At 52.1% G+C, this 115343-nt stretch carries 105 protein-coding genes, 4 pseudogenes and 2 riboswitches (2 of these 111 running past the window's edge); of the genes and pseudogenes, 52 read left to right on the top strand and 57 right to left on the bottom strand.

What is annotated here, in order from left to right:
- The 3 genes from M2418_RS13025 to M2418_RS13015 form a co-directional block, all read left to right on the top strand.
- Positions 1-352 carry the final stretch of an AAA family ATPase gene (locus tag M2418_RS13025; RefSeq protein ID WP_259146997.1) on the top strand. It extends 1907 nt beyond the left edge of the window, so only the last 352 of its 2259 coding nucleotides appear in the window; its start codon lies beyond the left edge, outside the window; it ends in the stop codon at positions 350-352.
- Positions 353-576: 224 nt separating this feature from the next.
- On the top strand, positions 577-1365 hold the full coding sequence (locus M2418_RS13020) for a GIY-YIG nuclease family protein (RefSeq protein WP_259146993.1): 789 nt from the start codon (positions 577-579) through the stop codon (positions 1363-1365).
- A 182-nt stretch (positions 1366-1547) separates the two neighbouring features.
- Positions 1548-2114 (top strand): hypothetical protein, encoded by a 567-nt coding sequence (locus tag M2418_RS13015; RefSeq protein ID WP_259146991.1) that lies wholly within the window; start codon positions 1548-1550, stop codon positions 2112-2114.
- 185 nt (positions 2115-2299) lie between these two features.
- Here the strand turns inward: M2418_RS13015 and M2418_RS13010 are convergent, their stop codons facing one another.
- From M2418_RS13010 to M2418_RS12990, 5 genes are all read right to left on the bottom strand, one after another.
- Positions 2300-3064 (bottom strand): metallophosphoesterase, encoded by a 765-nt coding sequence (locus M2418_RS13010; protein ID WP_259146989.1) that lies wholly within the window; start codon positions 3062-3064, stop codon positions 2300-2302.
- A gap of 252 nt (positions 3065-3316) precedes the next feature.
- Positions 3317-4009 carry a hypothetical protein gene (locus M2418_RS13005; protein ID WP_259146988.1) on the bottom strand — a complete coding sequence of 231 codons (693 nt, stop codon included), beginning with the start codon at positions 4007-4009 and terminating at the stop codon, positions 3317-3319.
- Between the two features lie 754 nt (positions 4010-4763).
- On the bottom strand, positions 4764-5309 hold the full coding sequence (locus tag M2418_RS13000) for a DUF429 domain-containing protein (protein ID WP_259146985.1): 546 nt from the start codon (positions 5307-5309) through the stop codon (positions 4764-4766).
- Positions 5309-5656, bottom strand: coding sequence for a hypothetical protein (locus M2418_RS12995; protein WP_250985344.1), 348 nt, complete (start codon positions 5654-5656; stop codon positions 5309-5311). Before M2418_RS12995 ends, M2418_RS13000 begins: the two co-directional genes overlap by 1 nt.
- A 1027-nt stretch (positions 5657-6683) precedes the next feature.
- Entirely contained in the window at positions 6684-8243 is a 1560-nt protein-coding gene (locus tag M2418_RS12990; protein WP_250985343.1) for an ATP-binding protein, read from the bottom strand.
- 185 nt (positions 8244-8428) lie between these two features.
- Between M2418_RS12990 and M2418_RS12985 the strand changes: the two genes are divergently transcribed.
- The 3 genes from M2418_RS12985 to M2418_RS25790 all read left to right on the top strand — a co-directional run bounded on the left by M2418_RS12985 (position 8429) and on the right by M2418_RS25790 (position 10522).
- Complete coding sequence (locus M2418_RS12985; protein WP_250985342.1) at positions 8429-9178, top strand: SDR family oxidoreductase; 750 nt, start codon at positions 8429-8431, stop codon at positions 9176-9178.
- Between the two features lie 89 nt (positions 9179-9267).
- Positions 9268-9711 (top strand): DoxX family protein, encoded by a 444-nt coding sequence (locus M2418_RS12980; RefSeq protein ID WP_259146982.1) that lies wholly within the window; start codon positions 9268-9270, stop codon positions 9709-9711.
- A gap of 235 nt (positions 9712-9946) precedes the next feature.
- A complete protein-coding gene (locus M2418_RS25790; protein ID WP_352230598.1) occupies positions 9947-10522 on the top strand; it encodes a response regulator in 576 nt (191 codons plus the stop codon).
- Positions 10523-10681: 159 nt separating this feature from the next.
- On the opposite strand, the gene M2418_RS12975 is transcribed toward M2418_RS25790, so the two are convergent.
- The 6 genes from M2418_RS12975 to M2418_RS12950 all read right to left on the bottom strand — a co-directional run bounded on the left by M2418_RS12975 (position 10682) and on the right by M2418_RS12950 (position 19497).
- The gene (locus M2418_RS12975; protein ID WP_250985340.1) at positions 10682-11440 is read right to left on the bottom strand and encodes a hypothetical protein; all 759 of its coding nucleotides are present in this window, start codon (positions 11438-11440) and stop codon (positions 10682-10684) included.
- A gap of 781 nt (positions 11441-12221) precedes the next feature.
- On the bottom strand, positions 12222-12881 hold the full coding sequence (locus tag M2418_RS12970) for a response regulator transcription factor (RefSeq protein ID WP_250985339.1): 660 nt from the start codon (positions 12879-12881) through the stop codon (positions 12222-12224).
- 51 nt (positions 12882-12932) lie between these two features.
- Entirely contained in the window at positions 12933-14201 is a 1269-nt protein-coding gene (locus M2418_RS12965; protein WP_259146979.1) for a sensor histidine kinase, read from the bottom strand.
- A 1116-nt stretch (positions 14202-15317) separates the two neighbouring features.
- A complete protein-coding gene (locus tag M2418_RS12960; protein ID WP_259146976.1) occupies positions 15318-15731 on the bottom strand; it encodes a response regulator transcription factor in 414 nt (137 codons plus the stop codon).
- Between the two features lie 314 nt (positions 15732-16045).
- Positions 16046-18712 (bottom strand): PAS domain-containing protein, encoded by a 2667-nt coding sequence (locus M2418_RS12955; RefSeq protein WP_259146973.1) that lies wholly within the window; start codon positions 18710-18712, stop codon positions 16046-16048.
- 134 nt (positions 18713-18846) lie between these two features.
- Positions 18847-19497 (bottom strand): response regulator transcription factor, encoded by a 651-nt coding sequence (locus tag M2418_RS12950; RefSeq protein WP_259146971.1) that lies wholly within the window; start codon positions 19495-19497, stop codon positions 18847-18849.
- Positions 19498-19803: 306 nt separating this feature from the next.
- Between M2418_RS12950 and M2418_RS12945 the strand changes: the two genes are divergently transcribed.
- From M2418_RS12945 to M2418_RS25780, 5 genes are all read left to right on the top strand, one after another.
- Positions 19804-21333: an ABC transporter substrate-binding protein gene (locus tag M2418_RS12945; protein ID WP_259146970.1), complete on the top strand. Its 1530-nt coding sequence runs from the start codon at positions 19804-19806 to the stop codon at positions 21331-21333.
- Positions 21330-22955 carry an ABC transporter ATP-binding protein gene (locus M2418_RS12940; protein ID WP_259146969.1) on the top strand — a complete coding sequence of 542 codons (1626 nt, stop codon included), beginning with the start codon at positions 21330-21332 and terminating at the stop codon, positions 22953-22955. The genes M2418_RS12945 and M2418_RS12940 overlap by 4 nt, the downstream gene beginning before the upstream one ends.
- Complete coding sequence (locus M2418_RS25785; RefSeq protein ID WP_405049416.1) at positions 22949-23812, top strand: ABC transporter permease; 864 nt, start codon at positions 22949-22951, stop codon at positions 23810-23812. The genes M2418_RS12940 and M2418_RS25785 overlap by 7 nt, the downstream gene beginning before the upstream one ends.
- Before the next feature lie 4 nt (positions 23813-23816).
- Complete coding sequence (locus M2418_RS12935; RefSeq protein WP_259146968.1) at positions 23817-24806, top strand: ABC transporter permease; 990 nt, start codon at positions 23817-23819, stop codon at positions 24804-24806.
- Between the two features lie 135 nt (positions 24807-24941).
- A complete protein-coding gene (locus tag M2418_RS25780) occupies positions 24942-25385 on the top strand; it encodes an AraC family transcriptional regulator (protein WP_352230596.1) in 444 nt (147 codons plus the stop codon).
- 1 nt (position 25386) lies between these two features.
- Here M2418_RS25780 and M2418_RS12930 read toward each other — a convergent pair whose 3' ends face one another.
- From M2418_RS12930 to M2418_RS12915, 5 genes and pseudogenes are all read right to left on the bottom strand, one after another.
- Positions 25387-26046: a response regulator transcription factor gene (locus tag M2418_RS12930; RefSeq protein ID WP_259146967.1), complete on the bottom strand. Its 660-nt coding sequence runs from the start codon at positions 26044-26046 to the stop codon at positions 25387-25389.
- 477 nt (positions 26047-26523) lie between these two features.
- Positions 26524-26678: pseudogene (locus M2418_RS12925) on the bottom strand (alpha/beta hydrolase); the annotation flags it as partial.
- Positions 26679-26943: 265 nt separating this feature from the next.
- Positions 26944-27108, bottom strand: coding sequence for a hypothetical protein (locus tag M2418_RS25775; protein ID WP_405049427.1), 165 nt, complete (start codon positions 27106-27108; stop codon positions 26944-26946).
- Positions 27081-28907 (bottom strand): PAS domain-containing protein, encoded by a 1827-nt coding sequence (locus tag M2418_RS12920; protein WP_259146966.1) that lies wholly within the window; start codon positions 28905-28907, stop codon positions 27081-27083. Before M2418_RS12920 ends, M2418_RS25775 begins: the two co-directional genes overlap by 28 nt.
- A 260-nt stretch (positions 28908-29167) precedes the next feature.
- Complete coding sequence (locus tag M2418_RS12915) at positions 29168-29665, bottom strand: MarR family winged helix-turn-helix transcriptional regulator (RefSeq protein WP_250985361.1); 498 nt, start codon at positions 29663-29665, stop codon at positions 29168-29170.
- 165 nt (positions 29666-29830) lie between these two features.
- On the opposite strand from M2418_RS12915, the gene M2418_RS12910 reads away from it, so the two are divergent.
- Positions 29831-30889, top strand: coding sequence for an alkene reductase (locus M2418_RS12910; RefSeq protein ID WP_259146965.1), 1059 nt, complete (start codon positions 29831-29833; stop codon positions 30887-30889).
- 40 nt (positions 30890-30929) lie between these two features.
- On the top strand, positions 30930-31274 hold the full coding sequence (locus M2418_RS12905) for a DoxX family protein (protein ID WP_250985328.1): 345 nt from the start codon (positions 30930-30932) through the stop codon (positions 31272-31274).
- A 110-nt stretch (positions 31275-31384) separates the two neighbouring features.
- On the opposite strand, the gene M2418_RS12900 is transcribed toward M2418_RS12905, so the two are convergent.
- Positions 31385-31795 carry a cupin domain-containing protein gene (locus M2418_RS12900; protein WP_259146964.1) on the bottom strand — a complete coding sequence of 137 codons (411 nt, stop codon included), beginning with the start codon at positions 31793-31795 and terminating at the stop codon, positions 31385-31387.
- 233 nt (positions 31796-32028) lie between these two features.
- Between M2418_RS12900 and M2418_RS12895 the strand changes: the two genes are divergently transcribed.
- Positions 32029-33087, top strand: coding sequence for a hypothetical protein (locus M2418_RS12895; RefSeq protein WP_259146962.1), 1059 nt, complete (start codon positions 32029-32031; stop codon positions 33085-33087).
- Here the strand turns inward: M2418_RS12895 and M2418_RS25770 are convergent.
- A pseudogene (locus M2418_RS25770) lies at positions 33088-33369 on the bottom strand (LysR substrate-binding domain-containing protein); the annotation flags it as partial.
- Between the two features lie 311 nt (positions 33370-33680).
- Here M2418_RS25770 and M2418_RS12890 point away from each other — a divergent pair.
- The gene (locus tag M2418_RS12890) at positions 33681-34583 is read left to right on the top strand and encodes an SDR family NAD(P)-dependent oxidoreductase (RefSeq protein WP_310503208.1); all 903 of its coding nucleotides are present in this window, start codon (positions 33681-33683) and stop codon (positions 34581-34583) included.
- A gap of 174 nt (positions 34584-34757) precedes the next feature.
- On the opposite strand, the gene M2418_RS12885 is transcribed toward M2418_RS12890, so the two are convergent.
- The 4 genes from M2418_RS12885 to M2418_RS12870 form a co-directional block, all read right to left on the bottom strand.
- Complete coding sequence (locus tag M2418_RS12885) at positions 34758-37859, bottom strand: efflux RND transporter permease subunit (RefSeq protein WP_259146961.1); 3102 nt, start codon at positions 37857-37859, stop codon at positions 34758-34760.
- The gene (locus tag M2418_RS12880) at positions 37856-38926 is read right to left on the bottom strand and encodes an efflux RND transporter periplasmic adaptor subunit (RefSeq protein WP_250985323.1); all 1071 of its coding nucleotides are present in this window, start codon (positions 38924-38926) and stop codon (positions 37856-37858) included. The genes M2418_RS12885 and M2418_RS12880 overlap by 4 nt, the downstream gene beginning before the upstream one ends.
- Positions 38923-40008 carry an efflux RND transporter periplasmic adaptor subunit gene (locus M2418_RS12875; protein WP_259146959.1) on the bottom strand — a complete coding sequence of 362 codons (1086 nt, stop codon included), beginning with the start codon at positions 40006-40008 and terminating at the stop codon, positions 38923-38925. The genes M2418_RS12880 and M2418_RS12875 overlap by 4 nt, the downstream gene beginning before the upstream one ends.
- A gap of 167 nt (positions 40009-40175) precedes the next feature.
- Positions 40176-40832 carry a hypothetical protein gene (locus M2418_RS12870; protein WP_250985321.1) on the bottom strand — a complete coding sequence of 219 codons (657 nt, stop codon included), beginning with the start codon at positions 40830-40832 and terminating at the stop codon, positions 40176-40178.
- A gap of 2077 nt (positions 40833-42909) precedes the next feature.
- Here M2418_RS12870 and M2418_RS12865 point away from each other — a divergent pair.
- From M2418_RS12865 to M2418_RS12840, 6 genes and pseudogenes are all read left to right on the top strand, one after another.
- Positions 42910-43065: a hypothetical protein gene (locus M2418_RS12865; RefSeq protein ID WP_250985320.1), complete on the top strand. Its 156-nt coding sequence runs from the start codon at positions 42910-42912 to the stop codon at positions 43063-43065.
- Between the two features lie 163 nt (positions 43066-43228).
- Positions 43229-43855, top strand: coding sequence for a hypothetical protein (locus M2418_RS12860; protein WP_250985319.1), 627 nt, complete (start codon positions 43229-43231; stop codon positions 43853-43855).
- Between the two features lie 240 nt (positions 43856-44095).
- Complete coding sequence (locus M2418_RS12855) at positions 44096-44680, top strand: hypothetical protein (RefSeq protein WP_259146957.1); 585 nt, start codon at positions 44096-44098, stop codon at positions 44678-44680.
- Between the two features lie 302 nt (positions 44681-44982).
- Positions 44983-45330 (top strand): annotated as a pseudogene (locus M2418_RS12850) (sensor histidine kinase); the annotation flags it as partial.
- 188 nt (positions 45331-45518) lie between these two features.
- Positions 45519-46085 carry an NADPH-dependent FMN reductase gene (locus M2418_RS12845; protein WP_250985316.1) on the top strand — a complete coding sequence of 189 codons (567 nt, stop codon included), beginning with the start codon at positions 45519-45521 and terminating at the stop codon, positions 46083-46085.
- A gap of 280 nt (positions 46086-46365) precedes the next feature.
- On the top strand, positions 46366-47901 hold the full coding sequence (locus tag M2418_RS12840; protein WP_259146954.1) for a PAS domain-containing protein: 1536 nt from the start codon (positions 46366-46368) through the stop codon (positions 47899-47901).
- Between the two features lie 152 nt (positions 47902-48053).
- Here the strand turns inward: M2418_RS12840 and M2418_RS12835 are convergent, their stop codons facing one another.
- The 5 genes from M2418_RS12835 to M2418_RS12815 all read right to left on the bottom strand — a co-directional run bounded on the left by M2418_RS12835 (position 48054) and on the right by M2418_RS12815 (position 53846).
- Positions 48054-48887, bottom strand: a complete 834-nt coding sequence (locus M2418_RS12835) for an alpha/beta fold hydrolase (RefSeq protein ID WP_259147384.1) — start codon at positions 48885-48887, stop codon at positions 48054-48056.
- Positions 48888-49177: 290 nt separating this feature from the next.
- Complete coding sequence (locus M2418_RS12830) at positions 49178-50566, bottom strand: mechanosensitive ion channel family protein (RefSeq protein WP_259146952.1); 1389 nt, start codon at positions 50564-50566, stop codon at positions 49178-49180.
- A gap of 191 nt (positions 50567-50757) precedes the next feature.
- Positions 50758-51900 carry a hypothetical protein gene (locus M2418_RS12825; protein ID WP_250985312.1) on the bottom strand — a complete coding sequence of 381 codons (1143 nt, stop codon included), beginning with the start codon at positions 51898-51900 and terminating at the stop codon, positions 50758-50760.
- Between the two features lie 52 nt (positions 51901-51952).
- Positions 51953-53164, bottom strand: a complete 1212-nt coding sequence (gene hmpA / locus M2418_RS12820; RefSeq protein WP_259146950.1) for an NO-inducible flavohemoprotein — start codon at positions 53162-53164, stop codon at positions 51953-51955.
- A gap of 16 nt (positions 53165-53180) precedes the next feature.
- Positions 53181-53846 (bottom strand): DUF1971 domain-containing protein, encoded by a 666-nt coding sequence (locus tag M2418_RS12815; protein WP_259146948.1) that lies wholly within the window; start codon positions 53844-53846, stop codon positions 53181-53183.
- Between the two features lie 105 nt (positions 53847-53951).
- Between M2418_RS12815 and M2418_RS12810 the strand changes: the two genes are divergently transcribed.
- Positions 53952-54371: an Rrf2 family transcriptional regulator gene (locus M2418_RS12810; RefSeq protein WP_250985309.1), complete on the top strand. Its 420-nt coding sequence runs from the start codon at positions 53952-53954 to the stop codon at positions 54369-54371.
- Between the two features lie 480 nt (positions 54372-54851).
- On the opposite strand, the gene M2418_RS12805 is transcribed toward M2418_RS12810, so the two are convergent.
- Both M2418_RS12805 and M2418_RS12800 read right to left on the bottom strand, forming a co-directional pair.
- A complete protein-coding gene (locus M2418_RS12805; RefSeq protein WP_259147381.1) occupies positions 54852-55598 on the bottom strand; it encodes an SDR family oxidoreductase in 747 nt (248 codons plus the stop codon).
- A gap of 156 nt (positions 55599-55754) precedes the next feature.
- The gene (locus M2418_RS12800; RefSeq protein WP_310503203.1) at positions 55755-56528 is read right to left on the bottom strand and encodes an isochorismatase family cysteine hydrolase; all 774 of its coding nucleotides are present in this window, start codon (positions 56526-56528) and stop codon (positions 55755-55757) included.
- Positions 56529-56847: 319 nt separating this feature from the next.
- On the opposite strand from M2418_RS12800, the gene M2418_RS12795 reads away from it, so the two are divergent.
- On the top strand, positions 56848-57327 hold the full coding sequence (locus M2418_RS12795; RefSeq protein ID WP_250985358.1) for a carboxymuconolactone decarboxylase family protein: 480 nt from the start codon (positions 56848-56850) through the stop codon (positions 57325-57327).
- Between the two features lie 59 nt (positions 57328-57386).
- On the opposite strand, the gene M2418_RS12790 is transcribed toward M2418_RS12795, so the two are convergent.
- The 3 genes from M2418_RS12790 to M2418_RS12780 all read right to left on the bottom strand — a co-directional run bounded on the left by M2418_RS12790 (position 57387) and on the right by M2418_RS12780 (position 60523).
- A complete protein-coding gene (locus M2418_RS12790; protein WP_250985308.1) occupies positions 57387-57800 on the bottom strand; it encodes a cupin domain-containing protein in 414 nt (137 codons plus the stop codon).
- A 98-nt stretch (positions 57801-57898) separates the two neighbouring features.
- Positions 57899-58795, bottom strand: a complete 897-nt coding sequence (locus M2418_RS12785; protein ID WP_259147377.1) for an alpha/beta fold hydrolase — start codon at positions 58793-58795, stop codon at positions 57899-57901.
- Positions 58796-59692: 897 nt separating this feature from the next.
- Positions 59693-60523 (bottom strand): SDR family oxidoreductase, encoded by an 831-nt coding sequence (locus M2418_RS12780; RefSeq protein WP_259146944.1) that lies wholly within the window; start codon positions 60521-60523, stop codon positions 59693-59695.
- A gap of 99 nt (positions 60524-60622) precedes the next feature.
- Between M2418_RS12780 and M2418_RS12775 the strand changes: the two genes are divergently transcribed.
- On the top strand, positions 60623-61525 hold the full coding sequence (locus M2418_RS12775) for a LysR family transcriptional regulator (protein ID WP_310503202.1): 903 nt from the start codon (positions 60623-60625) through the stop codon (positions 61523-61525).
- 24 nt (positions 61526-61549) lie between these two features.
- Here the strand turns inward: M2418_RS12775 and M2418_RS25765 are convergent, their stop codons facing one another.
- On the bottom strand, positions 61550-61723 hold the full coding sequence (locus M2418_RS25765) for an ATP-binding protein (RefSeq protein WP_352230595.1): 174 nt from the start codon (positions 61721-61723) through the stop codon (positions 61550-61552).
- A gap of 40 nt (positions 61724-61763) precedes the next feature.
- Positions 61764-62213 (bottom strand): histidine kinase dimerization/phospho-acceptor domain-containing protein, encoded by a 450-nt coding sequence (locus tag M2418_RS12770; RefSeq protein WP_259146941.1) that lies wholly within the window; start codon positions 62211-62213, stop codon positions 61764-61766.
- 401 nt (positions 62214-62614) lie between these two features.
- On the opposite strand from M2418_RS12770, the gene M2418_RS12765 reads away from it, so the two are divergent.
- Positions 62615-64654 carry a PAS domain-containing protein gene (locus M2418_RS12765; protein ID WP_250985304.1) on the top strand — a complete coding sequence of 680 codons (2040 nt, stop codon included), beginning with the start codon at positions 62615-62617 and terminating at the stop codon, positions 64652-64654.
- A gap of 97 nt (positions 64655-64751) precedes the next feature.
- Positions 64752-65150 carry a response regulator transcription factor gene (locus M2418_RS12760; RefSeq protein WP_259146938.1) on the top strand — a complete coding sequence of 133 codons (399 nt, stop codon included), beginning with the start codon at positions 64752-64754 and terminating at the stop codon, positions 65148-65150.
- 314 nt (positions 65151-65464) lie between these two features.
- Here the strand turns inward: M2418_RS12760 and M2418_RS12755 are convergent, their stop codons facing one another.
- The 3 genes from M2418_RS12755 to M2418_RS12745 all read right to left on the bottom strand — a co-directional run bounded on the left by M2418_RS12755 (position 65465) and on the right by M2418_RS12745 (position 68141).
- Entirely contained in the window at positions 65465-65917 is a 453-nt protein-coding gene (locus M2418_RS12755) for a Rid family hydrolase (RefSeq protein WP_250985302.1), read from the bottom strand.
- A gap of 120 nt (positions 65918-66037) precedes the next feature.
- Positions 66038-66988, bottom strand: coding sequence for an MBL fold metallo-hydrolase (locus M2418_RS12750; RefSeq protein ID WP_405049415.1), 951 nt, complete (start codon positions 66986-66988; stop codon positions 66038-66040).
- A 325-nt stretch (positions 66989-67313) separates the two neighbouring features.
- Positions 67314-68141: an SDR family oxidoreductase gene (locus M2418_RS12745; protein WP_259146935.1), complete on the bottom strand. Its 828-nt coding sequence runs from the start codon at positions 68139-68141 to the stop codon at positions 67314-67316.
- Between the two features lie 400 nt (positions 68142-68541).
- Here M2418_RS12745 and M2418_RS12740 point away from each other — a divergent pair, with 400 nt between their 5' ends.
- Positions 68542-68991: a carboxymuconolactone decarboxylase family protein gene (locus tag M2418_RS12740; protein WP_250985300.1), complete on the top strand. Its 450-nt coding sequence runs from the start codon at positions 68542-68544 to the stop codon at positions 68989-68991.
- 381 nt (positions 68992-69372) lie between these two features.
- Here the strand turns inward: M2418_RS12740 and M2418_RS12735 are convergent, their stop codons facing one another.
- The 3 genes from M2418_RS12735 to M2418_RS12725 all read right to left on the bottom strand — a co-directional run bounded on the left by M2418_RS12735 (position 69373) and on the right by M2418_RS12725 (position 72162).
- On the bottom strand, positions 69373-70161 hold the full coding sequence (locus M2418_RS12735; RefSeq protein WP_259146933.1) for a hypothetical protein: 789 nt from the start codon (positions 70159-70161) through the stop codon (positions 69373-69375).
- Entirely contained in the window at positions 70158-71477 is a 1320-nt protein-coding gene (locus tag M2418_RS12730; protein ID WP_259146931.1) for a hypothetical protein, read from the bottom strand. Before M2418_RS12730 ends, M2418_RS12735 begins: the two co-directional genes overlap by 4 nt.
- Before the next feature lie 364 nt (positions 71478-71841).
- Complete coding sequence (locus M2418_RS12725; protein WP_405049414.1) at positions 71842-72162, bottom strand: PIN domain-containing protein; 321 nt, start codon at positions 72160-72162, stop codon at positions 71842-71844.
- A 586-nt stretch (positions 72163-72748) separates the two neighbouring features.
- On the opposite strand from M2418_RS12725, the gene M2418_RS12720 reads away from it, so the two are divergent.
- The 7 genes from M2418_RS12720 to M2418_RS12690 all read left to right on the top strand — a co-directional run bounded on the left by M2418_RS12720 (position 72749) and on the right by M2418_RS12690 (position 80414).
- Positions 72749-73639, top strand: coding sequence for a substrate-binding domain-containing protein (locus M2418_RS12720; RefSeq protein WP_259146929.1), 891 nt, complete (start codon positions 72749-72751; stop codon positions 73637-73639).
- A 145-nt stretch (positions 73640-73784) separates the two neighbouring features.
- Positions 73785-75299: a sugar ABC transporter ATP-binding protein gene (locus M2418_RS12715; protein WP_259146927.1), complete on the top strand. Its 1515-nt coding sequence runs from the start codon at positions 73785-73787 to the stop codon at positions 75297-75299.
- Positions 75296-76258: an ABC transporter permease gene (locus M2418_RS12710; protein WP_259146925.1), complete on the top strand. Its 963-nt coding sequence runs from the start codon at positions 75296-75298 to the stop codon at positions 76256-76258. Before M2418_RS12715 ends, M2418_RS12710 begins: the two co-directional genes overlap by 4 nt.
- A 21-nt stretch (positions 76259-76279) precedes the next feature.
- Positions 76280-77230, top strand: coding sequence for a sugar kinase (locus M2418_RS12705; protein ID WP_259146923.1), 951 nt, complete (start codon positions 76280-76282; stop codon positions 77228-77230).
- The gene (locus M2418_RS12700) at positions 77230-78510 is read left to right on the top strand and encodes a D-tagatose-bisphosphate aldolase, class II, non-catalytic subunit (RefSeq protein ID WP_250985294.1); all 1281 of its coding nucleotides are present in this window, start codon (positions 77230-77232) and stop codon (positions 78508-78510) included. The genes M2418_RS12705 and M2418_RS12700 overlap by 1 nt, the downstream gene beginning before the upstream one ends.
- 143 nt (positions 78511-78653) lie before the next feature.
- Positions 78654-79673: a LacI family DNA-binding transcriptional regulator gene (locus M2418_RS12695; RefSeq protein WP_192489432.1), complete on the top strand. Its 1020-nt coding sequence runs from the start codon at positions 78654-78656 to the stop codon at positions 79671-79673.
- Positions 79674-79718: 45 nt separating this feature from the next.
- Positions 79719-80414 carry an HAD family hydrolase gene (locus M2418_RS12690; protein WP_250985293.1) on the top strand — a complete coding sequence of 232 codons (696 nt, stop codon included), beginning with the start codon at positions 79719-79721 and terminating at the stop codon, positions 80412-80414.
- Here the strand turns inward: M2418_RS12690 and M2418_RS12685 are convergent.
- From M2418_RS12685 to M2418_RS12675, 3 genes are read right to left on the bottom strand one after another with little or no spacing between them, the layout of a single operon-like run.
- Positions 80401-80820, bottom strand: a complete 420-nt coding sequence (locus M2418_RS12685; protein WP_250985292.1) for a DUF2177 family protein — start codon at positions 80818-80820, stop codon at positions 80401-80403. The genes M2418_RS12690 and M2418_RS12685 overlap by 14 nt on opposite strands.
- Before the next feature lie 24 nt (positions 80821-80844).
- Positions 80845-81507, bottom strand: a complete 663-nt coding sequence (locus tag M2418_RS12680; RefSeq protein ID WP_250985355.1) for a ChrR family anti-sigma-E factor — start codon at positions 81505-81507, stop codon at positions 80845-80847.
- Positions 81507-82082, bottom strand: coding sequence for a sigma-70 family RNA polymerase sigma factor (locus tag M2418_RS12675; RefSeq protein WP_250985291.1), 576 nt, complete (start codon positions 82080-82082; stop codon positions 81507-81509). Before M2418_RS12675 ends, M2418_RS12680 begins: the two co-directional genes overlap by 1 nt.
- A 221-nt stretch (positions 82083-82303) precedes the next feature.
- Here M2418_RS12675 and M2418_RS12670 point away from each other — a divergent pair, with 221 nt between their 5' ends.
- The 4 genes and pseudogenes from M2418_RS12670 to M2418_RS25760 all read left to right on the top strand — a co-directional run.
- Entirely contained in the window at positions 82304-83653 is a 1350-nt protein-coding gene (locus tag M2418_RS12670) for an NAD(P)/FAD-dependent oxidoreductase (RefSeq protein WP_250985290.1), read from the top strand.
- Positions 83653-84456: a DUF1365 domain-containing protein gene (locus M2418_RS12665; protein ID WP_259146918.1), complete on the top strand. Its 804-nt coding sequence runs from the start codon at positions 83653-83655 to the stop codon at positions 84454-84456. Before M2418_RS12670 ends, M2418_RS12665 begins: the two co-directional genes overlap by 1 nt.
- A complete protein-coding gene (locus M2418_RS12660; protein ID WP_250985288.1) occupies positions 84443-85660 on the top strand; it encodes a cyclopropane-fatty-acyl-phospholipid synthase family protein in 1218 nt (405 codons plus the stop codon). Before M2418_RS12665 ends, M2418_RS12660 begins: the two co-directional genes overlap by 14 nt.
- 51 nt (positions 85661-85711) lie before the next feature.
- A pseudogene (locus M2418_RS25760) lies at positions 85712-86173 on the top strand (deoxyribodipyrimidine photo-lyase); the annotation flags it as partial.
- A gap of 240 nt (positions 86174-86413) precedes the next feature.
- On the opposite strand, the gene M2418_RS25755 reads toward M2418_RS25760, so the two are convergent.
- On the bottom strand, positions 86414-86623 hold the full coding sequence (locus M2418_RS25755; protein WP_405049426.1) for a hypothetical protein: 210 nt from the start codon (positions 86621-86623) through the stop codon (positions 86414-86416).
- Between M2418_RS25755 and M2418_RS25750 the strand changes: the two genes are divergently transcribed.
- Entirely contained in the window at positions 86528-87142 is a 615-nt protein-coding gene (locus M2418_RS25750) for a cryptochrome/photolyase family protein (protein ID WP_405049425.1), read from the top strand. The genes M2418_RS25755 and M2418_RS25750 overlap by 96 nt on opposite strands.
- Positions 87143-87273: 131 nt before the next feature.
- Positions 87274-88527: an FAD-binding oxidoreductase gene (locus tag M2418_RS12650; protein WP_250985286.1), complete on the top strand. Its 1254-nt coding sequence runs from the start codon at positions 87274-87276 to the stop codon at positions 88525-88527.
- A gap of 3 nt (positions 88528-88530) precedes the next feature.
- Here the strand turns inward: M2418_RS12650 and M2418_RS12645 are convergent, their stop codons facing one another.
- From M2418_RS12645 to M2418_RS12625, 5 genes are all read right to left on the bottom strand, one after another.
- Positions 88531-89304, bottom strand: coding sequence for a class I SAM-dependent methyltransferase (locus M2418_RS12645; protein ID WP_250985285.1), 774 nt, complete (start codon positions 89302-89304; stop codon positions 88531-88533).
- A 2-nt stretch (positions 89305-89306) separates the two neighbouring features.
- Entirely contained in the window at positions 89307-90071 is a 765-nt protein-coding gene (locus M2418_RS12640) for an ABC transporter ATP-binding protein (RefSeq protein WP_250985284.1), read from the bottom strand.
- Complete coding sequence (locus M2418_RS12635; RefSeq protein WP_250985354.1) at positions 90068-91099, bottom strand: iron ABC transporter permease; 1032 nt, start codon at positions 91097-91099, stop codon at positions 90068-90070. Before M2418_RS12635 ends, M2418_RS12640 begins: the two co-directional genes overlap by 4 nt.
- Before the next feature lie 5 nt (positions 91100-91104).
- Positions 91105-92124, bottom strand: a complete 1020-nt coding sequence (locus M2418_RS12630; RefSeq protein WP_250985283.1) for an ABC transporter substrate-binding protein — start codon at positions 92122-92124, stop codon at positions 91105-91107.
- Positions 92125-92305: 181 nt separating this feature from the next.
- Positions 92306-92544: riboswitch (cobalamin riboswitch) on the bottom strand.
- Between the two features lie 107 nt (positions 92545-92651).
- Positions 92652-94649 carry a methyl-accepting chemotaxis protein gene (locus M2418_RS12625; protein ID WP_250985282.1) on the bottom strand — a complete coding sequence of 666 codons (1998 nt, stop codon included), beginning with the start codon at positions 94647-94649 and terminating at the stop codon, positions 92652-92654.
- Between the two features lie 298 nt (positions 94650-94947).
- Positions 94948-95050, top strand: a riboswitch (TPP riboswitch).
- A 139-nt stretch (positions 95051-95189) separates the two neighbouring features.
- Between M2418_RS12625 and M2418_RS12620 the strand changes: the two genes are divergently transcribed.
- From M2418_RS12620 to M2418_RS12590, 7 genes are read left to right on the top strand one after another with little or no spacing between them, the layout of a single operon-like run.
- On the top strand, positions 95190-95972 hold the full coding sequence (locus M2418_RS12620; RefSeq protein ID WP_250985281.1) for an ABC transporter permease: 783 nt from the start codon (positions 95190-95192) through the stop codon (positions 95970-95972).
- Positions 95972-96916 (top strand): ABC transporter substrate-binding protein, encoded by a 945-nt coding sequence (locus M2418_RS12615; protein ID WP_250985280.1) that lies wholly within the window; start codon positions 95972-95974, stop codon positions 96914-96916. Before M2418_RS12620 ends, M2418_RS12615 begins: the two co-directional genes overlap by 1 nt.
- Positions 96913-97656: a hydroxyethylthiazole kinase gene (locus M2418_RS12610; protein WP_250985279.1), complete on the top strand. Its 744-nt coding sequence runs from the start codon at positions 96913-96915 to the stop codon at positions 97654-97656. The genes M2418_RS12615 and M2418_RS12610 overlap by 4 nt, the downstream gene beginning before the upstream one ends.
- Positions 97643-98305: a thiamine phosphate synthase gene (gene thiE / locus M2418_RS12605; protein ID WP_250985278.1), complete on the top strand. Its 663-nt coding sequence runs from the start codon at positions 97643-97645 to the stop codon at positions 98303-98305. Before M2418_RS12610 ends, thiE begins: the two co-directional genes overlap by 14 nt.
- Positions 98302-99096: a bifunctional hydroxymethylpyrimidine kinase/phosphomethylpyrimidine kinase gene (gene thiD / locus M2418_RS12600; RefSeq protein ID WP_250985277.1), complete on the top strand. Its 795-nt coding sequence runs from the start codon at positions 98302-98304 to the stop codon at positions 99094-99096. The genes thiE and thiD overlap by 4 nt, the downstream gene beginning before the upstream one ends.
- Positions 99097-99098: 2 nt before the next feature.
- Positions 99099-100910 carry a TRAP transporter large permease subunit gene (locus M2418_RS12595; protein ID WP_250985276.1) on the top strand — a complete coding sequence of 604 codons (1812 nt, stop codon included), beginning with the start codon at positions 99099-99101 and terminating at the stop codon, positions 100908-100910.
- A gap of 13 nt (positions 100911-100923) precedes the next feature.
- Complete coding sequence (locus M2418_RS12590; RefSeq protein WP_250985275.1) at positions 100924-101922, top strand: TRAP transporter substrate-binding protein; 999 nt, start codon at positions 100924-100926, stop codon at positions 101920-101922.
- 97 nt (positions 101923-102019) lie between these two features.
- On the opposite strand, the gene M2418_RS12585 is transcribed toward M2418_RS12590, so the two are convergent.
- Together M2418_RS12585 and M2418_RS12580 are read right to left on the bottom strand one after the other, a co-directional pair.
- On the bottom strand, positions 102020-102964 hold the full coding sequence (locus M2418_RS12585) for an asparaginase (protein WP_250985274.1): 945 nt from the start codon (positions 102962-102964) through the stop codon (positions 102020-102022).
- Complete coding sequence (locus M2418_RS12580; RefSeq protein WP_259146907.1) at positions 102961-104439, bottom strand: amino acid permease; 1479 nt, start codon at positions 104437-104439, stop codon at positions 102961-102963. Before M2418_RS12580 ends, M2418_RS12585 begins: the two co-directional genes overlap by 4 nt.
- A 273-nt stretch (positions 104440-104712) precedes the next feature.
- On the opposite strand from M2418_RS12580, the gene M2418_RS12575 reads away from it, so the two are divergent.
- Positions 104713-106140 carry an aspartate ammonia-lyase gene (locus M2418_RS12575; RefSeq protein ID WP_250985272.1) on the top strand — a complete coding sequence of 476 codons (1428 nt, stop codon included), beginning with the start codon at positions 104713-104715 and terminating at the stop codon, positions 106138-106140.
- Here the strand turns inward: M2418_RS12575 and M2418_RS12570 are convergent.
- Entirely contained in the window at positions 106109-106825 is a 717-nt protein-coding gene (locus tag M2418_RS12570; RefSeq protein ID WP_250985271.1) for a FadR/GntR family transcriptional regulator, read from the bottom strand. The genes M2418_RS12575 and M2418_RS12570 overlap by 32 nt on opposite strands.
- 328 nt (positions 106826-107153) lie before the next feature.
- Between M2418_RS12570 and M2418_RS12565 the strand changes: the two genes are divergently transcribed.
- From M2418_RS12565 to M2418_RS12550, 4 genes are all read left to right on the top strand, one after another.
- Complete coding sequence (locus M2418_RS12565) at positions 107154-108773, top strand: phosphoethanolamine transferase (protein WP_250985270.1); 1620 nt, start codon at positions 107154-107156, stop codon at positions 108771-108773.
- Positions 108770-109153, top strand: a complete 384-nt coding sequence (locus M2418_RS12560; protein ID WP_259146903.1) for a diacylglycerol kinase — start codon at positions 108770-108772, stop codon at positions 109151-109153. Before M2418_RS12565 ends, M2418_RS12560 begins: the two co-directional genes overlap by 4 nt.
- Positions 109154-109248: 95 nt before the next feature.
- Positions 109249-109902 carry a response regulator gene (locus M2418_RS12555; protein WP_192489437.1) on the top strand — a complete coding sequence of 218 codons (654 nt, stop codon included), beginning with the start codon at positions 109249-109251 and terminating at the stop codon, positions 109900-109902.
- Between the two features lie 19 nt (positions 109903-109921).
- Positions 109922-111232 carry a HAMP domain-containing sensor histidine kinase gene (locus M2418_RS12550; protein WP_259146902.1) on the top strand — a complete coding sequence of 437 codons (1311 nt, stop codon included), beginning with the start codon at positions 109922-109924 and terminating at the stop codon, positions 111230-111232.
- A gap of 21 nt (positions 111233-111253) precedes the next feature.
- On the opposite strand, the gene M2418_RS12545 is transcribed toward M2418_RS12550, so the two are convergent.
- The 5 genes in view from M2418_RS12545 to M2418_RS12525 are tightly spaced (at most 50 nt apart) and all read right to left on the bottom strand, a layout consistent with a single transcriptional unit that may run on beyond the window.
- A complete protein-coding gene (locus M2418_RS12545; RefSeq protein ID WP_259146900.1) occupies positions 111254-112171 on the bottom strand; it encodes a sugar kinase in 918 nt (305 codons plus the stop codon).
- Entirely contained in the window at positions 112168-113223 is a 1056-nt protein-coding gene (locus tag M2418_RS12540) for an ABC transporter ATP-binding protein (protein WP_259146898.1), read from the bottom strand. Before M2418_RS12540 ends, M2418_RS12545 begins: the two co-directional genes overlap by 4 nt.
- Positions 113224-113273: 50 nt before the next feature.
- Positions 113274-114095 carry a carbohydrate ABC transporter permease gene (locus M2418_RS12535; RefSeq protein WP_259146896.1) on the bottom strand — a complete coding sequence of 274 codons (822 nt, stop codon included), beginning with the start codon at positions 114093-114095 and terminating at the stop codon, positions 113274-113276.
- On the bottom strand, positions 114095-115033 hold the full coding sequence (locus tag M2418_RS12530; RefSeq protein WP_259146894.1) for a carbohydrate ABC transporter permease: 939 nt from the start codon (positions 115031-115033) through the stop codon (positions 114095-114097). The genes M2418_RS12535 and M2418_RS12530 overlap by 1 nt, the downstream gene beginning before the upstream one ends.
- Positions 115033-115343 carry the final stretch of a sugar ABC transporter substrate-binding protein gene (locus M2418_RS12525; protein WP_259146892.1) on the bottom strand. It continues 1021 nt past the right edge of the window, so the window shows 311 of its 1332 coding nt (coding positions 1022-1332); the start codon falls outside the window, past its right edge; the stop codon is at positions 115033-115035. The genes M2418_RS12530 and M2418_RS12525 overlap by 1 nt, the downstream gene beginning before the upstream one ends.

Raw genomic sequence — 115343 nt, 5'->3', positions numbered from 1 at the left:
GAAGGAGGAAGGCGCATTCTTTCTTCATAAGGTCGGTCAGACGCACCAATTGTCAAAGCTCAAGAAATACATCGCTCCATTTGAAGAGCACCTCCGTGAAATAGTCGGCGTTCACGGCGGGTCTGAGCCGAGCCACACTGATAGCCTCTCTAACTACATCAGCTATCTGGCTGGCGAGGAGGGCTTTGAGATCAAGAGCGTGCTCATCAACAATCTCTCTCATGGCACCTATTACGACGAGACGCCCAGCCCCGATGAGCTCAAGGACGCGTGCGATGAGACAATTCGGATAGTTGAGAGATACGCAAAAGGTCAGCTTGAGGTAGCGAGGGCACTTTCACGTGTTGCTTGAACGTATCGTCTGAAGCAACTGAAAACTTTGATTTATTTTCCCACCTTAGCCTACTTTTTTGCGGACGATTTTAGTAGGTTGCTCCGGGGGTGGGCTACGCGTTTCGATGCCTACGATCTCATTGCCTAGAAGCGAGCTTCCACATGCGCGGTCCGTCACATAATTCAAAGCTTCCGTTTCCCATGACCTACCGTGGTGTGACGTACATTGGATTTCGCCAACTCATGTCGTCCCTCAGCCCTCCGTCCCCGGTCAAAGAGGTCACCGTAACTGGTCGCCTGCGCCGTTTTTTCAACGGTGGCGGGAAAATTACCGACGAAATCTTGGACGAGATATTCTACCTCGATGCAAAGCAGTACCAATCCAAATACGGCAAGCGTGTCACGTGGGTAGAGACGCCCGACGGACCGCGGTCTGTAGATACTCTCTACACCGAATACGCCTCCCGGGATGGCGTTATACCTTACCATGTCTTCCGGACGCGACTTAAATCGATGGAGAAACGATCAGTTCCGGTCACGTCGACGCTAATCGATACTGCGGCTTCATACAGCCAAGCGGACTGGATAACTGAACATGGTGGCGGTCGCCGAAAACGATTTGTCTACAATGGCGACCACTACCCCGATCGACGAGGCGAATATACCGCGTTTACTTCCTTCCTGAAGGCGATAGACCGCTACGACGAGCGGGAAATGATGCATGCCAGGTTGAAAGCGAAATGGGCGATTGACGACATGCTATCCGAGCCGCCCATGTCCGATGGCGCTCCTGGTTACATCTATAAGATCACGGACACCACAACGGGGAAAGTCTACGTTGGATTGACCGTCAACAAACCTGATGTTCGTTGGAACCAGCATGTTCAGACGGCGGCTAGGGGAGGAGGGAGCCTGCTTCATGATGCCATACGTCTAAAGGGAGCAGAAAACTTCATGGTCGACGTCCTTGAGGTCGTGGAGAGCGGTGAACACAAGCTCGCCGAACGGGAATCGAGTGGATGCTTAATCTGAATACGATGCATCCCAACGGATTGAACGCCAGGGCCGGAGGGCAAATCGGCTCCTATGACGGGAGAGCGGTCGAATGGGAGGGAAGAAGTTTCAGGTCTATCGCGTCTATGCGTCGTGTAGTGTCCATAGCGACCGGGCTTCCAGAGCATGTCGTCGAAAGCCGGTTCAGGGAGGACAAGCCGTTGCCCGTCAAAGCCCGAAAACAGAGCAAGCATCCTGACGCCGGTTCGGCGCTTTTTCGACAGCATCTAGGTATTCTCAAGCGGGCCCGAGACAAAGGCGACACCGTTGATGCTGAATGGCTCGATTATGATCGCTTTAAAGCCGACATCAGTGGAAAACCGGGGAAGGGACGGCTCACGCGTATAGACGAGCAGAAACCTTGGGGACCAACTAATTGGACGTGGATGGACCAAAGGGGAATCATCGCACGAACCCACGGCAAGCCAATCGAGGCGTTTGGTAAGGTCTGGCCCACCCTCGAGGATGCTCTAAGGGAATATAAAATAGGCAGCGGCACCTACCAATTTCGCATCAAGGCAGGGATGTCAGTGGAAGCCGCCCTGTCGACACCAATCGGACCCACATCAAAGAAAGAGTTTACGTTTGAGGGTGAAACTTGGCGAAGCAGGAACAGAGCGTGTGTCGAGCTTGCGGCCAGGCACGGGATAACCGCCGACAAGGTGAAGGATCGGCTCGTACGGGGAATTCCGCTGTCAAGTTGGAAGCAGATGGACGAGAAAAGCTGAAGGCTCGCGAAGAATAGGGGACTTCATCGCCTGGCGAGGCCGTGTTGCTACCGAACGATGTCTATTATGAAGCGAGCGACTTTGATTTGAATTCGCTCACACGCCAGTTTCGGATTACGGCGAGTGCAAGGTAGGCAAGCCGCATTTTGTGTCTTTTGCGGCGAAGAAGGCCTTCGTGCCGAAGTCTAGGATGCGATTTTGAGCTGTTGAGCGGCCGGACTATCAAAGACACGGATTTTCCCGCCCTCGTTCGCAGAAAGCATGAAACTAGGCCGACCTTCGCTGGCCAACAATGCCGCGCATAGTACTCCGCTCTTATAAGCTCCGCAGTCCAAGTTGATACGGTTGACGTGAACCTCAGGCAGGCGGCTGTCTGTAACCGTATGACCGTGGACGATCGTCTTACGGAGCGGGTCTCTGTGAGCAATGAGCGCCTTGCTGTCCCAGCGAAGCTTATAAGGGTCCTGTTGATCCATTGGTATCGTTGGATCAATACCAGCATGAACCAAGACAAAATCCGGAAGCTCGAAGAACGCGACCGCATTGCGGATCATGGCTATGTGGGAGGCCTGCTCAGTCCTCAGTATTTCCGCGAGTTCATCTCGAAGTAAGACGAAATTGTCTTCGCCCACGAAATCGTAACCCTTGTAACCGTAGGAGGCGACGGTGTTGAGGCCTCCATTCCAGCACCAGCTTTTCGACGAAGCACTTCCGCCATCGACGAACCTCAGCATAAGGTCTTCGTGATTGCCCAAAATCATACGAGAGGCGGGGTTTCGGGCAAGCTCGCTTTCCACCATGTTGAGGCAGTCTTTCGAATCCGGGCCTCTGTCAATGATGTCTCCGAGAAACACCACCTGCGCATCCGCGTGGTGCGCTTGGATATGCTTGAGAAGCCCTTCAAGGAGGTCGGCGCGCCCATGTATGTCTCCGACAGCAATCGTTTCCATTGAAATCCCCATATTCCTTCTGCTTCCATATGGGAGCGACAGTGAGGAACGCGTTTAGCGGTTATTTCAACTTTTAACGGAGGTGAAAATTTTGCTCGACGGAAGGACGTGTGGCCAACCTGAAGTCGGTAATCGATCAGTCTTCATTCCTAACAGAAGGGTCGGATTGGCAAAATATCCGCTCAACCCTCTGTCCGTCAGCGAGACCAGAGAGTTGGCATCTGAGGCACCAATATTGGAGCGCTCCTTACGTCAACCCATCCTTCCAGGCGTCGGCGGTCGTGTCGATCTTTTCTGGGTACCATACTCCGCAAGAGTGGTACCTGCTGCTGAGATTGCTCGTAGGAGTGCGGGGTCGTTCAAAAGCGATGTATCGCCATCGAAAAGCTGCTGAGCCGCGACCAGATCGATCTTTTCCCGTAGAGGAATGACGCCTACGCTGATACGCGAACCCACTTTCATCGCATCAGCGTAAACGCAGGTCCCCATAGTCCTCCACGCCGGCTCATCGCAGACAAATGTGATCTCGGCGCAGTATCTGCCGTACGAGACGATTTCACGGACGTAGAAACCTTCAACCTTGCTCCGGGGCTGGAACTCAAGATTAAGTTCGTCGGCAGGATCGAATTCAATATAAGTAACGCATGCAGGGATTTCGGAAAGCTCGATAGTCGCACGCGCTTGATCACCACTATCACCGAAGGTTGATTGCGAAGCTCTTTCACCGTCGATATGCCAGTCAGCGATAAGGCTTTCCAGGTGACGGAGCCTGAGGTTACGCTCGCCTATGATATCGATTGTCGCGCCACTGTGCTCGATCTCTATCAACCTAGAGGAGGGGTTCGCGGCCGCTCCATGTTTGGTAATGCCTGGGCTAAGTCGTTCCAACCGCGCGAGTTGTGCACGGAAAGCCGCCGGGTAACGGTAAGGATGAGGGGTTTGCATTCTTCTTGCTCCTGAATGGCATCAGGAAAAGTGGCAGGTAGTGATGCAAGAAAGAAGCGCAAGGTATAATCGTGCATCCGGGCATCCAGTTACCGCGCAATATCGCGTTTATATTACGTAATAAATTAGCAATGCCTCAGAATAATGCTGCAATCCACAGCATATATGTTATTTATTATTCAATATTTCAAATTACTATATAGACACTTAGAATAATATAGTATTTTCTTATAGTTCTTAAATTACCAATATCTACGCAAAACATCGCATATTTTTGATATATACTTAAATTGGTTTATATTCTTTTTTTGTACTCAGGACCTAATTTGACTTTCGGACATTTCATTTGGATTCCTACATTTGCAGAAACAGGACACTTCAACTTTGCGGCTACAATGCATAAATCGCATAACCTTGATTATGGAACACGCCGGTCATTTCAGAAGTGTTGCTTTTTACGGTACTGACCCTTTAAGCTTAAATAGCAAAAACCGTTAAAGGTCATTATGTTCGTTGCATTTCTTCGAGCCATGCTGCAGTTAGCAGCGACTGTTCGAGAGTAAGAAATGATGCCCGTCAATCTGAATACAATGTACCTTCCGCCATCGATACGCGGCCTTGTTTCTGTCAACTCTTATGGAACGCCAAGGTTCTGGGCGACTGTCTGGAGCGACGTCTTAAAGACCAGCCTCTCGGCTTCGACGCGCCGCAAGCACTTGTCGGCAATTGACCGCCTCTACCAAGCTGTCCACCGTCAACGCGGCAAATATTTCCCCATCTTCGATACTTTGTAGGGCAACCGTTTCTCGGCAAGCGCAAGTTCTATAATCGCTGGATGAGGATACACCTCGATGAGTGCGGGTCCGTCGATTTTGCAAGTCGCAAGGGAGTAACCGATGCGCTCAAATGCTTTTCGAAGGTCGTCGCTAGTTTTGCCTGGACGCAGTTCGCTGGGTGTATGAGTGATAGCATGCCGTGCACCATACGTTGACGATATGTTGTTATCCGAGGTCCTCCGCCCCACAATCGGTTCTAAGGATAGCGGCATGTCAATTGCGACTAGGGTAAGAGAGGAACTTAGCTTTCTCTCGGCAGCTTCAACCAAAGCGTCAGCATCGGGAACCGATCCTCTATGACGTAAAACTTCAATAGTAGGAACGTCCTCTAAAAAAGCTTCATAAGAGGCGGACGCTTTGACCAAGCGCCACTGGGTTCCGTCGTCAGCGAGCAAGGCGATTCCGCTAGGCTGAGAAAGCGTCCACGCAGCATCGATGCCGAGGACCGCACGGACCGTTTCCATCAACCACCAACCTTTTCCGTATTGAGAACCTCTGTAAGTTTAAGGCTAACGCCACTCTTCATTACGATGTTGAGTGTCCGGATCATGTCAGCACATTCTAGTAGCGTGGCGCGTTGTTTAGAGGTTTCGTGCGTATCCAAATCGGCGGCGGTTGAAGCTATTCTAATAATTGCGTCACCCGATGTGCCAAACTCAGGAATACCTACAATTGATCTGAGATCACGGATCACAACAACCGAGCGGAAAAGAAGGTCGGATATTACATCCGTTGTTGCAGAGTGCTCGCGGTTAGCATGCCACAGGAGCTCTGCGACGATCTTGGTTGTATCACAGTAAGATTGCTGCAAGTCTCATTCACTCCAAACGCGCTCGTTGATGCTCGGCATTGACGAGATTCGGAGCAAGGTACGGAAAACCAAAGACCACTTTTTTGCACCAACCGAGGGCGCTCTGCAAGAACCGTAATCCAGAACTTGCGACCGCTTCCAGATGGATATGAAGCGCGAACGGATTGCGGATTATCTCTAATCGCAACGGCCGTCAGAGTTTCCCAACGGCGGCAGAAACTGGATTATCGATGATCAACGACACAGGGAACATCTTCTTCTTTATGCTACGGCGATAACTCCTAAACCCACACACCATTGTATATCTGATCAGAATATCACTTTCGAAGTAATATTGGTTGTCGCTCGTTTCTCCAGCCCGATATTGGCGACATGCTCGGGAAATCTCCCTCCTCGCCCGAGCTGCGGACCGTTAGTCCGCATTGCCGCCCCGCCTTGGGGCGGCTTTTTTGTTTCTATTATACTTCCATGGCCACGCGACCTTTGCCGTGAAATGTCATAACCATTTGCGGCTCACACCAAGGAGCCGAAGGAAGCTCCGATGCGTCGCGCTAATAGACTGTTACTCTCGTGAAGCCTCTGAGCCGGGTGAAAAGTACACGCGCCTCATTACACCTCCGTATATCTGAAGTTTCGTACACAAAGAAAGTATGATCCCATACTTCACACACTCGGAGGGAATAAGATGCGAACTCGCCGTTACAAATCGCAGCAATCCTCGACTTCTGAATACAAACTCGCCGTCAACGCGATAACGTTTCTCGTTTTCGTTCTCTTGGCTTACCTGTTGATCTGTGTATCTACGGCAAAAACGCCGACCACTAATGGCTTCCCCTCAAAGGAAGCTTCGCAGAAACATGCATTGCGCATTCATGAGCTAGCTGCGATTTATTCTGCAATACAAGTTGCTTCTGGCCCGAAGTAACTGATGTTATGGGAGGTTTTCAAATTCCTAAGTAATACACCAACGACACATACGCCGATGAATATCGGATGGTAAATCTAATCGAGGATTTCGGAAGGCAACTCACGTTCGCGGTAGAGTAAATCCGATACTTGCACCAAGGCCCTTGTTTTCAGCATCTATGCGCCCGCCATGCTTGACGATGATTGTACGGCAGATGGCAAGCCCCATTCCCGTACCTTGTTGTTTGGTAGTATAAAAAGCGTCGAATACCCGCGATAGGTCAGCTATTCCACCCGAGTCGTCCACTACACAAATTCGAACGGTGTCATCAGTACAAACGGTTGCAACTTGAATAATCGGTCGCTCAATCCCAGCTTCGATCCCCGCTTCCAGCGAATTGCGAAGCAAGTTCATTAAGACTTGTCGAATTTGCAACGTGTCGACGACCGCCCACGGCTCACATTCATCAAGCTCCTGAACGACTATAGCTCTTCGCGAGGGATCGACGCTCATAAAAAGATGGCAAACATCTTTGATTATCGCGTGTATGTTTGCCCGAACTCTCTCTTGCTCGCCAAGTTGAAACATCGAACGCATGGTTTTGACTATTTCTGAGGAGAGTAATGCGTCCCTCAATACGTTTTCAGCACTAATTAGCGCTTTGTCGACGTTGGGAGGATTCGCGACCAGCCACCGCCGACACGCATCAGCATTCACGGCCAATGCAGCTAACGGTTGGCTGACCTCATGCGATATTGACGCGGATAGTTCCGCCATGGTGGCAATTCGGGCGACACGCTCTAGCTCACTCGTCGCTGTTTGAAGTTTTTCATTTCCGCGAACGTCGTCATCGATGTCGATTGCAAAACCATACCATCGTATGACATCGCCGTTCTCGTCCCTCAAGGGATGAGTGCGCCCCTGCAACCACCTATATCCACCATCGGTGCGCCTCCTATAGCGCTCCATCCACCCCTCACCCGTCCTCATGCTGGTGATTATAGCCTGCTCTAACCGTTCCTGATCATCAGGATGGATCACGGTTCGCATCACAGACATGATGGCCTCATGGGGGTCATCCATCGCAGGTACGACAAATCCAGGAAACTGTGCAGATCGCTGATTGAAGAACGTGACCTTGCCATCGAGCTCAGTCTCCCAAATAACGGCGGGAATTGTGCTCACCACTAAGCTGAGTTGATGTTCCCGATCCTCCAAAAACTTACGTGAAGCAACCGCTTCTTCGTAATCTTTGCGTGGCACCGTCACTAAACCGCGTTGATCAAGATACTCCGAGAACAAATCGTTGGTTATTGTCAGCACGCTCCCTAACCAGCACGAGCGTCCGTTATCCATTCGTAACGGCTTAGCGCTGATGTTCACCCACTGCTGAGCATCACAATTGCTTTTCAGCCGATGAACTGTACGGAATTCAGATTGCGCAAGATGTGATAGATACCAATCTCTGATCAACTTTGACAACTTGTCCGAAGCCAAGAACCTGAGGACTTTTCTTGTTTTGATAAATGTTAAGGCGGGTTGCTTGAGGAGCTCGGCCAGTGTCTTGCTCAGTACAAAGCATTTTTCGTTTGGAAAAAAAGCCCAGCCAGCACCGGGCATTGTTTCAATGTGACTGAAAATATTGTCATAGTTCACTTTTTGATGTCCAGGTGCACTCATCAGTCGCACTTACGCCCCCGCGTTCGGTCCATAGATCATCATAAATCCTGAACGCATCACCATAGGCAAGACAAGAATCTGACATCTGCGGTCAAGCTGCTACGAGGATGGCACATACCTGCGTATAGCTTGCTGTACCACCACGGCCCAGTAACTCTAGGACGAGAGAAATTTGGACGAGACAAATGAAGTATGTTGTTGTGGGTGGAACGGGCTTGATTGGCGCGAAAGTCGTAAAGGCATTGACCTCTCAGGGTCACATGGTGATTACGGCAGCGCCAGAGACCGGAGTAAATACGGTCACCGGTCATGGTTTAACCGAAGCGATGACTGGAGCCCATGCAGTATTAGACGTCACGAATTCACCTTCGTTTGATCCAGCCGCGATACTCAGGTTTTTCAAAGCGTCGACATTGAACCAATTGGGAGTGGAAAGACGAGCCCGAGTACCACACCATATTCTCCTCTCTATCGTTGGCACCGAGAAATTGGATGGCAATGCCTACTTCAAAGGTAAAAATCTCCAAGAAAAACTCGTTAGAACTTCGGGCAGGCCGTACACAATCGTTCGGTCGACACAGTTCATGGAATATTTGGGCACTATCGCCGACCTCGGTGAAACCAGAGGACAAATCCGGGTTTCAACCGCAAACGTCCAAATGATCGCAGCGGATGACTTGGTGGATGCACTTTGTAATGTTGTGACAGGCGACCCATTGAACGGGATCCTTCAGGTGGCGGGTCCAGACCGTGAACCAATGAGTGAAGTGGTGACGCGTTACCTCCTCGCCCGAAATGATATCAGAACTGTTAGCGCCACCCCAGATGCCCTCTACTTTGGTTCGAAGCTTGAACCCAATACGCTCGTTCCCGAGGGAAAGGCTTTGATTGGGAAAACACATCTTGATGACTGGCTCGGCGCAACTGCCACCTAACAGGCCGTAGAATTACGCCCCAAAGCAGCTCGATTACACGACCTCACACTAGTCGCGCTTTCACGAAGTCCAACTTAGGGATTCATCCGATGAGCACTACCCAGACTACATCCCACAGCGAGAAGATAAAATCTTACGACAAATCTTACGCTATCTCAGCACTCGTTGGACGTTTCCTTCTCAGTCCGATTTTCGTGCTTTCGGGCATTGGCAAGGTCACTAGTCATGAGACCTACCTCAGCTATATCGCTGCCTTTGGTATGCCGTTTCCTGTAATCTGCTTAATAGGCGCTATCGCGATAGAACTCGGTGGAGGCCTAGCTCTTGCTATCGGATTCAAGACGCGTACCGCGGCACTAATCCTGGCGCTATTTAGCCTGTTTACTGCCCTTGTCTTCCACAACGATTTCTCTGATCAGAACCAATTCCTACACTTCTGGAAAAACATCGCGATAGCTGGTGGACTACTGCAAGCAACCGCCTTTGGCGCTGGTATTTTTAGCCTCGACGGCTTTAGCACCCGAAGAAGATAGCCAGCTCGCCAATCGACATAAGTATGACCTACCTTCGAGAACAACGCATACGCCGCCCTTCATACCATCATGTCGTCTGCATAGGTCATACTCTTAAAACGAGCCAACAGCTGGTTCAGCAGCTGACGGCTCGTCAGCAGTCTCGCATCATTTAATCAACCTGACCTCATCAACATCTTTCCGAACAGCGAACGCGGATCGCAGTCACGAATGTATATTCAATCTCAACAATTGGATGAGTAAAGAAATGGATCAAGCAGAATACGTCGACACGGAGCGAGTGACCGAACCTTGTACGGTGATAATCGCGGATCCCTTTGTCGAGAAAACCGCCTCAATCGCCGCTGGCATACGTGCTCGCGGCATGCACGTTCTAACGTGTACTACCCTTAGAGACGCATTATCTGCCTGCCATGATTGTCGACCGTCTTTTGTACTGACGGAATTAAGATTTCCAGATGGTCTCGGATTGGAGCTCGTCAAATGGACCTCCGCTCAACTGCCGAAAACGAGAACAGTCGTACATACTTGGTTTGCAGACCTCCCGACCGCAGTTATTGCTGCAAAAATGGGAGCTTGCGATTTTGTACCAAAGCCCACGGATAAAGATTTCTTACTCAATATATTGCTACTTGGATCACGGAGTATCGCAATTGATTGTCGAATAGAGAGAGCCGATCGTATAAGGCAGGAGCATATTGAGCACGTCATGCGGTTTAACAGTGCAAACATCTCTAGGGCCGCACGGTATCTTCATCTGGACAGACGATCCCTCCAGAGAATGCTCAAACGATACGAAGCAGAAGCTTAATCCATTAAGACGAACTTGATCATTGCACAAAACCAATCCACCACCGCCAATTAAAGGTTGCAGGGATCGCGTAAATAAAGAACATCAGTTTAACGTCCAATTTTTCCTGTTACGTAAGGATATCTCTCTTCGTGAGTATTGACCGACTTACACTGCACCTTATCCATGTTTTTGACTATGATCACTCATGAGTTTTATCTTCCTCAAGAGCTCGCACACAATTTCGCAAAGCGGCCGCGCAAAAGTCTTAACGCAATCCTGGTGATGGTCGAACTCCCTCTCATCATACAGTCCACGCTCGATATCCAGCAGACGGCGAAAGGCAATATGCGAAATTCTCCAGCCTCCAGCAGTCAGAGGTAAAATGAACTTGGGTCCTGCGCCTTCGAACATAGGAGGAACTAAGTGTTCACTTAAGAACAGCGTAGTGCATTTTTCAAAGTCTCCAGACACGTCTCCAGTACGTACAGACCCAACAGCAATTATCACACGCTCGCGTTCACACTTCGCACGGTTTTCTTGCTCACTTATACTCGTGGTCGACGCCGTATCGTTTTGAAACGATTCGACAAATTTACCTGTGCAATCGTGGAAAAGTATTCGAAGGGTTTCCAGCTCAGACTTCAACGGGTGCTCACCGACTATCGAAACGATGCCACATCGGCTTATTGCATTGGCGACCTGCCAAATTACATCGTCCCAAACCTTAGCTTCGTAGCGATCGGTTCGGTTGCAATAGGCAAACGGAAACGGAATTGAACCTAATTGCTTCAGGTCCTCTGCGGAGCAATGTCGGATGTCAGAGACACTTCGACTTGCAAAGAACGCGGGACCGACAGATTCGCGGTGAGCCTTCTTATCGTTCGGTCTCCGAGATCGGTCACCATTTTGTTGCTCAGATGCGATCATCAACTCCATGGTTCACCCCCACTTGATAACCCGGCAATCTTATACTTCCCACTGTTATTGAGGGAGTATACGGACGTGTGTCTATCGAACTCCGAGACGACATTGAGTAACGGTGGAGTTAAGGCGTGATTAAATTTTGCCCGATGGAAGCCGACCTAAGCGTTAGGCCGCACCGCTGCCTTCACCAGAGATGGCCACCCATGGCGTAAAGCTCATGCGTAGATTGGCAAAATAAATGAAGCAAGCTTGCAGCACTGAGGTGAACAACTCTAGTAGCAGGTCGCTCCAGCGTGAAAAATTAGGATGTGTTGCGCTCATAGGCCGATTGCTGACTAGACTTCTAAGAAACCATGAGCGCTTTCGCGAACGGCACCCCTTTTGTCTTCAAATTCAGTCATGCCAGATCATTAGGTATACACCGGTCTATATAGATCACTTTACAGCTTAGTGTATCTTAGTCCTTGCAGTTCGACACTATGTAGACCGCCTCTACATACTGAGATTAGGCCATCCCCCTCGCAAGCCATCTCATGCGAACAGCAACCCAAAGCGGGGTCGTCCATCCCCCAGGTCGACCCCGTTCTTCTTTTCACTAGGACGAGCTGGGCTACCTACTAAATTGACTGACCAATCAATTGTGTTGTTCTCAGTCTGACAATATAAAAGAAAATTGTGACTGGTCGGTTTAGAGATACACCTGACAACATTCGTAGCTAGTTCTAGCGACGCTATTTCCAGCACCACGATAAATAACGACCGGTGCGCGACGTGGCTATCGACCGCGTCCCTTTCAGTTATGTTGGTTCAAAACAGTCGGATCGGCGGCACCTAATAGATCATAACGTCGTACTAATTCACTTAACGTACGGCATTCCATCTTTTTCATCATTCTACCGCGATGCAACTTTACCATTATTTCACTGATCCTAAGTTCCCACGCGATTTGTTTGTTTAGCAGACCATCCGTGACGTATTTTAGGACTTGCCTCTCACGTGGCGTCAGTTTTTCGAAGCAGCGATTTGCCAGTTTGAGATTTAGTCGATCGGTCCTTCGCTCCCCATAGAGATCGATTGCCTTGATGGCTGCAGCGATCATAATGTCACTGTCAAAGGGCTTCAGGAAAAAATCTGTCGCTCCGGCTTTCATCGCATCCACCGAGATTTTTACATCTTCAAACCCTGTTATAAACATAACGGGATGGCTGCACCCCATTTCGAACAGTCTGTGTTGAAGTTCTAGTCCACTAAGGTCAGGCATGTTGACATCGAGAAGTATACAGCCAGGACGTTCAGGGTTAAAACCAGCAAAAAACTCGATAGCACCATCGAAAGCCACTGCATGCATATCGAAGGATCCGAACAGATCAACAAGTGATCTGCGAATTGGTTCTTCATCATCGACGATTGTGATCAGCGGAACCATGTCGTGCATTTCTGAACCATTCAACATCTCATCTCTCCCTAATATTCAGACCGACTGAAGGAACTCGCCTGTTCTTTTTCAGGCGGTAGCGACAGGCAGCCACGCCTCAAATACTGCTCCCCCACCAGCAACGTTCGTGACGGAGATTGCTCCGCCGTGGCTTTGCAAAATGGAACGACATATCGAAAGTCCCATGCCCATCCCCTCCTTGCGGGTCGTAAAGAAACTCTCAAATATCTCCACCGCAAGGCCGTCCGGTATGCCAGGACCACTATCAAGCACTTCTATGAAAACCCGACCATTATCATACCGGGTCGAAACCCGAATGAAGCCCGCCTGATTATCCGATCGCTCAATCGCCTGCATCGCGTTGATCACGAGGTTGACCACCACCTGTTGTATCTGGACCGGGTCAGCCTCAACATCCGCACACGCCGCCGCCAGGACACTTGTAAGCTTCACAGACCGGCGGGTTGCCTCCTTCTTCACGAATGTTAGGGCACCTGCCACTAGGCGATTAACGTCGCAGTGCTGTCTCTCGGACATGGTCTTGCTTGCCATTTCCTGAACCCGCTTGACGACGTCATTGGCGCGACTAACGCTTTCTTCAATTCTGTCAACAAGCTCTCGGACCTTGGGGAGGTTTGGATCGCTCCGCGAAAGCCAGCGCGCAGCAGTAGCGGCATCATTCGCAACGACGGACAGCGGTTGCCTTACCTCATGAACAATCGCGCCGGAGAACTCACCAAGAATCGATAATTTTGAGAAATGTGCGAACTCAGATTCCATCTTTCGGAGCTCTCTCTCGATACGAACTTGCTCAGTCATGTCGATAATCATTAGTACCGACGTGTCAAAGTTTGAGGCGTCTTGTGGGAAAGACACCATGAGAGCAGCGTCAACAATACGTCCGTCGAACGTTCTGATTTTGAGCTTTTGGTAGTGATTTGGACGACCACGAAAATGCGCGGACATGACGTTTGATGATGCTTCGGGTGTTCCTGCAAAAACGTAGGCAACAGGTGCAAGTAGCTGTGAGGATTCCGTTGCTCCAAAAAGCTTTAGCGCTACATCATTTACTTCTCTTACAACTACCGAATTGTTAGCCATCTCGACAAGATGGGGGTTTCCCAAAAGGAAAGCATCAATGTCGTCCACGCCACTGCGTTTTAGGTTGGAGAAAGTCTCCTCAACCTCGCTAGCATCGACCTGCAGCACCGCAGCGGGCACATTGTTGAAAAGTGTACGGTAGCGGGCCTCGCTAACCTGAAGCTCCTCTAACCTTCTGCTCACTTCGCTTAGACTGGTTGGGTCAACGTTCTCTTCTGCAAACGCGCTTACATTCATGAAAATCACTCCCCCGTTCATTCGCTTTCGCGGAAATCAGGGATTGAAAACCGATATCCACGCTGAATCCAACTATCGAAAATGTAAGACAGCCCACACCGATCGACTGCGATTACGAACATTGTTTTGAAAAAATTTGATGAAAAATCTAGGTTTGTATTCTGTGTTCAAACGTGGCATGCCCCCGGTATAGGTATCGCACTCCTTTTCCCTCGGCTGGTCCCTACGATCGGCATAGGAATTTTCGACGACGTCAGAACTCGAGTCTGAAAATGCGGTCGTCGCCCGTGCCAACGGCGAGCGTAAGGAACTCCACCTGCATAGCCTTCTGAATTGCAAACTATAAAACGCAACCAATGCGTTTCCTTGGACAAAGTATATAGTCCGCAAAGAGCGTCGCCAACCTAGCTGGTAGGTTAGGTTGAAACACAATGTCTTCCTCTCTCAATTGTCGATGACTGAAATTGATCAGTGGATGCCGCACTTTCAGCCGTCAAATTCATCGAGGATAACCATCCCAAACACACATAAAGACCAGGGTACACCTACGTATGCTAGTTGAGCACTACATCGCCACTTAGTGTGTTCCTGAACCGCATTATCGGTAAGAAATCGATGTTGCTGCCTGTAGTAACGGGAGAAAGAAATGACGGTCTCTCAGACATCCCAACCGCAATCATCTGTACTCGATACATCTCCCGCGTGCCCACTTTCTGTTACTGGTTGTCGCGTCGAAGACAGCGAGCGACGCGAAAACTCTGGGAAAGAGAGTGGACACAGTACGTCAACTTGCCTCGAAATAACCGTCATGGATCTTATCCAGATCCCTTAGTCGATCTCGTTAATCGTGCTGACGGCGTCAGCAATGAAGCATTCGCAGAGTTGTTGTTAAGTGCTGCGCGGTGGCAGGGCCGAAGGTCACACAAGTGAAGTGTCCAGAAAACACCTTAAACGTTGTTGGCGATTAACCTGAATGCATTTTGACAAATTGCCCGGCCACGCGCCGATATATGGCACCCAGTTTCAACAGCACATCGTAGCCACGCTCCTGAGAACACATCTCAATTAAAGAATGCTCGGATCCGTGCCGCCAAACTGATCAAAAGCGATCAGCATTCATACTGGCACATCACTACCCCTACCTACGACCTTTTGGATCAGTTGCAGAAGAAGGTGGGTATCAATTGGCTTGGGTAGAAACCCCGCCGCACCTAATTTGAAGGCATTGGCCTGCATCTGCTTGTCAGCGTACGATGTCATGATCAGGATCGGCGGACAATTTGGGTAGGATTTAAGCAAGCCGAGCATTTCTATACCCGAGGTTCCCGGCATCCTGACGTCGGCCAAAATGCACCCTACAAATCTATACCGTTCGCTTCGCAGGAAGACGTCTGCTGAACTAAATAACTCACTGGAAATCCCTGCTGTGTCCAGGAAATCCTTGATCGAGTTGCGTAGGTTGATGTCGTCTTCGATGATAGCGACATGCGCTGCACAGGAGCCTGACATTTGAAATGCATCACTTTTCAACGAGGGATTTCGGATGTGCGAGGCATAAGCAGAAGGCTAAAAGTCCTCGCTCGCTTGTTGGTTAGTATGAGGCTGGAATCCTAATAACGGCAGGTTTGTGGTTGTCTTACTTCGTGGTCATAAAAGAATTAATCTGTAAGCTTTCCACGGTATCGTCAACAAAGATGGTTCACAATACGTCCAACACCTACACCCGTTTCGGCCCATCTAAAGTTTATCGAAGTCACCTGCGACGATGTTGCCGGATAGCTACCGGTCAACATAGCACAGCTGAGAGTAGCATCTTTCCCATAGCTTAACTTTCACTGGCTCGATCACTGCCGATCATTCTTTACGGATGTCGTACGTACGATCATTTCACCATCGAAAGCGCGCTTTGTCTGCCCCCCGTCTATGGGAAGCGTAAAACTAACGACCGCTCCACTCTTGCCACGGTTGGCAGCGCTTAGTTGGCCACCGTGAGCTTCGATTATAGACCGGCAGATCGCAAGCCCGATACCATGTCCTTCGACTTTTGTTGTATAGAAAGCGTCAAATGCCTTTTCTGGAGCCGCAAAGCCAGGGCCGTTGTCACGAACAGACACTTTCAGTATCTCTCCCACCAAATTATTGGCCCGAATTTCAATGGATGGTGCGCGAATTTTGGTTCCTTCGAAAGCCTCAATACTGTTCTTCAGCAGATTTAAGACAACTTGCTCAATCTGCATTCGGTCGGCCAGAGCGTCGGGAAGATTTCCATCAAGTATGATATTCAACTTAATTTTTCCTGCGATTAAGCTATCCGCAAGGGAACTCTTCACGTACTCGATTACTGATCTAAGCGAGACGGGATCGCGTCTATACGCAGATTGAGAAAAAATTGTGCGAATTCGGTTGACTACTTCCGCAGCAACCTCCGCATCTCGGACGATCCATTCTGCGGTACGTATCGCACGCTCAAAATTTGGTGGTTTGGCATTCAACCAGTTCTTAAAAGCCGTGACATTCGATACGACGCCCTGCAGGGGCTGATTTAGATCGTGGGCTATAGAGACTGAAAGTTCAGAGAGACTTACTGTCCTTGAGGCCCTAGCCAATCGGTCGTCGGCAATTCGAAGTGCCTCACGAGCTTTCACTTCATCGTCGATGTCCAGATTTACTCCGTACCACTGAAGCACCTTGCCATCATCGTCCAAGAAAGGCTCACTACGGTCTTCGATCCAACGATAGACGCCGTCTACTCTGCGCTGTCGATAGCGCATAGCGTATGCCTTACCTTTCTGGCGAGCAGTAGCCCAACTTCTTTCGACGGCCTCTTTATCATCAGGATGGACAAGGTCGTTCGTTGCTAAGTTCATTTTAGTCCGTGCGCCCTCGGTTTGGTGAAACGCAACGAGCCCATTGTTGTCAACCAGTCTCTTGTTCACATAAACCGGATGTCCTTCGTCGTCAGAAAGGACAATCCCAACGGGCACACTATCAATCAAATTTTGGAGATAGCGTTCGCTTTCCCGCAGTGCAGTCTGGGCTCGCACTTCATCTTCGATATCAATAGAAACGCCGTACCAACGGATTATGGCACCTGCCTCATCTCTCAGAGGTTCGACGCGCGTGTCTAACCAGCGAAACTGTCCATCTTTTCTGAGGAGCCTACCTTTTGTATGGAGGGCAGTACCATGTTCGAATGCATTCTTGAACTCTGCGGAAATACGCTTGTTGTCATCTGGGTGGATCAGTTCTGCATATGTCGGGCGCGTACCTGACTGTTTTGTCAGATCCTCTTTTGGTTCGATACCCGTCCACTCGACCATGCGCTCATTAAAGTAATAAACGAAACCGTCCCCCGACATCAGCCAAATAAGAGATGGCACGGTGTCGACGATTAATCGTGTTTCCGTCTCGCTTCGTCGCAATGCATTCAAAGCCTCGATCTCGTCATTAATGTCGAGTAAGACTCCGTACCATTGGACTATGTCCCCTTCCCTATCCAATAGGGGTTGAACAGTGACGTTCGTCCACCGGTATGCCCCATCTGCGCGTCTGTTCCGATACTTCAGACGAAAGGACTTGCGTGCAGAGAAGCGCCGATTCACGGTCTCCTGTACCTCGCGCTGCTCGTCAGGATGGACAGCAACCATGAGAAGATTATCTAACCCGTCTCTCTCCAGTTGCTCTTTTGATACACCGAACCAATCGACCAGTTGCTTGTTTACATACGCGGTCTTGCCATCAGGGTATGCACGCCAAATAAGAGCCGGAACGGTATCTGTTAACTCACGTAATTGCTGTTCACTCGCCTTCAACGCCGCCTCAGCGTCTTTTTTATCGGTTATATCCACCGTTGATCCATACCAGGCGGTGATTTCGCCATTTTCGTCTCGCGAAGCAATCGCAGTGTCACGAAACCATCTGTATGTGCCGTCGAAACGCCTGACTCGTTGCTCATCGATCAGGGGCTCACCTGTTTTCAGGCTGTTGTGCCACAATGCGATACTTCTCGCTCGGTCATCTGGATGGATAAATGGCTCCCACCATGCGGTATTGGTGCCTTCCATACGCTGCTTCATTTCTTCTGGCGTGATCCCGACAAATTCTGTGGCAGCAGGGTTGACAAACCGCATTCGTCCGTCTGGGTAGGCCGACCACCCTAGACCAGGAATGTCCTCTAGGGTCGGCCGCACCGTTTTGTAAACTTGATCGTAAAATGAAATCGAACGATATGACGATATTACAGCCCAAATTCCAAACGTGGTAATGGCGTAAGCCATCCATCCACCAACATTCGCTGTAGCCAAAACACCCTCTGCCCATAGAAGAGCAGCGGCTGCGATACTCATCCCAAACGCAGTTGCTGCGCCCCACCTCCAACCGAAGCAAATTGTGGCAAATGCCACTGCGACCAAAAGACCGACTGGCTCATTCAGTATGATTGCGGCTCCAACGCCAACTGCACTAGCTGAGATAGCAAACAACCGACGCTGCTGAGAGGTTTGGAAATCCATCATACCTTCCAGGAATGATGCGAGGACGCACCGGGCTAAGATAGCGGATCAACTAGTGATTAAGATTAGGCTATACCTTGCAAACTCTGCTCGAAACCTATCTCATAGTACAGGTGTCAACTACAGATTGTTCTTCACTCAATCATTTCGCGTATATGCGAGGGTAGAGACTGCCAAGCATTAAACAGTTGATTGAAAGTGATAACCTGCATCTTTTTCATCATATTGCTTCGATGAAGCTTCACTGTGACTTCTGAAATCCCCAGCTCAAATCCAATTTGTTTGTTGAGACGCCCTTCGACGGCGAACCGGAAAACTTGTCGTTCACGTGGAGTGAGAGTTTCATAAAGTGTGACATGTTTTTGGGCATTCACCTCGGATGCCCGTCTAGCTAAGTCAGCGTTGATAGCCCGTGAAACTGCGTCCAAGAAAGTTTGGTCACGAACTGGCTTGGTAAGAAAGTCGAACGCGCCAGATTTCATTGCCTCAACACTCATGGCAATGTCACCATGGGCCGTCAAAAAAATGATCGGAGTGTGATTTCCCTGCTTTAAAAGATAATCACGCAAATCCAAGCCACTCAGGCCGGGCATGCGAACATCCAAAACAAAGCAGCCAGGTCGATCCGGCAGTGTGGCTTCGATAACTTCTCGCGCAGACGAAAATGACACAGTAGCTATTCCGACAGAACAGAGTAAATTCTCCATCGCTTGTCGCACGTGAGCGTCATCGTCGACTAGCGCCACGATTGGTAGTTCCGAGGGTCGCGCGTCAGCTTCCTCCATGATGTATCCTCGTACAGTAGTTTGCGGCAAAATTCACCAGCCGGAAATCTGTAACAAGGGACTAGCTTTTTTGAAACCCTGCCAAAATCGATCAATGCCGCGGCTCTGGTATATCGACGGCGCTATGAACGCAAAACCTTTGAAATTCAGGCAATCCTCGTGCCTCTGAGATAGAATTTTTGGTGCGATTTGTTCAAGCTCATTGATGCGGCTGAACTGTATTCTGCGCGGCTGTGGATGCTAAATTGTATCGAGAATGCGCTCGGTTCGTTAGTGCGCAGCGGAATTGAGCTCAGGATGATATTAATGGCTTTACGTAAGTTGGCGTTCGCAACTGCTCGTATTCTTGTCAGTTTTTTTGCTATGTCGCTTCTAGTCCATCCAGCGATGTCGCAGGATGTGCTGCGTGTGCCACAACTTACTGATATCGCTACATTCGACCCTGATAACGGTTTCGAAATTGGAGCGATGAGCGCGATCAATAACGTTTATGAAGGTTTAGTTGAGTATCAGCCTGGGACAGTGACCATTGTCGGAAGGCTGGCCAAGACTTGGCGAATATCAGGAGACGGACTCGAGTACGTTTTTGATTTGGTGGAAGGTGTAAAATTCCATGACGGGTCGGCAATGACAGCTGACGACGTGGCAACATCTTTCGAGCGCCGACGCGATGGAGGTCTCGCGCTCTCGTACTTCTTGGCAAACGTCGCTAAGATAGAAGCGACAAGCCCACTGACCTTGAAGGTGGTTCTCAAGCGCGCGCAACCATCATTTCTGGATAGTCTAGCCAGCCCTTGGGGGCCAAAAGTTATCAGCCCAAGAGCGCTCGCTAGACATGATGCAAGCGACAGGGCCAGCAATTGGCTCAACGAACACGCCGATGGAACTGGCCCGTACGCACTCGCGGAGTTCAGTCGCGGGGACAGATATGTTCTAAAGAGGAACAACAACTACTGGGGAAGGAAAGCGTTTTTTGAGGAGGTTCAAATTCCGGTTATTCCCGACATAAGTCAGCAACTCCTACAATTGCGCTCAGGGGATATCGACGCTGTCCCCACCGGCTACCCCATAGCTCAACTTTCTGGTTTGCCCGACGGCCTTACGATAACGTCGACGATGAGTGTAAGCCTCTATACGCTATTTGCGAAGCCAGGCTCGCCACTTGAAGACTCCGAGATCAGAGATGCCATTTTGACCGCGGTAAACCCCGCTATCTGGTCACAAGATGTATTTGGCCAATATGCTACCGTTGCGAAATCCATTTATCCAAACGTCGTGTTGAATCCCAACGCACCGATTATTTTCCCGACCAACATTGACCGTGCGAAGGAGATCATCGCGCGCAAGGGACCAGTCAACCTTGTTATCGGGCTCCATAGTGCTGCGACGGGATACCAGCTTGTGTCAAACTTATTAATTACTCAGTTGGCGTCGATAGGCGTTAAGGCAACCGCCTATTCTCTACCACCGGGCGCTGCGTTCAATTTGAAGGATGCAACAGTACAGCCCGACCTCCTTCTAACAATAGCTGGTCCGGATGCAGCGGATCCAGAAAACCAAGCGAAGGCTTTCTTCACCAAAAATGCACCAGTCAACTTCTTTGGGCGCTACATAGACGAAGCAGATCAACTTATTAGTGAGGCCGGGGAACTTGCAGCCGGATCAACGAGGAACGCTCTTTACGAACGGGCGGGCCAGTTAATATTTGACGCAGGGATCGCAATCCCTCTTGTCGAGGTTCAGGACATCGTCGTGCATACCGACCAAATTCATGACCTGGGCCTAAGACCGGTATACCCGCCTGGCAACATAGACTTCGGAAGCATTCGAAGATGAGTGAGAGCGTAACGGAAGGAAGTGATGCTATTCCCTCGCCTACGCTCGAGATACGTAATTTGCGTGTTTCGATGTCCAGAGGCGGTCAGCGCCACACCATACTGGAAGACCTGAATTTTTATGCACGTGCCGGGGAAATTACCGCCGTGATAGGAAGGAGTGGATCGGGTAAATCGACTCTGGCACACGCCATTCAAGGATTGTTGCCAGACACCAGCGCACCTAACGTTACCGGGTCAATTCTGATCAATAAAAATGAAATCGTTGGTGCAGGAAACAAACATCTTAGGTTTGCACGACAGAGACTTGTGAGGGTTATCTCTCAAGATCCGTTAGACGCCCTCAACCCCACTATGACCTTACGACGCCAGATGACTGAAACCTGCGATGAACTTGTCGCGAAGAATAGACTTGAGTGGGCGGGCATAATTGATGTTGAACGTGTCCTTAAGAGTTTCCCACATCAGATTTCGGGTGGAGAGAGACAGCGGGTGCTTATAGCAATGGCTACCGCAGCGAAGGTAGCAGTGGTTGTGGCAGACGAACCCACAACAGGCCTAGATCCTGAAAACAAGGTTAGGGTTATTGAGCTTCTCCGGGCACTAGCGGACGAAGGTGTGGCCGTTGTTCTGAATACACATGACCATGTCGTTGCGAAAACAGCAGACATTATTGCGTTAATGGACAATCGGCGCATCGTCGAATACGGACCGATTCCGAAAGGGCTTTCTCCCTATCTCAACCATTACGCGGGCGAACTACCCGCCCACCAAAGCGAAGGAGAAATGGGGCGGCCGGACCCTCTCCTGCTACTGAGCAAAGTCAAAAATGATACTACCGGCGTCCCCGTTTCAAGCGTCGTCGAAAAAAAACTAACTGTGACGCGTTCATTATGCGGTGCTGATGACGCCATTTTGGAGATGCGTTGCGTCTCAAAAGCGTTTCATACAACCGGTCTATTCGGATCTAAGTCTGTACACGTGCTGCATGCGATCGATATGTCCGTAAGTGTTGGTGAGTGCGTGGCACTAATAGGAGACAGCGGAGCAGGAAAATCAACGTTCCTCAAAATTGCGGCGGGAATGCTTCGACAGGATGCGGGAACGGTTGCTTGGAAAGGTCAATCTAGTCCACAAGTTGTCTTCCAAGACCCCAAATCCTTCCTGACCCCCTGGGTTCCGATTGGAGAACAGATCGTGGAAGGATTGAGATCCAAGAGGATCGACGTTGCGGCTCGGAACCGCCGCCTTATGGAAATGCTCGATTTTGTTGAGCTCGAGGGATCCCTTTATGACGCTTTACCATCAGAACTTTCCGTCGGACAATGCCAGCGCGCGGTGATTGCCAGGGCACTTGCAGTTTCGCCTCAACTCCTTCTTTGTGATGAGCCAATCAGTGCGCTGGATAATCCACTCGCTGCCTCAATCCTAAGTCTGATTGGACGCATACGCCGTTCGTACGGCACGGCAATTATTATAGCGACCCATGACCTTGCCGCAGCTAGGATGGCCGCGGATAGAGTGTACGCGCTACGAGGCGGCAAGTTGCACTCTTTGATCGACATGGCAGAGCCGTATCCCGAATACTCCATCTCACCTCTTCAAGTTACTGCGCAATGTTAAGAGCAGCGAGAAATAGACCTGCTAAAAATACTGATCCCACCAGGAAACTACCGGCACGGAAACGAATTGACGCTTTTGGTGCCGTCGGCCTCTTTGGGTTGCTGCTTGTCACAGTGGTTGCGCTGCTACCGGATTTGTTTACACCATTCGACCCGCAACTGCGTGTCGCTCAAGCTCTGCTTCCTCCGTCAACTGTGCACTTGTTCGGTACTGACGAGATTGGTAGAGATCTCTTCTCGCGTGTTGTTCTTGGCGTCAGATACACTTGGATTCCAAGTTTAATAATCGTGGCAGTGAGCTTCGTGCTTGGATCAACGATTGGGCTTGTTTCAGGGTTCTTTGGCGGATGGATCGATATCATCCTCCAAAGGGTCACCGACATCTTCTTCATAGTGCCGTCAATGCTTTTTGCTATCGCTTTTGCGGCAGTTTTGGGACCCGGAATCGAGCACACGGTGTTGGCCATAATGATGTGCTGGTGGCCTTGGTACACGTGGATCGCTCGAGATGAACTTAGGCGCATACATGCTTCACCTCATTACGCAGGAGCTAGAGTGGCTGGCGCGACCAAAGCGCGGCTCTTATTTAGGTATAGCGTGCCAGGGGTCATTCCGTCCTTGATCGTTGCAGCAGGCGTGGATGTATCCAATGTAGTAATGACGCTATCCCTCATGTCATTTCTAGGCCTCGGCGAGCCGAATCCCGCGCCCGAACTAGGAGCGCTCGTTTCCAGATCACTCGATAGTTTGGCCACATTCTGGTGGTTGCCGATCCTACCGGCGGTCGCAATTTTCTTTATATGTCTCTCCGCCAACCTATTGGGCGATGGTATTCGCCACATGCTCAAGGGACGATAGGGAGTTGGCATATTTAGTACGAAAACTCTTCAATGGGCTTATTGCACTTCTTGCCATGACGTTCATCGTCTTCGTTCTGCAGAGCGTAATACCCGCTGATCCCGCTCGCTTGATCGCCGGTCCGGCTGCACCAACGGCCACGATTGAAGCGCTCCGGATGAAACTTGGGCTCGAAGAACCGATTGGTTCGCGGTACATCAAATTTCTCGTAGGAGTAGCGCACGGCGATTTTGGAACGTCCGTTCGAACACGTCAGCCTGTGTTGGCCGATATCTTAAAGTATTTGCCTGCGACACTGGAGTTAGCGTTTGTCGCAATGTCAATTGGTGTACTTTCTGCCATTGGATTGGCCGTACTACAGGCGACATATCCTTCAGTGCGTCTACTTCGCGTAGCATTCGTTGGCCTTGGGGCGGCACCAGTGGTCCTCACGAGTTTACTGCTCGTATATTTTATTTGGTTTAAACTGGACTGGCTGCCAGGGTCGGGGCGGCTAAGCGTAAGGGGTTACACCGGCCCTACTGGCTTTTATCTAATCGATACTCTCTTATCCGGTGATTTGCCTCGATACGTCGATGCACTTCGTCACCTCATATTACCAGCCATTGCACTTGCTATTCCGATCACCGTAGCCGTAGGCCAGGTTCTATCCAGCTCACTTCTTGACGTATTGCGGCAAGGCTACATAAGGACTGCAAGGGGCAAAGGGCTATCTATGGTCGTCGTTATCCTACGACACGGCCTGCGAAATGCAGCCAATGGGGCTCTTACGATGGGCGGACTACAGGTCAGACTTCTGTTTGGAAATATGCTCATCGTGGAACGCATTTTTGGATGGCCAGGACTGGGCTTCTATATGGTACAAGCGCTCGCCTATTCAGACGTTCCAGCGATACTCGGCATCGCTTTGCTCCTGGGTGCATTTTACGTCATGGTGGCGACGGTGGTCGAAATTACGCAGAGAATTGCGGACCCTAGAATTGCTGTTGATTGAGGTCTCACCCGAAAAACCTATACCAAGGGATAGTCTATCAAGACGTTTGAATACATTCCAAAGTCATCTGCGAGGTAGCATTTTCTATGCACCTATCAGTGCCGGTAAAGCACACAGCAAAGTCAGGTGAAAATCATGAGCTTGGAATATTTGGCCGTTAATGTTCGTGAAGGAAATCTGTCATCTAGAAAGCGAAGTCAGGTAGATAGATTTAGCCATGTCAGAAGTGGACTTACTGAGTGGCAGTGCCGACGTGTGCGGTCATACATTACTGAAAATGTCGGCAAACATCTAAAGGTCAGCGAGCTTGCGTCGCAGACGAGACTTAGCGTCGGGCATTTCGCACGGGCCTTCATCATCACATTCGGGGTATCGCCCTACCGCTTCGTCATTGCGGAAAGGATAGCAAAAGCGAAACGCCTTATGACGAACACAAGTTACCCGCTGTCGGAAATCGCTCTGCAATGTGGCTTGTGCGATCACGCTCACTTTTGCCGCCTCTTTCGTAGTTTTGAAGGCCTTCCACCGAGCGAATGGAGACGGCTGGAAATGAATATCCAGGCTCCCCCAGTTCCTTAGGCTAAGAATGTAGGCTGGTTACTTTGCCGCCCCTGGTTGATAGGCGGTCAAACATCCGAACCACATCGACTACCGACTTTGCATTCATCTTTTTCATCATGCGGCCACGATGTAACTTCACCATGATCTCGCTAATGCTCATTTCAAACGCAATCTGTTTGTTCATCAGACCTTGGGAAACAAATTCCCAGACCTCCATCTCGCGCGGTGTCAGTCGGCAAAATCGCTGCCTTATCTTATTCTCCTCCGCCTTCTTGACCCTAGCAATTCTATCAAACTCCATTGCGCGATTTATCGATGCCACTACAGCTTGAGAGTTAAAAGGCTTTAACAAAAAGTCGAATGCTCCCGCCTTCATCGCGGATACGCTGATTGAAACATTTGCGTTCCCAGTGATGAAGATGATCGGCATCGGATTATTTCGTCGAGTGAGCTCTTTTTGGAGTTCGAGTCCGGTCATGTCCGGCATTTGGATATCCAGAAGGATACAGCCTGCGCTGCCCTGTTCCGCGGTCACTAGGAACTCTTCTGCGCTTCCAAAGCCAACCGCGTCTATCTGAACGGAGTCGAAAAAATTGAGCAACGAAGTACGAAGATTTGACTCATCGTCGATAATGTAAACCTTTTGTGGACTGTCATCTTGTTCGATTTTCGTTGGCACGGGGCAATCCCTATCCTTGTTGGCAATTCGTCGACCCGAAAATATTCTCGTCAACGACGTTGCAGGCTAATGAATGATGAGATGGCGTGGACTCTTTTTAAATGAATTAATAAGCTGGGAAGAGTTATCCGAAAACTAGATCTGGACGCATCACAGCGAATATCGAGTAATCCCTTACCCAAAAGGAAGGGACTCGCCATTTGTCCAAGGAGTTTCAACCGCGCTACCTGCCCCCCATTTTCCTTGATCAGCTGAAGTTGCTGCTCTCGGTGCCCTTCGTCGAACATCTGGTCGGCATGAAAAGCGAGGTCCACGATGGCTACCTGTTCCATAGTATAGGATGACGATAGTGGCGGGTCGCGCCAACGGCCTTTCGACGTAGCATTACTCTAGTGTATTGTAGTTTATGTCGGTCGAATTGGACTTGCTATCGGGCCTGTGGAGTTAATCCACCTATACTGGCGGATAGGTGCCAAAAACTTGCGCAAAGTCTTCGGTGAAGTCAGCCTCAGAAAACGCCTTGATACTGTCATAATGGGCCGTTGCTCCACGCGCCATACTCTGTCTCCACCAGTTAGGGATGACGCCTTGGGCCGATTAAATCCATAGAAAGGCCCACTTGGAATATCGAGGATGTTCATTGTCCCTGAGAACTGACCCGGTAGCACAGGACAGGAATGCGGACGAAAACTTGGACCACCAGGAGGTAGTTCATGTATTCCTACGCAGCCAGACTTCGAGCTGTTGAGCTCTATATCGGGCTGGGCAAGCGGCTTAAGGAGCTCAATGAGTGCAAAGGCTGCCCTATCAGACCAGCCTGCGGTGTCACACCTCTTCTGGCAGAGGCTTCAGTGGCATTCGCTGCGGTATTCGAAAAAAATTCCGTCAAGGATTGGGTCAGACGGAAATTTGAACTTCGTCAGCTTCTCGGAGCGGCATAGCGGCATCCGAAAGCATCGGGTCGTTGAGTGAGAATCGAATGCGAGCACCGCTACCTGTGTTCTCAGCCCATATTTTGCCTCCATGGGAGCTGATTATCGACTCGCAAATCGATAGTCCCATACCCATTCCATTCTCCTTCGTTGTGAAGAAGGGCATAAAAACTCGGTCAATGTCTCAATGCCACCACCGGTATCTATTACCTCAACTCCGATACCCGCATCTGAAGCGGTCGTCTTCACAGTTATTACCCGCTCAGAACTATCTAAATCAGACATTGCCTCAACCGAGTTGTGCAATAGGTTTACAAGAACCTGTTGAATTTGGATGCTATCTACCGATATCAATGCAAGAGAAGGACTTAGCTCCAATTCAAGTCGGGTTCGTGCTAATGTCAATTCCTCTAGCATCAGCTCTTTTACACCGTCGACTAGCATATTGATGTCAGTCGAAGTGCGCTCCTCAGACTTATGTTGAAAAAGCGCCCTTATTCGCCGCACTACTTCTGAGGACATGTTTGCATCTCTGACAACACAGTCGGCGCTGTGTATGGCTCGCTCAATATTTGGAGGTGACATTTCCAACCAACGCCTGCAGGCGTCTGCACTCATGATTACAGCTGCTAGTGGCTGGCTGAGTTCATGGGCGATGGACGCAGACAGCTCAGCCATACCAGCATATCGTGAGGCACGCGCTAATTTATCTTGAGAAAGGCGTAGGGATTCCTGCGCTTGAAATTCATTCTCGATATCAACCTGAAGTCCGTACCACTGGATAATTTTACCCGCATCGTCCCTTAGTGGCTCCATGCGAGCTTCCAGCCAACGCCACGTACCGTCGAACCGACGCTGCCGAAACCTCCTAAACCATGGCTCACCGGATGCAAAACTCTGCCGTATGGTCGTTTCTACATCTGCCTTATCGGCGGGATGTATCGTCGCCTCTATGATCGAGTGAAGCGTGTCTGCATCGCCATGCTGGATTTGATCTACGGATATGCCGGACCACTCTTCTAACTGACGACTAAAATAAGTAGGCTGACCATCGGGAGATGAAACCCACAATAGCCCCGGCATCGTTTCAATTATCAACGCCAATCTCGCTTCGCGCTCTAAAATCGCAGCTTGGGCGCGCACCTCGTCGTCAATATCTTGAGCTACTCCTAACCAGCGTCTAATAATTCCGTCATTATCTGGCAAAGCATTGACTTCGCCTTTCGTCCAACGGAACCCTCCTCCAGCTCGCACCTGTCGATATTTCTTTTTAAAGCGTTGTCCTCCGGCGAAGGTCGATTTTAGCGCCTCTGCAACCGACTGAAGGTCGTCAGGATGAATAACTAGAGATAGGATCTCGTCTACAGACTTCTTTTCAGAGTCGTCGTGTCCGATCTGGATGCCAACCTGTTCTCGCAATGCCTGATTAAAGTAAATAGGTCGGCCCAAGTGATCCGCTGCCCATATGGGTGTCGGAACAGCGTCGATGAAGCTTTGTAGAGCTAATTCACGTTCGCGAGATGACTCAATCTCGGTCACCGCATCATCGATATCGAGCGCTGTACCCAGCCAGAATAGTATTTCTCCCTTTGCATCTGTCTGTGCTCGCGCCGTCGTACGAAGCCACCTGAATGCGCCGGTTGCGGTCCTAACGCGATGCGCAACATCGAATGTTCCACGGCTTTCCACCGCAGCAAGCCACGTTTGCGCCAAACGGACATAATCGTCTTTGTGCAGCAACTCGCTCCAAGCGAACTCTCCACTATCGGGATCGCGGGCGACGTATTTCGAACTTGGGAAGCCAGTGTAGCTTTCCATGGATACGCTTTGACAAATGAATTCTCCATTTGGCCAAGCGGCCCATCCGAACCCAGGCATTACATCTACCAATTTTTTGATCTCTTCGACCGAGATCGTCGATGCAATCACCCTATCTACCTCCACGAACTAACTAAAGAATACAAAATGGCAGGGCATTTCATATGTCAAGTTTGACAGGAGACGTGGGTCGAATTCGAAGGTGGAATTGGTGCATGCTACGTGCGGATGCGTTACTCTCGTGGACTTGTCCCGCTCTCATATAACTGGCCGACGAAAATGATTATGTGTTCAAGAGCTTTGCAAGCCAAGTGATGGAGTGACCTTGTCTAGCCAATGTTTATCAAATTCTATTGTCCGCCATAACCGCTCTAAACACCAAGCGATTGCGTGAGTTTTCTAAGGAGGCCATCCAGCGCTGCTACCTCATCACCCGTTAAGGCCGTAAGAAGCTGTCGCTGTGTCGCGACGTGATCGTTTATTACCTGCTCAATGACCCTTAAACCCTGTGGTGTAAGACATACTATCGCCTTACGTGCGTCAGTTGGGTCAGCTCTTCTCCTCACAAATCCTGATTTCTCAAGTTGGTCAATCCGATTGGTCATCGTTCCAGCGGTGATCATCATTGATGTTAGAAGATCGCCAGCTGCTAACGCATAGGGCGAACCAGACCTTCGAAGCGCCGAGAGGACGTCGAAACCTGCCATGTTTAGACCATAACCAGCGAACGTATCCTCGGCTGCTACGTGCATATGCTTAGTCAATCGAGACAAGCGACCGATTGGCCCCATGGTACTGACGTCAAGATCCGGGCGAGCCGCACGCCATTGGTTGATGATTTTGTCTACCTGATCCATTTCCGAACAAATCCGCGATTGATGTTGGTAAGGCACAAAAACATAAATTTATTTTGAGGTCAAATATTTTGACGTCAAAGGTATTGACGACGGATCAAGTCCGTGATTATTTTATTTCGACGTCAAAATATTTGAACTCAAATAAAAACTCCAACTCGTCACATTAAAGGAACTCCAATGTCTACTCTCTTTACTCCAGTGCAAACTGGTAATTACAACCTAAAAAATCGGATCGTCATGGCACCAATGACACGCAGCCGTGCCAACGATGACGGCACTCCGACAGCCTTGAATGCTAAATACTATGCACAGCGTGCAACCTTGGGCTTGATAATTACCGAAGCAACCCAGCCGTCAGATATTGGCCAAGGTAATGTCAACACTCCAGGAATCTACACTGCGGCCCACGTCCTAGGATGGAGCAAGGTGACGTCTGCTGTACATGCAGCCGGTGGGCGTCTGTTCATTCAGATCATGCACGTTGGCCGCATGTCACACCCAGAAAATGTTGTAGGAAATCTACATTCTATAGCACCCTCAGCAATCGCACCGAAGCTCCAGTTACATACCCCGAGCGGTATGAAAGATGTTCCACCCCCACGCGAAATGACGCTCCAAGATATAAAGAATACGATCGCTGAGTTTCGTCATGCTGCTCGTTGCGCGATTGAAGCGGGCGCAGACGGGGTCGAAGTGCACGGTGCAAACGGTTACCTCCTGCAACAGTTCTTTGCACCAAATGCAAACACACGCACTGACGCATACGGAGGTACGATTGAAAACCGAGCACGTTTTGCTCTCGAAGTCGCGGCTGCGGTTGCCGACGAAATCGGTCGGGAAAGAACAGGATTTCGTGTGTCACCAGGAGGGCTACTCGGTGACTTGGATGAAGGTAATGAAGGCCCTGAACTTTACCGCTATCTCGTCGGCGAATTGGATAAATTGGGTCTCGCGTTTCTTGATGTCATGCACTGGGGAAATGAAGAACTTTTGAAGGATCTGCGGAAAATCTGGCATCAGACCCTTATTCTTAACCGCCCTGGTCGGCCACGCGAGCTAATTGGCGCAGACGTCGCTGCCGGTTTGGCTGACATGGAATCCTATGGCTCGGCAATACTCGCTAATCCGGACTTCGCACATCGGGTGCAACTAAATGCGCAATTTAACGAAGTGCAGAAGGAAACGTTTTTTGGCGGGAATGAAAAAGGCTACACCGACTATCCAGTCATGGCCTGATCAGCATCCACAATCACTCAAAATCAACTGAGGTTTTACTATGGATATCGTGGCCATTCTATTGTTCTGGGCACTAGCCGCATTCTTTCTATTCGGCGCGCTCAACAATTTTCAAGCTCGTGGAAATCTACGCGAGACCTACCGTCGCTGGGGGTATCCTGACGGATTTCACTATGTGACAGCAGCGTTGGAGTTTATCGCCGCAATTTTGCTCATCCTTCCAAACACACGAATCCTCGGCGCGATACTAGCATCAATCGTCATGATCGCTGCACTATCGACGCTTCTCATAAACGGGCTTCGGAAACAGGCTGTCACGCCAAGTATCGTTCTAGCGCTCTGCGGTTTGGGGGTAGCCGTCGCATACAACACATCAGCATCCTGAGCGGGGACGTACATCCTACTCTCACTCGTCGTCAAATCAGAGGTAAAATGCGTAACGAATGACATTTTCGCAAAAATGAGGCGCGCAAATTCATGACGCGCCTCAGGAGTTCACTTGTTTCGAATGGCCAACTCAGTCTCTGTGTCGACCACAAACACCGCGATGAGCTTAGCTGGCTTAGTATCACTTCCGTTGGCACTGGACCCGTGATGGTCACCTGCATTCTCGATGAAATTTTCACCCACTTTAAAAACTCTCTCCTCTCCTCCGTTTTTCTGGCTGCGTATTTCGCCTTCCACGACAGTTGCGTAGATGAAAGAGCTCTTCGCGTGGGTGTGTGACGGGGAATAACCACCAGGACCACACTCACCCAGCAAACCTCGCATACCTTTCCCAGGAAGGTTTGGGATAACGTGGTCAAAAACAGGAGTAATTTTCGCGTTTTTACCTTCGCGGTGGGCGCTTGCTGACCCCGCGACAGCTACCATCAGCGCAGCGGCGATCACGATTTTCTTGAACATGGATTCCTCCTTTGGCCGTTTCAGACCGCCTCTTGCGGCTTACATCACAAGCCTAAAGGGGGCTGGTCACTCTCTTTAGGAATACGTTGATTTGTGCACCACGTGTCGTGGTCCTCCTACCTAGGTCAGCCTCACCTGAGGCAAACCAACGTATACGGTAACCAGTCCTGAGACATGTGGCATTCTCCCTTAGTTCATAAGCGCACTCCGCGAAGTGAAAAAAGGAGACGAGATTGAGTTACTTTGATAAAGTATCAGACAGTGTGGAAGCACCTAGCTTTCGTAATCGCTCTATGCTTCGAGCGTCGATTCCGGTCATCTGCACCCTGGTCTATCCTGGATTCGTCGACATATTTCATATTTCGGTCGGTGAACCAGGTAGTTCGTTAAGCCTCGGTGCAGGCCTGATCGCGGGTTTTATGTTAGTGCTGATGTTTTCTGTACCGCTGATTGGCTTTGCATTTGCAGTACGCGGTGTCGGGGGCTCCCCATCCTTAGCTTTTGAAACCCGAGCGAGACGTCTTGCCTACGCGGTGGTGGTCGGTCCGACGATGTATTGTCTGGTCGGCGTTCTCCAAATCTTAGCCTCTAGCCCAATCCCAGACCAAGTAATTTGGGTTGTATTGTGGTGTCTTGGTCTGCTTTGGCTTTGGGCCACACCTGACGGTCATTCCAACACGGTAGCGCCTGCTCGTCCGATTCCATGGCTACGAGTGGCGCATGGTGTCTCGGCCGCCGTAGTTCTCATCTACATAGCATTTCATCTCGCGAACCATCTGTTCGCCCTACTTGGTCAAGAAGCTCATACGACAGTGATGAATATGGGGCGCACTGTTTACAGGTCTCCCATTGGTGAAACTATTCTCGTAGCTGCGATGCTCTTCCAAGTAATCTCAGGCCTTATTTTAGCTTGGCGATGGAGTTCTCACAAACTGGATTTCTACAAGACGTTTCAAGTCGCCTCAGGATTTTTCTTATCAATCTTTATCCTTGGGCACATGAATGCCGTTTTCGTCCTCGCTCGTATGTACTTCGGTATTCCAACTGATTGGGATTTCGCAACAGGAGCTCCGAATGGACTCATCCATGACTGGTGGAGCGCGCGGCTCATTCCTCACTACGCCCTTGCTATCCTCCTTTTGATCGGCCACTCGTTTTCAGGCCTTCGAGTAGTGATGCTTGCTCATGGCACATCGGAGTCGTTGGCTAATCGTGTGTGGTGGGTCGGGCAACTTGGTGGTGCATGTCTTTCGACCACTATCATGTTGGCAATGTGTGGTTTCAGAATTTAATTACTTAAAGTCTCGATCAACTGATCGCAGGTGCGCCAGAAACGCACGCATACCAGCACTGATGTGCCGGTGGCGGGAATAGTAAAGACATAAAACTGGGCGAGGAGGCGTCCATTGAGAGAGAACCTGCATCAAAGACCCGTTGTTCAGGTGTTCCTTAGCTATCCACTTGCTGATCAATGCCAAGCCATAGCCCTCTATCGCAGCCGCTAGAAGGAGTCTTGAATCACCAACGATTATGTTTCCTTCAGGAGCGATGGAAAAGACTTCATCTCTTCGTTGAAACTCCCACCGTTAGACTCCTCCACTAGGCATGCGAAGTTGGGCGCACCGATGATGCAGAATATTGGATGGACTCATCAAGACTGGGGCCTCGTTGAGGTATTGCGGAGCTCCGACGACGATATGCTGCTGATCTGGGCCTATCGGTACGGCTACTATATCTTCTGAACCCAATTCAGCGAGACGTATTCCACAATCAAAGCCACCCTCTGCGAAATCTTTGCCCATCTAGTTCATGAATGCCACGCGCGAATCTTTAGAGGCAAGCCGATTTGTCATAGGATCAAAGGCATGACTAAACTTAATCATTTCTGCTTCACATCTACTGCCAAGCAAGTGTTGGAAAACATCGATCTGTCAGGGAAACAATCATCGTTACGGGGGGAGCTAGTGGAATAGGACTGGCCACAACAAAGGCTTTCGTCCAGGCAGGGGCAGCTGTGACTGTCGCCACTCGCCGACCGGATGATGCAAAAGTGATTGCCGAGGAGATTTCTTCAGAAGGCCCTCCTGGTACTATACGCGTTTCAAAACTTGACCTGGCCGACTTGTCGTCTGTGCGATCATTCGTATCTAACTGGGATGAAAAGTTAGACGTGCTCGTGAACAACGCTGGCGTAATGGCTATGCCTGAACTGCAGCGGACACCTCAAGGTCGCGAAATGCAATTCGCTACTAACTATTTAGGTCACTTTGCTCTTACGCTCGGGCTCCGCCGTTATCTCGCGAAAGCGAATGGCGCACGTGTTGTTTCTGTCGCGTCAGTCGGAAGCTTGTTTTCTCCTGTTCTGTGGGACGATCCAGACTTTCGATTCATCCCGTACGATCCGCTGCTCGCATACGGTCAATCGAAAACAGCGTGCATTTTGATGTCAGTCGGGATCACAAACAAATGGGCACAAGACGGAATAACATCGAACGCATTGAACACTGGAGCAGTTGCAACAAATCTCCAAAAACACACAGGCGGTCTTCGCACGCCCGAGTATCTGAGGAAAACGGCAGAACAAGGTGCGTCAACAACAGTATTGCTAGCAGCGTCGCCGCTCGTTTCGAGTGTGTCAGGGAAATACTTCGACGACTGCCAAGAAGCGCCCACTGCTCTAGAGAGAGGGAACGGGCCTTACGTAGGGGTCGCTCCTTATGCGCTAGACGAAGACAACGCTCTCCGGCTTTGGAAAATCGCAACTAGTATGCTGGGTATGAATTCCTAGAAACAGGGCGGACAAACGCCTGCCGGTCTCGAGAGTGATGTTCCAGCGGCAAGTAACATCGACGATGTTGCTCTGCAGATGTTCAAGCTTGTTATCTGAAAATGTCTAACGGCAAAACCGCCCAAACGGATGGGCGGTTTTTTCAAACTTAACAAATTCTCGATGTTGTGACGTTCAGGCAGCCTGCTCAACGTCTCCTTCTCGCTTCACGCTGGGATAACCAACGACCTGATCGGACGTTTCAGGTTTGATCCCGAACCAAGTTACATAGAGTGCGGGCAAAAAAATCAATGTTAGTGCTGTACCGACCACGATGCCGCCCATCATTGCATAAGCCATCGGCCCCCAGAAAACCTCCCGTGAGATTGGGATAAGTGCCAGTGTCGCGGCCGCGGCGGTCAACATGATCGGGCGCATGCGGTGTTCAGTAGCCTCAATCACAGCCTGCCACGCTGGGATGCCCTGTGCCCTCATATCTTCGATCTGTACCACTAGGATGACCGAATTGCGGATTAGAATGCCTGCTAGCGCGAGCACGCCGAGAATGGCAACAAAGCCGAGCGGGGCCTGGCTCAGGACAAGCGCTGCCACCACACCAATCAATGCAAGCGGTGCGACAGCAAACACGAGGAATAGCCTGCTGAAACTCTGTAGCTGTATCATTAGTATGGTCGCCATCACGAACAGCATGAGAGGAACCACTGCCGCGATTGGCCCTTGTGACTTTGCACTTTCTTCTACGGTACCGCCGACCGTTACCGAATAGCCGACAGGTAGGTCACCAGAAAATTCTTCGATGTTTGGCGCAAGTTGTTGCACTACTGTATCAGGCTGTGCAGAACCTAGAATCGCGGCTTTGACAGTAATCGTTGGGGCTCTGTCGCGTCTCCAGATTTTTGGCGGTTCTAGCTCGTAGCCCAGTGTAGCAACGGCGGAAAGAGGAACGGGTTTGCCATGTGTACCCGGGACTAGTACGTTGCTGAGTGTTTCGATTGAACCGCGTTCTTCAGCGTTTGCTCGGCCAATCACATCGATTAGATAAATATCGTCTCTTATTTCAGTAATAGGAGCACCTTCCACCACCGAATCGAGCGTTGTCGCTATCTCTTTTGACGTAACGCCTAGTTGCCGCGCCTTATCCTGCAGAACGTTTATCTTAACGACGCGCTCCGGTTCATTCCAGTCTAGGACTGCGTTGAAAAGCAGCGGATGTGCACTCACAACGCCGAGTAACTCCTGTCCCAGCGTTCTTACACCATCTACGTCCGGACCGCTGATGCGATACTGGACGGGCTTACCAATCGGAGGCCCTATGTCCAGAAGTTTCACATAGGCATCAGTTCCGGGGAAGGTTTCCTTGAGATAGGATTGCAATTCCGGCCGAAGACGGTCACGCGCCTCGAGGCTTTTCATCACGATTACAGTCTGCCCAAATGAGACATCAGGTGTCTGCACATCGAAAGCGAGAATAAAACGCGGCGCTCCTGTACCAACATGGCTTGACCAGTGGGCAACATCTTCATTGCCAGCGAGCGAGTCCTTTTCGAATTTCTCCATTTGTCGATTGATTTCGGCGAAGGAAGTATTGTGCGGAAGATTCCAGTCAACGATCAACTCAAGGCGGTCCGAGTTTGGAAAGAACTGTTGTTGTACGAACCCCATCCCAAAAATTGACAGTCCGAAGGCTCCAGCGGTGAGACCGATTGTCACCCATCTCCATCCAACAGCCAGAGCAAGTAGATGTGAAAACGCTTTCGCGACAATTCCCTTCTGGTCCTTGTGCTTAGACATTCTCTTTGGCAGCAAAGTCACTCCCAGCAATGGGGTGAACAGCACCGCAACCACCCACGAGACCGTAAGAGAGACCGCTATAACAACGAACAAAGTGAACGTAAATTCACCGGCAGCGCTGCTGTTGAGGCCAATCGGAATGAAACCAGCGACGGTCACGAGTGTCCCAGTGAGCATGGGAAATGCTGTTGTGGTGTAGACGTGCGTCGCGGCTTTCCTAACAGTATCTCCAGCTTCGAGACGAGCGACCATCATTTCGACCGCAATCATGGCATCGTCAACCAGCAAACCCAGAGCAATTATCAAAGCTCCAAGTGAAATGCGCTGCATTGAGATCCCGGTGTATTCCATAAACATAAAAGTGATAGCCAGGACGAGCGGGATAGAAATTGCCACGATTAAGCCTGCGCGTATCCCGAGACTGATGAAACTGATAAACAGAACAATTGCGACCGCTTCGAACAGTGCTCTAATAAATCCAGAGACAGCATCTGCCACGACCGCAGGCTGGTCGGATACGAGATGCACATCCGCTCCGATTGGCAGATTGCTCTCTATTACATCGATTTTCTGTTCCAAGGCTTTACCGAACTCTAAAAGATTTGCTCCGGTTTTCATTCCGATTGCAAGGCCTAGCGCAGGTTCCCCATTGTATCGAAAGACTGTTGACGGTGGATCGGCGTAACCACGACGAACTTCCGCTATCTCACTCAGCGGAAAGAAACGATCCCCGATGCGAAGATTGATTTCACCAAGACTTTTCTCAGATTCAAATGATCCACTGACCCTAAGAGCCACCCGCTCGGCCCCAGACTCGATTACACCGGAATGCGTGACTGCATTCTGCGCTTGAAGGGCTTCGATAACCGACTGTCTATCTACGCCAAGGGCTGCGATCTTTCGTGTCGAGAATTCAAGGTAAACGACCTCAGCCTGTGCGCCCATGATCTCAACCTTGCCTACGTTCGGCAAAGTAAGGATTTGTGATCTGGCACTTTCGACGAGGTCACGCATTTCACGCTGAGTTACGCCATCGGACGTGAACGCGTAAATATTTCCGAAAACATCACCAAACCTGTCATTGAAAAAAGGGCCTCTTACCCCAGAAGGTAAGGTAGTCTGAATATCGCCGATCATGTTTCTGACAAGTATCCACGTCGGCTCGACGTCGGCGGATTTGGTGGATTGGAGTAGCTCAAGGAAGATTGTTGTCCGACCCGCGACGGTCATGCTCCTGGTAAAATCGAGGAAGGGTAACTCCTCAAGTTTTTTTTCGATCCTATCTGTAACCTGTAGGGCCATTTCTTGAGCGGACGCTCCAGGCCACTCTGCTTGAATAATCATCGTTTTGATCGTGAATGATGGATCCTCTTCTCTCCCAAGTTTGATATAGGAGAATGTTCCTGCCACGAGAAAAACAATCATGAAGTACCAAACGAGTGACTTATGATCGAGTGCCCAGTCAGAAAGATTAAACGATTTCATGGCGCACTCCCGCTTGATAATTTGACTTTCTGGCCTTCGGACAGCTTACTCAGCCCGGCTAGCGCAATCCGCTCCCCCACAGATACGCCTTGCGATATCCACACGATCTCGGGGCTAGTCCTTGAGGGATCAATTTGAACCGGGCGGCGATTAACGGTTTCATTTTTCTCGTCGACCACCCACACGAAAGTTCCGCCGTCGTGAAAAATCGAGCGTCGCGGTATTGAAACTCTGACCAAATCATCCTGAGCTATCAGCGCGGAAACTACTGCTCCAATGCGGAATGCGTCTGGAGGAGTAAGAAGTGATATACGTACGCGTCTGGTTCTTGTCAGTGTATCCGCCGAAGGAGCAAGTTCGCGTACAATTCCTTTCGCTGTGACTTCCTCATTGAGTTGAAGTCGAAGATCGAAGGGTGTTCCCAACTGCAATCGACTATATACTTCATCGCTGACGTCGATAACAACTTCTCGCTCTCTTGGCTGCGCAACTGTTACAATTGTTTGTCCCGCTTCAACTGTTTGCCCAACTTCGGCGGCGGTTGCTGTTACGATCCCATCGAACTGAGCACGTAGAATGGTGTAGCCTAGTTGCTCTTTGGCTTTGTCAAGAATAGCACTGGCTTTTGTGACATTTGCCTCGGCAGATACGAGGGCTTGATCAGCTTGCTCTAACGCAGCGGTCGTGCCCAAACCCGCCTCAGCCAATGTGTTCTGTCGCTCTTTTGATGTCTGGGCGTTGAAGCGCCTCGCTTGCGAATTCCGCAACTCGGCTTGTGCCGCGCTCACTGCCAACGTTTGAGACGACGACTCAAGCGTTGCGAGAACTTGGCCTACGCTTATTTGATCTCCAACGTCCACTAAGCGACCGTTTATACTTCCTAATATCCGGAAACCGTGTTCGGAGGTTGTACGGGCGTGGACGACACCGGGATAACCACTGAAAGAGATATCGTCACCCTTAATCACCGTCGAGATGATGGGTCTAGAAGTGGGCGACTTCGGTTTGTCTTCAGAGCAACCACTTAGAAACAGCAGTATCGCCGTTAATATCGCAAGACCTCTCATGGCATCACCTGATGCTTCTGCTGTTTTATTGTTACAGCTCGGCCAGGAGACAGAAATTTACCACCCTGTACGACAACTAGTTCCCCTATCGTGAGACCGTCGGCAACCTCGATCAAGTTCGTTGAATGCCTTCCGACCTCAATCTCACGGAGTGATGCTGTCATGTTTGTTGGATCTATGACCCAAACTGCGGGACTGCGACCCGTGACCGACAAGGCCGACCAAGGCACCTCGATTACGGAGCGCCTCTCGGCCATGAATTTTGCTACAATGGGTGCTCCGAGTGGAAATGAAGCGTCACTACCAATATTGACCTTGAGACGGATCGTTCCTGTGAGAGCATCAATGGTTGGAGAAATCTCTCGAACTTCCCCATAAAACTCTCTTTGGGGGGCAGAGATGAGACTGAAAGAAAGCTCTCTTTGTGGCAAAGTACGGAGGTAAAGCGCCTCTTGAACGTCGAAAATGCCATCACGAGGTCCGTCTTTCGCAAGCGTAAAGATTGGTTGCGTAGCCTTGGCGACTTGCCCCACCTCCGCCATTCGCGCAGTAATGACTCCATCTGCGTCGGCGCGTAAGTCAGTGAATGAAAACTCGCGGCGCGCAGTGTCGAGTTGAGCAATCGCAGCAACGACCTCTTCTTTCGAGGTGGCAATATCTTCGCTAGCCTGATCGAAGGCGGCTATTGTGGTCACACGTGTCTTCAACAAGTTCTGTTGGCGCACCAACGCAAGTTCTGCCAACCGCTGACGTGCTTGCGCGGACGCAAGGTTTGCCTCCGCAACCCCAATCTCTGCCTTCTGCTCGTCAGCGTCTAATTTTGCTAATAGCTCTCCCGCCTTTACTGTATTGCCGACCTCAACTAGGCGTTCGACAATCCGGCCACCGACCCTAAATGATAACTCGCTCTGTACTCGCGCACGTATCTCTCCAGTAAGGAACGTGGCCTGCTCTGCAGCTGTCGATTTGACGGAAATTGTTTCAACCATAATTGGTGTGGCCGGTGTCTCAGCTTGAGTTTCACCACCTGAGAAGATGAGTAAAACTGCCGCGACAATTGATAAGTCCGCTTTCTTTTGCATCGCGGGTCCTCGCTTATCCGAATTAACCTCGCAGCCGGTTCATTCCCTTGCTACGCGCTCTCAACCATTTGGGCGTAGAGCGGCGGATCTGATCAGCAAGTTTACCGATGGTGGAAATTTCTCGTAGATATACGAGGGTCTACATCGGGTAATCACGTAATAAGATTTTAGATTTCGGACGAGACGTGTGTCGTGGGTCTGGACAACCGCGAACCCGTAAAGCGGAAAATTCGCTGGCGAAGTGATAATGATGAAGGCCGCGATGAGAGGTCGGCAGTTTTACACTCGACTTCTAAGGCGTCTGCGCTCGTTCCGGCGTCTCCAGCTGTGCGCCATTCGAACAACTGTTTACCTTGCATTTGCCCGGTCGCAAAAAGATCGCTTTCCAGGCCAACCGTAAAGTCGGCATGGATAGAATCGGCAAATCCTATAAAGAGCATACGCTGGTGCCACGTCGTCACTGCGGTTGTATACCGGACCTCGATTAAAGCGACTGTGCCATCCCAGTGTGACTTGGCCAACGGCGACCGTTCTTTCGATAGCGCGAAATCCGAGTATGCGTATATGACCGGGAGCGCAAAGAAAGCTTCAATTTCTCCTTTCGTCTCAATGCCGTCTTGCTCCTTTATCTCTGTGGGGGAATTCAGCGGACCAGCGGAACAGCGCCAACTCCGGTTTAGACCAGTCGTTTCCTCACTTTTGTGAAAGTAGCCATTCCGGCAAATTGCGATTTCGATCGAAGCCGCGACCTCAGCAGAACCACGTAGTCTGCCAATTCTTGCGTGGAGATCTGCTGCATACTCAAAATACGAAAGGGCCGTCATAGCTCGCCTCATCCTCTGCTTGACACGTCGGTTCGGCAACACGCCTACCGCCAGATAAAGGATGATAGTCTTCGTATAGTGGTGGTCGACCTATACCTCGGTTTACAGATGCCAAACCGCACAGCGATTGTCCGAGGCATCGGGGACCGGCATCATACAAACGTTTGTATAGTTTCGGAGATGTCGAATTATCGGCATTAATTCCCGCGTGATCGAGGCATCTCTCGCCGTCCACGCCTTAACGCGCGACGAACCCCGCGTCCAAATTAGACCCACTGAGGCCTTCGATCAGATTGCTGAATACCCTTTATGCAAAGCGTGAGAACAGTAGCCACAGACCCGCAAGTTTTGGAACTGGGACTGGTGCGAAGTTCTGAAACGTCACCTGACGACACATCAACATTCAACTCGACATCAAAATCTCACGAAAAATCGGGGGTCTAGCGTCATGCGCAAAAAATCTTCCCTAACACCTTCGGAACCTCTTATTCCAATTTCGGTATATTTCATTCTCATTGCGATGATAATGGCAATGGCTTCTCCGGTTGGATTCATCTCAGCAACGAAGGTACCCCTCCAAACCCGGGTGTATTTACCTGAAGAATGGAGAACCGACGGTGCCGACAGATTGAAGGTCAGAACTAACGCTCCATTACAGTCACAAACACGGTTCAAAGTGGACCCTGCAGAACCCCACAGGAATGCTACAAGTTATGCGACACTTGACTAATATGACATGTCTGGTCCCACCGTTAAGGGATGTCGCCCCGAGTGAGACCCACGCTCAACTCTCAGACTTTTTCGGCAGCGTCTGGATTAACTGCATACCTGGGATCAAATTCTCACGGTAAGCTACCTCGACTTAACGGATCTCTGGATCATATTCAGATTGTTTAGCCCGCATGTCGCTTATGGCGCGCCCACTGCAAAATCACAGCCCTCTCCTGATTGGCTTTCGCGCGCAAGTATGGTCGCACCGCTGGATGATAAGTCTGAGCAGCGATCACTCCGATGAGACCTGGGGCATTAAATTCCCTCGTCGTCCAAGGTAGCGTCTCTAGTCGTCTCCGACAATATCTGCTTGGCTTTTACCACCATACAGCCACTTCGCTGCCCAACAACCGACCAGTAAACATGATCAGTACATCTGGTTTCGCGTACTCGATCTCTGCCCGAGACAATTCGTTCTGCCATCTGATGATCTGCATCCGGTCAGGGGATTTCAGTTTCATTATGCTTGCACTGCCACCGATTCGCTCAATTAACTGTACTTTCGAGAGATTTGACCAGGCAAGCGAACGTCGATCTGTTATTTCGAAGGCATCAGCAACCTCTTGAAAAGTCAACCAGAATGGATTTCGTTTCCAATTCGTGCAAAACCCAAAGTCACACTTCTGGAACTCGCGCTTCTCCAACTTTTAGTAATCGTCGAACCAATTCGCAGTCGTGGTGTCGATTGCAGTGATCCGCCGATCAACTCCAAGAGTTTCTTGTCTCATCACCATGACTCTGACTGGTGCCTGCCAATATAGGTCACTTAGATTTATCGGCTGCGGGACCGAAATTCTGCTCAAGATTTCGGGCGAGAGCGACTTGGAAGCGGCATCAATAGTATCGTTCAACACCTGATTATAATTCGCCAGGTCATCTTTCGCAGAGCGATGTATCATTCCATAAATCCTCTTAAACGATTGGATTATGAGTGCTTTCACTGGCAATCAGGACATGCGTCTGCTTGTCCGCATCAGAAACCTTCAAGAAGGCCAACTGCGGCATTCTATTTATTGAAATTTTTGAAATTATTTTGAAAAAACACTCGTCCCCCATCATTCACATAAAAGGAGTCGGTGTCGTTTGAGCGAAAGCAGCCCAGATCGCAGCTCAATCCGCTCGCACTCGACCAGGGAGCGCATCGAGCTGAGGGAAATTGCAGCCTGTCAGAGGAGGAAGGCAGCAGCGGTCTTAATGTAGCACATGCGACAGGCCCCAATCAGTGAACTTCAGTATGCTTTTGCTCGGTGGCCCACAGTCTTACATATATCGTAGGAAGACTTGGAACCAACGAGGCAATTGGGCGATGAACGATCAAGATGGCCAAACAGACCTGATCTGCCGCTCAAACCGTAAAATTCCTTTCGTCGAGCTAACGTTGGCGGAGCTGATTGATGATCCGCTGGTATCGCTCGTCAACAAGGCTGACCGCGTAGATCGATATGCATTCCGGGCCTTTTAAGAGTGCTGCGCGATCTCGTTTAATGGAACTCGGTCATCCACGTGACCCACAGTAGTTGTGTTTGCGCCCATAGACGTCGACAGCACTGAATGCGGCCGTCACTTCAGCCTAGTCACCATCAGAAAGTGACGCATGCCCTATCCACGATGACAAGGAGCCCCTTATGGCGCTGACGAATTATCATTTCTACGTCCGGAAACTTCGTTTTATAATTGACGAGAAGCGCCGCGATGAAACCTCCGCCGCACGTATTCAGATCACACTATTTCGTAATGGTTTAAGTTATCAGAGTTCTGAGTTTTCAGGGAATCCATCGCTTGAGATTCTCCGCCATCGCCCTATTCTGTCCGATTGCTGGGAAGTCGATACTGATGGCCAGACGAAGGAGGAGATCGAGCGTTTCTTCGCGTTACCTGAAATAGTCGCCTACTCCGAAGTCTCGCTTAAACATGAACGAAACCCTATGAGGACGACACATTGGGATGCAACAGTAGCGCTAACTGAGGTCGCATTCTTTGAAGGTGATACGTTCTGGGAACAACGTATGATGTTTGCTGCCTTCGCTGATCCAATACGTGCTGATTTCTCAAAAGCACGAGACCAAGATATCTTGGTCCACGATCACAACACTGGCGCACGGTTCTTTGAATGGCGATCTACATCGGCAGGAAATATCGATCCGTCCAGGACAACATGGTTTGACGATGATTTTGGCCTTCAGAAGAGATCATCAGAAACTCTTGGGATGGAAGGTGGCTTCGGAGGCCCTACCCGCTCATTGGTTGAGTAACGGCGCGGCGCGGCTCCAAACATCCTTTTAAAGGCAGCTCCGCGCAGCCAAGACACCAATGCGCCATAAGTGAAACCAACCCTGCAATTCTCAACCATAGCAAGTGAAACCATGCCAATATTATAGCTCTCTTAACCCTTTCCAGATAGAGATAGAATGAAGAACGTTATGCTATTGCATGAAGCGTTAGCGCAGCCGCGATACCTTGATGATGGATGGTAGGCGGGCCGAGGACCAATAATGTCGGTTATATCAAGCGTGAATTCTGCAGCACTTCTCATATTGCAGCAAACAAACTCAACAAGCATAATCAGTGATGAGAAGCCGGACTCTAACAGCCTAGTGTCGGTCGCCAACGGCGTAAACGACAGGATCGGCATGTCCGCCCAGCCGGGACAAGCCCAATCCAAGATTTCTCAAGCGATGTTCAGCGTCAATAATGTCAACGTAAACAAGCTCAAGCTTGACCTTATCGAGCGTGCTGGCAAAGAGTTGGGCTTCGAAAAGGCTGACTTTGAGAGCGATACTGCGTTTGCCTCCGCCATGAGGAAGCGAGTCATATATATGCATGCCACCGGAGCGGACGAACGAATTAATGCAATCGAGAAGGAACTTGGCCTTGACAAGCTCGGCGTCTCATTGCTCGACGTCGTTTCCAGTGCGCGGAACCCCGATCTCGATGACAAAGTCACGCAAGCTCTGAAGGAACGAGAGGGCGTTGAAGACGAGGAAGTTCGGAGGAAGACGGAGAAAGAAAATAACGCCTCCTCGCCTTCTTCTCTAGCCCCAGACGAAATCGGTCTATACGGCACTGCTACTGCCTGATCTTTGTCGAAAGACTTAAGGACGCAAATTTTCTGCGGCGACATCGGTGGGGTAGGAAGAAAATTCATTAAGCACGATGGGAAGGACGGAAGCCTATCTTCCGTCCACAAAGGCCGCGCATCGGGGCGCGTTTTCACGGGACTTCTAGTCGTCCTCGGCAAAACTTCTTAACTGTTCACCAATTTCCCGGATCTCCTCCGCTGACTCGTTTTGAAACCGCTGGCATACCAATCCCAAGATGTACTCCCGGTCAAAATACATACCCTGTTCGTTAAAAACCTACAACGAGTGGTGATCAGGTCCAACTGGAACAGGTATTAATCAATCTTATTCTCAACGCATCGGATGCTATGCAATCCATCACAGGCGGCAAAATCATCACGATTTCGACGACACTAAAAGGCGCGGACCGGATCGAGGTTGAAGTACGCGACACTGGTTCGGGCATTGCTGATCCAGAGAATATTTTTGCTCCCTTCTTCACCACCAAGAAAGATGGAATGGGAATGGGAATGGCAATATGCCGTTCGATCATCGAAGCGCATCAAAGCCAACTAACGGCAGAGACGTTAAAGGATGGCGGTGCAGCCATCGCATTCTCAATACCTGTACGCCCAGTAGAGGTTCCCGACCTAGCCTCTACCGACTGAGTGGTCGACGGCGTGCCTTAGTTCAGATTGCTCACGTCTGAGCAGCGGGAACGGCCATAATGGTCTCGGTCGATAACACCTCCAAACTGTCATGATATACAAGGTATGTCTGGCCCAGCGTATCGGAGAGAGCGAGCATCGTATGATCCGGCATAGGACCGAGAGACCTGACATCGGAGAAATAAGAAATGGCTTCTGTACTCAAAATTATCATCGGTTCAACCCGTCCAGGAAGAGTCGGGCCTACCGTGGCAGAATGGGTGAAAAATGCAGCAGTATCACACGGCAAATTCCAAGTTGAACTGATCGATCTCGCAGATTTCAAACTCCCTCTTCTCGACGAGGCTGCTCACCCAGCTATGCAGCAATACCAACATGACCACACCAAGAAATGGTCGCAGGCCGTTTCTACCGCAGACGCGTACATATTCGTGACACCTGAATACGACTACTTCCCTCCAGCCTCGCTGGTTAATGCCATTCAAGTCCTATTCCGAGAATGGAATTACAAGGTGGCAGGCGTGGTCAGCTACGGCGGCGTTTCCGGTGGCTTGCGCTCATCTCAAATGCTCCGATCTCTTTTGAGCAACGTAAACGCCCATGGAATTTATCACGTCGTCCCAGTTCCGTTCGTCTCAAAGTATATTTCCGACGATGACAACTTCCTACCAAATGAACAAATGTCGGAGGGCCTTATTCTGATGTTGAACGAACTCGAAAAATGGACGGACGCTCTTAAAGTAATCCGTAGTTAATCTGTCGTTCCGGCAGAGCAAAAATCGTCCAGTAAAACCAAACGTTACTCTCTCTATGCCCCGCACTCTCCTCGGTGAACCCAAGAAAGGTCGACCAGCAAGATTAATTGCATCCCATAGGCGTCAACTTGTGTTCCCCAAGGACAGGGAAAGACCTCAAACGTGCCTTGAAACCTAACCGGCTCCGGTTGACACATTTTGTCTCGCCTATTTCCTTTTGAGCAACACGGTGTTGTACTCTTGTCTCGTCGTCCGCCGATTTTAGAGCACAAGGGTACCAGTGAATACCACCAGCGAGGACAGAGAGGCCTTAAGGGCGCAAGTTCAGAAAGTCGTAGATTCGACCCCTGGAATGGGGTGGTCTGCGTGGCCCGATGGCGACTTCATGTGTTTTAGCATCGCCATGCAACACTACATGGGTCAAGAAGGATACACCAGCAGACGCGAGGATGACGGTGAATATTCGTTCAAAACAAATGTACTTGAAGAAGACTATAAAGTGCTTGCAGAAGCGTGGAGAAATGCAGTCGCCAATGAGCACGATTTCGAAGTGACGCATTTAAATAAAAACGGCACGGGACAGTTTCGCTGGCTTCGATCATTCGCGCGACCGCAAAGGGATGAAAAAGGAACTCTGATCTACTGGTTAGGCACGTCTGTCGACATACATGACTCCATGGTCGCACTCGAATCTGCCCGCAACAGAGAAAATCGCCTCAGGGAGCTGATAGATGCCATACCTGGGCTTGTATGGACGGCCAACAACTTGGGCCAGCCGACGTATTTCAACAAACGGTTGGAAGAGTGGATCGGTATGAACGTACACGAACTACGTTCTAGATGCGATGATTCACTCACCGACCTCCTTGCCGTGACACATCACCCAGAAGATCGTGACATGATCAGTCTGACGATGATGGAATCCTTGCGAACCGGCACCCCGTGGATATCCAGATTCCGGCAACGAAGGGCGGATGGGGCCTGGTTGTGGATGGAGGCCCGGATGGAAGCACTCAAGGATGAGACGGGCAAGGTCGTCCAATGGTATGGACTACAAAGCGAGATCGAAGGCGAAGTGCGTGCTCAAGAAGCTTTAAAAGTCGTAGATCAGAAGCTAGCAAAAGCGGCACAAGTTGCTGGTATGGCCGAGTTGTCTGGTTCGATTGCACATGAAGTAAGCCAGCCATTAGCTTCAGCAATGGCGAATGGAGGTGCTGGGGCGAACTGGCTCGCGAAAGAGCCGCCCGATATCGAAAGAGCAAAGCGTAGTGTGGATGCCCTGCTCCAAGACCTCTCGGCCGCATCGGACGTGGTGGAACGCGTACGAATGTTATTTCAGCAACGGGTGGGGCCCAGACACAAGGAAGACATCAACAATGTTGTTATGCTGATCCATGCATATTTCGGCATGGAACTTTCTTTAAAGAACATTCGCTTAACTACAGCTCTCGAACCTAGTCTTCCCTTCGTCTACGTCGATGGCGTTCAGATTCAGCAGGTTCTCTCCAATCTGATTAGAAATGCCATAGAGGCATTAGTTGGGGTCACGAGTGATCAGAGATCAATCACCATATCGACCAAAAAGCTGAACGATGATGTGATTATTGAGGTGAGAGATACGGGTCCGGGTCTCCCCGACACCGAAAACATTTTCGGTTCCTTTGTTACCACAAAACCAGATGGAATGGGGATGGGCCTGACCATATGTCGAACGATAGCACACATTCACGACGGTAAGTTATGGGCGCAGAATAATCATCCGGGCGCTAGTTTTTTCCTCGCGCTCCCAAGCTTAAACACGTACTTCTCTGAGTGATCCATAGTGCCACATGAGCTTCCGTTAGGAAATTTTCTAATATGTCGCGAAAAGGCGACTACACGCCGCCTCTCCTTATTATAGCTAACTTCAGACCGCAGGGATCACCGGCGTGCCGAGGCTTGATCAATTACCTTTGAAGGATAATTTTCTCAGCCGGTGGATTTGACGAATGCCAGCAAATCCTCGTTGATCACGTCGGCGTGTGTAGTGCACATGCCGTGCGGAAAACCGTCGTACACCTTGAGTATGCCGTTCTTTAGCAGTTTGACCGAAAGCTTCGCTGAATCGTCAATTGGCACAACCTGGTCGTCCGCACCGTGCATGACAAGAGTTGGAACATTGATCGACTTGAGGTCTGCGGTAAAATCGGTTTCCGAGAATGCCTTGATCCCGTCGTAGTGAGCTTTCGCGCCACCCATCATTCCCTGTCGCCACCAATTGTCGATAACTCCTTGCGAGACCTTCGCTCCAGGACGGTTGAAGCCGTAAAATGGCCCCTCAGGAATATCACGGTAGAATTGGGCACGATTGGCGGCCAGCGGAGCCCGAAAAGCCGTATCGAATACATCCAAAGGTATGCCGCCCGGATTGCTTTCCGTCTTAAGCATGATTGGTGGCACTGCACCAATCAGGACGAGCTTTGCTGTTCGATCCTTACCATGCTTGGCAACGTATCGAGTTGCTTCACCGCCACCAGTGGAGTGACCAACGTGGACCGCATTTTTCAGGTCGAGATGGTCGACGACTGCTGCTGCATCCGCAGCGTAGTGATCCATATCGTGCCCGTCAGAGACCTGACTGGAGCGTCCGTGACCACGGCGATCATGAGCAATGACCCGATAACCCTTGTTCACAAAAAACAGCATTTGGGCATCCCAATCATCGCTGCTGAGTGGCCATCCGTGGTGGAAAACGATTGGCTGACCAGTGCCCCAATCCTTGTAGAAAATTTCGACTCCGTCTTTGGTCTTTACGGTACCCATATATCGTCTCCCTTGATCCGTTGAAGTCTGCGCTGAAGCAGTGAGTACAATTGGTGAAAATGCTGTCGCGACACTGGCTCCGATTCCGAGTGCCAGCACGTCCCGTCGCAATAGTCCTGATGTGGTGGTATTCTCTCTTTCGGTCATCATTCTCTCCTTGGCTTTGCCGGAAGGAACTGTGCGAACGTCAATGAAAGGCAATTATCGAGCGTGCGCATCCTTGGAAGGACGCGATGAGACTGTGCCAAAAAAGGGGACGTTCTCAGATATACATGCGTATACGCCAGCGTTCACAGCAGGCCGAACAAGCTTTTGATCTTGGTGGAGAGCGACGGAGGATAAGCTAGCGACAATCCACTCTCGTTCTCAAACAGGTGTCGTTCCTTCTCTAGACGAAACGCAAGGACGGCCGCCAGCTCTTCGGCTATTTCTGGACGATCTTTTAAAAAGACCGCGAGTCTATCTTTTGGGACTTCGTAACCCGAGACCTGCGTGAGAGCATATATATCGCCCGCCTCGACCATTCCCATCAACACACCTCGCTCACCAAAGAAGTCACCAGGCGAAAGACGCGCTACTTCCGTTCTGTGATCGCCATCGTGGTTCTCAATGAGGATGACTCCCCGTTCAATTAATATCAGGGATGTCAGTGCGCTCCCCTGCCCAACCACCATATGATTTTTGGCAAACCCGACTGGAACCATAAGTTGGGAGAGCGAGTATCTTTCATTTTCCGTCAGGGAATGGAATAGCGGAATTGTCAGCAGGCACTTCATCGCGCTGTCCATGACTGGAGTTTGGGTAGGTCCCGAAAGCATATTTTTCGCTGACGAGGCGACCATAGAGAGTGTTTGTGATCGGGAGTGTCTGTAGATGAGATCGTAAATCTCGTTCTTAGCTTCGGTGACATTTGCAACATTCTTGATCCGACATCCCAACTCCAGGGTGATCGCATCACCGTCCAAACCAACTACCGACACGGACGGTGTAGGTACACGCATGATTTTCGTGCATCCGAGCAGTACAGTCTTCATGGCCTCGACTACAATGTCGGGCCTCTCTGTCGGCGAGAAACGCGCAGTTACAGTGATACCGTGGCTTTCGTCCGGACTACTGATGTTTGTCAGACGAGACTTTGCCAGTGTCGAGTTTGGTAGAATGATAACGTCGTTTGTCGGACTGAGTAAATGCGTAGAGCGCCAGTTGGTCTCAATGACCCGCCCCTGTAGGCTGTCGTCCAAAACAATCCAATCGCCGACGACATAGGCCTGACCTAGGTTGAGCGCAATGCCCGAAAACACATCGTTTAAGGTGCTCTGCATCGCCAAACCTAGTACAACGGCGAATATCCCCGATGTCGCAATCAATGTGCCCACTGGCACATTGAATACATAAGCGATGAGCGACAGTGCGGTACCAATGTATACCAGCCCACAGAGGAGATCGCGAACGAGGCGTCCCTCTCGTGGTCGATGCTCAAAAACTACGAAATGGCGGATTATGTTTACGAGAAAAAGCGAGAGGCTAATCCACCAAGCCGCCTTCGCAGCCCCGGTTGCTATACCAGCTGGAATATCGCCACCGGGCCCGGTCGCAAAAGGCTCAATCCCACGAGAAAATAACAACAGCGAAAGCGTGAGAAAAACCAGGATATCTAATACGAGTTTCGTGCGGGTCATCCGTCGTATAACAAACCGCAGAGGTATCGTCAGCGCTAGTAACGAACCTACTTGGACAACTAGCTGATCGAAAAGGGCGATTCCCATGATCGGGAACACTTACAGACGTGAACGCTGATGCGTCACTATACGATGGTTTACTGATGGCAGAGCGAGGATTGGTTTGACAGCCCCTCGCTCTGAGACTTTCATTATTGCGGCGGTGTTCCAGTCTGACCATCTTCCTCCGGCCCGTGCGGATGATCAGGGTCGAAGGAGTGGGTCGTCTTGGATCTATCGTCTACCGCGATATAGCCATCAACTCCGTAGAACGCTGTATGAAGTCCCCAATAACCTGTGCAGAACACGACAAGCGCGACGGCTAGCCCGACTGGAATATTCGCGAGCTTGCGTTTGAACACGGTGAAAAGATCGACGCCACTGCGTTGGTCTGCAGCAACAGCGAACAGTATCGCCATTATAAGACCGTGCCCGATAAGATCGATGCGTCCGAACGGCCAGACCGCCGCCGTAAAGATTACGAGAAGTGCAACCGCAGACAGCCTACGGATCAGCGGTGTCCAAAGCAGCCCGAAGCCCAGGGTGAATTCGGTGACTCCAGCCATGGGAATGAACACGTCGCGAGGCATCCCAAATGTCAGGAATGGCTTTTCCACGACGAGTGGGTAAAACCAGCTTGGGAAAGCGAACTTCTCAAGGCTCGACCACATCAACGCAATGGCCAGCCCCCAGCGTAGCGCCTCAAATCGACGGGCATGCAGGTTCTCATTCTTCGATGGTTCAAGGATTAGATAAATTGCCACACCAAGTCCGAGCGCAAGATAATCGAACAGATGAAACAGGTCGTAATCGCGCAGGGCAAGGATCCACAACGCGATAATCCCGACCCCGGCAATCGGCATCGTACGTCGTGAGAATATGCAGCATGCGATCAAGAGCTGCATCCAGGACACCCATTCCGCTGGTGTCTTGAGGTCGGGCGTAAGATAAACGCCACCGACGGCGAATATGGCAACGAAAAACGCTGCGATAATTGCTCTGATGTACTCGTCCTGCCTGTTCCAGAGCGGTGCGGTTGCTGTGTTCAGGCCAGTGATTGCGATCTCGCCGAATTTGCTCTTTTCGACCAACCTCGTTGCGATGAAGAAAGTTAGGACAAGCCCGATACCAACCCAGAACCACGTGTCTTTCATCGTATCATAAATAGGCTCAGGCCGAGCGCCGACGATATATGGCGCAAACCACTTCACATGTGCAAATGCTGTTACGGGTAGGAAACATGTGATCGACAGGGCTAGAAGAATTGTTTCGCGGGAATTTCGAAGCGTGCTCATGATTGTCACTTCGTTTGAGAGGGGAAGGCCGAGCGGTGCTCGGCTAGGAGTTTTATGCTGCAATGAGTTCATCGGCAGGGCCGAAAATCTCGTAGTGGATACGATCCACTGAGACACCGGCCTTATACAGCCCATTGACGAGGGACTTAAGGAATGGCTTCGGTCCACAGAGGTAGAAATCCGAGGCGAGCATCGGTGTGTTTTGCCGTAACCAGTCAATCGTGATGAAGCCATCGTGGTCGTGAGACAGACCGACGGCGTCCTTTACTGAAGGCTCGCTATAGAAGGTTGTTACTGCAACACGGCCATGTTCGGTGGCAAGTGACCGAACATGCCGGTCCATTGCGTGGGTGGAACTGTTGAGAGCACCGTGAACAAAGTGTGCGCGAAGTTCCGGATAATCTTTGGCGATTGCCTCAAGCATGCTGACCATCGGAGTGAGGCCGACACCACCCGAAAGCAGCACAACGGGACGGGATGGCTCGTCTGGCAAGAAGAAATCGCCAGCTGGAGGTGTCACCTCCAGAACGGTGCCAACGTGTGCTTCATCGTGGAGATACCTTGAACCACCATCCCCGTTTGCTTCGCGCTTCACAGAAATCCGGTAGTATTCGTCGTTTGGTCCACAGGAGATCGAATAGTTGCGTTTCACATTGTTGCCATTCACAACAAGTTTGAATGTCAGGTACTGTCCGGGGCGATGCCTTATCACCTTGCCACCGTCAGTCGGGCGAAGAATGAATGACGTCACAATCTCACTTTCAGCCAGCTTCTCAGCTATCGTGAATGTACGCCAGCCATTCCAACCACCGCTCTGACTTTCAATGCTGTCGCGCAATTTGACTTCACGGGCCTTGAGGATATCGGCAAGGAACCAATATGCTTCACCCCAGGCATTCAAAATTCCAGGCGTTGCGGCCTCACCAAGAACATCACTGATCGCATCGAGAAGTGCGCGGGCGACATAGGGGTAATGTTCTGGAAGGATGTGATAACCGATGTGCTTGTGGGCAATCCGTTCAACAACCGGTGTCAGCACAGCTAGATTTTCAATGTTTTGCGCGTATCCAAGGATTGCAGCAGCAAGTGCATGCACCTGCGAGCCACCCTCGCCTTGGTTCGAATGATTGAACAAACTCTTTATGTGCTCGTCTTCAAACAGCCTGGCATACATACGTTTGGTAATTTCACTGCCACGTGCAGCCAAGGCTGGAACACTGGCTTTCACCAGTTCGATAGTCTGAGGCGAAAGTTGGTGGGACATTTTGTTTCCTTTCTGATTATGCGTTTTGGACTGGGCGTCGGTCGTAAAACTCGATCTTGAGTTTGACCGGGCCTGTTAAAGCGAGGCGGTGCGATGATATGGGTGGGATGATTGCAGGGGAGTCGGGCTCGATAACTCTCGAGATGCCCCCCTCGTGGTATTGGATGCTTCCTTCTTCGACGCGAATGAGGCCCCATGACCCCGCTTTAAGCGAATGGTCTCGAAGCAATGCAGCTGGTAGCGATACCTCATCAAACGACGCAGTGGTCTTGTAGGGAACCGGCCTGGCGACAGAAGCAGCCTCGTCCTCGTTCCTCGTCGTTGATGTGCCAAACAGTCCGAACGAGAACCTTGCTGCTATACGAACGGCCTTTGCTTGCATTTCCTGTGCAACTTGTGGCGCGAGAAGGTCGTCTGTCGTTTCTGCCCAAATTTCCAACCAACGATCAAACATGTCAGGTCGAAAAAGGTGGGAGTGGATAACGTGCATTGAGAGCGGATTGCCTTTGTACCGGCCGCTTGTGAGCATCAGTGACGACCAGAAATCCGTCAGTCGGACCATGTGCTCATCCCAGTCCCGCACGACAGAGAATGGAACTGAAAGGACCGGGTCAATTCGGACTTTCGCGTAAAAAACGGTCAAAACTTCTTTGATCTTGGCTTCCGTCAGATCTTTGTCCATGCGGCACCTTTAAACATGCAATTGACATACATCTATTCCATCTTTTGAAAACATGCTATTTGAATGCATGTTTTTGATCTTAGTCATTTTGACGCAGGTGCATGCATGAGACTTACACGCTACACCGACTACGCTATTCGCGTATTGATATACCTTGGTTCACGAGACACGGGATTGGGCTCAATTCGTGACGTTTCCAAAACCTTCGACATCTCGCAGAACCACTTGATGAAGATCGTGCAGGACCTCGCTGCCAATGGTTTTATTGAGGCTGTACGCGGTAGAAACGGCGGCATACGCCTTGCTCGTCCACCAGGCGACATCAACTTGGGAGAAGTTTTGAGGCATACTGAAGGACTTGATGAACTTCTGGAATGCTCAACGTGCATGATTGCTCCAGCATGCGGTCTTCCACCCCTATTGGCCGAGGCAACGAGAGCGTTCGTTAGCGTATTCGATAAATATACGGTCGCTGATCTGATTAGAAATAAGCAGCACCTACGAGCATTGCTTGCTCTGGCCTAGGACTTTTCAGCATCGCGAGAGCAACCTCAAACCTATGTATATCTCGCTTAAGATAAGCATTCCCAATTACTTTACCTATGCTGTAAGAGTTTTGGGATACGCACATGAGACATCGAAAAACAAAAATCGACGCATGCGAGGATAATCCTCACAAATCCATAGTTAGCTCCATCATTTTTCTTATGGTTATCCTTGCATCACTACTAGCGTTTCTCTTGTCGACAGCAAAAGCGCCTATGTTAAAGGTTTACGTTCCTATTAATCCCGCCATCGCTCTTTCTGAAAAAAACCTCCATCAGGAGTGACAGATAGTGAGCGAGACGAACGAGATGCTTCGATTGCCGCATAGTCACCGTCGCAACGTTTTTGCGGTGGTCTGCGCCGCCCGAGGCATGTCAGAGACTTGGAACGGCAAGCAAACTGCGGAGGCGCGAACGCGCTGCCATCGTTTCGGCAGCGCGTTCGTAAAGCTGACGAATTTCAAGCGGCCGTTTTGATCCAAGCCTCAAATGTTGTTTCGCCAACTTTATGGGATTTCACAGGGACCAACGAGGTAGCCTCTAATTTCGCCCCAAAATATTCAGCTTCTGGGTCTCCGACTACGGTGCGCTTATCCCCCTTGGAGGAAAGGTATGTTCCGATAAGTTTGTCGGTAGGGAACGCTTCAGGTCCTGCGACTTCAACAATTCCATTTAAAGGAACATTTACAGCAGCATCAGCGACAAATCCCGCAACATCGGCGCTGGCAATCGGCTGGATATATGCCGTTGAAACCGTCACAACATCATCCGAAGTGGAGGTGTATGCAATCGCATCCAAGAATTCGAGGAACTGCGTCGCTCGAACGATTGTGTAGGGAACTCCAGCGTTTTTGATGATCTCTTCTTGAGCGATCTTTGCACGGAAGTAGGCGTTCTCAGGCAGCCGCTCGATCCCTACGATTGACAAAAGCACGTAGTGCTTAACCCCCGCATGTTTAGCGAAACTGGTCGCGTTGGTGGATGACTTCGTGAAGAATTCCAACACAGCCTCTTCTTCGAAAGACGGGGAGTTTGTGACGTCGACTACGACCTCTGCATCCTTGATTGCCGCAGCAAGGCCCTCTCCTGTCACGGCGTCAATGCCGTTGCGTCTCGATGCGGCGACCACTTGGTGACCTGCCGCCTCCAGAATGCCCGATACTTTGGAACCAATGAGGCCGCTGCCTCCAATGATAACTACTTTCATCATATTCTCCCTATTTGGCATCGCCACTTGAGTAATCATGGCTAGATTTTTCCACATTTAAGCTTGCGTCAACTGCGCCTAGCTCCTGAATCGAGGGGTGAATTGTGAACAGTTAGTTCACCGTTCAAGACGCAGTTATCTGAGCACGAACGAGAGTTATCCGGCCTGCATCGACGAGAGAGCTTCATCCGTCGTCCAGAGACCATTCGCTATGAACCGGAAGTTTATCAACGCAGCGAGATAGCCGTCGCCTTCTGGGAACTTCGCTGCTGCGATGGCGTCACGTACAACAGCAACCTCGAAACCTTGCTCCAAGAGGTGGCGAAGGTGAGACTCAACACAGAGGTTCGCCGCCATCCCGGCTAGAATGACTTGGTTCACTCCGCGTTTTCCAAGTTGGAGAACGAGATCATTCGCTTGGGGACCGTAGAGTTTATGCGGCGAGCAAACCACCGTTTCGCCGTCTTCGATGTACTCGACGAATTCCGGCATCCACTCCGCACCGGAACCTTTGAAACCATCAAGGGTCAAAGGCCCGTTTCTGTCGAACATTCCAAGTTTGTGTTGCAGGATTTCGAGTGGTCCCTGCACTTCCCAGCGATGATCATGTGGATAGTAATAGTGAGGCGAAATCACCACCGGCATGCTAGCCGCTTTTGTGGCTTTGAAAAGTTTCACGAGGTTCGGAACCACGTTATGCTCGGTCACGCTTTCGCCCACGACGGGCCATGCCGGACTTCGTGGACTCATGAAGTCAACCTGCGGATCGATCACCACCAATGCGGCTCGCGAGACGTCCAGTTTCATACCAGGCTTCGGAAGAGAGGGATCGGTCGGATCGTTGTAAGCACTCAGGTCGGCTGAATTAGCATTTTGCCCAACACCGGTGGCTACGATTCCCACGGCAGCGGCACCAACGATTTTGGTCAAGAATGACCGTCTGCTTGTTACTTCGCAGGTTTTGCACATTGCAGTTTCTCCATCTGTAAGATCGCGCGATGCGGGAACATCCAGTTCCCGTAAGATTGATGGATTGGAGAATACGAACAAGTATACAGAGGTATTTCAGACTTCGACGACACCGAACTAGATACACGGATCGTCGCTATATCTCTTGGCCTTCGAATATTTTTTTCACAATGCATTTTCAGACCAAAGCGTATACCTGAAGATATCTTTGCGCCCTCCCACATATTTCGTAGCCGTTATTTGATGCGATTAAACATCGAGTGGAAAGGGTTACGACATGATCTCGGAGCGACTGAACTACGGTCAACATTCGCCTGAAACTATTAAAAAGCTTGGCGAAGCGACTTTTGCAGCGAAGCGTGGTTCGCTGGACAAACGGTTGACGCATCTCGCGGAAATACGCGCGTCTCAAATCAATGGCTGCGCTTTCTGCCTCGACATGCACATAAAGGAAGCGAGAATTTCAGGTGAAAGTGAACTCAGGCTGCATCACGTTGCGGCCTGGAAGGAATCCAAATTATTTGACGAGCGCGAGAGAGCAGTGTTGGGGTGGACTGAAGTCCTTACAAGGTTGCCAGCTGACGGTGTATCCGACGAACAGTTTGCTTTAATGAAAACCTTGTTTTCAGAAGCGGAAATCTCAGACCTGACGTTCGTTATTATGCTCATCAACGCATGGAACCGTGCAGGCATTGCTTTCAAAACTATCCCTGGGTCGGCAGACAAACTGTACGGTCTTGATAAGGCAAACTTGTACTAGTCGTCTTCCTGCTATTTGGCGCGCCAGCATCTGGCGCGCCTTGATCGGATACCGTTTGGTCAAGGATCAGGCGTAGTTAATTCGGTGTCGCCGGTATCGACGACAAAGACTGCCAAGATTTTAGCAGGTTTAGTGGTGCTGGCGTTGGCACTGACTTGATGATGATCCCCGGGTAGTTCGATCCAGTTTTCACCAGTTTTGAAAACCTTCTCCTCGCCACCGTTGATTTTGCTCTTAACCTCGCCTTCAATCACCGTAGCGTAGATAAAAGCGCTCCGCGCGTGCGTGTGCGACGGATTGTAACCACCTGGACCGTATTCAACGAGCACTCCGCGCAGGCTCTTTCCAGGTACGTTTGGAAGCTTCTGATCGAAAACAACAGACACCTTCGCATTGTGCGCTTTCTGTGCGGCTAACGTCGGCGTCACTAATGCGCTGACGACAATCCCAGCGGCGATAATTGCCTTGAACATGATCTCTTTCTCCTATCATAGCCAACAGCGGCATGGGCTTAAGCTATTGATGCTCGCACTAGATGAAGAGATATACGATGGTTTGCGGTTCCTACGTGTCAGAGAGCAGCCACTTCCAATACGGCATCGACAAAGTCTTCTGGCGCTTCTTGAGGAAGATTGTGTCCAACACCAGGAACTACGTGATGTACTCGCTTTGCCAAAAACTTCGCAGCTGATGCAGTTCCATCCGTTGCAGCAACTACCCCGTCAGCACCTCCATCAAGGGTCACCGTCGGGACTGTTATTGGTGGCTGCTTCGCGAGGCGAACCTCAATGTCTTCGTACAACTCGTATCCGGCCGCACCGCCGAGACGGTGGCGGTAAGAATGGATCACAACGTCGACGTAGTCGGCATTATTGAAAGATGTAGCGCTGCGTTCGAATGTCTCGTTTGTGAACCGCCATGTAGGAGAGTTCTCCCGCCACATGATGTTCGCGATTTCAGCCCTGTTTCGTTCAAGACCCCTTCGCCCACGCTCGGTCTGAAAATAGAACTGATACCAATATCCACGCTCTACCTTCGCGGAAAGTGGTTCAATTGCCTTCGATATGTTCTGAATCAGGTAGCCATTGACAGAAACCAGCCCGCTACAACGTTCCGGCCACAGGGCGGCAGCGACACATGCAGCGCGACCACCCCAGTCGTACCCAGCGAAAATTGCCCGATCTATTGAAAGGGCATCAAGCAAATGAATAAGGTCCGCACCAATAGCCGCTTGTTGGCCTGATCGTGGTGTTGAGGTATCAAGAAAAGACGTGGTTCCGTGCCCTCTGAGGTGCGGGACAATAACTCTATATCCCTGCCTTACCAATTCTGGTGCTACCTCACGATAGCTTTGCACGTCATACGGAAATCCATGCAAGAGAACGACAGTTGGTGATGCTTGCGCCCCCCCTTCATAATATCCGACGTTAAGTACACCGGCATCAATTTGCTTAATTACGTCGAACATTTCGACCTCGTTGTTTTGAGTTTTTCCAAACACTTCACCTGATAACGCTGATGTCTTCAGGCTGGAAATTGCTGCAAAGCCAATTACGAAAGCTCGTCGTTTCATATCATCGCCTTTCGAGCTGCGCTTGCGAACAACCCTGCCCGACGCTTCATCAATCTGAATTGTGAACGCTGGTTCGGTTCGAGTTTCTCGCTAGCAACAATACGGCGAAGGCGTTGGTGAAACGCCAGATATACGCTGGTTTACTCCCGGGCAGCCGCAATGCGCGCCTCTACAGCCCAGAGATGGCTACTGTTCCTGCGGCTATGAACTTGGAGAAGCGTCGGAATCTTGCAGAAACCATTGATCCAAACGCATGGACGACGTTGAATGTGGAGGATGCCACGCTCAATTTGGTGAAGACATCGACCAACTGCCCGCTTTGTGTCTCATCCTGTACGGCATAGCGCATCATCATCGCCGCACCTTATCCCATGTGAGGCGGCAGACCGCAGGGCTTGACTGGTATCGCAATCGACCCGTCAATGCGGAACAAATTGCCGACCGTCGCCAAAAGACACCTACATAGGGACGCCGTGCGTTGTATATCGCGAAAAAGTAGTGAGCCGTTTCGACACGGGTTGACGGAGAGCGCTTAATGACTGACCGTTACGCGCAATGGTCTGTTTACCCTGCTCACACGTCGACTGAAGTGTGGTCAGTCTATCTGTGGCGTTCGCCTCGGTGGCGAGCGCTTCCCAACCGTATCTCGCAATCAGCAGGGAAGTGGCCTGCGGCCATTCGAAAAAAGCATTCCCCGAATGCCGCAGGGAGACAATCATAAGGTGTTGTACCAAAGGTGTTCATCTACAATTCCAAATGAGTGAACAGTTGGGCGCACCCGACTCAAGCAAATCATGCGGGTTTTGGCGTCATACGTTCACGCATGAACGCCATGTACTCGGCCTCCGAGCTTTCGCGTCGCTTGTCGATCAGTGGCTTGATATCCTCGGTTGCCACATATCTGAGCTGGTTGGTGCCGTCAGTTGCAGCTTCGAAAATTACCTTTGCAACGTCTTCGCTCGTGGCCAAACCGCGAGCTTGGCGAAGTTCGTCAAACACAGCAGCCGCACCGGTGATAAAGAGTTCATAGTCGGGCGGCGTAGTTGTTGACGAGAATTCCTGCCCACTACGCTGACCGAACTTCGTCTCAAGAACACCACCTGGTTCAACGATTTTCACACCTATACCCAACGATGCCAGTTCGTAAGAAAGAGATTCTGAAAACCCTTCCAAGGCAAATTTTGATGCGTTGTACAAAGAGATCATCGGCAAACCGAAAACCCCTGCCCCAGAACTTACGTTAATGTAGAGGCCGGATCGGTTCGCGCGGAAGTGTGGGAGCGTCTCCCTAATAACGTCCATCATGCCGAAGACGTTTACGTCAAACTGTTCCTGAACTTTCTCTCTCGACGTACCTTCAAATACGCCAAACAATCCATAACCAGCATTGTTCACGACAACGTCAATCTGACCGAACCTCTTTATGCCCTCGGACACGGCGGACGTTATGCTGTCACGATTCTGAACATCGAGTTTCGTCACAAGCACGTTAGGATAGTCTCCACATGCTGCGGCTGGCGTTCTCATTGTCGCGACAACATTCCACCCATTGTCAGCAAACAAACATGCAGCGGCAGCACCAAAACCCGAGGAGCAACCAGTGATAAGAACTGTCTTGGTCATTTTAATCTCCATTTCGTTATTACGTCGACCATTTTAGCGAAATCCTTTTGATGCTATAAGCAGGACAATGTCGCATGAGCCATTGAGAGAATTCGAACAATGTCAGGAATGTCCCTTGCCGATTTGAGAGCGCTCTCTGTACTTGCCAGGACTGGGAGCTTCCGAGGTACCGCTAAAGAGCTAGAAGTGTCTGTTTCTTCGCTAAGCCATCAGGTCGCAAACGTGGAAAAACGCCTCGGCATTCGGCTGTTCAACCGTACAACCCGGAGTGTCTCAGTGACCGAAGCAGGTCAGGCATTACTCGAACGGGTGCGCCCTGCCCTCAACGAAATTGATGCGGCCTTGGAGGCTGTCGACCATTTGAGAGTTACTCCTTCAGGAACGATCCGGCTGAACACCTCGGAGGGAGGCGCGGAGCGGGTTCTGCCGCTCGTTGTCGATTTCCTCCGTACTTATCCCGATATAAAGGTCGATCTCGTTACCGATGGAAGACTGGTTGATATCGTAGCCGACGGCTTTGATGCCGGACTTCGTCTTCAGGAGATCGTGCCTAAAGATATGATCAGTATATCCTTGGGTCAGACTGAATCGTTCGTCCTTGTCGCCTCACCCAATTATCTGCGGGGTAAGACAACTCCAATGTCCCCCGGCGATCTTTTGCAGCATGAATGTGTCAGAGCCCGTCTTCCTAGCGGGTCACTAGTGACCTGGGAACTGGAGAAGAACGGAGAGTCGATCTCGGTTGATGTCAAAGGCCGCTTGATCGCTGGCAGTACCGAACTCAGCGTTCTGGCTGCACGCCAACACGCTGGAATCGCCTACGTCGCTCTCCGGTCAGTTCGCGACGATATAGATCGCGGTGATCTTCTTCAGCTGTTGCCCGAGTGGACGCCGCCGTATCCTGGTATCGCTCTTTTTTATCCCAGTCGAAAACTTCCATCTGCAGCGTTACGTGCCTTCATAGATCACACCATAACCTGGCGCAGACAGCATCAAGAATAAGAACCTGTATCAAGATGGGTCTCTTCACCTCGATTGTCTCGGCAATGTGAACGAAACCTTCGCGCCACGCTCTGTCTTGTCTACTGATACGCTTCCCCCATGCTTCTCGACAATGGTGCGGCAGATGGCAAGACCGCTGCTCAGTACCCTGTTGTTTCGTTGTGTAAAACGTGTCGAACAGCCGTGACAAATCGTCAATTCCGCCCGCTTCGTCTTCTACTGCAATACTGATTGTGTCCTAGGTACATTCGGAGGTCGCCCGAATTACCTGTCTCTCGACATCACTCTCGATCCCTGCCTCAAAGGCATTGCGAAACAAATTCATCAATACCTGCCGAATTTGGACCGGATCCGCTACCGCATGGGGTTCGCTTTTATCGAGATTTTGGACGATGATCGCACTTCGCGACAACTCCTCACCGGTGAGCAGCTGGCAAATATCGCGAATAATTGCATTTACGTTAGCGTGAGCCCGTTCTTGCTCGCCGAGTTGAAACATCGAGCGCATCCCTTTTACTATTTCGGACGACATTTGCGCATCGCGGTGGACGTTTTCGGCACTCAGCCTTGCTCTCTCGATTGTAGGAGGGTTGGCAGAAAGCCACCTGCAACATGCATCGGCATTTGCAGACATAGCAGCCAAAGGTTGGCTGAGTTCGTGGGTGATAGACGCGGAGACTTCGGCCATTGTAACTATTCTCGCGACACGTTCTAGGTCGCTGATCGAAGCCTTCCATTCGCTCAGACTTCGCGGTTTGGCCCTCGCAGTCGGTTATCAGACTCGCATTATCGGCTTAGAACTTTCGCTGTTCAGGCTCTTCACAGCAATTGTCTTTCACAGCGACTTCTCAGATCAAAATCAATTTTTGCATGTCTGAAAAAATGTAGCGATGGCGGGCGGGTTGCTTCAAGTGGCAGCATTCGGCGCTTGTTTCTTGAGTATCGACGGCATGCGCCAAAAGCGAAGCACATAAAGTGTTCAGTCGACCTAAGATGCATGGGTGTTCGGCAAAACAAACGATTATAAACGTGACTAACTCACTAGCTCGCGATATCGTCGGCGATCTCCATCGCTCTTGGGACGTGCGAATGCCTACGCCTATCGTGCTGACTGCTTTTTCAGCGCTCACAATCGGATTTACCTGCGGTTACTTTTGGAGAGTTTGGTCGAACAGGCGCGAACGCAAAATCGATAAGCATGCCCGTGCCATAGTTGAAGGAATGCCAGGACACGGTTGGTCCAACGATCCTGAAGGCAAGTTCATCTACGTTAGCCCTCCTGCGCTGCGATACTACGGACTTGAGGAAAGTTTCATAAAAATGAGCGGACATCATCCGGATCGGTTTCATGACGCTTACGCGGAGATGCTGTCGGAAATAATCCACCCAGACGACCTACAAGGTACGTTGGATCATTGGGGAACCACGCTAAAGACCGGAATGCCTGCAACCTATGAGTATCGCTTAAGGCGGCACGACGGTATCTATTTGTGGCACCGCCTAGCAGTACATCCCTCACGGGATCAAAACGGCAACATTATCGCGTGGTACGGCACCCAAATCGACATCGAAGACCAGAAAGTTGCAGAACTCGCGCTTCGAAAGCGCGAGCGAGAACTGCAGGTTTTAATTGACGCTTTGCCTGTTAACATCTGGTGCTGCGACCAGAACGGTCACGTTACACATTTCAGCAAGCGGCTACAGGATTTCTTTGGGTGTCAGTTGGATGACATACCGTTTGAGGATCGTCGGGTTAGCAGAGCGAATCCTGGCCTCATCCACCCCGACGATGCTGGTCTTGCAGAAGACCTTATAAATCACAGCTTAGCAACCGGTGAGCCCCTCTCCGGAAGGTATCGTATGCGTCGTAATGACGGTACATACCGCTGGACAGAGCAACGAGGCGAACTGTTACGTGATGCTGACGGAAATCCTGTCCAATGGTACGGTGTTGCAATCGACATTGATGACCTAAAACGAGAAGAGGACGACATCCGCTATCGCGAGCAAGAACTAAGGCTTCTTGTCGATGCTATACCGATGATGATCTGGACCGTGGGTAACGAGAAGGGCATCACATACTTCAATAGGCACCTGCTCGAATTTACCGGGATCGCTCCAGATACGGGCCACGATTTTCGCGGGATCGAGGCGACACAAGCAATGGCAGCACTCGTTCACCTAGATGACCTCCCTACCCTCGCCACGCTTTACGAAAAAAGCCCAGGACATGACAGCGTTGTCATGATGCGCTTTCGTCTTTTAAGAGCCGATGGGGTATATCGATGGGTGGAAGGACGTTACGCAGGGTTGACTGATGAAACGGGATTGCGCCAGTACGGCTTCCTGATCGATGTCGACGACGAAGTACGATCTCACGACACGTTGCGGTACATGGAGGAAAAACTAGGTGAAGCATCGAGAGCCGCCAGCCTGTCCGAACTTGCAGCCTCAATTGCACATGAGATCAATCAACCTCTTACAGCCGTGCTCTCTAATGCCGACGCTTGCCGCCGATGGCTTTCACGCGTTCCCCCAAACCACGAAAGAGCATTGTCTTCGGCTGACGCGATGGCGGACAATGCCAAGGATGCTGCTGAAATCGTCAGCAGTATTCGCGCACTTTTTCGCCGGACCCCAAGAGAGCGGGTGGTGGAAAGCCCAAACTTCCTCATCGAAGAGGTAACCAGAATAGTTGGGTTGAGTGCGGTAGGTAGTCGGATCGGCATAAAAGCAGATTTGAATACGGAGCTTCCTCCTGTCGCAATGGACCGGGTGCAAATCCAACAGGTACTTGTCAACCTTATTCGAAATGCTCTTGAAGCTGTTGATGCGACAAGTTTGAAAGCCACACCAATCATGGTTCGAAGCAACCTTCATGATAATAAAATCGTTATAGAGGTAATAGACGAAGGTGTCGGCCTACCTGTCGGCGAGAGAGTTACACAAGCGTTTTTCAGCACTAAGGAACGCGGCATGGGAATGGGATTGGCAATTTGTGAATCTATCATCGAAGCTCATGACGGCGAGCTTTGGCATAAACCTAATCTACCAAATGGAACGGTTTTCGGTTTTTCACTGCCTATTGCCAAGTGCGACCACGAAACAGTACAGGTTAGGCCAAACTAACAACTAACATCGTTTTTAGTTGCGGTCGAAGCCGCTTCCTAAGGGTTGCTGAATTCCATATTTCTTTAATGTGCTAATGTGCCTTGAAGGACACGTCATGGTAGTACAAGAGAACAGCATGCGCGAGCAAGCCCACCTCATCGGTGTTGTCGATGATGATCCCCGTGTCCTGAATGGGTTGCAACAGCTTTTAGAATCAGTAGGTTATGACGTTTTATCGTTCCAAAGCGCCAACGGTCTGCTCGCCAGCAACAACCTAGATAGTATAAACTGCGTGATCACTGATATCGGAATGCCGGAAGTCAACGGATTTGAACTGCGAGAAATACTCAGCCGCGAGCACCCTCAGTTACCCGTCATACTGATCACCGGACGATACGAATTGATCGAGAACTTGCCTCCGGAAAGCGACATGAGGATTCTTAGGAAGCCATTCGATAGCATCACTCTACTATCGACGATTTCAGACTGTTTAGCAGGAACGGGCCTCAGTTAGCTCGTGCAATTGAAGTCCTCAGCCAAGACATCCCAAGCACCAAATTACCTGACCTCTCGACAGAAATTCCCGCTATCGTCGGAGTAATCACTGCAATGCTAGACGTAACCGGCTTTGGATTCCAAGACGTATCTGCCCGCAACCACCCCATAATCTCGGTGATACTAAAAACTGGCCAATATGAGTTGACAGGAAATTTGCTCCCCTCCAGTAAGCTCGTCAAGCTGGAAAGGTGTTTGAAAGCTCTCGTTCGCTCGAATATATCTCTGGCTGCCTAGTTTTAGGCTTCAGGTAGATATCAAGCAATCCAAGGCTTAGCGATCAACGACTGCACGGAATGTTACTTCCACTAGTTGCTGCGGAAACGCTAGCCGACTAACGCCGATCAAATTGCTGGCAAGCTGCGGGACTTCAGAGCAATATATTTCCTTACGAACACTTGCCGCGGCTGGGAAAGCGGCGTCCACGTCAAGTACGTAGAGCGTTTCCTCAACAACATCCTCAAACGAGGCACCAAAACGCTCCAAAAGAAGCCGCGCGTTTTCGTAGGTTTGCCTGATTTGCGGCTCCATCGCATCATAAGAAACTGGCCTCCCAAATTCGTCGACATCAGCAGGCGCGACAAGGTTGCCAGCTGCATCATGGCTTAATTGGCCGGATATGTAGATAGTATCCTTCACCTTGACCGCTTGGGCATATCCAAATGCCTTTTCCCACGCCACTCCATGGTTTGCCACCTCAACGCCTCGATTTCCGATATTCGCCATTGCTAACTCTCTGATCTGCGGAAGCTACATTGAAGGATTATAAATTCCATGTGCCAACATCGTCTCGATGTTAGCCTCGGAGACTATGTCGCAGGAGACGAGATCCTCCGACACGAAAGTTCAGTAATCCCACCACACAGGAACATAACGGAATACGTCGCCCGCAACTGCGACGCGTCCGACAGAAGGGAACGGCAAATGTGTAGAGACAAGCCATGAACCACTCTCGGCTAATTCTCGCATAAGGCGAATCCTCACCTTGGTCGCCTCATCGGGATCATGCTCAAAACCATTGTGCCATTCAGGGTGATCAAATGACACGGGGAAAATGGCATCTCCGGCGAACATCAGACGCGCCTCACCAGAGGTAACACGCACGACGCTATGTCCGGGAGTATGCCCGCCGGTACGAGTGATCGTTACGCCTGGAGCAACGTCCGAATTCGTCTCAAAGCTCTGGATGCTGCTACGATACATGTCAAGGAATTCGAGGGAAGCACGGCGAGCCAAACCTGCAAGTTCTGGCGGCATTGCGGTGCGTGAGAAATCTGGCGATTTCCAGAATTCCACCTCGGCCGCCGAAACGTGTACTCGAAGATCGGAGCGAAGACATTCCTTCACCCCGTCCACCAGAAGCCCACCAACATGATCAAAATGCAGGTGCGTTAATACGATATCGGTCACAGATGCCAGATCAACTCCAGCTGCCTTCAAGCGATTGACGAACAGGCCTGCACGCGGAAAGTCGGGATATTGCTCTCCCAATCCACTGTCGATGAGTATCGTTTGGGACCCGCATCGTACCACAACAGCATTCAGCGCCCAGTCAAACGCATCGTTTGAAAGAAACCTCTCGTCAAGCCACGTATCGCGGCTTTCGGGATTTGCATTGGTGGCCATCGATTCTGCCGGTGGCGTCAGCACTCCGTCACTGATCACAATGACTTCAATGTCTCCGACGTTCACCGCGTAACGTGAAGGAACAAGTTCATCCAGCATTCGGCTTACACGATCTTTGTTATGCAAACCAATGTTGGTCTCTGGCTGAGCCGCCGTACCTACGTTCGACATAATGTGCTCCCAAGTGCGCTGAGTGTTTCACCGTGGTCTCAATGGCCACAACAGGACAGTAAAATCGACTTTCCTGACGGTCGAGATATCCGTAAGTTTACAGTGAGGCAGGTAATGCTTGCTGCTAGGTACAGGGCCATCTCTTGATGAAATAGAGCTTGCCAAAGGAGATTTGAGGCTGCCTTCGGAGCGGCATTTAAACGGGTATTTGGGTCGCCACCACAAAAAACTACCGAGAACGACCGCACAGCGGCAGATTCCGTATCACGTACCGAATAATTGTGACTACTGGCGAGACAGCTCTAGAAACAGTAATCTCGTCGCTTTAGCTTACGATTTGCGCTTCCAAATCCGCTGCAGCGTTTTTGTAACGGTCGAGGCCGAGTATTCGCTGTGCGTCACGGGTTTTCGACCACTCATCAAATGACGATGCACCGGTGCGATCAGAACGCACTGGAACAAGCGACAGTTTCTGCAATGGTGCTCCGAACCAAGTAGCGTTCGCATCTACAACAACGTTACGTGTGTCATTCGTGACAGCAAATGCCCGTTCAAGCCACAAACTAATACCAGCACGTTCGGGACCAGCTATCTGTACTGTTCTGTTACTTGGTTGTCCTAATGCAAGTTCGGCAATGATGCCGCCAACATTGTCCGCCGCGATTGGCTGAAGCATCGCATCCGGTGGACGGACCAACGCGCCTTTCGTGAAACCACCTGCGATTGTTGGCAAAAATTCAAAGAACTGCGTCGACTGAACGATTGTGAAAGGAACGCCAGACGACCGGGCTAAGTTCTCCTGCGCAAACTTTGCCTTGTAGTATGGATTTCCAAGAAGGTTTTCAACGCCGACAATAGACAGTGTGACATGGTGCCGAACACCCGCTTTACGTTCAGCTTTGGCAACATTCTCACCTGAAACCAGGAAAAACTCTCGTAGGGTGATTTCGTCGAAAGAATGAACATCTAATGTGTCAATTACAATGTCTGCTCCAGACAAGACGGCGTCCAATCCTTCCCCTGTTACTGTATCCACTCCTGAACGACGTGACGCCGCTGCGACCTCAACACCAAAGGATTTCAAGCGCTGGACTACGAGTGATCCGATCATGCCGCTACCACCCAAGACGACAGCTCTTGTGATTTTAGACATGTGTGTTCTCCTTCGACGACAGCGGTAAAATCACCCTCTATCACCCAATCAATCGTGCTTAGGGTGTTAACAATGCAACTCGTTATCGCAGCTTGCTCAGTTTCTTCTACGCATACTTGAGTATGTCTGTGATGCGGCGCGTGGCTGTTTATAAGTCTGTTATGTCTGACACGGAATCAGCGGCGTTATCATCGTGGTAAGTCGACTTGGCCGACCGCGGAGGTATGGCGGCAGGTAAGAATGTAGAAACGCGCCGAACTAGATCCGCATCTATTGGCGCTACATCAAGTGAGCCGCTCGCCATAGTAAACCATCGGATATCTTCAAGATATTTCACGACCACGTAAGCGTATCGGTGACGAGAGATCTGTTAAATTCAAAAAACGAAAGGACCATTTCGATGGCTCGTTTAAACTGGTACGAAGTCGCGCCAGACGGCGCAAAGGCTTTGCTCGGCGTTCACAATTACATTATGAAGAATACGAGTTTACCCGAAGAGCTTATTCACCTCGTTTTCCTCCGAGTATCCCAAATCAATGGTTGCGCCCATTGCATTGATATGCACGCTCGCGATCTACGTAAGACTATGTCGGTCGACAAGATTACGCTCATACCTGTTTGGGACGAGGTTCCACATATTTTCACCGATCAGCAACGAGCAGCTTTGGCTTGGGCCGAGGAAGTGACACGCGTCAGCGAAACTCATGTTTCAGATGAGGCCTATGCGGCAGTATCTGCGGCATTCGAGCCGAAAGACCTAGTCGACTTAACAATAACCATAGCCACCATGAATGCATTTAACCGGTTGGGTGTTCCCTTCCGCCTTCCGGTGTCGGCGTCAGCTTCCTAACACGCACTTTATGAGGCACGGCAATGCCGCTGAGCATACAGGCCGTGGCCGAAGTCTCCGAACGCCCCAACGGCGACGGGAGTTTGTTTGCGGCTAGCCGTATGTCGTGCCTTATCGAGAGGAGAAAACACAGTTCTGACGAAAGTTCTTAATTTGCGTCAACGAACCGTTTCGACGCGAAATTACCATCGGAAACAGTCTGAATCGAAGCCAAGCATCGACAGCCAGTATTCAGCGCCCTCCTCCAATCGACACGAGCTGGCTAAGGTAGACCCTCTGACGGACTCATCTGATGAGCTGGCGGAGCGTTTTTGCCTCTTCGATGGAAACTGCCCCGAATTCGCATATCGAAAACCGGGTTTACACATGTTCGATAAAGCATCAGCCAGCGCTCGGTACAGCCACATGGGTTCCGTCGGTCGTCAGGCGATATTTCGACATCTCCGCGGGAGTAAGATAATATAGCTGGTTTGGCGGGGTTTCCAGCGCATGGATCCACAAACCGGCGCCGATATCCATTTCGTCGAGATGTCGCGCGACACGCGCAGTGGTTGCCTGAGCGCTAGACATCGCTTGCTCCGGCGACGGGCGCTCGATGCTGCCATTGAACACCTGATGCACGCCCACTACGGCATCCTTTTCGGCCGATCTTGCCACGCCACCGGCAAATATGATTGGACAGGAGGAAGCGCAGAGCGCCTTTTCCGCAACCTTCGTGGCGATATTCCTCTCCCGGATCAGCTTGGACATCGCAATAGCGTCATCCACCGAACCTCCCGGTGAGTTCAAAGAGACCAATTTGATATATTCGCCACGAGCCTCCACCTCACTGGCAAACCGATCAGCAGCGCCGGGGTCGATGGTGCCCTCGGCACGGAGCACCCCACCGGAGACTAGATTAAACGTCATCGGCTTGCGCAAGACCTCTTCCGGGCTCGAGGGTTGTACCGGTGGCGAGCCAGGCGCTCCCGGCGCAGTCGTGGCGGGGAGAAAGGTCGGCAGGTTCGGCATTACTTCAAGCGCCGGTCGCGCCGCTTCGGCTGTGCTGATCTCCCGGAGGTCGATCACCAGAAAGGCGGCCGCCGCCGCGAGCAGCACGTAGAAGGCGCCGCGCATCAATAAACCATCGTCCATGCTGATAACGGCCTTAAGCGCGGATGATGGTTTCATGTCGCCGGACCTTTGCGCGGCGTCTTGTTGAGGCCGAGACTAGTGATGTTATTGACCTCCGTGTCGTCCGCGCTACCTTCAGTTTCTGCAATAACTTCTTCTGTCGACTTCACTTCCCTGGCCGACATTGATTCGGCGGAGATGGCCTTCTGCATTGCCAGTGTCTGCATCATTTCAGCCACGGTGATCCGTTCGGCAAGCGGCATCGTCTCAACTTGTCTGCGAATTGCACCATTCACCACGGCCAGAATGAACACCATGACACCTGGCAACAGGTCGATGGAAATGGCCCCTGCCCATGCGGGAATGAAATCCGAAGCATAACGCAGAACGGCTTCCGCCGATGAGAGCGGCACGAAACGCCGTTCGGCCACGGGAGCCCGCGAAAGAATCTCGTCGGCGGCTTCCGACAGCACTTTGGATTGCGCCGCAACTGAAGTTCGGATCGTCTCCATCACGCGGTCTTGGCGGCTGATCAGATCCTGTTCGCCGCCGTCTGGGATCGGAGCGATGAAACCCAGCGAAAGGTCGTCGGCAGCACGGCGGATAGATGGCGCAATCGAGGTTTGCCCCAGCGAGGCAATGACTCCGGTCAGCGCCACGACTTCTGATGAGAACTTGTCGGCGCGTGGTTCTACGATGCCGGGTGCAGAGACCAGACCACGCATTGTCTCGAGGCGTTTCTGGCCTTCGATAAACAGGGTTGAAACCTGCTCCCGCGAGGCATTGATCCCGTTTTCCAGTTCGCTTAGTTGCGACGACATCTGTGAAAGAAGTGACACGACGCTGCCAGACCCGGTGGTGCCGGTCAGTGCGCCCGACTGTCGTTCGGATGCTGCAAGCTGGGTGAAGCGCTCCTTAGCGCGTTGAATGTCTGGCAAAAGGCTCTGTGCTGCCAGCGCATTCTGATGCGCCTGGTCCAAATCTTCCGTGTAATCCTCGAGTGTTTCCGCCAGGTGCTGTTCAAGCGCCGCCGATCCTGCGAGAGCAGCGGCGTTCAACCAACTCGACATAGCCAAAATCATGACGCAGCCCAAAGCCATCACCGCAAGCATGGCAGTGCGGCTCGAACGGCCGGTGATGTGTGGAAAGAATCGCGCCATGTAGGACCAGAAGGCATAGATGCCGACGGATACTGAGGCGGAATAGATGATGGCGGCAAAAAATACTGCCGTCGGCGAACCGTCCAGAAGGGTGCGAACACCCAGATAGGTGTATACGCCGGAAGCGAGTGCAAGAACAGCAAGGGCGAAGCGTGTCATCGTTTCGACCGCCTCCAGGCTTTCCTGCAAGCGATGCGATGCGCCAAGCGCCATGGCCAATCTCCGGAAAAGGAATGTATTCCTTATACACTGACTTAAAATTCGGCGAATTCAAGGCTGATGGAATATGAGCCTTCCCTCGTGGACTAAGCTACAAATTTTCGGCTCTTAGTGCGCGCTAGCGCCTCCATTGGTGTTGATCACATGAATTTAAAGGACTGCCCGGCCAGTCAGTCCTGTCAAGCGATCGCCCGAGATGGACCCGAACTTGCAACACGCCAATCTTTCTGGACTTCTTTAATGTCGTCAGCGTGCGATAATACCGCACATCGAGCATTAGCAAGGCTTCACCCAGCCCATTCCACGATCCGCAAACCAGGAACGCGATCGAATTCGCGCCGGTTATTTGTCATCATGATCAATCCGCGAGAACGTGCATGCCCCCCGCGATCAGTTGGTCATACAGCCTAATAGGCGTTCCATCGCAAGCAAGCTCGGCACGCAATTGACCAGTATGGCTGGCCGCGATCTCATCGTAAGGCAAAACCACTAGCCGTGCTGCAAAACTTTCAACGACCATCAGATTGCCCCGTCGATTCGCGGATTTTTCCGCCGCGTAAATCAGGTCCATCAAGCTGACTGAGCTGATGCACAGCGGTCCGTGATGGAGGTCGTAGGCTTCTTGAACCTGGTTTGGCTTGTCCTTGATGGTATTTATACCGATATTGGTATCGAGCATCTATTTCAGCATCAGAAAGCATCACGCTCCTGCATCGCGGGTTGATCACGTTCAACCACGAAATCCGATGTAGCTTCTAGTCATCGGAACAGTGTCGGGAAGCGGTTTTTCACGATTGAGCAGGGCGAGTGCTTTTGAGATTTCATTCGAGCACCGTGCCAACCTGAGCACGCGCCCAACATCGAAAGTGTTGAGCTATACGACCATCACGTCTATCGCGAACGTTAGATATGTAAACGATGGCGCTATAAAGCGTCGATCCGTTCGATTTTCACACAATTCTATATCGTGTGCCCAAAATTTCCGCACGACTATCTTCAGGAATCTAATGTGGAGCCGTCATCTTACCCGCTCACACTTGCGGAAAACGCAAGGTTCAATTTGATGTGCAAACATAGGATTAACATAATTTCCGTCGAGAGCCTTCACACGCACCCACATAAATATTTATCGCGCACATAATTTAAATTTGACGCGCGTAAAATTATATGATCTTGATGCCGCTGCGGTCGATACCGGGGAGGGTCTGCCACTTCGGCCGCTAATCAAAAACAGGCCCGTGCCGAAAACGTTTCGGGAGGAAAGAATGATCCGCAATCGTATTTTGAAGTCTGTTTTCGCACTTGGCATGCTGTCCGTTGCAGCAGTTTCCGCACATGCGGAAGGTATCGGTGCTTCGCTTCTCACGCAGCAGCACCCCTTCTACATCGATCTCGCAAACGCGATGAAGGATGAGGCCAAGGCAAAGAATATTCCGCTGGAAGTGTCCATTGCCAACCAGGACCTCAGCAAGCAGCTTGCAGACGTTGAAGACTTCATCGTCAAGGGCGTAGATGTCATCGTTATTTCGCCGGTTGATAGCCAGGGCGTACTCGCCGCTATAAACAAGGCTGAAAAGGCTGGCATCAAGGTTATCACAGTTGACGTTCCTGCCAAGGATGCAAAAGTTACCTCGCACATCGGTACCGACAACTACACCGGTGGTGTCAAGGCTGGCGAACTGATGGCGAAAGAACTAGGCAACAAGGGCAACGTCGCAATTATCGACTACCCAACCGTTCAGTCGGTTGTGAATCGCGTTGAAGGCTTCAAGAAGGCTATTGCTGAACATCCGGACATGAAGATCGTATCGATCCAGACCGGCATCACGCGCGCTGAAGCCTTGGCTGTTGCACAGAACATGTTGCAGGCAAACCCTGACATCAATGGCATCTTCGGTTTCGGTGACGACGCGGCTCTCGCTGCTGCCGTTGCCGTAAAGGCTGCAAACCTTGAAAGCCAGGTCAAGGTCATCGGCTTCGACGGCATGGAAGAAGCCCGCAAGGCAGTTGATTCCAACCCAGTCATGGTCGGCGTTATCCAGCAGTTCCCTGACCAGATGGGCAAGGCAGCTGTAGACACAGCCGCCAAGGTCATTGCTGGCGAGGAAGTTCCTGCCGATCAGCCGATTGTACCTGGTGTTTACACCAAGAAGTAAGCCTCCCAAGGCTGGCTGACCCTTGTCTTCAGGGCAATTGGTCACGCCATTCAGCGGTCCCGCGCTTCCCCCCAATCTCCCTTTGCGTGGGACCGTTGAATACAATTACAAAAAAGAAGACGTAACAGGTTTGAGGAGACGCCGCATGGCAGACGTCGGCACGGACACTGTTCTCCAGATCAGCAATGTCACCAAAACATTCGGCACCGTTACGGCGCTGAAGGATATGCGGCTCAACGTCAGGCGTGGCCGTGTGCATACACTGCTGGGTGAAAACGGTGCAGGAAAATCAACGCTGATGAAGATTTTGGCCGGTGTTTACCAGCCGAGCTCCGGCGACATTCGTCTGGACAACCAGCCTTACCAGCCCGCAAACCCACAGGATGCGGCACGTTTGGGCCTGACCATCGTGTTTCAGGAACTGAGCCTGTGCAACAACCTCACCGTTGCTGAGAACATTCTGGCGACGCGTGAGCCAGCTTTTGCTGGCTTCATCAACGACCGGGCACTTGAAACCAAAGCGCGTGCCATCGTGAAGGAGCTTGGCCTGCCGATCGACGTGTCGGACAAGGTTGGCGACCTTTCGATTGCGCAAAGACAGCTCGTCGAGATTGCCAAAGGTCTCAGCATCGATGCCCGCGTGGTGGTGCTCGATGAACCGACCTCCTCCCTGAGCGACAGTGAAGCTGAAATTCTGTTTGGCATCGTCGAGAGGCTTAAGGCACAGGGTGTTGCCGTCATCTATATTTCGCATCGCATGGAAGAAATCATGCGACTGAGCGACGATATCACCGTCGTACGCGACGGCTGTTATATCACAACGCGCCAGCGTGAAGAGGCCACCATCGAAGAACTTATCGCACTTATGGTCGGTCGCACGATGGATGAGATTTACCCGCAGCGCGAAACCCCAGCTCCGGAAGCGTCGGTCGCTCCGATGCTTTCCGTTGAAGGCCTGGGTCGCGAAGACGAATTCGAAAACATCAATTTCGACGTGCGTCCAGGTGAAATTCTCGGTTTCTTTGGCCTGGTGGGATCCGGACGCTCAGAGGTCATGAACGCGCTTTTCGGCATGAAACTTTCGACGGGCACGGTTCGTCTGAACGGTGAAACCGTCAAGATCAACTCGGCGGTCTCGGCCATTGAACACGGCATCGGTTTCGTGACTGAAAACCGCAAGGAAGAAGGCCTGGTTCTCAGCCAGAGTGTGGAATCCAATATCAGCATGGCCGCGCTGCAAAGCTTTGCGGGCAAGTTCGGATTTCTGCGGCGGAAGGAAGAGCGCCGTTCCGCCAATGCGGAAGTGGCGCGCCTTTCCATCAAGACCGCATCACTGGAAACAACGGCGGGCTCTCTTTCCGGTGGCAACCAGCAGAAGATCGTTCTCGCGAAGTGGTTGCTTACCAAACCTAAGGTTCTGATCCTTGACGAACCAACACGTGGCGTCGATGTCGGCGCCAAATTCGAAATCTACAAGATTATTCGCCAGCTTGCGGCCGAGGGCACAGCTATCCTGCTGATCTCATCGGAATTGCCGGAAGTGCTGGGCATGAGCGATCGCGTCGTCGTGATGAACGAAGGCCGCATGATCGCAACTGCCAGCGGCGCAGATCTTAATCCTGAAACCATCATGACCTTCGCGACGGGGCACCAATCATGACCCAGACCAATTCTGTATCAGCCGCTTTTATGAAGATCATGAAGCAGTATGGCGGCATTCTTCTCGCGCTCATCATTTTGTGCGTTGTCTTTTCCTCTTATAATCAGCGGTTCATGTCGGTTGCCAACTTCATGAACATCCTGCAGCAGGTGGCAGTTATCGCCATCGCGGCCTTTGGCATGACCTGGGTCATTCTGCTCGGTGAAATCGACCTGTCTGTTGGCTCTATCATTGCCGTGGCCGGCATGGTCGGCGCGCAGTGTTTTGCCTTCGGCTTCGGTTTTTTCCCGGCCGTTCTGCTGACACTGTTTGCAGGCGCCATGATGGGCATGATCAACGGCACGCTGACGGCCAAGCTGCTGCTGCCATCCTTCATTGTAACCGTTGCGACAATGGGCATCTATCGCGGTCTCGTCAGCCTGCCGACCAATGGCGCGCCGGCAATGATCATGGATGAAAGCTGGACGGCGATTGGCGCCGACAGTTTCCTCGGTCTGCCGATCATTATCTGGATCGTAGTGGCACTCTTCCTGTTCAACCACATCCTGCTCAGCAAGACGACGTTCGGTCGCCGCGCTTATCTGATCGGCGGCAACAAGGAAGCAGCGCTTTATTCCGGCATTAAAGTTGATCGCATGAAGATCACCATCTTCATGATCTCCGGCATCATGGCCGCGATCTCCGGCATTCTTCTGTCGTCCCGCCTGTCATCAGCCCAGACCAACTCCGGTACAGGCGCTGAACTCGATGCGATTGCTGCAGCGGTTCTCGGCGGCACCAGCCTTGCTGGCGGCGTCGGAACCATGGTCGGCACGCTGATTGGTGCTTTGATCATCGGTGTGATGAACAACGGCATGAACATGCTGTCCGTGCCTTACTTCTACCAGCTCATCGCCAAGGGTCTGGTCATCCTCATTGCTGTCTGGCTCGACGTTCGCGCCAAGCAGGCAAAACGCTAATCCCGCATAAAAGACGATAACATGAGCAAGATACTGACCATCGGTGAAATCCTTGTCGAAATCATCGCGACAGATCGCGGAGACGGCTTTCGTGCGCCTGTTCCGCTGATCGGCCCCTTCCCTTCCGGTGCTCCTGCCATCTTCATTGATCAGGTGGGCAAGCTTGGCCAGCAATGCGCCATTATTTCGCGCGTCGGGGAAGACGATTTTGGTTATGTAAACCTCAACCGCCTCGAGGCAGACGGCGTTGATATCTCGGGTATCGAAGTCGATCCGCAGGGCACGACAGGCAGCGCCTTTGTGCGCTACCGTGAAGACGGAAGCCGGGCATTCGTGTTCAACATTCGCCACAGCGCATGTGGCCAGATCAGCCTCAACGACAAAACGCGGGCTCTGCTGGACGAATGCACCCATCTGCACGTCATGGGCACAGCCCTATACGCTCCAAGCGTGGTTGAAACCATTCTGGCAGCCATCGAGAGCATCAAGGCAAAGGGCGGAACTGTATCGTTCGATCCAAACCTCCGCCCTGAAATTCTGGGCAGCCCAGGCATGCGTGAAGCACTGACAACGGTTCTGTCAAAGACTGACCTCTTCCTGCCAAGCGGCGAAGAGCTGTTCCTGTTTGCCAATGCCAAAACCGAACAGGAGGCAGTAGCGGAACTTCTGTCGAGCGGCATCAAGGCCATTGTCCTGAAACGCGGTGAAAAAGGCGCGACTTATTTCGACGCACAGCAGACCATTTCGCAGCCCGGCTTTGAAGTCAAGGAAGTTGATCCAACCGGTGCTGGCGACAGCTTTGGTGCGACATTCGTCACCTTCTGGCTGGCTGGGAAAGAACCATCGGCAGCGCTCACGCTGGCCAATGCCTCCGGTGCCCGTGCGGTTACCAAAACAGGACCAATGGAAGGCGCCTCCACGCAGGCTGAGCTAGAAGACTTCATAGCGAATACGGCAAGGAAACAAGCATAATGAGCCAGAACCCACTTCTCGATATCGCCAAGTGGAAAGATCGTACCGGTCCTCGCGGCATTCCATCCATCTGCTCGGCCCACCCGCTGGTTATCGAAGCTTCGATGCTGCACGCACTGAAAGATGGCAATTACCTCCTGATTGAAGCGACCTGTAATCAGGTCAACCAGGATGGTGGTTACACGGGCATGACACCGGCAGATTTTCGCACCTTTGTCGAAAAGATTGCTGCAAACACTGGATTTCCATTGGAAAAACTGATCCTAGGTGGCGATCACCTTGGTCCTAACCCATGGAAAAACCTGGCTGCATCCGAGGCCATGGAAAAGGCACGGGTGATGATTGCAGCCTTTGCCAAGGCGGGCTTCACCAAACTTCATCTGGACACCAGCATGGGCTGCGCCGGTGAACCTGTTGCCCTTCCAGATGCAATTACTGCCGAACGCGCCGCAAACCTAGCGGCCGTTGCTGAAGCTGCCATCAGTGGTGATAACGGCATCAAACCGGTCTACATAATCGGCACAGAGGTGCCAATTCCAGGCGGAGCCATGGAAGAATTGGAGACGCTTGAGGTCACCTCACCGCAGGCAGCACTCGAAACTGTCAACATTCATCGTCAGGCATTTATCGATGCAGGCGTGGAAGAGGCATTTTCACGCGCCATTGGCGCGGTCGTGCAGCCGGGTGTCGAGTTCGGCAACCACAATGTCATTCCGTATATTTCGGAGGCAGCCCGCGACCTGAGTGCGACACTTGCAGACATGCCAGGTTTTGTCTTCGAAGCGCATTCCACCGACTACCAGACACAGGAGGCACTGTCTTCGCTGGTCAATGACGGGTTTGCCATTTTGAAGGTGGGGCCCGGCCTTACCTTCGCCCTGCGGGAAGCATTCTACGGCCTAGACCGCATCGCCGCATTTCTGTTTCCTGGCAAGCGCAAGGAAAGCCTCATTGAGGTTATCGAGCGTGTGCTGACAGCAGATCCGAAAAACTGGGAAAAATACTACCACGGCACAGCAGACGAACAGCGTCTGCAGCGCCACTTCAGCTACAGCGACCGCATTCGTTATTACTGGCCAAATCCTGAAATTACTCCTGCAATCAATGCGTTGTTTGCTCTGCTTGATGGAGTGGAAATTCCGGAGACGCTTATCAGCCAGTACCTTCAGGGAAGTTATGAACGGGTTCGCGACGGCAAGGTGCGCCCTTACGCACATGACCTTTCCATTGCTGCAGTTGACGCCGTTCTGGATATTTATTTCAAGGCATGCCGCTCTTAAGGAGCGGCACAAAGCTTATCGTGTAAAATCAATCCGGCAGATTGATCGTCCCCTTGCGGGGAGGTAGATGTAAAAATTCAATCGATTTATGCCGGATTGACGAATGGGGAATTCATACCGTGGATAAAGCGCCGATCAAAACGATGGAGGATTTTTCCGAATTCGTCGGCCTGTCTCGGCCGACGGTTTCCAAATACTTCAATGACCCCTCGTCTGTTCGCAGCAAGACCCGCGATCTGATCGAGGCTGCCATCAAGGAATCCGGTTTTCGGCCGAATATGTTTGCGGTCAATCTCAATAGACGCCGCAGCAACATATTGGGGATCATCATTCCCAATTCAACCGACCCTTTCTACATGGCCCTCACGCGCCGTGTGGAGCTGCTGGCCAATGAAGCCGGTTTTCTGGCCTTCATCCTGTCATCGGATGGCAATCCTGAGATTGAACAGCGGGCCATTGAAACACTGAAGTCCATGAATGTCGCCGGTGCCATCATTGCACCGCTTGGCGTTAAGTCACATCACCAGACGCTTGCGCAGCTTGGCGCCAGCATTCCACTGATTTACGTGGATTCACCACTGGATGAGACCTCGTCGTTCGTCGGAACCAATAACCGCCAAAGTTTCCAGTTGATTGTCGACTATCTGTGCCGCTCGGGTGAACCGCCCTGCTATCTCGGCATGCCAGGTGTCAACAACAATGCCACCAGCCGTCGGCTGGCCTATATCGATGCCATGGAACAGTTACGGATCGAGCCGAAACTCGTTATAACATCAGAAGGTCGGGACTGGGACTTCGAAAAATTCGGTTATGACGAAACCATGCGCACCCTCAAGGAGCATGGGCGTTTCCCGACAAAGACGGTTTTGTGCGCCAACGACCGCGTGGCATTTGGTGCCATTGCTGCGGCATGGCAATCCGGCCTGAAGGTTGGGCGTGGTGTGGATTGCGATATTCGTATCGCCGGCCATGACGATCACCCACTGTCACGTTATGCCTGTCCCCCAATCACCACGGTTGCACAGAACTATAATGAGATTGGCCGACTGGCGACCGAACTGTTGCTGTCAAAACTTGGCGAAGCAACCGACGCAAAAAACGAGATTCCGTCGGACGAACGTATTTTGCTCAACGCCGAAATCATGCTGCGCGACTCTGCGTGAATGTGATAAGCGGAACCTCCCACCACTAACGAATGGAAACATGCCATGAAGAATGAAATGCGGTCCCTTCCCTCCTCCCTGAGCGAGGCTCACGCCGCTTTTCTGTTCGACATGGATGGAACCCTGTTGAACTCGATTGCCGTCGTTGAACGCGTGTGGCGTGAATGGGCCGTTGATAACGGCATTGAGCCGACTGCATTTCTGCAGCGTATTCATGGCCTCCGCGCCATCGAGGTGGTTCGCCGCGAGGCCGTGCCTGGTCTCGACGTTGTAGAGCAGGCCGCCATTCTGCTGCAACGCGAATTGGATGATGTTGACGGCATCATCAAAATTCCGGGCATCGCAAGCTTCCTGTCGAAAATTCCTGAGGGCCGTTGGGCTATTGTCACATCAGCCCCTCGTCCGCTTGCCGTCCTTCGCCTCGCCGCAGCCGGCATAGTTCCACCTGAGATCATGATCTGCGGTGAAGATGTCGAAAACGGCAAGCCAGACCCGGAAGGTTACCTGAAAGCCGCCAAGCTGCTTGGCGTCGATCCAACACAATGTGTGGTATTTGAGGATGCACCGGCTGGTATCAGTGCAGGCGAACGCATGGGCGCAAACGTCGTGGTGATCAGCGCAACACACTCACATCCAATTGAGACGGATCATCTTGCCATCGACAGTTATGACGAGTTGGACATTACAGTGACCGAGACTGGTGCTCTGCGTCTCGATCGCGCCAACGTTACGGCCCGCTGAGCTTTCCAACAAGCGCTGTCGTGACGAGGTATCCTGACAGGGATGCAATTCCTGTCAGGAATGTACCCCAGATGATGTCAACCACAGTCATCGACACCGACCAGCCCTTTAGGGTTGAAAGATTGGTCATGTCGTATGTGCCATAGGCGAGCATTCCCAACAGTGCGCCACTGATAAGCGCGGTTGTCCAATTGCCGGAAGTAAGCGCAGGCCAAACGCCGAAATAGACAATACCGGCCACGTAGAAAAGATAGAATATACCGGCAGCCGTTAAGTTCGGCTGCTCCAGCAACAGTGAACCGATGCGGCTGCGGTAAAAGGTGCGGGTCATGGTCGAAAGCCAGATGAAATCCAGGCCGAAGAATACCACAGCCGTTGCGACGTAGGCCGCCAGGTATTTCACCATATCATCTCTCCCTTTTTTCGCAGGTTAAATGCCAAGAAGCGGCTGTACCAGACGGACAACCCAGCTTCTGAATTTCAAAGGTGCATCCGTCACCGCAAGGCAGATACAATCAGCTTGCGTCGAAGCAACAGGCTTGTGCACCAGTTCTGAGTCCGCATCTTCTATGTCGCCACGGCCATAGCTGTCTGTTTCATCGGTAAAGCTGCCACTCAGAACGAGGGTAAGTTCCCGCCCTCCATGACCATGCTCCGGCACCGGCTTTCCGGCAGGTATACGCAGAAGACGCACACTGGTTTCATTATCGCCAGTTTTAATCGGCAAATGGTAGGCGCCACGCCCCAATGACTTCCACTTCACATCCGAGAGATCACCGCCAACATAGGAGCGTAGAGGTTCAGGAAGAACAGTGGCATCATGCGTAACAGCTGTGCGCTTTACGGGTAATGCTGGCTCATCACCCTCACAGGTGATCCGTGACTTGATGCTATCCCAGGCAGAGTCGACATTATTATCAATCGGCAGTCTGTCGATCATGTGTCCGCCAAGTTGCTCGAAACCTCTCAACCTCGAGCGGCAGGCGGGGCACAAAGCCAGATGGGAGGCAACTGCGATGCTCCATCCTTCGCCAAGCGTTCCGGCCGCATAAGACGACAGGAGATCGTCGCTAAGATGATGTCTGATCTCAATCATGCGTCGTCTCCTTGTCCAAGGACGAGGCGCAACTTGGCAAAGGCAAGCCGCATACGCGACTTCACCGTTCCAAGCGGTATATTGAGCTTCTGGGCAATCACGCTATGCGTTGCATCTTCAAAGAACGACATTTCAAGCAATTTCGCCTGTTCTCGCGGCAATCCGGCAAGTGCTGCCTTCAAATGTTCAGCGGTCTGTTGTGCGACCAGCACATTGTCGGCGGATGGCTCTGCATCGGGCACGAACACTGGGTCATCAGGATCAAACTCCGGCCGTTTCTCTTTACGGACCGCATCGATACGCAAATTACGGGCAATCGTGAAAATCCATGTTGAAAGCGACCCCTTGGAGCGGTCATACCTGTCCGCTTTGTTCCACACCGCGATCATTGTCTCCTGCATCAGCTCTTCTGCCAATTGGCTATCTGCAGCGAGTTTTGACATGTATGAACGAACGCGTGGCGCGAAATGTCGGAAAATTATCTCATAGGCATGAATGTCCTTTTCCGCGCTAATCGCGAACATCAGTTTTTCAAATTCATGCTGCCCGCTATCTGCGGCGCCATCATCCATTGCACTATTTCCTCGGCTCTTTCGACGTAATGGAGCAGACCGCCGGAATGTAATTCCAGCTTCCTTTTGCCACGTCGCGGCGCCTATGGAAATATGTGTGTTCATACCGCTTTTACGTCACGACTTGAACAATAGATCACCTGACTCAGTTTTTTTTGATCTGTAGCGATCCAACCTGCATTTCCTTGCGTAAAACATGCATTACAAAAATGAGGTAAGCAGTGGCGACCGAAAAACGATCCACGAACGAGACGAAACGCGTTGCTGTGATTGGCTCCGGCATATCCGGTCTTTCTGCGGCATGGTTGATCTCAAAAAGCGCCTCGGTAACGCTTTACGAAAGCGACGATAGGCTCGGCGGCCACTCAAACACCGTGACTGTTTCCGGCAGCAATGGCGATATTGATGTCGACACCGGCTTTATCGTTTACAATGAACGCAACTATCCGAACCTTGTTGAACTGTTTAAGACTGTTGGCGTTGAAACTCAGCCATCCAACATGTCTTTCGCCGTATCGTTAAACGGTGGCAAACTGGAGTATTCCGGTTCTGGTCTCAATGGACTGATGGGCCAACGCGGAAATATCGTAAAACCCCGCTTCTGGGCCATGTTACGAGACCTTATGCGTTTTTACCGCGAAGCGCCTTTGGCCTTGTCGTCACATGAGATGGACGATTTGACGATCGGCGATTATCTCGACATGAATGGTTATGGTCAGGGCTTTATCGACAACCATTTGTTGCCAATGGGTGCTGCAATTTGGTCGGCCAGCGCACAGGAAATGCGCGCTTACCCATTCAAGGCTTTCATTCGATTTTTCGTAAGCCATGGCCTGCTGACCCTAAAAGATCGACCGCTTTGGCGCACGGTAACAGGTGGCAGCCGACAATACGTAAAGCTCCTGATCGAGACGTTACCCGACATACGTACGTCGACCCGGATCGTCTCGATTGAGCGAAACAAAGACGGGGTCCACATCACCGACGAGCGCGGTAATCGCGAGACGTTTTCGGATGTCGTGTTGGCAACCCATGCCGATCAAGCGCTGGCTCTGCTGTCCGATGCATCGGACGAAGAACAAAATATGCTCGCGTCGTTCCGTTACACCGACAACGAAGCTGTTCTCCACACAGATCCGTCACTGATGCCAAAACGCAAACGCACATGGGCAAGCTGGAATTACATTGGTGAGACGAAACAAGATGGCGCCCAGTCACTCTGCGTGACCTACTGGATGAACCGTCTGCAGAATATTCCAATGTCCGACCCGTTGTTCGTCACGCTTAATCCGGTTCGCGAAATTGCGCCGGAAAATATCTTGCGGCTCATTCCTTATATGCATCCGCTTTTCGACGCCCCTGCACTGGAGGCTCAACGCAATCTCTGGCGCATTCAGGGTAAAAACCGCATATGGTTCTGTGGGGCCTATTGTGGTTATGGTTTTCATGAAGACGGGTTGCAATCCGGTCTGGCGGTTGCAGAGGCAATAACCGGGCAAAAACGCCCATGGACCGTGGCGGACGAATCCGGTCGCATTCATTTACCTCCCAAATTGGAGGCAGCAGAGTAATGTCGCATTCGGCGCTTTTTGCAGGAAAGGTCATGCACATGCGGTACCGCCCCAAGCGGCATCGCCTGCAATACAGCGTCTTCTCGCTTTTACTGGATTTGGATGAACTTCCATCACTAGACAAAAAACTGCGGCTGTTTGGTTACAATCGCCGTGCGTTGATCAGTTTCCATGACAAGGACCATGGCGATGGTCAGCCAGACGGCTTGCGGAATTGGGTAGAAATCCGGCTGGATGAAGCCGGTCTTTTGGAGCCTGGCATGCAAATCCGTGTGCTGTGCTATCCACGTATCCTGGGTTATGTTTTCAACCCGCTCACTCTCTATTTCTGCCATGGGAAAAATGGCTTGCGCGCCGTTCTTTACGAAGTGTGCAACACATTCGGTGAACGTCATACCTACACAATCGCGGTTGGGGCGTCGCAGCAGGAGAGCATTCGCCAATCCTGTGCCAAGGATTTTTACGTCTCACCCTTTGTGCCGATGAACTGCCACTATAATTTTCACATCGAACCGCCCGGTGAAAAAGTTTTGGTGCGGATCGATGAAGAAGACCCGGATGGCATGCTGCTGGTCGCATCCTTTGCCGCTAACAGGCAAGAGTTGAACAACCGTACACTGCTATCCGCCTTTGTGCGCCATCCTTTGATGACACTGAAAATCACCGCCGCAATCTACTGGGAAGCCCTGCTCCTCTGGCGCAAAGGCGCTCCGATCTATCGCCATAGTGCCGCAACCAACCGGGTTGCAAGCACTGTCGTCAGACCTTCATCTGCAGGAAATCAGGCTCATGACTCACGCTGAAGAAAAGTCTTTTGAAAGCCGCCTGAACAACTTGCCCTTTTGGGCAAGATTGGTGAAGGGCTGGGCCAACCGTATCGTGATCGGCAGTCTGACGATCAGGTTCCCCAACGGCAGCATGCATCATGTAGCCGGAGAGCAACCGGGGCCAGCGGCCACAATCTCGATATTATCAGGCCGCTTCGTTTGGCAGATCATGACGGAAGGCAATCTTGGACTGGCGCGCGGTTATATGGATGGCACCTGGGACAGCCCGGATATCGGCGCCGTTCTCGATCTGGGTTTGGCCAACGAAAAAGTGCTCTCCGGACTGATTGCCATTCCTTTCATGCGCAAGGTCATGGCCAATTACCGGCACCGGAAAAATGCCAATACCAAGGGTGGAAGCCGTCGCAATATTGCCTTCCATTACGACCTCGGCAACAAATTTTACGATCAGTGGCTGGATGGTACCATGACCTATTCCTCAGCCATTTTTCAGTGCCCCGAGCAATCACTGGATGAGGCACAAACCGCCAAATATGCCCGCATTGTCGAAAAGCTGGATATTCAGAAAGACGACACCGTACTGGAGATCGGATGTGGATGGGGCGGCTTTGCAGAATATGCTGCCCTCACCACCGGTTGCCGCATCCTGTGCCTTACGCTTTCCAATGAGCAGGCACTGTATGCGCAGGAACGCATGCGCCGTGCAGGACTGCTGGACCGTGTGGAGATCCGCATTCAGGACTACCGGGACTGCGAGGGTTTCTTTGACAAGATCGTTTCGATCGAAATGTTCGAGGCAGTTGGCGAGGAAAACTGGCCGATCTATTTCGACAAGGTCAAACATCTACTCAAGACAGGTGGTGAAGCCATGCTTCAGGTTATCACCATTTCCCGCGATCGTTTTGAAACCTACCGCAACACCGCAGACTTCATCCAGACCTACATCTTCCCAGGCGGCATGTTGCCGTCAAACGAAGCATTGGTCAGCGTTGCCAGCCACCACGGTCTCAAGCTGAGTGACCAATATCTGTTCGGCTTGGATTATGAGAAAACGCTCCTGTGGTGGGACCGCGCATTTTCCGCGCAGTGGCACAATATTGAACCCCTTGGCTTTGATAGCCGCTTCAAGCGCATGTGGCGTTATTACCTGCATTATTGCGCCGCAGGTTTCCGTTCCGGCCGCATTGATGTCGGCCAGTTTCATTTTCGATTAGAATAACAAGCATAGCAGTATGCTTCCTCTCCACCTTTATAAAACAGGAGCCGGAAGATGGTTTCACAAGCAGTCGTTTGGCTTCGCAACGACTTGAGAATTGGCGACAACCCTGCACTTGATGCAGCGCTTGCAAGAGGCGGTTCGGTTACAGCCGTTTATATACACGAAACGGACCATAACCTGCGCAAACCAGGCGCCGCGGTACAATGGTGGCTAGAACAAAGTCTTGCCAACTTTTGCAAACGGCTTGAGAAACTAGGCGTAACCCTCATTGTTGAAACAGGAAAATCCGCGGACATCCTGCCAAAGCTGGCAAAAGAGATAAAGCCGGAGGTGGTTTTCTGGAACCGTCGGTACGCACCAGCTGAGCGGGAATGCGATGCGCAGATAAAGACTGATCTTCGCCAGTCGGGTTTCACGGTAACCTCATTTCATGGCAATCTTCTCCTTGAACCCTGGCAACTCGAAACAGGCAGTGGCGGCCCCTATCAGGTCTTCACACCGTTTGCCCGTTCACTGCGTCAGAAGGGTGTGCCCACCCCCCTGCGTTTGCGCGACACCAAAGCGCAGTCATCATCTACCAAGCCTAAAAACTATGAGCGTCCATCCCCACCGCATTGGGCTGAAAAGATGGAAGGCTCGTGGCAGATTGGCGAAGAGGCCGGTTACGAGCAGTTCCACGACTTTCTTGATGACATCGTGAAGTCATATGCCGAAAGCCGCGACGTTCCCGGCAAGCTGGGAACGTCCAAGCTCTCACCCTATTTGCGATTTGGCGAAGTCAGCGTCCGACAGCTTTGGCACAGTGCTCTTCATTATGGCGAGCAACATCCTTCCGTCTCGTCGGGCGTCGAAAAATTTCTCTCTGAGCTGATCTGGAGAGACTTCCATTACCACCAGCTCTACCACCGCAAGGATATTGCGCGTTACGATATGCGCGATGCCATCGCCCATATCGAATGGCAGGAGAACAAAAAAGCGCTCAGCGCCTGGACAAAAGGACAGACGGGCTTCCCAATCGTCGACGCGGGCATGCGGCAATTATGGGCAACCGGATGGATGCACAATCGCGTCCGTATGCTGGTTGCCTCCCTGCTCACCAAAAACCTGCTCATCGATTGGCGACATGGTGAAGAGTGGTTCTGGGATACGCTGGTGGATGGCGACATTGCTAGTAATCCCGGCAGCTGGCAGTGGGTTGCCGGTTGTGGCATGGATGCTGCCCCTTACTTTCGCGTATTCAATCCCGTTGTCCAGGGCGAACGGTTCGATGCTGCGGGCGATTACGTCCGTGAATGGGTTCCTGAACTGGCCGACATGCCGAACAAATGGATACACAAACCGTTTGAAGCACCAGACACCGTACTGGAAAAAGCCGGTGTAGTACTGGGTAAAACTTATCCAAAACCTATTGTTGATTTGAAAAGCTCATCGCGTCGTGCACGCAACAGTAAAAAGGGCGAAGAAGACGATCTCTTCGCCTGACACTCAAGGCTTTGCGTCATCCAATCATAGAAGACATTTTATGTCGACAGTATGTATTACATCATGTTAGTGCTTGCCAAAAGCACTTCCTCCGTGGTTGGGAAGGGTGACAAAATCGGCGGGAGCGTCTTATGAGCGATCAGGAAAAACACGATGTGCTTGTGATTGGCACAGGCATTATCGGAGTGATGTCGGCACTTTATCTGCAATCACAAGGTCGTTCTGTAACCCTTTTGGAACGTGGAGAAATTGCACGGGGCGCAAGCTCCGGAAATGCCGGCATTCTAGCATTCCCTGAGATCATTCCCATTCCTGCGCCGGGCCTTATGAAAAAGGCGCCGCGTTGGCTTTTCGATCCGCTGGGCCCGTTAAGCGTTCCACCATCCTATGCCCTGAAGGTTGCTCCCTGGCTGTGGCGTTTCTGGCGCGCGAGCTCCGAATCCGCCTTCCGGCACGGACTAAAAACCCAGATCGCGATGATGAAACTGTCTGCCGCGGAGATGGACGTGATCCGCGCGATGCCCGAACTCTCCGGTTTCTTTACCAACACCGGAACGCTTGATCTTTACGACAGTGAAGCAAGCTTCAATGCCGCTGCTGCCGATTGGGCGGAAAAGGAAAAAGCCGGTTTTGTCTTCAACCGTGTTGGGCGCGATGAGATCGACGAATTGCAGCCGGGTCTGGCACCACAATTCCAGCACGCGATGTTTACACCTGGCGGCCTGCAGGTCTCCGAGCCATACGAATTCACCAAGGCGATTGCGGAACTGGTCATCGCACGAGGCGGCAAGCTGATTGAGGGCGAAGCGCTACGTCTTGAGCCCCGTGGCGACGAGGCGCGCGTGACCTTGACGGGCGGCAAAACACTGGACGCGGCAAAGGTGGTCGTCGCTGGTGGCGCATGGTCAAAGAACCTTGGTGCAAGCCTTGGCGAGAACCTGCCGCTTGAGACAGAACGTGGTTACAACACAACCCTGCCCGACCAGTCTTTCAACTTGACCCGCCAGCTCTATTTCAATGACCACGCGTTTGTCGTGACGCCGCTCTCCACCGGTATTCGAGTGGGTGGTGCCGTCGAACTGGGCGGTCTGTCACTGCCGCCGAATTACCGACGCTCCGAAGCACTTTTGGGAAAAGCTGCCAAGTTTCTGCCCGGTCTGAAAACCGAAGGCGGCAAACAGTGGATGGGTTTCCGCCCATCCATGCCAGATTGCCTGCCGGTTATCGGCGCCTCCAAGGTAAGCACCGCCATCATCTATGCCTTCGGGCACGGGCATCTTGGCCTGACGCAGTCGGCGGCAACGGGCAAACTGGTCAGCGATCTCGTTGCCGGACGGGAACCATCAATTTCCATCGATCCATTCCGCGCCGGCCGCTTCGGTTAAACATCACGGTTTTGTCGCGGTCAGAATAAACCGGCGATAAAGCCGTGTTCTCAAACGATCACGCAAATTCGCCTGCTTACGCTGCGCCACCGCAATCGGGTCATGCGAGTGCAGGCGAATATCTGAAAACCCGGCACCTTTCAGTAGTGGAATGATGCGTTCAGGACGAAGCCCGTCCCCGAACGGCAGCTGCTCCATAATGTGTTTGTGTTTGGCGCTTTGGGCACTGTCGTAATGTGGATCGGGCAGGGAAAACCGGCCAAGCAGCGCAATCAGCTTTGACGCGATGCGGCCAACCGGCGTCAATTGTGCCCAGTCCCCGTCAAAAACCAGCAAACGGCCACCGGACTTCAATACACGGTGCCATTCCTGAAACGCCTGTTCAGGCTGCGTCAACGTCCAGACCAGATGACGGCATACGATGGCATCATAGATGTCGTCAGGCTCCATCGTGTTTTCGGCATCTGCAAGCACAAAACGCAGACGCGGTTTTCCCGCGTGTTTGCGCCGCGCAACTGACAACATAGCCTCGGAGAAATCGAGGGCCGTCACGTCATGACCAATGTCGTGAATAAGCCGTGTCACCTCGCCCGTGCCACAGGCCAGTTCCAGCACGGATAATGAATGTTCACCTAAAGCGTCGCGCACTGGCTGCTGCCAGGCGTCAAATTCTGGTCCGGGTGGAATACGATGGCCGAATACCAGATCGAATGTTTCCGACCGTTTCGACCAGTAATCCCTGATATCGTCCTTGAGATGGAAGTTGTCGATGCTCATGGTCAAGCCGTCTTGTACTGGATATGGCAACGGCCATGGTAAGATGATCGCTCGATACGCGCACTAACTCCAAAAACGTCACGAATGAGCGTTTCCGTCAGAACCTCTTCTGGCGGGCCGAAAGCCACGATCTCCCCTGCATGCATGACCGCGAGATTATCGCAGAACATCGCTGCAAGATTGAGATCATGCAAGGCGACGATACACGTTACCGGCAACCGGGACACCAGCGCCAGAATGTCCAGCTGGTGCTGAATGTCGAGGTGGTTGGTTGGTTCATCCAACAGAAGCTGTGACGGCGTTTGCGCCAATGCCCGGGCAATATGAACCCGCTGTTTTTCACCACCAGACAGCGTGTGCCAAAACCTAGACGCTTTATCCAGCATGCCGACATGTGTCAGCGCATCCTGTACGGCGGCCTCATCTTCCGACTTCCAGATTGAAATCGGGCTGCGATGCGGTGTTCGTCCAAGCTTGACGACATCGAGCACACTGACCTGGATTTCCGTCGTTGCCTGTTGTTCAACAAAGGCCGTACTTTTGGCAATCTGGGCCTGAGAAAGGGTCGCTATGTCCTCGCCGCCAAGTGTAATTACGCCGCTCTGGACTTTGCGGATACGGCAGATGAGCCGCAGCAAACTGGATTTTCCCGAACCATTTGGCCCAAGCAGGCCAAGCGTCGTGCCGGGTGCAGCGTCGAGAGTTACGCCATTGACAATAAGACTGCCGCCTGAAGCCCAGTGCACTTTTTCCAGCGAAATACTCATGCGGCCCTCCGTGCACGGTAGAGAATAAAGGCAAAAGCGGGCGCGCCAAACAATGCAGTTACCACGCCGATTGGCAGGATTTGCTGTGGGATGATGATACGTGACACGATATCGGCTGCCACCATGAATATGGCACCGATCATCGCAGACACAGGCAAAAGACGCTGATGTCCGGAGCCAGCAATGAACCGTGCGGCATGGGGAATGACCAACCCGACAAATCCGATACAGCCAACGATGCTGACGACGGTTGCCGTCATCAATGCCGTCACGCCAAGCAGAGTTATGCGTACACGACGAACGGGAATACCAAGTCCGGCGGCGGTATCTGTACCGAACATGAAAGCATCCAATGCCCGGGCATGGGCCGCACAAAACACAAAACCCAACAATGCAACGGGTGCAGCGAGATAAACGTCCGGCCAGCGCACACCGGACAGGCTACCGAGCAACCAGAACATCACACCACGTGCCTGTTCTGCATTTGCAGATGTGGTGACGATATAGGATGTCAGCGCATTAAAGAGCTGCGAACCGGCCACGCCGGCAAGAATTATACGGTCGCTGCTGCCACCAGCGCCGGCCGCAAGCAGTGACACGAGAAGAAACGCAACGACGGCGCCCAGAAATGCGCCCGTAGACAGTGTCAAAACACCGTAACCGATTCCCAGAACCATAATACAAACGGCACCGGTCGAGGCACCTGCGGAAATGCCCAGCACGAAAGGTTCAGCAAGAGGGTTGCGTAGCAATGCTTGCAGGATCACGCCACAGAGCGCCAGCGCAGCCCCTGCACTTGCCGCAACCAAGGCGCGGCTCAGACGATAGTCCCAGATTACGCCTTCATGGATGCGGCTGATTTCAAACGGCATTCCAAAGGCGCGTTTCATGATCGCCTTGACCGTCGTATCGAGCGGAATGGAAATTTCGCCGATCGACACGGCAAGACTTATCATGAAGCCGAGAAGCGTCAGAAAAAAGACGGTGACTGCCAAAGGCAGCCACCATGCTGAACGACGTGCAGGCATTTCTGTCACTTGGAAATCCCGAGCGCCTGGATACCCTTTGCCAGGATTTCAATGCCATCAATCGTACGAATGGTCGGGTTCATGGACTGTGCATCCATCATGACGAAATGTTTGTTCTTAACGGCATCCATGTGGCTGGTGACCGGATCGTTCTCCAGGAAGTCGATCTTGACCGCAGGATCATCGGCGGCATAACGGCGACGATCCATGGTAGCGATAACGACGACAGCAGGGTTGGATTCGGCAATGGTTTCCCAACCGACCAGCGGCCACTCTTCTTCCGTGCTTACGACATTTTTGGCACCAAGCGTTTTCAGAATATAGGCCGGAGCACTGTTTTTACCGGCAATATAGGCGTCGCCCTTCACTTCCTTGCTGGAGAACCAGAAAACAACAGGAAGATTGGCCGACGATGCGTTTCCGATCGACGCGACGGCTGCGGCCTCACGTGCCCTCAGATCGGCTACCAGTTTTTCGCCCCGTTCTTTGATATCGAAAATATCGGAGAGTTCGCTGATCTGCTGATAGATCAGATCCATCGTGAAAAGTTCTTTGCGTACGCCATCGCCACCATCGGCATTGATCTTGGCCACGCAGTCTGCAGGAGAAACATAGGTATTGATGCCAAGTGAACCGAATTGTTCGCGTTTGCCCACAGAACCCTGCGTGCCGACGTGCCATTCGAACTCCGCAGCAACCAGATCAGGCTCTTTGCCGACAACCGATTCAAAGCTGGGGTCATTGTCTGCAAGGCGCGGAATTTGCGCATTGACGCCTTCATATTCTTTCAAAACCGGCCCAACCCAAACGGCGGTACCGGCAATCTTGTCTGCCAAGCCAAGGGAAAACAGGATTTCGGTCATGCCCTGTCCGATCGAAACGATCTTTGCTGGCGCCTTTTCGAACGTAATCGACTGACCGCAATTGGTAACCGTCAACGGATATTGGGTCGCCGCATGGGCACTAGCAGAGAACCCGGCAACTAAAACGGTTACAGCACTGAGAGTTTTTATGATGGCACGCATGGAAGCCTTCCGATTGGAAATATTTGAAATGCAGTTGAGATTACGGGCCTAAATTGCCCGGTTTGTGCAGCGTTTAGAAAAACGACGCGCGGTTAACCCAACAATGCAATGAACGGAGGCAACAAATGCATATGTTATGTAATAACATGACTATTCCTTTCCGGACAACCCCGCCCGGTGCGTTGGATTAACAAATAACGGCAGGTCTCCTGGCTCACGAATTCACGCCGTTCATCTGCCTTCCCGTGCACTCAGCGGCACAGTGGCATGGTGTAAGAGCTACACCACAAGGATGAGCGGCAATCCGCTTACAGTTGCGGGGGCAGCCATGGCATTGTTTCTTCGATAGAAACGCACCATGTTCCCTATTAATCCCCTCCAGGTACAACCCTTTGGAGAACCGTCGGATGCCACTTATGGCCAAGGCGCAGACAAGGTCAAGGCTATTGCGACAGACCGAACAAAAGAAAACCGCCGCCCCAGAGATTGAGGCGGCGGCATTTTTCATTCTCAAAAATCTTGGAGGCTCAGAATTCTGTCCAGTCCGCTTCCTTGGCTGTAGTCGCAGCGGCAGATGAACCGCCACCGAAGGCGCTCGCCAACCTATTGCCCAGTGCACGTGCTGGAGACGCAATCGGCCTGGACTTTGTCGATGCTGCCACCGGTGCCGGTGCAGCAGGTCGCGAAGCCGAAGCGGCGGCGCGAGGAGCAGCAGGCCTTGCGAAACCAGCCATACCGCCGGTGCCTGTCAGTCTGAACTGGCCGAGCAGCGAGTTAAGGGACGTGGCTTCCGTTGCAAGACCATGGCTTGCCGCCGTTGTTTCTTCGACCATGGCAGCGTTCTGTTGCGTGCCCTGATCCATGGTGTTGACGGCGGTGTTGATTTCCTGAAGACCAACCGACTGTTCGCGGGTTGCCTCAGCAATCGCGTGAACATGCTGGTTGATTTCCTGAACCTGAGCAACGATAGCGTCCAGCGCCTTGCCTGTCTGGTCGACAAGGTGAACCCCGGTTTCGACATGCGATGTCGAGGCAGTGATCAGCGACTTGATTTCCTTTGCGGCATTTGCAGAACGCTGGGCAAGTTCACGAACTTCCTGCGCCACGACAGCAAAACCCTTACCAGCTTCACCAGCGCGGGCCGCTTCGACACCCGCGTTCAGAGCAAGCAGGTTGGTTTGGAAGGCAATGTCATCGATAACACCGATGATGTTACCGATTTCGCTGGAGGATTTTTCGATCTGCTCCATTGCGGTGACGGCTTCACGCACCACTTCACCAGACTTTTCTGCTTCCTGACGGGTACGGGAAACCAGGTGGCGTGCCTCTTCTGCGCGCTTGGCGGAATCTTTGACCGTCGTGGTGATTTCTTCCAGAGCGGCGGCTGTCTCTTCAACAGAAGCAGCCTGCTGCTCTGTGCGGCGGGAAAGGTCGTCAGCCGAGGAGCGGATTTCATTAGCACCAGCATCGATGGCGCGGGCATTTGTACCAACGCTCTGCATCGCCAGATCAAGCTTTTCTGCCGAATGGTTGAAGTTCTGACGCAGTGTGTCCAGTTGGCCGTTAAATGGATGTGCAATACGCGCAGCCAGATCGCCATCAGCCAGTTTGCCAAGCGCGGCACCCAGCGTATCGACGGCTTTCTGAATTTCTGCGGCTTCCAGGACCTTCTGCTGCTCGCGTTCAGCGCGCTCATTCTCGGTGCTGACGCGATCTTCATCAGCTTGACGGGACAGGCGACCACGTTCAATGGCGTTGTCGCGGAACACGGCCACTGCGGCCGCCATGTTGCCAATTTCGTCCTTGCGGTCGAGGCCGTCAATTTCAGACTTCACATCGCCACTGGCCAGTGTCTGCATGCGTTCGCGCAAACGAACCATCGGTGCAGTGATACCGGCGTGAGCGACGTAAATCGCAAAACAAACGGCCGCCACCAAGCCAACACACATAAAGATGAAGCTCTGTGTAATCGTCGAGCCGATCGATGCGGAAAGCGACTTGCTGCCATTGTCCAAAAGCTGCGACAGTGCGGTGTTGTTGGCACCGGCCTGATCCGAAACCTGTTTCAACAGTGTTTCCAGCTTTGACTGCATGGCTGGTAGTTCTGCGCCATTGCCGCCGAAATGCAGCTGCAGCATTTTTTCATACATGGTTTGCAGTTCGTTGGTCGAAGCCAGCAACTTCTCGATGTCGTCCTTGCGGCTCGGAACCGACGCCGGCACGGCGGCCAGTCGATCCTTGGCAAGCTTGAAGTTGGAGGCGAAGCGTTCGCGCATCTCCGGCAGGCCAGGATGCTGAGCATCCATTTGCAGCATACGCTCTGCCCAGACAACCGATGTCCAGATACCGGAAGCGGCACGGGCGCTCATCATGGCGGAGGTTGCTTCCTTGTCGATAAAGCCAAGGTAGCTGGTGTTTGCATCACTGAACTTGGCGGTAATGAATGTAAAACCACCAAACGAAACCAAGCCGAGCATGAACAAGGTGGAAAGTATCTTCCACTTGATGCTGAGGTTTTTCAACATGTTGGACTTCCTAGAACGAAAGGACAAGCGGAATACTGTGCCGCAGGCTGCGGCATTCCGACATCGATTTTTGTGGGAAAACTATGCTTCGACTAAAAGCTCAAACAACAAGCGTCATGCAGCCCCGGAAGGTGTCGTTCAACATCATTATAGAAAGAAATTTATTAAAAACTTGTATAACTTTCGGTTACAACCAGTCCAAGCGTTATAAAAAAACGCCTTAAAAACAGTATGTTCGACAGTTTTCATGTACAAGTAGCAATCTCATTGACAGCAGGGCAAAAACGCGACAATTTGCACCTATTCCGAGGGGGGCATCCTACGATGCTGAGATGGCGGTGAGCCGGACCCTTGAACCTGATCCGGGTCGTACCGGCGTAGGAACGGAAACAGCGGCATAAAGCCCCCTTTTCTCTTCTCCGCTTGCCTGGATCTCCGTGATTGTCACAAGTCTGGAGATCGTAGATGACATTCAAGATTGCTATAGGTGCCGTTCGCGGCCATCCCCCTCATTTGGTTTATCGTTTCGTATAAACCGAAATGCGTGTCTCATCCGCCGTTTGCGGCGTGCTGTTGCTGGTCGTTGGCTGGCAGGTTGGCACGTGGCTGTTTGCCCCTGCGCATTACATTCTGCCCTCGCCCTATGACGTCGTTTCGGCGTTGTCACGGCAGCCTATCTACTTGCTCGAAAACAGCCTGATCACCCTGACTGAAATGGTGGTTGGCCTTGTATTGGGCACAGGGTTTGGCGTTGGGACAGCTTTCGCAACAGCCGCATTTCCGAGACTTGGAAAGCTGGTCTGGCCAACCCTGCTGATCCTGCAGGCATTTCCCGTGTTTGTCCTTGCTCCCATCCTCGTGCTGTGGCTCGGTTTCGGCATGGCCTCGAAGGTAGCGATGACGACGCTGATCATCTTCTTTCCTGTCGCCTCTGCCTTCAATGACGGCCTACAACGCACGGAAAGAGCGATCCTGGATGCCGCAGCGCTCACGCAGGCAACACACTGGCAAATCCTGCTGCGGTTACGGGTGCCCCTTGCCCTGCCGGGACTGATTTCGGGCCTGCGGGTCGCAGCGCCGCTCGCACCCCTTGGTGCCGTCATCGGCGAATGGGTCGGCGCGTCCTCAGGGCTTGGTTTTGTCATGGTGCAGGCCAATGCCCGTATGCAAACCGATACAGTTTTTGCAGCCATGGCCATTCTTGCGGTTCTGACCGTGCTTTCTCGCCTTTTAATCGACCGCCTCACCACTGGGCTCACCCCATGGGCGGTCGAGACTGAACATTCCCTGCCATTTCTTAATTCCTCAAGGAAACACGCCTGATGAAGAAACTTGCCCTTTCTCTTTCCATCGCACTTGCGACGATCCTTCCCGCATCCGTGACACATGCCGCCGACAAGCTGACGGTGATGCTGGAGTGGTTCGTCAATCCCGATCACGCGCCGATGGTCATCGCCGCTGAACGCGGCATCTTCAAAGCTGAAGGATTGGAAGTCGAGCTGGTACCACCAGCCGATCCATCTTCCGTTCCGCGTCTGGTCGCCGTCAAACAGGCCGACATTGGCGTGCATTATCAACCAAACCTCTATCTCGACAACGCTGCCGGTTTGCCGATCCTGCGGTTTGGAACACTTGTCGAGACACCGCTTAACACCGTGACGGTTCTGGCTGATGGGCCGATCAAAAGCCTGAAGGACCTTAAGGGCAAAAAGATCGGTTTTTCTGTATCCGGTTTCGAAGATGCCATGCTGAAGCGCATGCTTGAGAAGGAAGGTGTCAGCCGTGACGATGTTGAGCTTATCAACGTCAACTTCTCGCTGTCACCTTCGCTGATCAGCGGCAAGGTCGATGCGACACTTGGCGGCTTCCGCAATTTTGAACTGACCCAGATGAAGCTCGCAGGTCACGAAGGTTATTCCTTTTTCCCTGAGGAGCATGGTGTTCCCGCTTATGACGAACTGATCTTCATCACCAATAAGGATCTGGTCTCGGACAGTCGCTTGCCGCGTTTCCTTGATGCCGTCGAACAAGCCTCGATCTTCCTCACAAACCACCCGCAGGAAGCTTGGGAACTGTTCATCAAAGCCTACCCCAGCCTCAATGACGACCTGAACCACCAGGCATTCATCGACACCCTGCCGCGTTTTGCCAAACGCCCCTCGGCACTGGATCGCGCTCGTTACGAACGTTTCGGCCAGTTCATGCAGGACATGGAACTGGTGAAACAGGCGCCTGCCGTTGAAGACCTTGCGGTGGAATTGCAATGAGCACGGCCCATACAATATCAGCTGAAAAGGCAGCCGATGTGCTCGAGCGGGTGCGGCAAAGCCGCCCTCGCGTCCATTGCCTGATGAACACCGTCGTGCAGAAATTCACTGCCGATGGCATTACGGCGGTCGATGCCATTCCTTCGATGACATCGTCGATGGAGGAAATCGAAAGTTTTGTTCTCAAAGCCGATGCGTTGACCATTAATCTCGGCACGCTGGATGCGGAGCGTCGCAAGGTTATCCTGCTTGCTGTGCAGGTGGCCAATGCGCATGGCAAACCTTGGATCGTTGACCCCGTCCACTGCGACTACTCTCCGTCGCGACTGGCGTTTGCAAGGGACCTTCTGCAACATTCGCCGACCATCATCCGTGGCAATGCGGCTGAAATGGCGCTGTTTGACGACACAGGCAACAGCTTGCGAATTCAAACCGGTCCGCAAGACCATTTGTCTCTCGCAAATCGATCGGTCCGTATTTCCAACGGTCATCCATGGATGGCGAAAGTGACCGGAACAGGCTGCCTTTCCGGCGGCATAATCGCCGCGTTCCTAGCGGTAGAGCCAGACGCGCTGCTGGCGGCCAGTGCGGCCCTGTGTGTGACGGGAATTTCTGCAGAGCAGGCCGCGGTCTACGCCAACGGTCCCGGCACATTCGAGCCGGCATTTCTCGACATGCTGTCGGCCATTGGCCGTCAGGACATCATTTCCCATGCAAGGATAGAACATGACGAAGGTTGATTATCGCCTGAACGCGTTGGTCGATGGCTCCCTGATCGATATCGCCCCGCTGCCGGAACTCGCCCGTATCGCGGCCGAAAACGGCGCAACACTGATTCAATACCGCGACAAGACGGCATCCACCCGTTCGATGATCGAAAGGGCCAAGGAAATTATAGCCGCGCTCAAAACAAGCGGCGTCCCGCTTGTCATCAACGACCGCGTTGATGTCGCGCTGGCGGCTGGTGCAGATGGGGTGCATCTGGGTGCGGACGACATGGATGCGGAGACAGCACGGAGCCTTTTGAGTAGCAAGGCGATTATCGGACTTACCGTCAAAAATGCCAAGGACGCGGCACGCGCCGCAGCGGCGCCTGTCGACTATGTCTGCATTGGCGGCGTGTTCGAAACAGTATCGAAAATCAATCCTGACCTTCCAGTCGGCATTGATGGTTTCAGTGCGTTGCGGACAGCACTGCGTCAGCAGCGACCCGAACTACCGGTCGGCGCCATTGCTGGCATCGATTTGGCAAGAACACCAGAGGTCGTCGCGGCCGGTGCCGATGGCATCGCGGTTATCTCCGCGATTTTCAGAGCCAATGACATTGCTGAGGCGACACGCAGCTTCCGTGACGCGGTGGATGCGGCACTCTCGGAGAAACGCCCATGACCGCCATTGCTTTGACCATTGCAGGTTCCGATAGCGGCGGCGGGGCCGGCATTCAGGCTGATATCAAGACATTTTCAGCGCTTGGTACTTATGCCGCCAGTGTACTGACCGCAATCACCGCGCAGAACACCAGGGGCGTGACGGCTGTTGAAGACATTTCCGTACCCTTAATCGTCGCGCAGATGGATGCCATTTTTTCCGACCTCGATGTCGATGCAGTCAAGATCGGCATGGTGTCCCGGTCGGAGACAATTTTGGCCATTGCAGAGCGACTGCGCCACTACAAACGCAGCGTGGTTCTCGATCCGGTGATGGTTGCAACCTCCGGCGACCGGCTTTTACAACAGGAAGCGATCGAGACACTGAAGCAAGAACTTGTCCCGCTTGCAGCCGTCGTCACGCCCAATCTGCCAGAAGCAGCGCTGTTGACGGATCTGCCCATCGCTGCAAACCAGAGTGAGATGGCGCGCCAGGCAGACGTCATCCTGAAAGCAGGGGCACGCGCCGTGCTGATCAAGGGTGGACACGGTGACGGCCCTGACAGCACCGATCTTCTGTTCGATGGAAACGAAATCCAAGTCTTGTCCGCACCGCGCATCGACACCAACAATGATCACGGCACCGGATGCACGCTGGCCGCCGCAATCACCGCGCATCTCGCCAAAGGATATTCACTGACCGATGCGGTGGAGCAGTCGAAGGACTATCTGCACAAGGCACTGCAAGCGGGTGTCGGCCTTTCAATTGGGCACGGTCGTGGACCCGTACACCATTTCCACGGCTGGTGGTAAATATGGTCTGGCGAGACGATAACATCAGGCATGTTGCACAGCGTCTCAGCGACGCCATCGAAGCAATGCTCGGCGCACTTGCTGTTGTCGTCCTTGCCATCATGCTGGTCACTGTTCTTGCCACTGCCGGCATGCGCTATTTTTTCCATACCGGTATTGTCGGCGTCGAAGATTTTGGCATCTGGCTGCATATCGCCCTCATTGCGCTTGCTGCCCCGCTCAGTGTCACCGGGGCATTGGCAATGCGTTTTGATGTACTGGTCCGCGTGTTGCCCGAAAGAGGGCGTGCACTGACACGCATAGCGGCTGACAGCATCAGTGTCATGGCAGCGTTTGTCCTGACCTTTGGCGCTGTCAACATAAGCACGATGCTTGGCGGCTACTCACCCACACTTGGTCTACCGGAATGGATTCGTTTCGGTTTTATAGGCATCGGCGGCGCATTGTTGTTGATCATGATGTTGCTTCGCTGGCTGGCAGCCGGGCAATGGCGGACAGGCCTTGCTGCACTAATTTTAGCAACTATGTTCTATACCGCTGTTCCGCTGGTTCTTATCGAAACATCATTTCCGGCCAGTCTCTATCTGGCACTGATCGCAGGGGCAGGTTTATTGCTGGCGGCACCGCTTGCCCATGCATTTCTGGTTGCCGCCTATCTGGCCATTTCATTTGGCAGCTCCCTGCCGGAACAGGCTATTGTTTCGACAACCGTCACCGGCATGTCAAAATTTCTGCTGTTGGCCATTCCATTTTTCTTGCTGACCGGCGGCTTGCTTGGCGCATCTGGGGCTGCACAAAGGCTGGTGCATGTTGCCCAGACACTGGTGGGTCACAAACAAGCCGGTCTGGCACAAACCGTATTGTTGACCAGCGTGCTTTTCTCGGGCGCGTCAGGTTCTTCGGTCGCCAACGCGGCGTTTGGAGCATCGACCTTCCAGCCGGAGCTGGTGCGGCACGGATATCCACCTGCACAGGCAGGCGCCATTATCGCCGCAACCTCCGTGCTGGATAACGTCATCCCGCCATCCATTGCGTTTCTCATCCTTGCCGCCGCAACAAACCTCTCGATAGGTTCATTGCTGGTCGGAGGCTTTTTTGCGGGCGGCGTCATGGCATGCTGTCTGGCAATCGCCATTCATTTGACCGTACGCGAAAAAAACAAGCGCCTCCCTGCCCCGGCAAAAGAACGTTGGCAGGCAGCATTTGCAGCCATTCCGGCCTTTGGCCTCGGTGTTATTGTGGTCGCTGGCATTCGCTTTGGCATTGTCACCACAACGGAAGCCTCCGCTCTCGCTGCGGCCTATACATTTGCACTCGCATATTTTGCCAGAACAGGCGCTAAAACGCTCTATGGTGTGTTTCGCCAAGCCGCCACCGAGGCGGCGGCCATTGGGCTACTGATCGGGACAGCCGCACCATTTGCATTCCTGCTCGCAACCGATGGCGTGGCCGGCCACGTCATGGACTTTGTAGTCATGCTTGGCGGCAGTGCCTTTGCCGTGCTGCTCCTGGCCAATCTCGTGCTGCTTGCAGCCGGTCTGGTGCTGGACATTGGCGCAGCCATTCTGCTGTTTGGTCCCATCCTCCTGCCTGCGGCGGTCGCGGCTGGCATTGATCCCATTCATTTCGGCGTCATTCTGGTTGTGAACCTGATGATCCACGGACTGACGCCACCCATCGGCATGTTGATTTTTGTCGTAAGCGGCGTAACGAACGTGCCTGCGTCCTCTCTGTTTCGCGCCGTTCTCCCCTATCTGACTGCGCTTCTGCTCTCCCTCACCATTCTTTGCGCCTACGCGCTTGTTTTCCGCTGAAAGGATAGTTTCCGTGCATAGATTTTCTCGCCGCATGTTTTTGAAAAGCCTCGGCATCGCAACAGCCACGCTGCCTCTACCCGTCCTGATGAGGCCGGCCTTCGCCCGTACCCAGACAATAACCGTTGCATCACTGCTGGGAGAGGACAAACCGGAAACCAAGATCTGGCACCAGATCGCAAAACACGTGGAAACGCGCCTGCCGGGCCGCTTCCGTTTCAACATTGTTGCAAATGGCGCATTGGGCGGCGAAAAGGAAGTCGCTGAAAGCATGCGGCTCGGTTCCGTGCAGGCCAGCCTCTCCACAGTCTCAGCCCTGTCGGGCTGGGTACCGCAGTTGCAGCTTCTCGACCTGCCCTTCCTGTTGCGCGATGCGGAACATCTCAGACGTGTCGTCAACAGCGATATCGGCCAAAGCCTGAAGGATGAACTGCTGCTGCAGCAATTTGTCGTTGGCGGGTTTATCGACTATGGCGCACGCCATCTTCTGACAAAAGAGCCGGCCCGCACACCGCAGGATATAGCAGGCCAGAAAATCAGGGTTATTCAAAGCCCGCTGCATACAAAACTCTGGAGCTCTTTTGGCGCGGTGCCGGTCGGCATCCCTATCACCGAAACCTACAATGCACTGGCATCTGGCGTGGCTGACGCTATGGATCTGACGAAATCTGCCTATGCCGGTTTCAAACTTTACGAGGTCGTGCCCTGCATGACACAGACCGGACATATACGCGCATCCGGTGTCGTGTATTTCTCCAACATATTTTGGAGCGGACTGTCGGATGAGGAAAAGACCGTTTTGTCGGAGGAGACCGCTGCTGGCGCCGACTACTTCAACCAGCTGATCGTTGAAGATGAAACAGCGTCAATGAAGGTAGCCTCATCCTTGGGCGGACAGGTTTTTGAGCCAGAAGCACTCGATCAATGGCGGGGCGGTGCCACTGCCGTGCGGCGTGACTTTGCCGATGTGGTTGGCGGCATGGCACGTATTGATGCAGCGGAGGCTGCCTGACGAAAATGGTTTAGCGGATCGCGCTATTCAATTGATGAAAAAGAAAAAGCGGCCAAAGGCCGCATTTTCTGGCAGTGCGGGACGCTATTGCAGGGCTTTACAGATCGCCGAAATAATTGGCGATCACCTCTGTGGTCACACCATTGGCAACCAGAACGGCAAGCAGAACTCTTGCTTGACCGGGCCGTAGTGTTTTGGAATGCACGGCCCCCGCTGCCCCCATGTCATAACCGCCACCTCCGCCGCCATACCCTGGCACCAGCAGACCAGTCGGAACACGGCTGGAAACAACAACCGGAATGCCTGTGTCGCTGCAACGTTTGACGGCCTGTACCACTTCCGGGTTGGCGTTACCGGAGCCCAGCGCGGCCAGCACGATGCCGTCAACACCAGCAATGAGACTGGCATCAAGATGGGTAGCATGACAGCCCGGGTAAATCGCAGCGATATCAACACGGATATTGCTGACGGGTTTTTCAAAGGTGTCCAGCGATGGACAGATATCAGGCCGCGCAAGTCGGAAGGCATCAGCTTCGTCAGCCGAGTATTTGTATAACCCCCATGCTGACAACACACTGCCGCCAAAACCCAGGAGAACACCATGCTTTGCATTGGCAGGGTCAACAGCCAGAGCAATCGCCGCTGCCAGATTGGCCGGACCATCGGTCTCAGGATGGTCTGCGGTAAACTGCGCACCGGTTAAGATAACTGGCTTGTTCAGTTTGTGCTGAAGATGCACCAGAAGAGCAGTCTCCTCCATGGCGTCCGTACCATGGAGAATGACAACACCAGCGATGTCAGGGTCACGCAGCTGCCTGCCGACTTCATCACTGATGTCTTGCATGTCGGCGAGCGTCAGGCTGGACGAATCCTTCGCCATCAGCTCGACCGGCTTTAGCCTTGCCTGCATATCCGGCAGAACAGACAACAGGTTTTCGCCCGTGAGGGACGGCTTGCTCGATCCGTCCTCACTTTTTTTGCTTGCAATCGTACCACCAGTGGCGATTACCGCCACCAGCGGAAGAATGTTTTGCGACTTCACAGCAGGCCCCGCTTGCTTGCAACGTCAGATTGATTGTGCTCGCTAGCGATTTGCTGGATTCGGTCACGAAGCAGATACCACCCTATGACAAGCGCCGGAGCGATTATCAAGATGGAAGCAATTGTCCATGTGCCGGCCGGGTAGTCAAAGGCCATGAGGACAAGCACGCTGAACAGGAAGATAAGCGTGAGAATGCCTGTGTATGGCGCGCCAAACATGCGGAAGTCAGGGCGCGCCAACTGGCCACGACGAGAAAGCTGCCACAGCTTGAGCTGGCAAAGAATGATAACACCCCATGCGCAGATAATGCCGAGAGCCGAAAGATTGAGCGCGATTTCAAATGCAGCTGCCGGAACAATCGCATTCAAAATGACGCCGATCACAGTCACGACAGCCGTCACGGCAATGCCGCCATAGGGAACGCCGGCCTTGTTCATTTTGGCAAGTGCCGCCGGTGCGGAACCGGAAATTGCCATGGAGTGCAAAATACGACCGGTGGAATAAAGGCCTGCATTCAGCGAAGACAGCACCGCCGTCAGAACCACGAGGTTCATGATGACATCAGCGCCTTCAATGCCAATAGCACCGAAGAATGTCACGAATGGGCTCTCACCCGCCTTATAGGCGCTGTACGGTAACAGCAGCGAAAGCAACAAAACTGAACCGACATAAAACACCAGAAGGCGGATTACCACAGTGCGGATTGCGCGTGGCATGACCTTGCGTGGATCTTCAGTTTCACCAGCAGTCGTGCCAATGAGCTCGATCGATGCATAGGCAAAGACAACACCTTGAATAATCACAAAGGCCGGCAATATTCCGTTGGGGAAGAAGCCGCCATTCTGCGTTATCAAACTGAAACCGACAGTGTGGCCTTCAATCGGCGTCCCAAAGATGACGAAGTAGACGCCAACCACCAGAAATGTCGCCAGCGCTAGGACCTTGATAAGGCTGAACCAGAATTCCAGCTCACCAAACACCTTTACTGAAAGAAGATTCATGGCCAGAACGATGATCAAGGCACTTAGCGCGAAGACCCACTGGTCGATGCCGGCAAGCCACGGAACATATTGCTTGAAAAAGTTCATGTAGAGCGCAACGGCCGTAACGTCCGCCACCGATGTCATGGCCCAGTTCAGCCAATACATCCAGCCAACGGCAAAGGCCATTTTTTCGCCGTAGAACTCGCGTGCGTAAGACACGAAGGAACCGGAGCTTGGCCGGTACATGATAAGCTCACCCAGTGCACGCAGCACCAGAAATGCGAAGAAACCGCAAAGCGCATAGACGAATACCAGCGCCGGTCCAGCCATGGCCAGCCGCCCACCGGCGCCAAGAAAGAGCCCGGTGCCGATGGCGCCACCGATTGCGATCATCTGGATTTGACGCGGTTTCAGCGCCTTATGGTATCCGAGGTCTTCCTCGGCAAAGACCGCTCGGTCATCGGATGTTTTCTGAAGATTTTCGACTGACATAGCTCCTCCCTCTGAGCCCTGTATGCAATGGATCGTGATTTACACTTTCGAGTGCGAATGCGGTGTCGCCCTGCCGTCCGTGCGAGGCTGCGCTGGACCGTATTTCAATTGGCATGCTGTAATGCTGTATGACAGATATTTTCTCATATTCGCAGCATGGGCCCGCCGTCAAGCAGGATTCTGTTCAGTTGACCTTTGCAACGGACAGGAATACACAAGCCATAATCTGTCTTACAGCTATACAGATTATGTCACGATCCATAGGAGGACAATGTGGTCACGACGCGTACGGAGCACGATTTGCTCGGTCCAAAAGAAATTCCGACAGATGTTTATTGGGGTGTACACACGGCACGCGCCGTTGAAAATTTCCAGATAACCGGAACATCGATCGGTCATTACCCTTACCTCATTCGTGGCCTTGCCTATGTAAAGGAGGCCGCGGCACTGGCCAATCACGAGCTTGGTCTGCTGGATCAGGAACGACTGGAAGCGATTGTCAAAGCCTGCCGTGAAATTCGTGATGGCGCGTTGCACGACCAGTTTGTCGTTGATGCAATACAGGGCGGCGCCGGCACTTCAACCAATATGAATGCCAATGAGGTGATTGCCAACCGCGCCCTTGAACTGCTGAATCATGAAAAGGGTGACTACGGGCGCCTTCACCCGAATGATCACGTCAATCTCAGTCAGTCGACCAATGACGCCTATCCAACGGCAATCAATGTCGGCCTAATCGAAGCAATTGATGCCCTTTCTCATTCTATGGGCGTGCTGCAGAAGGCATTTGAGAAAAAATCCGTTGAATTCCATAGCATTTTGAAGGTCGGCCGCACGCAGTTGCAGGATGCCGTCCCGATGACACTCGGACAGGAATTCCGTACTTTTGCAGTGATGCTTGGTGAAGACAGAGCTAGATTGATTGAATCGGCCGCACTCCTGCATGAAATCAATCTTGGCGCCACGGCTATCGGCACTGGCCTCAATGCGCCCGCTGGTTATGCTGCCCGCGCCTGCGAACATCTTTCCCAACTGACCGGACGCCCGCTCGTTACCGCCGCCGATCTGATCGAGGCGACGCAGGATCCTGGCGCTTTTGTCCACCTGTCCGGCGTTCTCAAGCGGATCGCCGTCAAACTGTCCAAGACCTGCAACGATCTCAGACTATTGTCTTCCGGTCCGCGCGCCGGCATCGGAGAAATCACCCTGCCCGCTGTTCAGGCAGGATCAAGCATCATGCCGGGCAAGGTCAATCCGGTCATTCCGGAAGTCGTCAATCAGGTGGCGTTTACGGTCATCGGCAACGACATCACAATTACGATGGCGGCGGAAGGCGGACAATTGCAGCTGAACGCATTTGAGCCTGTCATTGTGCGGTCGCTCTCCGACAGCATCAGTCACCTGAGTGCCGCCTGCCTGACACTGGCAGAACGGTGCGTTGAGGGCATCGTCGCCAATCCAGCGATCATGGCCTTACGTCTGGAAGAGTCCATCGGACTTGCGACAGCACTCAACCCGCTGATCGGCTATTATGCGGCAACACAAATTGCGCGCGAGGCGCTCAGCACAGGACGCAACGTCCCTGAAATCGTACTCGACCGCGGTTACCTGACCGCTGAACAGTTGCTGGAAGCACTCAAGCCGGAGCGGCTTGCCAACTTGCAGGATCTTATGACTGCCGGGAGCGATCCGCAGCCATAATGCTGGTCACAACCTGCTTGACCTGACCAAGATGCGCCTCCATCGCCTTGATTGCGTCCTGCTCATTGCCCGCCTGGATTGTTTGAGCAATCCGGCGGTGTTCAATGTTGGACGCTTCCCGGCGATGGGCCATCATGTTCAGCAATTCTGACTGCTGGGAAATAGCGCCCCGCGCATCGGTCACAATCTTAGCAAAAACCGCATTCCCTGACGATTCCGCAATCAACGTATGAAATTCAGAGTCCAGCAGCACCCATTTATGGGGATCTGTTTGCCGATCCATAGCATCGCACAGATGCAGCAAAGCCGTAGCCTGTTCATCAGACCGGCGCAGTGCCGCCCATCCAGCAGCAGGAACCTCGATAAAGGGGCGTGCCTCAATCAGATCTCGTGCGGAATAACTGCCGTAACTCAGTTCGGTGCTGGGTGTAGATGTGAGAATGAAGGTGCCGCTGCCCGTACGTGTTTGCGTTAGTCCCAGCGTTTGCAGCGAACGCAAAGCTTCACGCACAATCGGCCTGCTAACCCCGTAACGAACCGCAAGGCTGCTTTCGGATGGTAATCGTGCACCAACCGACAGACGTCCAGACGTTATTGCAGAACGAATATCTTCGAACACCGATTCAGCGGCGTTCTTCCGACTGATCGGACTTGCATCAGATAACCAATCAGCCAGTTCACTCATAGTTGCAACCTTCACAAACATCCGGGCTTTGTCAAGAAGCCACACCCGAAGGCAGCAGATCTGTTAGCCAGATATCGAACTACAACATCACAACCAAAAGCGGAATTGATTTCTGTAAGTTACGCGATTTTCGACGCAACTGACACACTCAACGACTGCCATTCAGGTTCGTGTCAGAAAAGCCGGACATCTAGCCATCAGAGCCGGTTGCAAATGCACATCCCCACGACCTTCAAAATCTGAAGGAGAGTATTGCCCGGTTTATGATCAAAACGAAAATACGGGTGGCAAATTGGCGTTTCTCACAGTGAAAACCGACAGGATCGAAATGTTTCGTCCTGTTATTGGCAGCGGAACATTAAGCGCGCTGGGCGCACTTTATCTGCTGTTTTTCCTCAACAGAACGTTCTGGAGCAAGATACACATCTATCTTTCGCCCTACCCGGTAGCGATTACTGCACTTTACGTCGCGATGAGCGCATTGTTCATCGCAATGATCACGATCTTTTCGGTCAAATATCTGATCAAGCCGTTTCTGGCATCGCTGATCGTTATTGCCGCATCAGCGTCCTGGTTCATTGATCGCTTCAGCGTCATCGTGGACAGCGACATGGTGCGCAACGTGTTTGAAACGACACCTGCGGAAGCCGGCAATCTGCTGACATGGGGTTTCGGATCCTACATGGCAATGTTTGCCGGATTGCCAATACTTTTTCTTGCCCTCGTGCGCGTCCGGCACCGGTCATTTCCGCAGAAACTGATGCGCAACACCGTGACAGTCCTGGGCTGCGTGGCAATTGTTGGTTTCATCGGTTTTGCAAACTCGAAAACATTCACGACCGCCATACGCCAGCACCGGGACATTGTGAAAAGCATCAATCCGCTCACACCGATTTCAAGCACCGTGCATTACCTGACGCAGGCCGGGCATGAAGCAAAAATCATCGCAGAGCCAATCGGCCTCGATGCCAAGGTCATGGCATCGGCCGGTGGTGTCAGAAAGCCTCGAGTGACCGTCATCGTTGCCGGTGAAACCGCCAGAGCAGCAAACTTCTCGCTGAATGGTTATGCCCGCGACACCAATCCCGAACTTGCCAAGCGCGATATTGTTTACTTCCCGAACACATCCAGCTGCGGTACGGCAACCGCAACATCGATCCCTTGTATGTTCTCGAAATTCACACGTGCGGAATATACCCACGCCAAGGGTCTTGCCAATGAGAACGTGATGGATGTTCTGTCCCATGCAGGCATCAGCGCCACATGGTGGGACAATAATACCGGCAGCAAGGCTGTGGCCGATCGTATCGATTTCACCGATCTTGCAGCAACAAATGACCCTCGTTTCTGCACCGGTGGCGAATGCAAGGACGAGATCTTCATGGAGCGGCTCGACAAGTGGCTCGACTCCATCACCAAGGACAGCGTTGTTGTTCTGCACCAGATGGGCAGCCATGGCCCGACTTACTACCTGCGTTATCCGCCGGAATTCAAGAAGTTCAGGCCTGACTGCGAAACCGCAGAACTTGCCAATTGCACCGACGCGCAGATCGTAAATTCCTATGACAACTCCCTTCTCTACACCGACCATTTTCTGGCAACGATCATCGACAAGCTGAAAGTCCACTCTGACAAACTGGCAACCGGCATGATCTACGCATCGGACCATGGTGAGTCCTTGGGTGAAAACGGGCTTTACCTGCACGGCACGCCGTATCTTCTGGCGCCTGACCAACAGACCCACGTGCCCTTCCTCGTCTGGTTCGATAATGATTTTGCCAAATCCATGGGATTGGACCGGGCCTGCATGGCAGAGGAAGCAACAGCTGGTGCTCACTCCCACGACAACTTTTTCCACAGCATCCTGAGCATGATGAATGTTCAGACCTCGGTCTACGATCCGAAACTGGATATCTTTAACCGTTGCCGGAGCAACCAGGTCTCATGAGTGTAATGCCAGACTATACAAAACTGACTGGCATCACGCATTTGCTGGCCGCCACACGGTATTCCGCAGCGGGTGCCAAACGGGCGTGGAAGGAAACCGCATTCCGCCATGAAGTGTTTGCCTTCGGGCTTTTGATGACCGCTTATCTCGCGCTTGGCGTCAGCCTGACGATCCTGTGCGCAGCCATCATCCTGTTTCTGGCGCTTTCCTCAGCTGAGGCACTGAATACGGCAGTCGAAGAGATCATCGACCGTATTTCCCCGGAGATATCGACGACGGGCCGCCATGCTAAAGACCTTGGTTCTTTTGCAGTTTTTTGCCTGCTGACGGCCAATGCAGTGCTGTTTTTATATGCTGTCGTCACCCACTTGTTTTTATGACGAGTGCGCTTGTTCCGGCCGCGAACGACATGTCATGGCTTGACGCCTTGACCTCTTACAGAATACGCAATGACAAATCGCTTTATGGGGTTGTCTTGCGGGTTCTTCTGGTTGAAGACGATTATGTGCTTGGAGAGGCGTTGCGTGATCACGTAGCAGCCGCAGGCCATGCTGTGGATTGGTTCAAGAACCTGGCAGATTCAATCGCTGCAACGCAGACAGTCAATTATGGGCTGGTGCTCCTGGATTTGCGCCTTCCCGATGGTGAAGGGCTTACATTGCTCAAGACCCTGCGCTCCGCCCATGATTCAACACCCGTCATCATTCTGACTGCCCATGATCAGGTATCGGACCGAATTGAAGGCTTGAATGCCGGTGCGGATGATTACCTCGTCAAACCTTTCAATCTCGGCGAGTTGACGGCGCGTATGCTGGCAGTCTCACGTCGTTACGAAGGCAGGTCGGTCTCAGTTGTTACCCTGCCGGATATCGAGATCAATCAGGCGGTGCGCAGCATTGATGTTCACGGCAAGCCCGTGTCACTGAGCGCACGCGAATGGGCCGTTCTGGACAAATTGATCGAGCGACCCGGCGCGCTTGTGTCCAAGACACAGCTCAGCGAAACCTTGTACGAATTCGGCGCTGAAATTGAGAGCAATACGGTTGAAGTCTACATCAGCCGTCTGCGAAAAAAAATCGGGCATGGCCGCATCGAGACCGTGCGGGGCATTGGCTACACAATCCGTTGAGGCAACAATGAACGCCAAAATGAGCATGACACGCAAGCTCGTTTACGCCGTAACCGCTGTGGTTGCGGTGGCATGGCTGCTTGCCTCCAGCCTTGGCATCATGGTGATGCAGGACGAGTTTGCAGAGATATTCGACAGCGCCGTTGAAGAAACGGCTGAGCGCTTGTTGCCGCTTGTCGTGAATGACATCCAGGAAGGTGGCGTATCGTCCGCGCAGCTAGACTTCACGCAGCGAGCCGCTGGCAAGGAGTATTTGACCTACCAGGCGCGTGACCGGCTTGGACATGTTCTTGTTCATTCGCATGACAGTTCGACCGAGCCCTTTGATGTGCCGCTCGTTGCGGGTTTTGCAGACACGTCTACACAGCGCATCTATACCGCCGTATCCCCTGACGGTGCGATTTTCCTGCAAGTGGCAGATGCTTTTGCCAATCGCCGCGAAGCTATTGTTGAAGCAAGCGTGGCATTGTTCCTGCCGCTTATCATTCTGATCCCTGCCAGCATCGCTGCGGTTATCTTTGTGGTTCGTCGCACCTTGTACCCGATCCAGGAACTGCGGGACGATATCGGACGCAAAGACAGCGGCAATATGGTGCCTGTTGATGCAAGCCCCCTGCCGGCCGAGTTACATCCGATCGCCCGTTCAGTGAACCTGTTGCTTGAACGTCTGCGGTTATCCCTCGAAGCGGAAAGGGAATTTACCTCCAACAGTGCCCATGAATTGCGCACGCCGATTGCGGGCGCGCTTGCCCAGGCACAGCGTCTGAAAGCAGAAGTGCCGACGGAGTTTTCACCACGCATCGACCAGATTGAACAGTCGCTGTCACACCTTGGTCGTCTGGCAGAAAAGCTTCTCCAGATGTCGCGCGCCGATGCCGGCATCGGTATTTCCGATACGCTGACAGACCTCGTTCCGGTGATAAAGGTCGTCGTCGGCGACCTCGAAAGAATGTCAATTGGTGACGGTCGGATCAATCTTCAGCTTGGCAAAGACGCGCAACTTGAACGCCACATCAATCCGGATGCCTTCGGCATTGTAATTCGCAACCTGCTGGAAAATGCCCTGGTGCACAGCCCGCAAGACAGCATGGTGGAAATTTCTGTCGAAAACGGCAACCGCCTGCGTGTTGCCAACGAATGCGAACTGATCAGCCCAGAAGATCTCGCCGGGTTGACGGCGCGCTTCACCCGTGGGCCAACCAAGGCCTCCGGTTCTGGTCTTGGTCTGGCGATCGTTAGCAATCTCGTCGAGAAGATGAATGCTAAACTCACTCTCTCGTCACCCGCATCAGGAAAAAAAGATGGCTTTGAAGCCATTTTGACCTTCTAGCCAAATAACTGGAAAGCGACCTTACAGACGTTCCAGGGCATCTTGCGCTTGCGCTCTGGTCGGCATGCCACGACGGCCACCAAAGACTTCGCATTTCAGTGCGGCTGTGACAGAGGCAAGTCGCATCGTGTCGCGCAGTGGCAAACCTTCGGCGATGGCCAATGCGAAGGCACCGTGGAAAGCATCGCCAGCAGCCAGGGTATCAACCGCCTTGATAGTCAAGGTCGCCTGATGCTGCACTGTGCTGGAGGCATTTTCCAGCCAGAAACAGCCTTTTGAGCCAGCCGTAATGCACAAAAGTGTATCCGGCAACTTTTTCCGCAAGGCCAGCAACATATCGGTGACATCGTCCAGACCAGTCAGACTTGTCGCGGCGGGTTCGGAAAACACGATGTGGCTGGCCGCCGGTGCCAGTCGCTCCAAGACCTCGACCGGAGCAACGTCTCCATCCAGAATGGCAGGAATGCCAACGCGCCTTGCGGCCTGCAACACCGCAAGCGCCAGCTTCGGCCAGCGAACATCCACCAGCACGGCATCAAATCCGGCGATCTCGGCATCATCAAAGGTCTTTGCCGTATCATGCAAGCGATGGTCGTAAAATGGCACGATCAGTCGTTCACCAAGATCATCAACCAGAATGGTCGATAGTGCTGAACGGGCACCCTCGGCAATCGTCATGCCGGACATGTCGATACCGTCGTGACCGAGATCACGCAAAATCCGGACACCGGTTTCGTCATTGCCAACCGCACCCCAAAGGCTGGCATGCCCGCCCAATCGAACGATGGCATAAGCAGCACTGGCTGCCATGCCCTCGGCAATCTCCAGCATGTCATAAGGCAATAATTTGCCTTCGCCCTTTGGCAGGTCATGAACTCGGAAGATTGTGTCGAGGACGGATGCCCCGACACACAGAATACGCTTTGTCACGTTGCTCAAATACGCTTGCCAGTTTCTTTGTCGAACAGGTGAATATGATCCGTATCTACTGCAATGCCGACCGTGCTGCCAAACTGAATATTGAGACGTTCGCGGAACAGGCAGGCAATTTCATCACCCTTGCAATTCAGCTTGGCATAGATTTCAGAGCCAGTGCCTTCAACCAGTGTGACCGTGCCTTCAATGTTTCCGGCAGCAGCCCTGATGTGCTCGGGACGAATGCCATAAACCAGGTTACGGCCATGAGCCGAGGCAGCCACGTCCTTCGGCAGTGGCAAGGTCAATCCGTTTTTCGTCCGGAAAATACCTTCCTCGATACGACCATCGATGAAATTCATCGATGGTGAACCGATGAAGCCCGCGACGAAGATATTGGCCGGGCGGTCATAGAGTTCCAGCGGCGCGCCAACCTGTTCGATGTACCCGTCATGCAGAACCACAATCTTGTCTGCCATAGTCATGGCTTCAACCTGGTCATGCGTCACGTAAATAGTTGTCGTACCAATACGCTGATGCATCGCCTTGATTTCACCGCGCATCTGCACGCGTAATTTCGCATCAAGGTTGGAAAGCGGTTCATCGAACAGGAAGACCTTGGGATCGCGCACAATGGCACGTCCCATCGCGACGCGCTGGCGCTGGCCGCCAGACAGTTGGCGCGGGTATCTTTCCAGCAATGCATCGAGACCAAGAATGGTCGCTGCCCGGTGGACCTTTTCCTTGATTTCCGCCGGGCTTGCTTTTTTGAGCTTCAGTGCGAAGCCCATATTTTCGGCCACAGTCATGTGTGGATAGAGCGCGTAGTTCTGGAACACCATGGCGATATCACGATCGCGCGCCGGTAGATGCGAAACCTCACGAGAACCGATGTGGATTTCGCCGTCGCTCAATTCTTCAAGTCCGGCAATCATGCGCAGCAGCGTGGATTTTCCGCAACCCGATGGGCCAACGAGGACAACAAAATCTCCATCCGTGATGTCAACGCTGATGCCGTGAATGACCTTGACGGCGCCATAGTGTTTCTGGACGTTTTGAATACTGACGGGTGCCATATGTGTATATTCCTGTCGAAAATCGTTTCGTGAACGGGCGTTGAGCCCGCTTAACCGCCCTTGACTGCGCCTGCCGTCAAACCAGCAACAATCTGCTTTTGTGCAAACATTGTCAGCAGAAGAACTGGCAGGGTCACAATCAGCGCAGCCGCTGCAAGTGGTCCCCAACTGACCTGCTCAAAGGACAGCATGTTGTAAACGGCAACCGGCAAAGTACGGGTCTCACGGCTCGCAAGGACAATACCGAAGACGAAATTGTTCCATGAGAAGATCAGCGCCAGAATGAACGACACCACGATACCCGGCTTGGCAATCGGCAAGGCAACCAGACGGAACACCTGCCATGAACTTGCGCCGTCAATGCTGGCGGCCTCTTCCAATTCCATGGGCGTCGTTTCGAAGTAACCAATCATGATCCAGACCACGATTGGCACAGTTACCACCAGGTGAATGATGATCTGCGGCCATAGGGTACCGAGCAGGTTTAGCCATTGGAACAGCAGAAACAGCGGAATGAGGAACGACAGGCCGGGTGTCATACGGGCGATCATGATGACAACCGCCGACTTTTCGGCCTTTAACCGGGCGATGCCGTAACCAGCCGGCACACCGATGAGCAGTGCCAAGATTGTCGCAGCACCTGTCACCAGCACGGAATTCCAGAAATACAGCAGAAAGTTATTCTCTTCAAAAACCTTGGCATAGTTCGACCATGCGATGTTTTCTGGAATAAGAATGGGCGGGTATGCGCCGTTGTCGATTTCATATTTAAGTGACAGCGATATCATCCAAAGAAAGAATAGAATGACAGGCGACACTATCACAACGGCCACGAATAACATGCCGATGCTGTCGAGTGTTTTGCGTCTCATCAGCGTCCCTCCGCATTAGACCAGTTTGCACGCTGGCGTGCCATCAGAAGCACAAAGGAAAGCGCGATAATGACCAGGAAGAAAACCACTGCCATGGCAGAGCCATAACCAATGTCGTAATAGGCAAAGGCCGTATTATAGAGATAGATGTTGATCGTTTCTGAAGCCGTGCCCGGACCACCCTGTGTCATCGCATAGATGATGTCGAAGCTTTTCACGGCATCAATCGAGCGGATGATGACAGCGATAATCAGGAACGGCGCAATCATCGGCAATGTCAGAAAACGGAACTTCTGCCAGGCATTTGCGCCATCGATTTCAGCGCTTTCATAGGGCTCGCGTGGCACGGCCGCCAAACCACCAAGCACAATCAGCATAACAAGCGGTGTCCACTGCCATGTTTCTACCAGAACCAGCGATGGAATAACCGTCGACTGGTTATAGATCCATTCCTGCGCACCAATACCGATGAAGGACAGCAGATAATTGAGTACACCAAGCTGCGGGTGGAACATCATTGTCCAGACCAAAGCCACAGCAACCGGTGTTGCCATCATTGGCATGACGAACACGCCACGAAGCAAACCACGCAGCGGGAATTTTGCATCGAAGACAAGAGCCGCAAGTGTGCCGAGAAACAGCGGTAAAACGACAGAAAGTACTGTGTAGACCGTCGTATGCCAGAGGGATTCCCAGAAGCGCATATCCTGGGCCAGCCGCACATAATTGGCAAAACCGGCAAAGACCCGTTCCTGGCCGAGTGTCCAGCTATTGACGCTCATCCACAGGGTGAAGGCCCAGGGAAAAACAATCACGGCCGCAACGACCACTAGGGCGGGAAGAACGAAAGGCCAGTAATTGGGAGCAAGCCTTGAAGGCTTGCTCTTTTTTACCTGTTTGCCTTGCGTCATCGTATTATCGATGCTCACGGCTGTCATTACCCCTCGCTACGTGCCAGTACGGGTTCGAACTGGGCTGTTGCGTTCTTCAGTTCAGCGGCCGGATCAGCGCCGCCAATCATATTGGTAAGCGCAACACCATAGATGTCACGGAATTCCGTCACCGGAATGATGACCGGCAGAGCCAGCTTGGATACCTTGCCTGAGCCGGAAACGGCATCAAGCCATGCACTTGGCATTTTCACGCCTTCACGCACCTTGGCATCTTCAAGAATGGACTGGCGGAACGGTACACCGGCGCCGGCCTGCAGCAGGCGGGCACCCATTTCATGCGAAATCGCCCATTGGC

It is taken from the genome of Rhizobium sp. BIGb0125 (genome assembly GCF_024810055.1).
Taxonomy (GTDB): Bacteria; Pseudomonadota; Alphaproteobacteria; order Rhizobiales; family Rhizobiaceae; genus Agrobacterium.
Note: the sequence above shows the minus strand (reverse complement) of the source record. Positions and strands in the feature narration are given on the sequence as shown.

Bases quoted from the DNA above. Each gene is read 5' to 3' on its own strand.
- M2418_RS13020 (WP_259146993.1), top strand. From the start codon at position 577: ATGTCGTCCCTCAGCCCTCCGTCCCCGGTCAAAGAGGTCACCGTAACT.
- M2418_RS13010 (WP_259146989.1), bottom strand. From the start codon at position 3,064: ATGGAAACGATTGCTGTCGGAGACATACATGGGCGCGCCGACCTCCTT.
- M2418_RS13005 (WP_259146988.1), bottom strand. From the start codon at position 4,009: ATGCAAACCCCTCATCCTTACCGTTACCCGGCGGCTTTCCGTGCACAA.
- M2418_RS13000 (WP_259146985.1), bottom strand. From the start codon at position 5,309: ATGGAAACGGTCCGTGCGGTCCTCGGCATCGATGCTGCGTGGACGCTT.
- M2418_RS12990 (WP_250985343.1), bottom strand. From the start codon at position 8,243: ATGAGTGCACCTGGACATCAAAAAGTGAACTATGACAATATTTTCAGT.
- M2418_RS12985 (WP_250985342.1), top strand. From the start codon at position 8,429: ATGAAGTATGTTGTTGTGGGTGGAACGGGCTTGATTGGCGCGAAAGTC.
- M2418_RS12980 (WP_259146982.1), top strand. From the start codon at position 9,268: ATGAGCACTACCCAGACTACATCCCACAGCGAGAAGATAAAATCTTAC.
- M2418_RS25790 (WP_352230598.1), top strand. From the start codon at position 9,947: ATGAGTAAAGAAATGGATCAAGCAGAATACGTCGACACGGAGCGAGTG.
- M2418_RS12975 (WP_250985340.1), bottom strand. From the start codon at position 11,440: ATGGAGTTGATGATCGCATCTGAGCAACAAAATGGTGACCGATCTCGG.
- M2418_RS12970 (WP_250985339.1), bottom strand. From the start codon at position 12,881: ATGTTGAATGGTTCAGAAATGCACGACATGGTTCCGCTGATCACAATC.
- M2418_RS12965 (WP_259146979.1), bottom strand. From the start codon at position 14,201: ATGAATGTAAGCGCGTTTGCAGAAGAGAACGTTGACCCAACCAGTCTA.
- M2418_RS12955 (WP_259146973.1), bottom strand. From the start codon at position 18,712: ATGGATTTCCAAACCTCTCAGCAGCGTCGGTTGTTTGCTATCTCAGCT.
- M2418_RS12950 (WP_259146971.1), bottom strand. From the start codon at position 19,497: ATGGAGGAAGCTGACGCGCGACCCTCGGAACTACCAATCGTGGCGCTA.
- M2418_RS12945 (WP_259146970.1), top strand. From the start codon at position 19,804: ATGGCTTTACGTAAGTTGGCGTTCGCAACTGCTCGTATTCTTGTCAGT.
- M2418_RS12940 (WP_259146969.1), top strand. From the start codon at position 21,330: ATGAGTGAGAGCGTAACGGAAGGAAGTGATGCTATTCCCTCGCCTACG.
- M2418_RS25785 (WP_405049416.1), top strand. From the start codon at position 22,949: ATGTTAAGAGCAGCGAGAAATAGACCTGCTAAAAATACTGATCCCACC.
- M2418_RS25780 (WP_352230596.1), top strand. From the start codon at position 24,942: ATGAGCTTGGAATATTTGGCCGTTAATGTTCGTGAAGGAAATCTGTCA.
- M2418_RS25775 (WP_405049427.1), bottom strand. From the start codon at position 27,108: ATGGGACTATCGATTTGCGAGTCGATAATCAGCTCCCATGGAGGCAAA.
- M2418_RS12910 (WP_259146965.1), top strand. From the start codon at position 29,831: ATGTCTACTCTCTTTACTCCAGTGCAAACTGGTAATTACAACCTAAAA.
- M2418_RS12905 (WP_250985328.1), top strand. From the start codon at position 30,930: ATGGATATCGTGGCCATTCTATTGTTCTGGGCACTAGCCGCATTCTTT.
- M2418_RS12900 (WP_259146964.1), bottom strand. From the start codon at position 31,795: ATGTTCAAGAAAATCGTGATCGCCGCTGCGCTGATGGTAGCTGTCGCG.
- M2418_RS12885 (WP_259146961.1), bottom strand. From the start codon at position 37,859: ATGAAATCGTTTAATCTTTCTGACTGGGCACTCGATCATAAGTCACTC.
- M2418_RS12880 (WP_250985323.1), bottom strand. From the start codon at position 38,926: ATGAGAGGTCTTGCGATATTAACGGCGATACTGCTGTTTCTAAGTGGT.
- M2418_RS12875 (WP_259146959.1), bottom strand. From the start codon at position 40,008: ATGCAAAAGAAAGCGGACTTATCAATTGTCGCGGCAGTTTTACTCATC.
- M2418_RS12870 (WP_250985321.1), bottom strand. From the start codon at position 40,832: ATGACGGCCCTTTCGTATTTTGAGTATGCAGCAGATCTCCACGCAAGA.
- M2418_RS12865 (WP_250985320.1), top strand. From the start codon at position 42,910: ATGAACGATCAAGATGGCCAAACAGACCTGATCTGCCGCTCAAACCGT.
- M2418_RS12860 (WP_250985319.1), top strand. From the start codon at position 43,229: ATGGCGCTGACGAATTATCATTTCTACGTCCGGAAACTTCGTTTTATA.
- M2418_RS12855 (WP_259146957.1), top strand. From the start codon at position 44,096: ATGTCGGTTATATCAAGCGTGAATTCTGCAGCACTTCTCATATTGCAG.
- M2418_RS12845 (WP_250985316.1), top strand. From the start codon at position 45,519: ATGGCTTCTGTACTCAAAATTATCATCGGTTCAACCCGTCCAGGAAGA.
- M2418_RS12835 (WP_259147384.1), bottom strand. From the start codon at position 48,887: ATGGGTACCGTAAAGACCAAAGACGGAGTCGAAATTTTCTACAAGGAT.
- M2418_RS12830 (WP_259146952.1), bottom strand. From the start codon at position 50,566: ATGACCCGCACGAAACTCGTATTAGATATCCTGGTTTTTCTCACGCTT.
- M2418_RS12825 (WP_250985312.1), bottom strand. From the start codon at position 51,900: ATGAGCACGCTTCGAAATTCCCGCGAAACAATTCTTCTAGCCCTGTCG.
- hmpA (WP_259146950.1), bottom strand. From the start codon at position 53,164: ATGTCCCACCAACTTTCGCCTCAGACTATCGAACTGGTGAAAGCCAGT.
- M2418_RS12815 (WP_259146948.1), bottom strand. From the start codon at position 53,846: ATGGACAAAGATCTGACGGAAGCCAAGATCAAAGAAGTTTTGACCGTT.
- M2418_RS12810 (WP_250985309.1), top strand. From the start codon at position 53,952: ATGAGACTTACACGCTACACCGACTACGCTATTCGCGTATTGATATAC.
- M2418_RS12805 (WP_259147381.1), bottom strand. From the start codon at position 55,598: ATGAAAGTAGTTATCATTGGAGGCAGCGGCCTCATTGGTTCCAAAGTA.
- M2418_RS12790 (WP_250985308.1), bottom strand. From the start codon at position 57,800: ATGTTCAAGGCAATTATCGCCGCTGGGATTGTCGTCAGCGCATTAGTG.
- M2418_RS12785 (WP_259147377.1), bottom strand. From the start codon at position 58,795: ATGTTCGACGTAATTAAGCAAATTGATGCCGGTGTACTTAACGTCGGA.
- M2418_RS12780 (WP_259146944.1), bottom strand. From the start codon at position 60,523: ATGACCAAGACAGTTCTTATCACTGGTTGCTCCTCGGGTTTTGGTGCT.
- M2418_RS12775 (WP_310503202.1), top strand. From the start codon at position 60,623: ATGTCAGGAATGTCCCTTGCCGATTTGAGAGCGCTCTCTGTACTTGCC.
- M2418_RS12770 (WP_259146941.1), bottom strand. From the start codon at position 62,213: ATGGCCGAAGTCTCCGCGTCTATCACCCACGAACTCAGCCAACCTTTG.
- M2418_RS12765 (WP_250985304.1), top strand. From the start codon at position 62,615: ATGCCTACGCCTATCGTGCTGACTGCTTTTTCAGCGCTCACAATCGGA.
- M2418_RS12760 (WP_259146938.1), top strand. From the start codon at position 64,752: ATGGTAGTACAAGAGAACAGCATGCGCGAGCAAGCCCACCTCATCGGT.
- M2418_RS12755 (WP_250985302.1), bottom strand. From the start codon at position 65,917: ATGGCGAATATCGGAAATCGAGGCGTTGAGGTGGCAAACCATGGAGTG.
- M2418_RS12750 (WP_405049415.1), bottom strand. From the start codon at position 66,988: ATGTCGAACGTAGGTACGGCGGCTCAGCCAGAGACCAACATTGGTTTG.
- M2418_RS12745 (WP_259146935.1), bottom strand. From the start codon at position 68,141: ATGTCTAAAATCACAAGAGCTGTCGTCTTGGGTGGTAGCGGCATGATC.
- M2418_RS12740 (WP_250985300.1), top strand. From the start codon at position 68,542: ATGGCTCGTTTAAACTGGTACGAAGTCGCGCCAGACGGCGCAAAGGCT.
- M2418_RS12735 (WP_259146933.1), bottom strand. From the start codon at position 70,161: ATGAAACCATCATCCGCGCTTAAGGCCGTTATCAGCATGGACGATGGT.
- M2418_RS12730 (WP_259146931.1), bottom strand. From the start codon at position 71,477: ATGGCGCTTGGCGCATCGCATCGCTTGCAGGAAAGCCTGGAGGCGGTC.
- M2418_RS12725 (WP_405049414.1), bottom strand. From the start codon at position 72,162: ATGCTCGATACCAATATCGGTATAAATACCATCAAGGACAAGCCAAAC.
- M2418_RS12720 (WP_259146929.1), top strand. From the start codon at position 72,749: ATGATCCGCAATCGTATTTTGAAGTCTGTTTTCGCACTTGGCATGCTG.
- M2418_RS12715 (WP_259146927.1), top strand. From the start codon at position 73,785: ATGGCAGACGTCGGCACGGACACTGTTCTCCAGATCAGCAATGTCACC.
- M2418_RS12710 (WP_259146925.1), top strand. From the start codon at position 75,296: ATGACCCAGACCAATTCTGTATCAGCCGCTTTTATGAAGATCATGAAG.
- M2418_RS12705 (WP_259146923.1), top strand. From the start codon at position 76,280: ATGAGCAAGATACTGACCATCGGTGAAATCCTTGTCGAAATCATCGCG.
- M2418_RS12700 (WP_250985294.1), top strand. From the start codon at position 77,230: ATGAGCCAGAACCCACTTCTCGATATCGCCAAGTGGAAAGATCGTACC.
- M2418_RS12695 (WP_192489432.1), top strand. From the start codon at position 78,654: ATGGAGGATTTTTCCGAATTCGTCGGCCTGTCTCGGCCGACGGTTTCC.
- M2418_RS12690 (WP_250985293.1), top strand. From the start codon at position 79,719: ATGAAGAATGAAATGCGGTCCCTTCCCTCCTCCCTGAGCGAGGCTCAC.
- M2418_RS12685 (WP_250985292.1), bottom strand. From the start codon at position 80,820: ATGGTGAAATACCTGGCGGCCTACGTCGCAACGGCTGTGGTATTCTTC.
- M2418_RS12675 (WP_250985291.1), bottom strand. From the start codon at position 82,082: ATGGATGATGGCGCCGCAGATAGCGGGCAGCATGAATTTGAAAAACTG.
- M2418_RS12665 (WP_259146918.1), top strand. From the start codon at position 83,653: ATGTCGCATTCGGCGCTTTTTGCAGGAAAGGTCATGCACATGCGGTAC.
- M2418_RS12660 (WP_250985288.1), top strand. From the start codon at position 84,443: ATGACTCACGCTGAAGAAAAGTCTTTTGAAAGCCGCCTGAACAACTTG.
- M2418_RS12650 (WP_250985286.1), top strand. From the start codon at position 87,274: ATGAGCGATCAGGAAAAACACGATGTGCTTGTGATTGGCACAGGCATT.
- M2418_RS12645 (WP_250985285.1), bottom strand. From the start codon at position 89,304: ATGAGCATCGACAACTTCCATCTCAAGGACGATATCAGGGATTACTGG.
- M2418_RS12640 (WP_250985284.1), bottom strand. From the start codon at position 90,071: ATGAGTATTTCGCTGGAAAAAGTGCACTGGGCTTCAGGCGGCAGTCTT.
- M2418_RS12635 (WP_250985354.1), bottom strand. From the start codon at position 91,099: ATGCCTGCACGTCGTTCAGCATGGTGGCTGCCTTTGGCAGTCACCGTC.
- M2418_RS12630 (WP_250985283.1), bottom strand. From the start codon at position 92,124: ATGCGTGCCATCATAAAAACTCTCAGTGCTGTAACCGTTTTAGTTGCC.
- M2418_RS12625 (WP_250985282.1), bottom strand. From the start codon at position 94,649: ATGTTGAAAAACCTCAGCATCAAGTGGAAGATACTTTCCACCTTGTTC.
- M2418_RS12620 (WP_250985281.1), top strand. From the start codon at position 95,190: ATGCGTGTCTCATCCGCCGTTTGCGGCGTGCTGTTGCTGGTCGTTGGC.
- M2418_RS12615 (WP_250985280.1), top strand. From the start codon at position 95,972: ATGAAGAAACTTGCCCTTTCTCTTTCCATCGCACTTGCGACGATCCTT.
- M2418_RS12610 (WP_250985279.1), top strand. From the start codon at position 96,913: ATGAGCACGGCCCATACAATATCAGCTGAAAAGGCAGCCGATGTGCTC.
- thiE (WP_250985278.1), top strand. From the start codon at position 97,643: ATGACGAAGGTTGATTATCGCCTGAACGCGTTGGTCGATGGCTCCCTG.
- thiD (WP_250985277.1), top strand. From the start codon at position 98,302: ATGACCGCCATTGCTTTGACCATTGCAGGTTCCGATAGCGGCGGCGGG.
- M2418_RS12595 (WP_250985276.1), top strand. From the start codon at position 99,099: ATGGTCTGGCGAGACGATAACATCAGGCATGTTGCACAGCGTCTCAGC.
- M2418_RS12580 (WP_259146907.1), bottom strand. From the start codon at position 104,439: ATGTCAGTCGAAAATCTTCAGAAAACATCCGATGACCGAGCGGTCTTT.
- M2418_RS12570 (WP_250985271.1), bottom strand. From the start codon at position 106,825: ATGAGTGAACTGGCTGATTGGTTATCTGATGCAAGTCCGATCAGTCGG.
- M2418_RS12565 (WP_250985270.1), top strand. From the start codon at position 107,154: ATGTTTCGTCCTGTTATTGGCAGCGGAACATTAAGCGCGCTGGGCGCA.
- M2418_RS12560 (WP_259146903.1), top strand. From the start codon at position 108,770: ATGAGTGTAATGCCAGACTATACAAAACTGACTGGCATCACGCATTTG.
- M2418_RS12550 (WP_259146902.1), top strand. From the start codon at position 109,922: ATGAGCATGACACGCAAGCTCGTTTACGCCGTAACCGCTGTGGTTGCG.
- M2418_RS12540 (WP_259146898.1), bottom strand. From the start codon at position 113,223: ATGGCACCCGTCAGTATTCAAAACGTCCAGAAACACTATGGCGCCGTC.
- M2418_RS12535 (WP_259146896.1), bottom strand. From the start codon at position 114,095: ATGAGACGCAAAACACTCGACAGCATCGGCATGTTATTCGTGGCCGTT.
- M2418_RS12530 (WP_259146894.1), bottom strand. From the start codon at position 115,033: ATGACAGCCGTGAGCATCGATAATACGATGACGCAAGGCAAACAGGTA.